117 protein-coding genes, 1 tRNA gene and 1 pseudogene (1 of these 119 cut by a window edge) are annotated in these 108,895 nt (G+C 71.3%); 67 read left to right on the forward strand and 52 right to left on the reverse strand.

The window, feature by feature from the left end:
- Positions 1-91: 91 nt before the first annotated feature.
- From ABH931_RS27225 to ABH931_RS27235, 3 genes are all read right to left on the reverse strand, one after another.
- Complete coding sequence (locus ABH931_RS27225; RefSeq protein ID WP_370118551.1) at positions 92-5,293, reverse strand: DNA repair ATPase; 5,202 nt, start codon at positions 5,291-5,293, stop codon at positions 92-94.
- Positions 5,294-5,360: 67 nt separating this feature from the next.
- A complete protein-coding gene (locus ABH931_RS27230; protein WP_370118554.1) occupies positions 5,361-7,517 on the reverse strand; it encodes an SPFH domain-containing protein in 2,157 nt (718 codons plus the stop codon).
- A gap of 84 nt (positions 7,518-7,601) precedes the next feature.
- The gene (locus tag ABH931_RS27235) at positions 7,602-8,432 is read right to left on the reverse strand and encodes a hypothetical protein (protein ID WP_370118557.1); all 831 of its coding nucleotides are present in this window, start codon (positions 8,430-8,432) and stop codon (positions 7,602-7,604) included.
- Between the two features lie 191 nt (positions 8,433-8,623).
- On the opposite strand from ABH931_RS27235, the gene ABH931_RS27240 reads away from it, so the two are divergent.
- Entirely contained in the window at positions 8,624-9,205 is a 582-nt protein-coding gene (locus ABH931_RS27240; protein ID WP_370118560.1) for a hypothetical protein, read from the forward strand.
- 318 nt (positions 9,206-9,523) lie between these two features.
- Here the strand turns inward: ABH931_RS27240 and ABH931_RS27245 are convergent, their stop codons facing one another.
- Positions 9,524-9,814 (reverse strand): hypothetical protein, encoded by a 291-nt coding sequence (locus ABH931_RS27245; RefSeq protein ID WP_370118563.1) that lies wholly within the window; start codon positions 9,812-9,814, stop codon positions 9,524-9,526.
- Positions 9,815-10,058: 244 nt separating this feature from the next.
- On the opposite strand from ABH931_RS27245, the gene ABH931_RS27250 reads away from it, so the two are divergent.
- Positions 10,059-11,249 carry an HNH endonuclease gene (locus tag ABH931_RS27250; RefSeq protein WP_370118566.1) on the forward strand — a complete coding sequence of 397 codons (1,191 nt, stop codon included), beginning with the start codon at positions 10,059-10,061 and terminating at the stop codon, positions 11,247-11,249.
- A 418-nt stretch (positions 11,250-11,667) separates the two neighbouring features.
- Here ABH931_RS27250 and ABH931_RS27255 read toward each other — a convergent pair whose 3' ends face one another.
- Both ABH931_RS27255 and ABH931_RS27260 read right to left on the reverse strand, forming a co-directional pair.
- Positions 11,668-12,054: a hypothetical protein gene (locus ABH931_RS27255; RefSeq protein WP_370118569.1), complete on the reverse strand. Its 387-nt coding sequence runs from the start codon at positions 12,052-12,054 to the stop codon at positions 11,668-11,670.
- Positions 12,047-12,511 (reverse strand): DUF6247 family protein, encoded by a 465-nt coding sequence (locus ABH931_RS27260; RefSeq protein WP_370118572.1) that lies wholly within the window; start codon positions 12,509-12,511, stop codon positions 12,047-12,049. Before ABH931_RS27260 ends, ABH931_RS27255 begins: the two co-directional genes overlap by 8 nt.
- A gap of 129 nt (positions 12,512-12,640) precedes the next feature.
- On the opposite strand from ABH931_RS27260, the gene ABH931_RS27265 reads away from it, so the two are divergent.
- Positions 12,641-13,876, forward strand: coding sequence for a hypothetical protein (locus tag ABH931_RS27265; protein WP_370118575.1), 1,236 nt, complete (start codon positions 12,641-12,643; stop codon positions 13,874-13,876).
- Positions 13,877-14,749: 873 nt separating this feature from the next.
- On the opposite strand, the gene ABH931_RS27270 is transcribed toward ABH931_RS27265, so the two are convergent.
- On the reverse strand, positions 14,750-15,196 hold the full coding sequence (locus tag ABH931_RS27270; protein WP_370118577.1) for an NUDIX hydrolase: 447 nt from the start codon (positions 15,194-15,196) through the stop codon (positions 14,750-14,752).
- A 29-nt stretch (positions 15,197-15,225) separates the two neighbouring features.
- On the opposite strand from ABH931_RS27270, the gene ABH931_RS27275 reads away from it, so the two are divergent.
- The 13 genes from ABH931_RS27275 (at position 15,226) to ABH931_RS27335 (ending at position 23,045) form a co-directional block, all read left to right on the forward strand.
- A complete protein-coding gene (locus tag ABH931_RS27275) occupies positions 15,226-16,008 on the forward strand; it encodes a GntR family transcriptional regulator (RefSeq protein ID WP_370118580.1) in 783 nt (260 codons plus the stop codon).
- Positions 16,009-16,144: 136 nt separating this feature from the next.
- Positions 16,145-16,489, forward strand: a complete 345-nt coding sequence (locus ABH931_RS27280) for a hypothetical protein (RefSeq protein WP_370118582.1) — start codon at positions 16,145-16,147, stop codon at positions 16,487-16,489.
- A gap of 5 nt (positions 16,490-16,494) precedes the next feature.
- The gene (locus ABH931_RS27285) at positions 16,495-17,880 is read left to right on the forward strand and encodes an FtsK/SpoIIIE domain-containing protein (RefSeq protein WP_370118585.1); all 1,386 of its coding nucleotides are present in this window, start codon (positions 16,495-16,497) and stop codon (positions 17,878-17,880) included.
- Positions 17,881-17,965: 85 nt separating this feature from the next.
- Positions 17,966-18,259, forward strand: a complete 294-nt coding sequence (locus tag ABH931_RS27290) for a hypothetical protein (protein WP_370118588.1) — start codon at positions 17,966-17,968, stop codon at positions 18,257-18,259.
- Positions 18,260-18,300: 41 nt separating this feature from the next.
- Entirely contained in the window at positions 18,301-18,432 is a 132-nt protein-coding gene (locus ABH931_RS27295) for a hypothetical protein (RefSeq protein WP_370118591.1), read from the forward strand.
- A gap of 76 nt (positions 18,433-18,508) precedes the next feature.
- The gene (locus ABH931_RS27300; RefSeq protein WP_370118593.1) at positions 18,509-19,189 is read left to right on the forward strand and encodes a DUF2637 domain-containing protein; all 681 of its coding nucleotides are present in this window, start codon (positions 18,509-18,511) and stop codon (positions 19,187-19,189) included.
- The gene (locus ABH931_RS27305; protein ID WP_370118596.1) at positions 19,186-19,377 is read left to right on the forward strand and encodes a hypothetical protein; all 192 of its coding nucleotides are present in this window, start codon (positions 19,186-19,188) and stop codon (positions 19,375-19,377) included. Before ABH931_RS27300 ends, ABH931_RS27305 begins: the two co-directional genes overlap by 4 nt.
- 21 nt (positions 19,378-19,398) lie before the next feature.
- A complete protein-coding gene (locus ABH931_RS27310) occupies positions 19,399-19,743 on the forward strand; it encodes a hypothetical protein (protein WP_370118599.1) in 345 nt (114 codons plus the stop codon).
- 94 nt (positions 19,744-19,837) lie between these two features.
- On the forward strand, positions 19,838-20,032 hold the full coding sequence (locus ABH931_RS27315) for a hypothetical protein (protein ID WP_370118601.1): 195 nt from the start codon (positions 19,838-19,840) through the stop codon (positions 20,030-20,032).
- A gap of 4 nt (positions 20,033-20,036) precedes the next feature.
- Positions 20,037-20,207 (forward strand): hypothetical protein, encoded by a 171-nt coding sequence (locus ABH931_RS27320; RefSeq protein WP_370118604.1) that lies wholly within the window; start codon positions 20,037-20,039, stop codon positions 20,205-20,207.
- Positions 20,207-21,673, forward strand: a complete 1,467-nt coding sequence (locus ABH931_RS27325; RefSeq protein ID WP_370118607.1) for a replication initiator — start codon at positions 20,207-20,209, stop codon at positions 21,671-21,673. The genes ABH931_RS27320 and ABH931_RS27325 overlap by 1 nt, the downstream gene beginning before the upstream one ends.
- On the forward strand, positions 21,658-21,879 hold the full coding sequence (locus ABH931_RS27330) for an excisionase family DNA-binding protein (protein WP_370118610.1): 222 nt from the start codon (positions 21,658-21,660) through the stop codon (positions 21,877-21,879). The genes ABH931_RS27325 and ABH931_RS27330 overlap by 16 nt, the downstream gene beginning before the upstream one ends.
- Positions 21,879-23,045, forward strand: a complete 1,167-nt coding sequence (locus ABH931_RS27335) for a tyrosine-type recombinase/integrase (RefSeq protein WP_370118613.1) — start codon at positions 21,879-21,881, stop codon at positions 23,043-23,045. The genes ABH931_RS27330 and ABH931_RS27335 overlap by 1 nt, the downstream gene beginning before the upstream one ends.
- A 94-nt stretch (positions 23,046-23,139) precedes the next feature.
- Here the strand turns inward: ABH931_RS27335 and ABH931_RS27340 are convergent.
- Positions 23,140-23,216 (reverse strand) — tRNA-Thr (locus ABH931_RS27340).
- Between the two features lie 263 nt (positions 23,217-23,479).
- On the opposite strand from ABH931_RS27340, the gene ABH931_RS27345 reads away from it, so the two are divergent.
- The 3 genes from ABH931_RS27345 to ABH931_RS27355 all read left to right on the forward strand — a co-directional run bounded on the left by ABH931_RS27345 (position 23,480) and on the right by ABH931_RS27355 (position 26,037).
- Positions 23,480-24,580, forward strand: a complete 1,101-nt coding sequence (locus tag ABH931_RS27345) for an ABC transporter ATP-binding protein (protein WP_370118616.1) — start codon at positions 23,480-23,482, stop codon at positions 24,578-24,580.
- A 185-nt stretch (positions 24,581-24,765) separates the two neighbouring features.
- A complete protein-coding gene (locus ABH931_RS27350; RefSeq protein ID WP_370118619.1) occupies positions 24,766-25,194 on the forward strand; it encodes a hypothetical protein in 429 nt (142 codons plus the stop codon).
- 69 nt (positions 25,195-25,263) lie between these two features.
- Positions 25,264-26,037 carry an NDP-sugar synthase gene (locus ABH931_RS27355; protein WP_370118622.1) on the forward strand — a complete coding sequence of 258 codons (774 nt, stop codon included), beginning with the start codon at positions 25,264-25,266 and terminating at the stop codon, positions 26,035-26,037.
- Between the two features lie 201 nt (positions 26,038-26,238).
- Here ABH931_RS27355 and ABH931_RS27360 read toward each other — a convergent pair whose 3' ends face one another.
- From ABH931_RS27360 to ABH931_RS27385, 6 genes are all read right to left on the reverse strand, one after another.
- Positions 26,239-27,663 (reverse strand): DoxX family protein, encoded by a 1,425-nt coding sequence (locus tag ABH931_RS27360; protein WP_370118625.1) that lies wholly within the window; start codon positions 27,661-27,663, stop codon positions 26,239-26,241.
- A 381-nt stretch (positions 27,664-28,044) separates the two neighbouring features.
- Entirely contained in the window at positions 28,045-29,031 is a 987-nt protein-coding gene (gene rlmB / locus ABH931_RS27365) for a 23S rRNA (guanosine(2251)-2'-O)-methyltransferase RlmB (RefSeq protein WP_370118627.1), read from the reverse strand.
- A gap of 51 nt (positions 29,032-29,082) precedes the next feature.
- A complete protein-coding gene (gene cysS / locus ABH931_RS27370) occupies positions 29,083-30,477 on the reverse strand; it encodes a cysteine--tRNA ligase (RefSeq protein ID WP_370118630.1) in 1,395 nt (464 codons plus the stop codon).
- 175 nt (positions 30,478-30,652) lie between these two features.
- On the reverse strand, positions 30,653-31,165 hold the full coding sequence (gene ispF / locus ABH931_RS27375; protein ID WP_370118633.1) for a 2-C-methyl-D-erythritol 2,4-cyclodiphosphate synthase: 513 nt from the start codon (positions 31,163-31,165) through the stop codon (positions 30,653-30,655).
- Positions 31,155-31,919 (reverse strand): 2-C-methyl-D-erythritol 4-phosphate cytidylyltransferase, encoded by a 765-nt coding sequence (gene ispD / locus ABH931_RS27380; RefSeq protein WP_370118636.1) that lies wholly within the window; start codon positions 31,917-31,919, stop codon positions 31,155-31,157. The genes ispF and ispD overlap by 11 nt, the downstream gene beginning before the upstream one ends.
- Positions 31,920-32,130: 211 nt before the next feature.
- Positions 32,131-32,613 carry a CarD family transcriptional regulator gene (locus ABH931_RS27385; protein ID WP_030255707.1) on the reverse strand — a complete coding sequence of 161 codons (483 nt, stop codon included), beginning with the start codon at positions 32,611-32,613 and terminating at the stop codon, positions 32,131-32,133.
- 375 nt (positions 32,614-32,988) lie between these two features.
- Between ABH931_RS27385 and ABH931_RS27390 the strand changes: the two genes are divergently transcribed.
- Positions 32,989-33,621, forward strand: coding sequence for a hypothetical protein (locus tag ABH931_RS27390; RefSeq protein WP_370118639.1), 633 nt, complete (start codon positions 32,989-32,991; stop codon positions 33,619-33,621).
- Positions 33,622-33,721: 100 nt separating this feature from the next.
- Here the strand turns inward: ABH931_RS27390 and ABH931_RS27395 are convergent, their stop codons facing one another.
- Both ABH931_RS27395 and ABH931_RS27400 read right to left on the reverse strand, forming a co-directional pair.
- Positions 33,722-34,408 carry a response regulator gene (locus ABH931_RS27395; protein ID WP_370118642.1) on the reverse strand — a complete coding sequence of 229 codons (687 nt, stop codon included), beginning with the start codon at positions 34,406-34,408 and terminating at the stop codon, positions 33,722-33,724.
- Entirely contained in the window at positions 34,405-35,721 is a 1,317-nt protein-coding gene (locus ABH931_RS27400) for a sensor histidine kinase (RefSeq protein WP_370118645.1), read from the reverse strand. The genes ABH931_RS27395 and ABH931_RS27400 overlap by 4 nt, the downstream gene beginning before the upstream one ends.
- Positions 35,722-35,900: 179 nt before the next feature.
- On the opposite strand from ABH931_RS27400, the gene phoU reads away from it, so the two are divergent.
- Both phoU and ABH931_RS27410 read left to right on the forward strand, forming a co-directional pair.
- Entirely contained in the window at positions 35,901-36,578 is a 678-nt protein-coding gene (gene phoU / locus ABH931_RS27405; protein WP_370118648.1) for a phosphate signaling complex protein PhoU, read from the forward strand.
- A 734-nt stretch (positions 36,579-37,312) separates the two neighbouring features.
- Positions 37,313-37,687, forward strand: coding sequence for a hypothetical protein (locus tag ABH931_RS27410; protein ID WP_370118651.1), 375 nt, complete (start codon positions 37,313-37,315; stop codon positions 37,685-37,687).
- A gap of 313 nt (positions 37,688-38,000) precedes the next feature.
- Here ABH931_RS27410 and ABH931_RS27415 read toward each other — a convergent pair whose 3' ends face one another.
- The 4 genes from ABH931_RS27415 to ABH931_RS27430 all read right to left on the reverse strand — a co-directional run bounded on the left by ABH931_RS27415 (position 38,001) and on the right by ABH931_RS27430 (position 41,112).
- On the reverse strand, positions 38,001-38,912 hold the full coding sequence (locus tag ABH931_RS27415) for a DUF1932 domain-containing protein (protein WP_370118653.1): 912 nt from the start codon (positions 38,910-38,912) through the stop codon (positions 38,001-38,003).
- Complete coding sequence (locus ABH931_RS27420; protein WP_370118656.1) at positions 38,909-39,499, reverse strand: guanylate kinase; 591 nt, start codon at positions 39,497-39,499, stop codon at positions 38,909-38,911. Before ABH931_RS27420 ends, ABH931_RS27415 begins: the two co-directional genes overlap by 4 nt.
- Complete coding sequence (locus ABH931_RS27425) at positions 39,496-40,500, reverse strand: AAA family ATPase (RefSeq protein WP_370118658.1); 1,005 nt, start codon at positions 40,498-40,500, stop codon at positions 39,496-39,498. Before ABH931_RS27425 ends, ABH931_RS27420 begins: the two co-directional genes overlap by 4 nt.
- A 261-nt stretch (positions 40,501-40,761) precedes the next feature.
- Positions 40,762-41,112, reverse strand: a complete 351-nt coding sequence (locus ABH931_RS27430; RefSeq protein ID WP_370118661.1) for a winged helix-turn-helix domain-containing protein — start codon at positions 41,110-41,112, stop codon at positions 40,762-40,764.
- Between the two features lie 527 nt (positions 41,113-41,639).
- Between ABH931_RS27430 and ABH931_RS27435 the strand changes: the two genes are divergently transcribed.
- From ABH931_RS27435 to ABH931_RS27515, 17 genes are all read left to right on the forward strand, one after another.
- Positions 41,640-41,918, forward strand: a complete 279-nt coding sequence (locus ABH931_RS27435) for a hypothetical protein (protein ID WP_370118890.1) — start codon at positions 41,640-41,642, stop codon at positions 41,916-41,918.
- Positions 41,918-42,727 (forward strand): WhiB family transcriptional regulator, encoded by an 810-nt coding sequence (locus ABH931_RS27440; protein ID WP_370118664.1) that lies wholly within the window; start codon positions 41,918-41,920, stop codon positions 42,725-42,727. Before ABH931_RS27435 ends, ABH931_RS27440 begins: the two co-directional genes overlap by 1 nt.
- Entirely contained in the window at positions 42,724-42,927 is a 204-nt protein-coding gene (locus ABH931_RS27445) for a hypothetical protein (protein ID WP_370118667.1), read from the forward strand. The genes ABH931_RS27440 and ABH931_RS27445 overlap by 4 nt, the downstream gene beginning before the upstream one ends.
- A complete protein-coding gene (locus ABH931_RS27450; RefSeq protein WP_370118670.1) occupies positions 42,924-44,009 on the forward strand; it encodes a hypothetical protein in 1,086 nt (361 codons plus the stop codon). The genes ABH931_RS27445 and ABH931_RS27450 overlap by 4 nt, the downstream gene beginning before the upstream one ends.
- A 65-nt stretch (positions 44,010-44,074) precedes the next feature.
- On the forward strand, positions 44,075-44,302 hold the full coding sequence (locus ABH931_RS27455) for a hypothetical protein (RefSeq protein ID WP_370118674.1): 228 nt from the start codon (positions 44,075-44,077) through the stop codon (positions 44,300-44,302).
- Entirely contained in the window at positions 44,299-44,667 is a 369-nt protein-coding gene (locus ABH931_RS27460; protein ID WP_370118677.1) for an RRQRL motif-containing zinc-binding protein, read from the forward strand. The genes ABH931_RS27455 and ABH931_RS27460 overlap by 4 nt, the downstream gene beginning before the upstream one ends.
- Before the next feature lie 47 nt (positions 44,668-44,714).
- Positions 44,715-44,945, forward strand: a complete 231-nt coding sequence (locus ABH931_RS27465) for a hypothetical protein (RefSeq protein ID WP_370118679.1) — start codon at positions 44,715-44,717, stop codon at positions 44,943-44,945.
- 111 nt (positions 44,946-45,056) lie between these two features.
- Entirely contained in the window at positions 45,057-47,285 is a 2,229-nt protein-coding gene (locus ABH931_RS27470) for a cell division protein FtsK (RefSeq protein WP_370118682.1), read from the forward strand.
- 158 nt (positions 47,286-47,443) lie between these two features.
- Positions 47,444-47,686 (forward strand): hypothetical protein, encoded by a 243-nt coding sequence (locus tag ABH931_RS27475; protein WP_370118685.1) that lies wholly within the window; start codon positions 47,444-47,446, stop codon positions 47,684-47,686.
- Positions 47,683-47,937, forward strand: coding sequence for a hypothetical protein (locus tag ABH931_RS27480; protein ID WP_370118688.1), 255 nt, complete (start codon positions 47,683-47,685; stop codon positions 47,935-47,937). Before ABH931_RS27475 ends, ABH931_RS27480 begins: the two co-directional genes overlap by 4 nt.
- 17 nt (positions 47,938-47,954) lie before the next feature.
- Positions 47,955-48,149 (forward strand): hypothetical protein, encoded by a 195-nt coding sequence (locus tag ABH931_RS27485; protein WP_370118691.1) that lies wholly within the window; start codon positions 47,955-47,957, stop codon positions 48,147-48,149.
- Between the two features lie 20 nt (positions 48,150-48,169).
- Positions 48,170-48,679: a hypothetical protein gene (locus tag ABH931_RS27490; RefSeq protein ID WP_370118694.1), complete on the forward strand. Its 510-nt coding sequence runs from the start codon at positions 48,170-48,172 to the stop codon at positions 48,677-48,679.
- Positions 48,680-48,695: 16 nt separating this feature from the next.
- The gene (locus ABH931_RS27495; protein WP_370118696.1) at positions 48,696-48,944 is read left to right on the forward strand and encodes a hypothetical protein; all 249 of its coding nucleotides are present in this window, start codon (positions 48,696-48,698) and stop codon (positions 48,942-48,944) included.
- Positions 48,945-49,048: 104 nt separating this feature from the next.
- The gene (locus ABH931_RS27500; RefSeq protein WP_370118699.1) at positions 49,049-49,897 is read left to right on the forward strand and encodes a bifunctional DNA primase/polymerase; all 849 of its coding nucleotides are present in this window, start codon (positions 49,049-49,051) and stop codon (positions 49,895-49,897) included.
- Between the two features lie 2 nt (positions 49,898-49,899).
- Positions 49,900-51,375 (forward strand): ATP-binding protein, encoded by a 1,476-nt coding sequence (locus tag ABH931_RS27505; RefSeq protein ID WP_370118702.1) that lies wholly within the window; start codon positions 49,900-49,902, stop codon positions 51,373-51,375.
- A 437-nt stretch (positions 51,376-51,812) separates the two neighbouring features.
- Positions 51,813-52,058, forward strand: coding sequence for a helix-turn-helix domain-containing protein (locus tag ABH931_RS27510; RefSeq protein ID WP_370118704.1), 246 nt, complete (start codon positions 51,813-51,815; stop codon positions 52,056-52,058).
- Between the two features lie 76 nt (positions 52,059-52,134).
- Positions 52,135-53,370, forward strand: a complete 1,236-nt coding sequence (locus ABH931_RS27515; RefSeq protein ID WP_370118707.1) for a tyrosine-type recombinase/integrase — start codon at positions 52,135-52,137, stop codon at positions 53,368-53,370.
- Between the two features lie 78 nt (positions 53,371-53,448).
- Here ABH931_RS27515 and ABH931_RS27520 read toward each other — a convergent pair whose 3' ends face one another.
- Positions 53,449-54,210 carry a phosphoglyceromutase gene (locus tag ABH931_RS27520; RefSeq protein ID WP_370118710.1) on the reverse strand — a complete coding sequence of 254 codons (762 nt, stop codon included), beginning with the start codon at positions 54,208-54,210 and terminating at the stop codon, positions 53,449-53,451.
- A gap of 105 nt (positions 54,211-54,315) precedes the next feature.
- Between ABH931_RS27520 and ABH931_RS27525 the strand changes: the two genes are divergently transcribed.
- Positions 54,316-55,743: an MDR family MFS transporter gene (locus ABH931_RS27525; protein WP_370118713.1), complete on the forward strand. Its 1,428-nt coding sequence runs from the start codon at positions 54,316-54,318 to the stop codon at positions 55,741-55,743.
- 10 nt (positions 55,744-55,753) lie between these two features.
- Positions 55,754-57,040: a GNAT family N-acetyltransferase gene (locus tag ABH931_RS27530; protein ID WP_370118716.1), complete on the forward strand. Its 1,287-nt coding sequence runs from the start codon at positions 55,754-55,756 to the stop codon at positions 57,038-57,040.
- A 233-nt stretch (positions 57,041-57,273) separates the two neighbouring features.
- Here ABH931_RS27530 and ABH931_RS27535 read toward each other — a convergent pair whose 3' ends face one another.
- From ABH931_RS27535 to ABH931_RS27565, 7 genes are read right to left on the reverse strand one after another with little or no spacing between them, the layout of a single operon-like run.
- Positions 57,274-58,176, reverse strand: a complete 903-nt coding sequence (locus tag ABH931_RS27535) for a deoxyribonuclease IV (RefSeq protein WP_370118720.1) — start codon at positions 58,174-58,176, stop codon at positions 57,274-57,276.
- 45 nt (positions 58,177-58,221) lie between these two features.
- The gene (locus ABH931_RS27540) at positions 58,222-58,803 is read right to left on the reverse strand and encodes a hypothetical protein (protein WP_370118722.1); all 582 of its coding nucleotides are present in this window, start codon (positions 58,801-58,803) and stop codon (positions 58,222-58,224) included.
- 8 nt (positions 58,804-58,811) lie between these two features.
- Positions 58,812-59,297, reverse strand: coding sequence for a hypothetical protein (locus tag ABH931_RS27545; protein WP_370118725.1), 486 nt, complete (start codon positions 59,295-59,297; stop codon positions 58,812-58,814).
- Positions 59,294-59,530, reverse strand: a complete 237-nt coding sequence (locus tag ABH931_RS27550; protein WP_370118727.1) for a hypothetical protein — start codon at positions 59,528-59,530, stop codon at positions 59,294-59,296. Before ABH931_RS27550 ends, ABH931_RS27545 begins: the two co-directional genes overlap by 4 nt.
- 50 nt (positions 59,531-59,580) lie before the next feature.
- The gene (locus ABH931_RS27555; protein WP_370118730.1) at positions 59,581-60,450 is read right to left on the reverse strand and encodes a TetR family transcriptional regulator; all 870 of its coding nucleotides are present in this window, start codon (positions 60,448-60,450) and stop codon (positions 59,581-59,583) included.
- Positions 60,451-60,459: 9 nt separating this feature from the next.
- A complete protein-coding gene (locus tag ABH931_RS27560) occupies positions 60,460-61,008 on the reverse strand; it encodes a thiol-disulfide oxidoreductase DCC family protein (protein ID WP_370118733.1) in 549 nt (182 codons plus the stop codon).
- A 3-nt stretch (positions 61,009-61,011) separates the two neighbouring features.
- Positions 61,012-61,437: a hypothetical protein gene (locus tag ABH931_RS27565; protein ID WP_370118736.1), complete on the reverse strand. Its 426-nt coding sequence runs from the start codon at positions 61,435-61,437 to the stop codon at positions 61,012-61,014.
- A 199-nt stretch (positions 61,438-61,636) separates the two neighbouring features.
- Here ABH931_RS27565 and ABH931_RS27570 point away from each other — a divergent pair, with 199 nt between their 5' ends.
- Positions 61,637-61,981 (forward strand): hypothetical protein, encoded by a 345-nt coding sequence (locus ABH931_RS27570; RefSeq protein WP_370118738.1) that lies wholly within the window; start codon positions 61,637-61,639, stop codon positions 61,979-61,981.
- A 65-nt stretch (positions 61,982-62,046) separates the two neighbouring features.
- Here the strand turns inward: ABH931_RS27570 and ABH931_RS27575 are convergent, their stop codons facing one another.
- A complete protein-coding gene (locus ABH931_RS27575; protein WP_370118741.1) occupies positions 62,047-63,063 on the reverse strand; it encodes a rhomboid family intramembrane serine protease in 1,017 nt (338 codons plus the stop codon).
- Positions 63,064-63,239: 176 nt separating this feature from the next.
- Positions 63,240-64,031: a GNAT family N-acetyltransferase gene (locus ABH931_RS27580; protein WP_370118744.1), complete on the reverse strand. Its 792-nt coding sequence runs from the start codon at positions 64,029-64,031 to the stop codon at positions 63,240-63,242.
- A 218-nt stretch (positions 64,032-64,249) separates the two neighbouring features.
- Here ABH931_RS27580 and ABH931_RS27585 point away from each other — a divergent pair, with 218 nt between their 5' ends.
- The 3 genes from ABH931_RS27585 (at position 64,250) to ABH931_RS27595 (ending at position 65,712) form a co-directional block, all read left to right on the forward strand.
- Positions 64,250-64,672: a helix-turn-helix domain-containing protein gene (locus ABH931_RS27585; protein ID WP_370118747.1), complete on the forward strand. Its 423-nt coding sequence runs from the start codon at positions 64,250-64,252 to the stop codon at positions 64,670-64,672.
- Entirely contained in the window at positions 64,659-65,228 is a 570-nt protein-coding gene (locus ABH931_RS27590) for a hypothetical protein (RefSeq protein ID WP_370118750.1), read from the forward strand. Before ABH931_RS27585 ends, ABH931_RS27590 begins: the two co-directional genes overlap by 14 nt.
- Before the next feature lie 124 nt (positions 65,229-65,352).
- Positions 65,353-65,712, forward strand: coding sequence for a DUF2516 family protein (locus ABH931_RS27595; RefSeq protein WP_370118752.1), 360 nt, complete (start codon positions 65,353-65,355; stop codon positions 65,710-65,712).
- Positions 65,713-65,725: 13 nt separating this feature from the next.
- Here the strand turns inward: ABH931_RS27595 and ABH931_RS27600 are convergent, their stop codons facing one another.
- Positions 65,726-67,051: a PP2C family protein-serine/threonine phosphatase gene (locus ABH931_RS27600; RefSeq protein WP_370118754.1), complete on the reverse strand. Its 1,326-nt coding sequence runs from the start codon at positions 67,049-67,051 to the stop codon at positions 65,726-65,728.
- 249 nt (positions 67,052-67,300) lie between these two features.
- Here ABH931_RS27600 and ABH931_RS27605 point away from each other — a divergent pair, with 249 nt between their 5' ends.
- Complete coding sequence (locus tag ABH931_RS27605; protein WP_370118757.1) at positions 67,301-67,873, forward strand: O-acetyl-ADP-ribose deacetylase; 573 nt, start codon at positions 67,301-67,303, stop codon at positions 67,871-67,873.
- Positions 67,874-67,938: 65 nt separating this feature from the next.
- Here ABH931_RS27605 and ABH931_RS27610 read toward each other — a convergent pair whose 3' ends face one another.
- Together ABH931_RS27610 and ABH931_RS27615 are read right to left on the reverse strand one after the other, a co-directional pair.
- Complete coding sequence (locus ABH931_RS27610; RefSeq protein WP_370118760.1) at positions 67,939-68,994, reverse strand: C40 family peptidase; 1,056 nt, start codon at positions 68,992-68,994, stop codon at positions 67,939-67,941.
- A gap of 317 nt (positions 68,995-69,311) precedes the next feature.
- Complete coding sequence (locus tag ABH931_RS27615; protein WP_370118762.1) at positions 69,312-70,136, reverse strand: class I SAM-dependent methyltransferase; 825 nt, start codon at positions 70,134-70,136, stop codon at positions 69,312-69,314.
- 105 nt (positions 70,137-70,241) lie between these two features.
- Here ABH931_RS27615 and ABH931_RS27620 point away from each other — a divergent pair, with 105 nt between their 5' ends.
- Positions 70,242-71,672 (forward strand): glycosyltransferase, encoded by a 1,431-nt coding sequence (locus ABH931_RS27620; protein WP_370118764.1) that lies wholly within the window; start codon positions 70,242-70,244, stop codon positions 71,670-71,672.
- 10 nt (positions 71,673-71,682) lie between these two features.
- The gene (locus ABH931_RS27625) at positions 71,683-72,195 is read left to right on the forward strand and encodes a YbjN domain-containing protein (protein ID WP_370118767.1); all 513 of its coding nucleotides are present in this window, start codon (positions 71,683-71,685) and stop codon (positions 72,193-72,195) included.
- A 192-nt stretch (positions 72,196-72,387) separates the two neighbouring features.
- Here the strand turns inward: ABH931_RS27625 and ABH931_RS27630 are convergent, their stop codons facing one another.
- Together ABH931_RS27630 and ABH931_RS27635 are read right to left on the reverse strand one after the other, a co-directional pair.
- On the reverse strand, positions 72,388-73,362 hold the full coding sequence (locus tag ABH931_RS27630) for an asparaginase (RefSeq protein ID WP_370118770.1): 975 nt from the start codon (positions 73,360-73,362) through the stop codon (positions 72,388-72,390).
- A 47-nt stretch (positions 73,363-73,409) separates the two neighbouring features.
- Complete coding sequence (locus ABH931_RS27635; protein ID WP_370118772.1) at positions 73,410-73,952, reverse strand: hypothetical protein; 543 nt, start codon at positions 73,950-73,952, stop codon at positions 73,410-73,412.
- A gap of 216 nt (positions 73,953-74,168) precedes the next feature.
- Between ABH931_RS27635 and dtd the strand changes: the two genes are divergently transcribed.
- Complete coding sequence (dtd, locus tag ABH931_RS27640) at positions 74,169-74,594, forward strand: D-aminoacyl-tRNA deacylase (RefSeq protein WP_370118775.1); 426 nt, start codon at positions 74,169-74,171, stop codon at positions 74,592-74,594.
- A gap of 143 nt (positions 74,595-74,737) precedes the next feature.
- Here the strand turns inward: dtd and ABH931_RS27645 are convergent, their stop codons facing one another.
- From ABH931_RS27645 to ABH931_RS27695, 11 genes are all read right to left on the reverse strand, one after another.
- Positions 74,738-75,739 carry a folate-binding protein YgfZ gene (locus tag ABH931_RS27645; RefSeq protein ID WP_370118778.1) on the reverse strand — a complete coding sequence of 334 codons (1,002 nt, stop codon included), beginning with the start codon at positions 75,737-75,739 and terminating at the stop codon, positions 74,738-74,740.
- Positions 75,736-76,188, reverse strand: coding sequence for a Fur family transcriptional regulator (locus tag ABH931_RS27650; protein ID WP_370118780.1), 453 nt, complete (start codon positions 76,186-76,188; stop codon positions 75,736-75,738). Before ABH931_RS27650 ends, ABH931_RS27645 begins: the two co-directional genes overlap by 4 nt.
- A 91-nt stretch (positions 76,189-76,279) precedes the next feature.
- A complete protein-coding gene (locus ABH931_RS27655) occupies positions 76,280-76,882 on the reverse strand; it encodes an FABP family protein (protein WP_370118783.1) in 603 nt (200 codons plus the stop codon).
- A 200-nt stretch (positions 76,883-77,082) separates the two neighbouring features.
- Positions 77,083-77,352 carry a DUF3099 domain-containing protein gene (locus ABH931_RS27660; RefSeq protein ID WP_370118786.1) on the reverse strand — a complete coding sequence of 90 codons (270 nt, stop codon included), beginning with the start codon at positions 77,350-77,352 and terminating at the stop codon, positions 77,083-77,085.
- A gap of 103 nt (positions 77,353-77,455) precedes the next feature.
- A complete protein-coding gene (locus tag ABH931_RS27665) occupies positions 77,456-77,746 on the reverse strand; it encodes a DUF1416 domain-containing protein (RefSeq protein ID WP_042457762.1) in 291 nt (96 codons plus the stop codon).
- Between the two features lie 36 nt (positions 77,747-77,782).
- Positions 77,783-78,625 (reverse strand): sulfurtransferase, encoded by an 843-nt coding sequence (locus tag ABH931_RS27670; RefSeq protein WP_370118789.1) that lies wholly within the window; start codon positions 78,623-78,625, stop codon positions 77,783-77,785.
- 185 nt (positions 78,626-78,810) lie between these two features.
- Positions 78,811-78,891, reverse strand: a complete 81-nt coding sequence (locus tag ABH931_RS27675) for an Ms5788A family Cys-rich leader peptide (RefSeq protein ID WP_370118893.1) — start codon at positions 78,889-78,891, stop codon at positions 78,811-78,813.
- A gap of 185 nt (positions 78,892-79,076) precedes the next feature.
- Complete coding sequence (locus tag ABH931_RS27680; protein ID WP_370118792.1) at positions 79,077-79,742, reverse strand: DUF2993 domain-containing protein; 666 nt, start codon at positions 79,740-79,742, stop codon at positions 79,077-79,079.
- Between the two features lie 103 nt (positions 79,743-79,845).
- On the reverse strand, positions 79,846-82,233 hold the full coding sequence (locus ABH931_RS27685) for a hypothetical protein (protein WP_370118797.1): 2,388 nt from the start codon (positions 82,231-82,233) through the stop codon (positions 79,846-79,848).
- An 8-nt stretch (positions 82,234-82,241) separates the two neighbouring features.
- Entirely contained in the window at positions 82,242-82,523 is a 282-nt protein-coding gene (locus ABH931_RS27690; RefSeq protein WP_370118800.1) for a MoaD/ThiS family protein, read from the reverse strand.
- A 32-nt stretch (positions 82,524-82,555) separates the two neighbouring features.
- The gene (locus tag ABH931_RS27695; protein ID WP_370118802.1) at positions 82,556-83,359 is read right to left on the reverse strand and encodes an alpha/beta hydrolase; all 804 of its coding nucleotides are present in this window, start codon (positions 83,357-83,359) and stop codon (positions 82,556-82,558) included.
- 194 nt (positions 83,360-83,553) lie between these two features.
- On the opposite strand from ABH931_RS27695, the gene ABH931_RS27700 reads away from it, so the two are divergent.
- From ABH931_RS27700 to ABH931_RS27725, 6 genes are all read left to right on the forward strand, one after another.
- Positions 83,554-84,294 carry a response regulator transcription factor gene (locus ABH931_RS27700; protein ID WP_370118805.1) on the forward strand — a complete coding sequence of 247 codons (741 nt, stop codon included), beginning with the start codon at positions 83,554-83,556 and terminating at the stop codon, positions 84,292-84,294.
- A 144-nt stretch (positions 84,295-84,438) separates the two neighbouring features.
- Positions 84,439-85,470, forward strand: a complete 1,032-nt coding sequence (locus ABH931_RS27705; RefSeq protein ID WP_370118808.1) for a LacI family DNA-binding transcriptional regulator — start codon at positions 84,439-84,441, stop codon at positions 85,468-85,470.
- A gap of 102 nt (positions 85,471-85,572) precedes the next feature.
- A complete protein-coding gene (locus ABH931_RS27710; RefSeq protein ID WP_370118811.1) occupies positions 85,573-86,793 on the forward strand; it encodes a trypsin-like peptidase domain-containing protein in 1,221 nt (406 codons plus the stop codon).
- Between the two features lie 61 nt (positions 86,794-86,854).
- The gene (locus tag ABH931_RS27715; RefSeq protein ID WP_370118814.1) at positions 86,855-87,577 is read left to right on the forward strand and encodes a response regulator transcription factor; all 723 of its coding nucleotides are present in this window, start codon (positions 86,855-86,857) and stop codon (positions 87,575-87,577) included.
- On the forward strand, positions 87,574-89,037 hold the full coding sequence (locus tag ABH931_RS27720) for an ATP-binding protein (RefSeq protein WP_370118818.1): 1,464 nt from the start codon (positions 87,574-87,576) through the stop codon (positions 89,035-89,037). The genes ABH931_RS27715 and ABH931_RS27720 overlap by 4 nt, the downstream gene beginning before the upstream one ends.
- Before the next feature lie 71 nt (positions 89,038-89,108).
- On the forward strand, positions 89,109-90,326 hold the full coding sequence (locus ABH931_RS27725; RefSeq protein WP_370118820.1) for an MFS transporter: 1,218 nt from the start codon (positions 89,109-89,111) through the stop codon (positions 90,324-90,326).
- A 26-nt stretch (positions 90,327-90,352) separates the two neighbouring features.
- Here ABH931_RS27725 and ABH931_RS27730 read toward each other — a convergent pair.
- Both ABH931_RS27730 and ABH931_RS27735 read right to left on the reverse strand, forming a co-directional pair.
- Positions 90,353-90,823 (reverse strand): annotated as a pseudogene (locus ABH931_RS27730) (iron chaperone).
- A 105-nt stretch (positions 90,824-90,928) separates the two neighbouring features.
- On the reverse strand, positions 90,929-91,384 hold the full coding sequence (locus tag ABH931_RS27735; RefSeq protein ID WP_370118822.1) for a carboxymuconolactone decarboxylase family protein: 456 nt from the start codon (positions 91,382-91,384) through the stop codon (positions 90,929-90,931).
- 195 nt (positions 91,385-91,579) lie between these two features.
- Between ABH931_RS27735 and ABH931_RS27740 the strand changes: the two genes are divergently transcribed.
- From ABH931_RS27740 to pstB, 9 genes are all read left to right on the forward strand, one after another.
- Entirely contained in the window at positions 91,580-94,015 is a 2,436-nt protein-coding gene (locus ABH931_RS27740) for a helix-turn-helix domain-containing protein (protein ID WP_370118825.1), read from the forward strand.
- Between the two features lie 145 nt (positions 94,016-94,160).
- Complete coding sequence (gene mshD, locus ABH931_RS27745; protein ID WP_370118828.1) at positions 94,161-95,009, forward strand: mycothiol synthase; 849 nt, start codon at positions 94,161-94,163, stop codon at positions 95,007-95,009.
- 184 nt (positions 95,010-95,193) lie between these two features.
- The gene (locus ABH931_RS27750) at positions 95,194-97,425 is read left to right on the forward strand and encodes an RNA degradosome polyphosphate kinase (protein WP_370118831.1); all 2,232 of its coding nucleotides are present in this window, start codon (positions 95,194-95,196) and stop codon (positions 97,423-97,425) included.
- 70 nt (positions 97,426-97,495) lie between these two features.
- On the forward strand, positions 97,496-98,560 hold the full coding sequence (locus ABH931_RS27755; protein WP_370118834.1) for a CHAD domain-containing protein: 1,065 nt from the start codon (positions 97,496-97,498) through the stop codon (positions 98,558-98,560).
- Between the two features lie 50 nt (positions 98,561-98,610).
- Entirely contained in the window at positions 98,611-99,009 is a 399-nt protein-coding gene (locus tag ABH931_RS27760; RefSeq protein WP_370118896.1) for an NUDIX hydrolase, read from the forward strand.
- Positions 99,010-99,274: 265 nt separating this feature from the next.
- On the forward strand, positions 99,275-100,435 hold the full coding sequence (gene pstS, locus ABH931_RS27765) for a phosphate ABC transporter substrate-binding protein PstS (RefSeq protein WP_370118837.1): 1,161 nt from the start codon (positions 99,275-99,277) through the stop codon (positions 100,433-100,435).
- A gap of 186 nt (positions 100,436-100,621) precedes the next feature.
- A complete protein-coding gene (gene pstC / locus ABH931_RS27770; protein WP_370118840.1) occupies positions 100,622-101,674 on the forward strand; it encodes a phosphate ABC transporter permease subunit PstC in 1,053 nt (350 codons plus the stop codon).
- Entirely contained in the window at positions 101,674-102,741 is a 1,068-nt protein-coding gene (gene pstA, locus ABH931_RS27775; RefSeq protein WP_370118843.1) for a phosphate ABC transporter permease PstA, read from the forward strand. The genes pstC and pstA overlap by 1 nt, the downstream gene beginning before the upstream one ends.
- A gap of 54 nt (positions 102,742-102,795) precedes the next feature.
- Positions 102,796-103,572 carry a phosphate ABC transporter ATP-binding protein PstB gene (gene pstB, locus ABH931_RS27780; RefSeq protein ID WP_370118846.1) on the forward strand — a complete coding sequence of 259 codons (777 nt, stop codon included), beginning with the start codon at positions 102,796-102,798 and terminating at the stop codon, positions 103,570-103,572.
- Positions 103,573-103,713: 141 nt separating this feature from the next.
- Here pstB and ABH931_RS27785 read toward each other — a convergent pair whose 3' ends face one another.
- Positions 103,714-104,709 (reverse strand): anion permease, encoded by a 996-nt coding sequence (locus tag ABH931_RS27785; protein ID WP_370118849.1) that lies wholly within the window; start codon positions 104,707-104,709, stop codon positions 103,714-103,716.
- Positions 104,710-104,716: 7 nt separating this feature from the next.
- Complete coding sequence (locus ABH931_RS27790; protein WP_370118852.1) at positions 104,717-105,337, reverse strand: DUF47 domain-containing protein; 621 nt, start codon at positions 105,335-105,337, stop codon at positions 104,717-104,719.
- Between the two features lie 207 nt (positions 105,338-105,544).
- Here ABH931_RS27790 and ABH931_RS27795 point away from each other — a divergent pair, with 207 nt between their 5' ends.
- Complete coding sequence (locus ABH931_RS27795; protein ID WP_370118855.1) at positions 105,545-105,898, forward strand: metal-sensitive transcriptional regulator; 354 nt, start codon at positions 105,545-105,547, stop codon at positions 105,896-105,898.
- A gap of 43 nt (positions 105,899-105,941) precedes the next feature.
- Here ABH931_RS27795 and ABH931_RS27800 read toward each other — a convergent pair whose 3' ends face one another.
- Both ABH931_RS27800 and ABH931_RS27805 read right to left on the reverse strand, forming a co-directional pair.
- Entirely contained in the window at positions 105,942-106,139 is a 198-nt protein-coding gene (locus ABH931_RS27800) for a hypothetical protein (protein WP_370118859.1), read from the reverse strand.
- A 134-nt stretch (positions 106,140-106,273) separates the two neighbouring features.
- Positions 106,274-107,167 carry a hypothetical protein gene (locus ABH931_RS27805; protein ID WP_370118861.1) on the reverse strand — a complete coding sequence of 298 codons (894 nt, stop codon included), beginning with the start codon at positions 107,165-107,167 and terminating at the stop codon, positions 106,274-106,276.
- A 100-nt stretch (positions 107,168-107,267) separates the two neighbouring features.
- On the opposite strand from ABH931_RS27805, the gene ABH931_RS27810 reads away from it, so the two are divergent.
- Together ABH931_RS27810 and ABH931_RS27815 are read left to right on the forward strand one after the other, a co-directional pair.
- The gene (locus ABH931_RS27810; protein WP_370118863.1) at positions 107,268-107,459 is read left to right on the forward strand and encodes a hypothetical protein; all 192 of its coding nucleotides are present in this window, start codon (positions 107,268-107,270) and stop codon (positions 107,457-107,459) included.
- A 225-nt stretch (positions 107,460-107,684) separates the two neighbouring features.
- A protein-coding gene (locus ABH931_RS27815) for an FAD-binding oxidoreductase (RefSeq protein ID WP_370118865.1) crosses the window boundary here: on the forward strand, positions 107,685-108,895 show its 5' portion. 400 nt of this gene lie beyond the right edge of the window; only the first 1,211 of its 1,611 coding nucleotides appear in the window; its start codon is at positions 107,685-107,687; the stop codon falls past the right edge of the window.

Genomic DNA, 108,895 nt, shown 5'->3' on the forward strand with positions numbered 1-108,895 from the left:
TTCAGGCCGTTCAGGCCGTTCAGGCCGTTCAGGCCGTTCAGGCCGTTCAGGCCGTTCAGGCCGTTCAGGCCGTTCAGGCCGTTCAGGCCGTTCAGCCGGCGTAGCCCGCGCAGAGGGTCCGCCAGCGGGCGGACTCCTGGGCGGTGGCGCGGCCGCGCAACTGGGCCAGTTTGAGCAGGTTGGCCTCGGCGGCGCTGCCGAGCGTGCGGGCCTCGGCCAGGTAGTGGTCGTCCAGCAGCGCCTCGACCTCGGCGTCGCTCTGGACCGGGTCGATCCTGGCCGCCAGCTGCGCCATGGTCCGGTAGGAACCCTGGAGCAGGAATGGTGGCTCGGTACGGGTCCGCTCCTCCTGTGCGGCCGAGGCGATGTAGGCGGTGTTGACCGTGAGCACGGTGCGCTGGACCGCACGCAGCCGGGTGAGCGTGGCGACGGCGCGGTCCAGGTCCGGCACCGGCCGGGAGAGCTGGTCGGCCTGGGCGGCCGGGTCGCCGTCGGCGAGCGCCACCAGCAACCGCAGGTCGGCCGGATCGCCACCCGCGAGCGGCGCGAGCACCGGGTTGGCGGCAAGGGCGTTCTCCAGGAAGGAGAGTGCGAACAGGCCCTGGTGTCCGGTCAGCACCTCGCCGAGGTTCCACACGTCCGCGCGGTTCGCCAGCATGTCGGGGATCTCGAAACGCTGCCCGTTGGCGGTGTAGGGGTTGCCCGCCAGGCAGACGGCGAAGCGGCGCCCGCGCAGGTCGAAGCTGCGCGCCACACCGTCACTGACCGCCTCGACGCGGCGCTGGGTGTCGCACAGCGGGATGAACTTCTGCAACAGCTCGGCGGAGACGTGCTGGATGTCGTCCACGTGCAGCAGCACGTTGCTACCCGCCTCCAGAGCGAACACGATCTTCTCGACCTCGCGGCGGGCGGCGGCGTCGGGCGCGCGGTCCGGGTCGAGGGAGACCGTGCCGTGGCCGAGCGCCGGTCCGTCGACCCGGACCATGAGCAGGCCGAGCCGGTCGGCGACGTACTCCAGCAGCGTGGTCTTGCCGTATCCGGGCGGCGAGAGGAGCAGCAGCAGCCCGCTGCGGTCGGTGGTGGCCGTCGCGTCGAGCGTGCCGAGCTGCTTGGCCAGGTTGTCGCCGACCAGCGGCAGGTACACCTGGTCGATGAGCTGGTTGCGCACGAAGCCGGCGAGCGGCTGCGGCCGGTAGTCGTCCAACCGCAGCCGCGCCCGCTCGGCCCCCAGCACCTCCGCGCGCTGCCGCTGGAAGGCACGGAAGGCGGGCGCCCGCTCCTCCCGGAACGTCCGGGCGCGGTCGGGCAGTTCGTCGATCCGCACGGTCAGCCGCCCGTCCTTGATCCGGGGGTGCGCTCCGAGCAGACCGGTCACGGTCTCCTCGACGGCGGCGGTGACGTCGTAACGCGGCAGTCCCGGCGCGACGAGCTGCGCGACGGCCTCGTCGAGGCCGTCGAGACGCGGGGCGCCGGCGCCGGCGCCGGCCGCGCCGGGTGCGCCGGAGGCGCCGGAGGCGCCGGGTGCGCCGAGGGCACCACCTGCCGAACCACGGGCGTCGCCCCTGTCGCCCCCGTCGACCGTGCCGGAAGCCGCCGGGTCGCCGGGCACGGAGCCGTAGGCTCCCGCCGCGCCGGTGGCGCTGCTCGCGGCCTGGGCGCCACCCGCACCCCACGCGTCTCCCGCAAGCTCCGCGCGGGAGGCCGCGTAGGCGGTGAGCCAGGCGGCGGCGAGTTGGTGGCGGGCCGGGATGTCGGTGCCGAGAGCGCGGAGGTCCGCGGTGAGGGCCGAGGCGGCGTCGGTGTGGTGGAAGCCGTCGAGCAGGGCGCGGGCGGCCAGGCCGGTGGCGAAGCCCTCGCGGGGGCCGGCGAGCTCGGCGAGCAGGTAGTCGCCCGAGCGGGCCACCGCGCCCGGAAGGCCGAGCTCGTCGGCGAACCCCGCGACCGCGTCGCCGAGTTCCGCCGCCAGCTCGGCGCGTGCCGAGGCCGTCCCGGCCACCCCGAAGTGGGCACCGGCCAGGGCGAGCGAGCGCGCCCGCCGCTGCCACGCGGACCGCTGCGTGTCCGTCGCGCCGTGTGCCCAGAACAGCTGCGCCGCGGCACGGGACTGCGCCGGGAACGCCAGCAGCCCCGCCCCGGCGGACAACCGCAGCAGCGCGTCGAGGATGAGCGCGGCATCGTGGTCGTGCACGCCGCGCTCGTACCCCTCGTCGTACGCGCGCTCGGCGGCACTCCGGACCCGGTCGAGCAGCGGCACGGCGGTGACGTCGGGACCGATGTCTTGCGACGAGCCGACGGCCACCGCCAGGCCCGCGGCACCGCCCGACAGCAGCGCGGCACCCGTCGGCACCAGCGCCCCACCCGCCACCGGCAGCTCCCCCGCAGCGCCCACGACGTGGGGCGCGGAGCCGTTCAGCGCAGAGCCGTTCAGCGCGGCGGCGCCACCCGCCGTGAGCGACCCGCCCGTTCCCGGCGCGCTCGCGCCCGCGCCTGCCGCGGCCACCTCGGCCAGCAGTGCCGCCGCCAGGTACTCCGAGCGGTAGAGCGCGGGCGACTCGCTGACCAGCGGCTGCGTCCAGAACTCCCGGCCGCCCAGCAGCTCGGGCACGTGCGCCGCGCGGCGGTAGCCGGTGCCGGTGACGAGGAAGGCGAGGCCGTCGCCGTCCGGCTGGAGGGTGAGTTCGACCGGCTCGCGCCGCACGGCGAAGCGGTGGCGGCCCAGGCGGACGCTCGCGCCGCCGTCCTCGGAGAGGTCGGCGCGGTCGCGCAGTTCGCGCAGGGCGGTGCGGACCGCGCCGGTGAGGCCGTCCTCCAACTCCTGGGCGCGGACCTGGTCGTCCAGCCCCCGCAGCTCCCCCGCCGCCGCGCGGACCCGCACCGCCATCGGATCGGCGGCCTCGGCGGCGTGGATGTCGGCGGCGGAGCCGAGGCCCGCGAGCCGACGCCGCAGGGCGTCGAGCGCGCGCCGCGCGGACGCGGCGACGCGGTCGGCGCGCGCGGCGGCCTCGTCCAGCAGTGTCTGCCGCCGCGCGGCGAAGGTCTGCTGGATCTCCTCGCGCCGCAGGGCGAGATCCGCGGCGAGGTCCTCGGCCTCGGCAAAGCGGGCTTCCAGCCCGTCCACGCGCAGCATCAGCCGTGCGAGTTGGTCATCGCAGGCGGCGGGGCTGTCGGCGGCGGCGAGTGCGGCTGTGGTCGCCTGTGCGAGCAGCGCGGACTCCGCGGCGTGCGCGGCGCGGTGCTCGGTGTCGAGCAGTGCGCGGCGGCGGTTGGCCAGCACCGCGCGGGCGCGGTTGACCGCCGCGAGCACCTCGCCGATGGCGAGCAGGACGGCCGTCCCGGCGGCCGGATCCGCGGCGACGGCGCCGGTGACCAGATCGGTGACCGTGGCCAGCGCGTCCGCCTGCTCGGTGAGCCGGTCGGCGAGATGGGCGGCCTCCGCCGCGCTCGCGACGGCCTCCGCCTCCTCGGCCGCGTGCCGGGCCGCCGCGAGCGGGGCCGCGAAGGCGTCCGGACCCGCGAAGAAGGCGAAGGCGCGCTCCGTCGCCGCCGTCAGCTCGGCGGCCAGCTCCTCCTCGACACGGCACAGCGCGGCCACGTCGAGCTGCGGCAGCTCGCGCAGCAGCCGGGTGCGGCCCTGGGCCTGGCGCAGCTCGGCGAGCAGCCGCGTCCAGGCGTCGGCGTCGGTGGGCGGCTCGCCGTGCGAGCGGCGGAAGAGGGAGGCGGCCTCCTCCCGTGCCTCCTCCAGCGCCCGCGCGGCTCGGGCCGCGAGCCCGCGGACGCGAGCCTGCTCGGCGACGACCTGCTCGGCGGACTCACGCAGCTCGGCGAGCGGCCGCAGCAGACCGAGGTCGGCGAGCCAGTAGTGGCGGCCCGCCGCCTTGGCACAGGCGTCGAGGATCAACTGCGGTGCCAGGGAGGCCGCCTGGTTGTCCTGGGCGGCGGCGTTGGCGGTGCGCACCACGTCGAGGCAGTCGGCGATGCCGCGCACCAGATCGGCGTTGCCGATGCGGGCCAGCGGGCCGTCGCCGACCGGCTGGGCGGCGGCGTGGTCGGCCGACTGGAACGGCGTCTCCCAGCGCTGGAGCTCGTGGGTGCGCACCGGCTCGCGGTCCGGCTTGACCAGCACCAGCGTGCCGTCGGGCAGCAGCGCGTACGCGGCGCCGTGCAGCGCCGCTCCGGCCTCGCGCCGGACGGTGTTCCACGGCAGCAGCAGCACCTGGGCGCGGCCGGGCCGGCGCAGGACGTAGAGCAGGTCCTCGCCGTTGGGCGCGGGCAGCACGGCGTCGAAGCGCAGCGCATCCCCTCCCGCCGCGTCCGCGCCCTCCCCGCCCTCCGTGCCCTCCGCGCCCTCGATGCGGAAGGCACGGTGGGTGCCGTCGGCCAGCTCGTAGCCGCCGGGGAAGATCAGGCCCTGCTCGGCCGGCAGCAGCCGCGCGCCGAATCCGAGCGAGTCCTGCCTCCGCACCGAGCCGGTACGGGTGTTGACGACCAGGTAGCGGTCGGCGGGCTCGTTGTAGGGGCGGATGCGCAGGAGCAGCAGCGGGCCGGTCGCGGCGTAGGCGACGGTGGCGTCGGCGAGGCTCTGCAGCGGCTCGTCGACGGGCTCCTCGAAGAGCACGCGGTCGCCCGGGACGGCGTGGACGGTGAGGCTGCCGCCGGTGGTGGCGACGGAGACCGCGCGGCCTTCGCCGCCGTCGCTGCCGCCGGCCTCGATCCGGATCCGCCCGTGCTGGTGGTGCTCGCGCCCGACGACGGTCCACGGCAGCACGTAGACTGGCGACTGCGGCAGGTCGCGCTCCCCGTGGTTGCCGAGGTACTCGACCCGCCCGTCCGTCAGCTGCCAGCTCAGTACCCGCAGGTCACCGTCGTTCTCGCCGGTACGGAAGACCGCCAGCAGCTTGCCCGACGGCGTGCGGACCAGGTCGGCGAGGCGGGCGCCGCGGTAGTAGCGCAGCAGCTCCGCGAGTTCGCGGTGGAACCGCTCGTCGTCCAGCAGGCCCGGAACGGCTGCCGGGTCGAGCGCCGAGCCGTCGAGCGCGTGCAGCGAGAGCAGGCCCGCGTCGAGGTCCGGCGCCGTCGTGCCCAGCAGCAGCACGTCCGGACGGACGGCGACGACACCGCAGACGGTGCCCTCGCCGGCCGTGCGCGGCCGCGCCGAGGCCGCGAGCTCCAGCGCGCGGGAGCCGAACTCCTTCTGCCGCGCCTCGTTGACCTCCGCCGCCCGCCGCCCCAGCTCGACCGCGCGCTCTCCGAGCCGCGCCCGAAGGATCTGGTAGGTGCCGTCCTCGACGCCCATCGCTGCTTCCCGTGTCCCTTGCTTGTTCTGCTGCCTGTGCCTGTCCTGCGCTCTGACCGGTTTCTCGTCACTTACCGGCCGTGCCACCACCGTTCAGCAACCGGGCCGGGTCCACCGGCAGGGATCCGTCGGCACCCGTGCCGTTCAGCAGCTTCATCAGCAGGGCCAGGTTCCAGGGCCCGCCGGCCGCGAGGGAGCGCAGCACCTCGGTGGCGTCGTCACCGAAGCTCCGGTCGCCGTTCAGCCACTCCGCGCCCAGCGCCTTGACGGTCTCCGAGCCCTGCACCGCGCCGTCGATGGACTTGCCGAAGGACACCGCGCCCACCAGCCGGTCCAGGAAGACGCTGTCGCCACCGACGATGTCGATGTCCGCGCTCTCCAGGCCGGCGGCCAGCACCGAGGCCTGCGCCTCGGCGACCTTGGCCTGGACCTCCAGCGCCGCGAGCCGCACGTCCTTGTCGGCGGCGAGCCGCAGGCGGAACTCCTCGTGCGCCCGGGAGACCTCGTCGAGGGCGGCCATCGCCGCGGCCTTCTTCTCCAGACCGGCCGCCTCGCCGAGCAGCTTCTCTCGGATCGCCGCGGCCTCGGCGTTGCCCTTGCTCTCCGCCACGGCGGCCTCGGCCAGGCCGACCTTCTCGATCGCGACGGCCTTCTCCTTCATACCGGCCGCCTCGGCCTCCAGCCGGGCGCGGACGGCGGCCGCCTCCGCGTTGGCCTTGCTCTCCGCCACGGCGGCCTCGGCCCGACCGACCTTCTCCATCGCGACGGCCTTCTCCATGAGACCGGCCGCCTCGCCCTCCAGCCGCGCCCGAACACCGGCCGCGTCGGCCAGCGCCTGGCGCTCCGCCACCTCGGCCTCGGCCAGACCGGCGGCACCGGCCAGCGCCCGCTCGCCCTCGGCGCGGCGCACGTTGGCAGCGGCCTCCAGCTCGGCGCTCTTCTGCGCGGCCTCGGCCAGCACCAGCCGCTCCTTGGCCCTCAGGTGCGCGGCCTGCTCCGCGGCCTCGGCCGCCTTGATGTCCTTGACCAGCTGCTCCTGGGCCTCCGCCTCGGCGGCGATGATGACGGACTGCCGGGTGCGCTCGGCCTCCTGGACGACGCGGACCCGCTTGATCTCCTCCTCCTGCTCCGCGACGGTCCGCTCCACCGCGATCCGCTCACGCAGCACCTCGGCCACGCCGCGGCGCTCGACCTCGACCTCCTTCTCCATCCCGGCCTTGGCCAGCTGCACCTCGCGGTCCCGGTTGACGACCTCCAGCAGCCGGTCCTTCTCGATCCGCTCGGACTCGACGGCCAGGACGCGCTCGCGGTTCTTCTCGGCGACGGCGATCTCGCGCTGCTGGTTCTCGCGCTGCACGCCGAGCAGCTCCTCGGTGCGCAGCAGCGCGCTGTGCGCCTTGAGCCGCTCCTCCTCCTGGACCTGCGCGGTGGCGGCCTCCTCCTGCGCCTTCAGCGTCTCGATGCCCTTGCGCTGCCGGATCTCCGCCTCGGCGCGGCGGCGCTCCAGCTCCAGCACGGCCTCGCGGGCGTCGACGTCCTGACGGGTGATCTCCATCTGCTCGTTGCGCTGGAAGTCGTTGGTGCGGATGTGCTCCAGTGCGGTCAGCTCGGTGATCTTCCGGATGCCCTGTGCGTCCAGGATGTTGGTCGGGTCGAGCTCGGCCATCGGGGTCTGCTCGAGGTGGTCGATCGCCGCGTCCTCGAGGTGGTAGCCGTTGAGGTCGGTGCCGATGGCGGCGATGATCCGGTCGCGGAACTCCTCGCGGTGGGTGTAGAGGTCCGCGAACTCCAGTTGCTTGCCGACGGTGCGCAGCGCCTCGGCGAACTTGGCGCTGAACAGGTTCTGCATGGTCTCCTGGTGGCTCGCCCGCTCGGTGCCGATGGCCTGGGCGACCTTGATGACGTCCTCTTCGGTCTTGTTGACGCGGACGAAGAAGGTGATCTGGATGTCGGCCCGGATGTTGTCCTTGCAGATCATCCCCTCGCGGCCCTTGCGGGTGATCTCGATGGTCTTCACCGAGATGTCCATGACCTCGGCGCGGTGCAGCATCGGCAGCACCAGGGCGCCGGTGAAGCTCACGTCGACGCTCTTGGGACGGGAGACGATCAGGGCCTCACCCTGGACGACCTTGCGGAACAGCCGTCCGAAGAGCAGCAGCGTGCCCAGACCGATGAGCAGCAGGACGGCGACGAGTACGCCGATACCGATGGTGACGACAGACATGGCTGTTCCCTTGGATGGACTTCACTGGTGCTGCGAATGAGATGGATGTGCGTTGTGCGTGCGCTGGACGTGCGCTGGCTGTGACTAGGCGATCGGCGCCGGCATGACCCAGAAGAACTCGCCGTCGGCGTCGTAGTCGTAGATGAGTGCGGCGGCTCCGGCGCGGAGCGTTCCGCCCTCGCCCGCCGCGTCGTCGAGGCTCTGCCGGACCTGCACCACGGCGGATGAGCCGTCGGCGGAGCGGACCTCGGCCTGACCGAAGTCGGGCCCCACCCGACCGGTCCTGATCACGCAGCCGAGCCCCACGAAGTCCCGCCGCGAGGGCGGCGGAGAGGGCTCCGGCATCATCCGTGCCAGCGGCACGGCCAGCAGGCGGGCCCCCACCCACCCACCGGCGAGCGCGAGCGGCAGCAGGAACCACCGGCCGCCGCCGAGCCATTCAGTGCAGGCGAGCGCGGTGAACCAGCCGAAGGCGACCACGAGCGAGACCGCCACCGTGACCGGTACCCCACCCAGCCCCGCCGCCCGCCGCGCGGCGGCGTGCCAGTGGTGGCCCCCGCCGCTCTGCCCGCCGCCACTGTGCCCGCCACCGTGGGCGGCCCCGGCCTGGCCGGGCGGGGCGTGGTGGCCGGCCTGGCCGGTGTGACCGGCCTGTCCCCCGTGGCCCCCACCATGCGCCCCGCCGTGTCCGCCATGCCCCCCGCCATGACCGGCCTGGCCGCCATGCCCCCAGGCATGGCCGCCGCCGTGTCCCCCGTGTCCCCCGTGACCGGCGGAGCCCGCATGCCCACCCCGGGCTCCGTGCAGGTGCGCTCCCCCGACGAGCACCAGCACCCAGTACGCCACCACCACGACCAGCGCGAAGGTGAACACCACGGTCGGATAGGCCGTGACCGCCCCCAAAAAGCCCCGCACCGTGCTCGCCTGCCTCTGAACGTCCCCCGAAGCGGCCACCCGTCGCGGACCCGCACGCGTCAGGGTGGCAGCGCGAACGGCACCACCGCAGTGCGTGATCCCGGCAGTCTTAGCGCCCTCTTAGCATCCGGGTTCAGCTCACAGCAGCGGTGCCGTCCACGGGACCACGGCCGGATGGCTAACCTTGCGCGATGCCCACCCGACCGCGCCCCTCCGCTTCACGAGCGCACCCACCCTCCGCGTTCGTCTGGCTCGTCCCGATCGGCATGCTGGCGGGTGCCGTCGCGGTGTTCCTCGGCGTAGGCCCGAACCTCGCCGGCTCACTCCGGCTGACCGGCGCCCCGGGCACCCTCGCCGTGCACTCCTGTTCCACGGTGGGATCCGGCAAACAGGCGCACACCCGCTGCACGGGCACCTTCACCTCCGACGACGGAACCGTCCAGGACCCCTCCGCCACCATCGACGTGCCCCTCGCCACCGGCGGCACCGTCCCGGTCCAGCGCGCCGCAGACGGCTCCCTCGTCCAGGTCGGCGTCGTTCCGGCGGCCGGCTGGATCGCCGTCCTCTTCCTCGGGCTCGCGACCGCGGCCCTGGGCTGCCTCTGCGCGGTCCTCCTGATCCGCCGCCCGGCCTCGCTCGACCACCTCGGCGTCCTCCGCCCCGACGCCCCGGAGCGCCGCCTGGCCAAGTACGCCGGCCTCCTCTGCTGCGCGTCCGTCGCGGCCGCCCTGCTGAGCGGCCTGATCTCGGTCGCGGGCCGCCTGGTCCAGTAGCGACACCCTCGCATCCCAAGCCCTGCCAGGCCACCGACCGGCCCCTGACGAACAGTTGCCGTCACCTACAACCGCAAGAGGCCCCGGACCTACGACGGTCCGGGGCCTTTGCGTTGCGTTCCGGCTGGTGAGCCGCAGAGCCCCCTGTCGGGTTCGAACCGACGACCCCCGCTTTACAAGACTGCGAGTGAGACTCACGCCCTGAGCAGCGGATACGTGGACCTGATGGCGTGGCCGCTCAACTCCCCGTCAGTCACCGCTCGAACCCATCGGACACCGCTCGTTCTGGCACGGTAGTGGCACGCCCGGGAGAACAAGCTACGAGTGGTCCAGCACCTGGGGACAGGTGAGGTCAATCCAGATCCATGGTTCGTGGTGCCACGTCCGTATCTCGCCGACGATCACTGAAATGACGCTCCCCACCGGCGGGAGTTCTTGCGCGAGTCGGCGCACCTCAGGCTCGCTGCCACGTCGGATGACGTCCATGGATGCGCCCACGGGCTCGAACCCGTGGATCTTCGCGGTGACACCCCAAGGCCAGTGGCCTGTGATCGTTGCTTCGACTTGAGCACCCTGCGCGAGCTCGCTCAGTGGGCGTTCGTCAGACACGACACCTCCTCTTGGCGCTCACTATAGGGAGCGGCTTTACAGACCGCTCCGCGATCCGGCGGGTCATCCACCCTGACCTGCGAGGAGTCGTCTTGCGCCCTACGTATCGGGGCTTCTGGTCCGTGACTGGTCCGGATCTTGAACGCCGGCGGCACTGGGTCCTGCATCACGCTCGACGAGGGAGCTGATCTCCGATCGTTGAAGTTAGTAGGCTCGCGTGCCAGTTGAGATCTAGGGGTGGGCCATGAGGATCAGAGACCTGACGAGTGCCACTGCGGTGGAAAGGGCACTCGCTGAGTACAACGACTTGGGTGGGCAGCGTTTCCGCGACAAGCACAAGTTCGGCCCCTCGACGCAGTACTACCTCAGTCACGCTGACCTGCTGTACGACGCCAAGGCGATCGCCGGCGTCGCTTACGGCTACCAGCATCGGACCAGCGGTCCGTTGTCAAACGACCAGTTCGATGGTGGCGAGGCGGCCACAAACCCCGTACTGCGCGCCATGGGGTTCACGGTCCTCAACAGCCACACGGAGACCGTAGACGCAGAGCGGGAGTGGCGCCTGGCTGTGTGGCGGAATCTGCTCGGACGGCGGGACAGCTCCGGGCTGGTCACCGCGGACGCCATTCGCTCAGTAGGTGCATACGGCAACTACCGTGGCATCTGGACAGACAAAGCCCGTACCCAGAAGATCCATCCCGACGGCGTGACGATCGGACTCAAGCACACCGGCCAACACTACCCCGACGACCTGAACGAGAACGGAGCGCTGTACCACTACCCGGTCACACGGCAGCCAGGCCGTGACCTCGGTGAAGTCAACGCCACGAAGGCGGCCGCCACGCTGCGGCTTCCCCTGTTTGTGATCACCGAGCATGGCGACCTCCGAGGCGTACACCTTGCATGGGTAGAGGGCTGGGAGGACGAGAGCAGCCTGTTCCTGGTCAACTTCGGCGAGACCCCGCCCGTACAAGTCCTGGACCACGACCGCTCAGAGGAGCAGCCGTTCCAGCTCGAAGGCAACAGACGCCGCCGACGGAACGGGACTGTGGTCACACGACCGGACCAGGCCCGATTCAAGCTCGAAGTGTTCCAGCGGTACGGTCCACACTGCCCCCTCTCGGGGATCGCGATTCCCCAGATGATCGAGGCAGCCCACCTCCGAGGCGACGCTGACGGCGGTACCTCCGACGCCCGCAACGGCCTGCCAATGAACGCGGCACTTCACAGGGCCTTTGACGCCCACCTCTTCGCCATCAACCCTGACACCCTGACCGCAGAGGCGCGCCCTGGAGGACCAAGCCTGGGAGCCATGGGCATCGTGCACCCAAAGCTTGCCCTGGACCGCCAGCCGCACCCAGAGGCCCTTCGGTGGCGCTACAACGAGTGGCTGCGCTGCACCGGCCGAGAAGCGGAAGTACCAGCCGACGAGTAGGCAGACTGGTTACGCCAGAAGCCCCGCTCCATTCGGCGCGGGGCTTCTGCGTTGGTTCGCTCGGCAAGGTTCAAACTGCAACCTTTGATCCGCAGCTCTTGCCGGACGAGTCATTCGTGGACAACCGCGCCTGTGGGGCGGCAGACTCCCCAGGCCATGCAGCAGCAACGTGAGTTGCTGTCCCTCACTGCTGTACGCGACGACTGCCGTCATACAGCGCAGTCCGTGATCTGAAGTCACTCACGTGCTTCAGCGAGCGACTCCGATGGCAGCAATCGAGACTCATCCTCTACAGCCGCGATGTAGTCGCCCAGGGTCAAGTCCCCGGCCGCAAGCGAGTAAGCCAGCAAGCTGACTGGCTGCTCAGCCATGCCATTCCCCATCCTTCGGCGTACTCGTCGAGCAAACGCAACGCACGCTAGTGGCTGCTGTAGTTGATCGTCAGAATCGCCACTACCCGGTGTGCGTCCCCGTCGGCCTCAACGCGGTACTCATCATTGAACTGGTAATCGATGCGGGCCGCACCACTTACCTCGTAGTGAGTTGTCCGCGACCACCCCGGCCCCTGCGGCTTGCCGGCCTTTCCTCGCAGGATGCAGGTCGATGCAACAGGTGCCGGATTGCCAGGATCGTGGGACACGTGATCCCAGAACTGTTGAGCCTGCTGCAACCCAACCCGATCCGCCAACTGCTCATACAAGCGCTTGAACCGCCTGTGAACCAAGACGCGATATTTAGGCTGCTCGTCTGGCTTTCCACCAGGACGCCTGGCCGGCTCATGCGGGTCGTAGGCGCTGCTACTCATCTTCGGGCCGAGGCGCGGTCACGAAGTCTGCGGGGTCGTGTTGGCCGAGCAGGATACTGCGCCGCAGAGGGTCTTCCAGCTGTCGGGCGGTGGTCCGCCAAGCCTGCAGACAGTCCTCTAGGACGCTGACGTGACCGTCTGCATGAGCTGCCGTGAGGGCCGCCTGGAGCTCCGCAAGGAACTCCCGAAGATCCTCATCGTCGAAGACTCGAAGCCATGCCAGGTCACCGAGAGCACTGACATCTCTGCCTGCTCCGCGGCTGATGATTGCCTCCAGGCGCACGGCTGCTTGCGACCAATCCGCCAGGGTCTCTAGCAGGTGCAGGCGACTCTCAGGCAACATGACCAGGCTAGTGCCATCCTTGTCGCGGACCCTCGCGAGGCCGCTACGCGCCGCTGTCAGGAGCTCAACTCGCTTGGTAGCTAGATCGCTGGCTTGAAAGATGGTGTCAGTCATAGCTCCTCCTGTTTGCTAGGATCCTACGTACGATCGTGATTGTCAACGTGGCATCCGGGTGACCCGGCCAAGGTCAGGAGGTGGCGCAACTTGAGCGGGCCAAGGCCGTTTGACGCGCGCGAGGCACTGATGTGCGAGACCGACAAGAACCCCGGCACCTCATGGCGCACAGTAAGCCTCGTCACTAGCCTCAGACACCTCCTCGCCCGCAACCAAGAGGCAGACAACACCTCCCAGGAATCTCGGGCAGATGCCCTCCGCGCGATAGCCAGCGAGCTGACACGCCGCGGCATCGATGCCGACTCCCTGATTCGCTACGGGCTCTGCATTGAGGTTTTCTCCCCACTTCTCGGTGCCGCGATCCTGAAGAACATAATCCCCAAAAAAGACCTGGGGAGGATCCTCGGACTTAGCCCCGAAGACCTGGAAGCTTGGCGCGATGTTCTCGACATTCAAGCGTCGGTCGCGCCAGCGCCAGGTGATGATGACTTCGCAGGGTTCGTCCAAGTCACCATCGAGTCGTTTGGGCCGCGAGTGATTACATGGATCCTCTACGCCCCCGTAGATGACTTGATCACCTTGCGCCCGCCGCAGCCGGCAGAGCTAGAAGAGGCTCTGAATTTTGCCGACCCGTCCGCAGAGCTCATAAAAGAGTATCGCTGGGTTGTCGATCGCTTCTCAGAGACATTCGTGCGGGATTGGTCGGAGCATTCCCTTCGACAGGAGTACCTGTGGATCCAAGGGCGCGCCCTGCCCCCCTGCCCTCCCGCGCTGATGGGGGATCGGCTGGTCACTCGCAGCGAACTGGAAGCTGAGATAGCGCGCCGCGCCGTCCTGCCGCCCACCGAGCCGTCGCCGTTGGAGTCAGTCGACTCCGGGGGGAGGCTCGTCATCGAAATGGAGAACCACGCGCGCCTGCTGCTCTCCGAGGGCCGTTATCGCGAGGCAGCTGCCCTCTTTGAGTTTGCCGAGAAACGGCGCCCCGAGGACCCTTCGATTCACAACGACATGGGGTTCTGTCTCATTCCAGTAAACTCTCGCGAGGCCCTCAAGCATCTCAATTCTGCCGCAGCACTCGGATACCATCCCGCAGCAATCAATACATACAACATCATGTGCTGCCAGTTCGACGGGCGGGACTTTCACTCCCTCGTTGGCACGGCCGGAAAATATTGGGATACCCAGCTGGAGAACCGGGCCACCCCCGGAACTTTGTGGCGCTGGAGCAGCAGGGACTCATGGCAACTGGTGAATACAAAGGACGCCAGAAAGGCGATCGCCACGCTGGCTCACCAGGTTTGCACCACCGAAGGCTGGAAGGAGCTCGAACAGCTTTGGTTTGATCGGCTTGAAGAATTGGCGTGATTGCTCTACCGGGCCGACCAGTCCCGGAGCCGTGTTTCTGCGCGTCGGTGCATTCCCACCACTCCCCCCCTGACATCCCGTCCGCCGTCGACCCACACGCACGTGGAGCGGGCTTGCCCCCTGGGGTCCAGATGGAGCGCGCCACTGTACGAACGATCTGGACCCCAGGGGGCAAGTCTGCTCGGCTCTGCCTGGGTCGATGGCGGTCGGGATGGCAGTCCCCTCCCCAGCCCCTACGGCCTGCACCCTCGGCACGGCCCGGTCATCCCGGTGCCGGCTGATCCCCTGTCGTCCAGACAGTCAGTCCGACTCTTGCCCCTGCCTCCGCTTGCGGTCCGCCCCGCCGGGCGGCGCGGGGCGAAGACAGGAGCGCGCCCGAGCGGGGGCGGGCCGCGCCGCGCAAGCGGCGTGGTCCCTTGATTCAGTAGAGAAAGTCATCACCACTCCCCTCTCCACCTCATCTCACCTCGAACGATTCACGTCAACCACGCTGCCGCGCTTGGCGCGCTCGCCCCGTACTGCTCTTCTCGTCAGGCCTCGTCGTCCGCAGAGCGGACCCAAGCCAACTGCGCCTCGCTTAGCGGCGGATCGAACCCTTCGGGGAACATCAGCATCCGTTGGTCCGGCCAGATGTTCACAGGCCCGTGCCCTTCGCAGTGGTGGGCAATGAGGTGGGGCCCTTCCCCGCATTGCTCGTGTATGTACGGACGTTCGTGGGTCTGACAGATGGACCAGTAGAGCGAACACTCGTGGTCATCGGCATCCGGCGGGTCGGCGAACCCAGGGTCGCGGACAATGACCGTCACCCGCTCCTGCTTGTTGAAGCGCGGGATGGGTCCAGGGTCGCACCACAGCAAACGAGGGGGCAGCACCTCAGCTCGCCTGCTCCTGATCGAGGAGCACTCGCCCGTCGTGAGTTCGGACCAGGGGCGCATAGTCATCGCGCAGCGCATCGTGGATGCGGACGGCGTAGACCTGGCCCATGCTGGCGGTGACTTCCTCCGGGGTCAGCCACTCAACCGCGGCTGTCTCATCCGAGAGCTGTTCGTGCCCGCTTTCAGGGTGGCAGCGGAAGACCAGAGCGACGACGCCCCTCGCGAGGTTCTTGTAGACGCCGGTCAGACGCTCCACGCCGACCTTGATGCCGGTCTCCTCGTAAACCTCTCGGCGAACGCCGTCCTCGATCGTCTCCGTGAGTTCCAGCACCCCGCCCGGCGGCTCCCAGGTGGCGTTATCGGCGCGCTGAATGGCAAGGATGCGGCCATCCTCACGGACGACGACTCCGGCGACGGACACGGAGTGCTGCGGCGTGGTACTCATGTACAGGAGACTAGGGGACGGTAAGGACTATGGGGAACGTAGACGCGGCCTCGGCTTCGGGCGCACCGAAGTACTTGCAGATCGCAGAGGACCTGGCCGCGCAGATCCGTTCAGGCGGGCTGGCTCCGGGGGACCCGGTGCCGAGTGAAGCTGAGCTGATGGCCCGGTACAACTCTGCGTCGGGCACCGTGCGAAAGGCCGTGGCTGAGCTGCGGACTCAGCAGCTCGTGGAAACTCACCACGGGAAGGGCTCGTTCGTGCGCCGGCGTCCGCCGGTTCAGCGGAAGTCCTCGGATCGCTTCCGGCGTTCACACCGACAGGCGGGCAAGGCTGCCTACATCGCGGAGGTCGAACAGTCGGGCGGAGTCCCCTCGGTGGCGGTCCTCCATGTCGGCGCCGCGCCGGCTCCAGAGGGCATCGCCGCGCGGCTCGGGGTGGAGCCTGGCACGAAGGTGCTCGCACGTCGCCGGCGCTACTTCTTGGATGGCACCCCGACCGAAGAGGCCACGTCCTACCTGCCGTGGGATGTGGTCAAGGACATCCCAGAGATGTTCCAGGAGAACCCCGGCGGCGGTGGAATCTATGCCCGACTTGAAGAACACGGCTACCGGCTCGCCGACTTCACCGAGACTGTGCGGGCACGGCTGGCCACCAAGGCTGAGGTGTCGGCGCTTGCCCTGAGCCCTGGCGCGCCGGTGCTGCATCTGATCCGTGATGCCCGCACGGTGGACGGGCGGGTGGTCGAGGTCTGCGACACGCTCATGTCCGCTGACCAGTTCGTTCTTGATTATCGCTTCGCCGCTGGCGACTGACGGAGCCTCAACCTCCGTATCCCGTCCCGAGATTCTTTCCGGGGCGGGTTTACTTATGTACAGGAGTAGGGCACTCTCTAATCATCGCTCCTGTACATGAGTGCAGGAGAAAGCCTCATCTAGAGGAGTCGGCTCAATGCCTGCCTTCAAGATCGACCTTTCGACCGCAGTCGTCTTCGTCGCCGTCGGACCGGCGCCCAAGCTGAAGAACAAGAAGACCGGTGAGCTCGCCACCGACGCGGTGACCGGCGCCGTGATGCACACCGTGGGTCTGCTGGTCTCGGACGAGGGCGACGGGAACCTGCTGACCGTGAGCGTCCCGGAGTCGGGCCTGCCGCCCGAGGGCATCGCCGTCGGCACCATGGTCGCGGTGACCGGCCTCAAGGCCCGCGACTGGGAGAACGAGTTCAACGGCGAGAAGCGGCACGGGATCGCGTTCCGCGCCATGGCCGTCACCCCGTTCGCGCCGGCGAAGGGCTGATCGCGGTGAACGACCTCCTCGCTCTCATCGAGACCGGCGCCCCGTTAGCCACCGTCGCGGGCGGTGCCCTGTACACCCGCAGCCACGCCCCGCGCGCGTACTGGTCCGCGGTCGGCCTGCCGGCCACGCTGGTCCGCATGCGCCGGGACTGGGCGGAGACCATGGACGCCTGCGGGCTCGCCACCGAGCCGCCGCTGTGGCGGATCCTGGCTACCCAGCGCGGTGACAACGCCGTGCGGCGCCCGGTCCCGCCAAAGGTCCGCATGGTACAGCCCTCGACCATGGGCGTCCGGGTCCGCATCCGGCTCGCCAAGGGGATGACCACGGAGACCGTGTCCAAGGCGGCTGAGGCTCTGCGGCACGCCTGGCAGGTCCACGCGGTCTACGTGACCGAGGTCCGCCCCGGCGTCGTCGACCTCCGCATCATGGGCTTCGACGTGCTGGCGAACGTCGTGGTCCCGTCCCGGATCACCGCGAAGAACACCGGCCCCGTTCGGGTTCCGGTCGCCCTGGCCTCCGACGGCCGGCCGTACGTCCGCGACTACCGCGCGGTTCCGCACGGCCTGACCCTTGGGGCGAACCAGTCGGGCAAGTCCATGTTCGCCCGCAACCTGGTCCACGGCCTGGCCTCTCAGCCGGTCGCCCTGTGCGGGATCGACTGCAAGAAGGGCGTCGAACAAGCCCCCTTCGGCCCGCGGCTGTCGGCGCTTGCGATTGACCCCGACCTTGCCCTTGATCTGCTGCGGGTCCTGGTCAACGTCGAGATGGCCCGCCGCTACGACCTGATCCGCGACCACCTCGGCATCCCCGGCACAGTCGGCGACGGCGAGATAGCCGCCGACGTGTGGGGCCTGCCCGAGCCTCTGCGCCCCGTGCCGCTGGTGCTGATCGTGGACGAGATCGCCGAACTGCTGCTGTCGACGAAGAAGAACGACCCCCGCCGAGACGAGACCATCACGCTCCTGGTCCGCTTCGCCCAGCTCGCCCGCGCCGCCGGCATGTACCTGGAAGTCATGGGCCAGCGCTTCGGTGCCGACCTCGGCCCCGGCGCCACCCTGCTGCGCTCCCAACTCACCAACCGCGTCGTCCACCGCGTTAACGACACCGAATCCGCCCGCATGGGCCTCGGCGACGTCTCCGATGAGGCGATGCACGCGGCCACCGCGCTCAGCCCCTACCTGCCCGGCTGCGCGATCGTCGGCGACACCTCCGGGCAGTGGCAGCGCATCCGCACCCCGTACCGCTCCCTGTCGGAGACCGCCAGGCACTGCGCCGCGCACGCGCACCTCGTGCCGGACCTGCCCGCGCTGAACCCGTTCCGCCCCGTCCCGCCGGCCGACGCTGTGCCCGAGGACGCGCCGGTGTACATCCCGGCCCCCGCCGCCTCGTAGCGGTCGAGAACGCCCCTGGTCGGCGCCCCTGCGCGCCAAGTCCCTACCCGAGCCATGCCCGAAACCACTTCGAAAGGACCCTCCCGTGACCGTCCACCTGGGCTTCTACGCCGCCGCCGACACCACGGTCAACCTGCACGACTACGGCACCGAGCGGACCCCGATCCTCTCCCTCGGCAACATCGCCGAGCACCTGACCATCAGCGCGCTCGACAGCATCCCGCTGACCGACCACCTGACTTTCGCCCGGCACCTCGCCGCCGCCGCGGCCGACTACCTCGCCGCGCTGGAGATGTACGCCGCCCAGTCCGCGCCGATCAAGCCCCGGCGCCGCAACCGCCGTCGCCGTCCGCGCGCCGCCGCGAAGACAACGGCCTGACTGTGGCGACCCGACGAAAGCCCGCCGCCAAAGCACCACCTGTGTGCCCCTCCTGCGCCGGTACCGGACAGGTCGCCGTCACCGTCCGGGTCGGCCGCAAGCGCCGCAACGCCGGCCAGCAGGAAGGCATCTGCCTCGGCTGCTTCGGCTCCGGCACCGCCGACCCCGAGTAGTCCGATCGCCGGAGTCGGGCGGCCGGCCAAACGCCCCGCTCGCCTCCGGTCCCAACTGTGAACGGAGAAAGCTCCGATGAACCGCCGTCTCCTACCCCGCGTGGATGCGGTGCTGGTGCAGGCCGTGATCGCCGCCGCGCTGTCCTTCGCCCACCTCCACGACGTGGCGATGGCCGCCGGGCAGACCGGCTGGAAGGCATGGGCCTACCCCATCTCGGTGGATCTGCTCTTGGTCGCTGCCTGGCGCCGACTGCGGCAGAACCGCTCCGCCCGACTGGCCTGGGCCTGGTTCACCATCGCCCTCGCTGCATCCCTCGGTGCCAACGTCGCCACCGCCGGATTCCTCGACATGCACCACGCCCCGGCCTGGCTGCGGATGCTCGTCGCCGGCTGGCCCGCCGCCGCGTTCCTCGGCGGCACCCTCCTCGCCCACGATCGCGCCCCGCACACCGAACCCCCGACCCCGCCCGTCGTCCCGGCACCGGCGCCCGTTCTCGACGTCGAGCGCGAAGACCCCCCGGTCTACCTCGACGAACCGGCCCCGGAACTGCCCGAGCCCGAGCCGGCACCGGCGCTCCCGCCGGCTCCAGCGATGACCGTCCCGGCCGCGCTGCTCAACCACGCCCGCTCGATCGCTGCCGACCACCAGACCCGGACCGGTGCCCCGATCGACCCGGACGCGCTGCGCACCCGGCTCGGTGTCCCGCCCCAGCTCGCTACCGCGATCCTCGCCCAGCTCGAAGGAGTCCCGGCATGACCATCCAGCTCCCCCTGGTCGTCGTCCTCGGCCTGATCGTCTGGCTGCTCGTCAAGGTCATGCGCCTGCGGCTGTGGATCGTCGCCGTGGTCCTGCTCTTCGGCTTCTACCTCGCTCACACCATGTTTGCCCCGGTGATCAACGACACCACCAAGACCGGCGTCGACGTCGTCAACCAGCACCGCTGACCTGGAAGGAAACGATCCGCCATGGGAATCCGCCCGACCTTCGCCCCCGGCTCGAACCAGCCCTACGTCATCACGCAAACCCCGCCCCCGGCCCCGCTCCCGGTACCGGTCCAGCAGCCGACGGCTCCGGCCCCGGCCAACTACCAGCAGCAGCCGGCCACGTACTACGCCCCGCCCGCCCCGGTCATCGTCCGAGCGGCCCGACCCTCGGTCGCCCCGTACGTCGCCGGCGGCATCGGCGCCGTCGTCGCCGTGATCGTCGCCGGTGCCATCGCGATCGGCATCCTCCTCGCCCTCGCCGTCGCCTCGGTCGCCGTCAAGGGCCTGGTCAACAGCCTCAAGGAGCACGGCCCCACCCGCGACTAGCTACACCTCGGGGCGACCGATCCCGGCCAAGGAATCACGGTCGCCCCGAGCCCTCCCAGCCCCGATCAACTCACAGGACAGGAGTCCCACCATCATGCCCGCGAACACCAACTCCGTGCGCATCTGCTCCAACTGCGACGGCTTCCCCGTCGCCCACGTCTCCATCGGCTCCCGCCAGCCGGACGGCACGCTGCCCACGCTGCCTGCGGTCTGCCTCCACTGCTCCGGCACCGGCCACGTCCCCGCCACCACGGCCAAGACCCCGGCCCTCACCCCGGCCGGTCGGTGACGTCATGGGCCTCCTCGACTGGCGCGACTCCAAGCACTGGTCCAACACCCCCGACGACTGCGTGATCTGCGACAAGCCCACCAACCTGCGCTCCGACCGCGGGAAGCCCGTCCACAAGGTCTGCGCGGAGGACTGGAACGAGCAGCACGCCCGCCCCGAGGGTGAGCGCTCCTGATGGCGTTGACGCTGAACCCGTTCACGGACCCCACACTCGCCGGTGGGGCCCGTGGCCGGCACTTCGACGACGTGACGGACGACCTCGCGCGCCTGTCCGCCCGCGGTGACCTGCCCCGACTGGTTGAGCAGATCCGCCGCACTGGTGGCTGCGCGAACCCGATCAACCTGTGGGGCTCCAAGACCATCCGCCACCTGCCCACCGGCCTCGCGCTCAGCGAGTACAGCACCGCCGACGAACCGGGCGGACGCCTCAAGGTCGCCTGCGGCAACCGCCGGGCCACCCGGTGCCCCACCTGCTCGGCCACCTACGCCGCAGACACCTACCACCTCATCCGCGCCGGCCTTGTCGGCGACCACACCAAGGACGTCCCCGCCACGGTCCGAGACTGCCCGCGGGTCTTCGCCACCCTCACGGCCCCATCGTTCGGCCCCGTCCACAACCGCCCCGACACCGGACGCTGCCGCTGCGGCCGACAGCACGCCAAGACCGACCCCATGTTGGGCTCGCCGCTCGACCCCGAGCGATACGACTACGCGCACGCGGTCCTGTGGAACAACTGGGCTTCCGAGCTGTGGCGCCGCTTCACCATCTACCTGCGCCGCGAGCTCGCGAAGGCGTCCGGCCTCACCCGCCGCGAGTTCGACGACACGGTCAAGCTCGCCTTCGGAAAGGTCGCCGAGTACCAACGCCGCGGCGCCGTGCACTTCCACGCCGTCATCCGCCTCGACGGCGCCGGCCCGCCCGGAGCCACCCCGCCCGCCTGGGCCACGGTCTCACTGCTCCACCGCGCGATCCGGTCCGCCGCCCGGTCGGTCACAGTTCCGCTCGATGCCGCCGACCCCCACCCCGCCCGAGTCCTGCGCTGGGGCGATCAAATCGACGTCCGCCCCATCCGGGCCTTCGGCGACGGCTCCCAGATCACCGAACAGGCCGTGGCCTCCTACGTCGCCAAGTACGCCACGAAGGCCGCCGAGGTCACCGACAGCGTCGATCGCCGACTCCACTCCCTCGGCGCCCTGGCCGACTACGACTTGCCCGACCACACCCGGCGTCTGATCGAGACCTGCTGGGAACTCAACGACGCCTACCCGGAACGGCTGCTCGCGCACTGGTCCCACATGCTCGGCTTCCGCGGGCACTTCTCGTCCAAGTCCCCCCGCTACTCCACCACCCTCGGCGCCTTACGCCAGGCACGCGCCGACTACCGCGCCCAACAGACCCACGAGGAACTGCGCGAACGGCTCCTCGCCGCCGGCCTGCCCGACCTGGACGACATGGAACACGACGGCGAAACCCTCGTCCTCGCCCACTGGATCTACGCCGGCCAAGGCCACACCCCCGGCGAATCCCTGCTCGCCGCCACCATCGCCGAACAGATCGAACACAACCGCACCGCCGCCAGAGAGGAGCGCCAATCGCTGCTCCCGAGCCGAGAGGAGGGACAGGCATGGACCGCCTGCTGACAGTGCGTGAGGTGGCCGAACGACTCGGCACCTGGGAAACGAGCAAGGAGCGCTTTCCCCGCCGGCTGATCGAGGAACGCCGCATCGAGTTCGTCCACGTGGGCCGCCACGTCCGGATCAAGGAAAGCGTCCTGGCTGCCTACGTCGAGGCCAACACCGTGCGCCCCGTGGTTCGTCGGCGTCGGTTCGGGGCGGTGGCTGCCTGATGGCCAACAGCAAAGGCGCACGCCGCCGGTTCGGCTCGGTCCGGCAGCTCCCGTCTGGCCGGTGGCAGATCCGCTACCCCGATCCCCTCACGGGGCTCCTGCGGACTGGTGAGCAGACCTACGCGACCAAGACCGATGCTGAGATCGCGCTGACACTGATCGAGGCCGACATCACTCGGAATCAGTGGGTTGACCCGGACTCCGGAAAGACCAACTTCGCCGTCTTCGCGGACGCCTGGTTCCGGGACCGCAAGCTGGAGGAGAGGACGCGGGAGAGGTACGAGGGTGTCATCCGTCTGCACATCCGGCCGCAGCTCGGTGGGTTGACGCTCTCCGAGATCACTCCCGCACGTGTGCGCTCCTGGCGGACGGTGCTCCTTGCTGAGGGCGTTGGTGAGCCGACCGTGGTCAAGGCATATCAGCTTCTTCGCGCCATCATGAACACCGCTGTGGATGACGAGTTGATCCAGCGCAATCCGTGTCGGATCAAGGGGGCTGACCGCTACGACGTGCCCGAGCGTCCGACCCTGACGATCCAGGAGGTGTACGCGGTGGCGGGGGCGATCCAACCGCAGTGGCGCGCGCTGATCCTGCTGGCGGCCTTCACCACGCTGCGCTTCGGGGAGTTCGCCGCGCTCCGCCGGCGGGATGTGGATCTGGAAGCGCGCGTCTTGTGGGTCCGACGCAATCAGGCTGAGCTGAGCAGCGGAAAGCTGATCGAGAAGGCACCCAAGAGTCGCGCCGGCTTCCGCCCGGTCGCGTTCCCCGTCGACATCGTCCCGGACCTTGAGCACCACCTCACGATGCACGCGAGCAAGAAGGACGACGGGCCATTCTTCGTCGGTCCGCGGGGTGGCCGGCTGCGGCGGAGCAACTTCGGAGACGACTGGGCTGATGCCTGTAAGGCCGCCAAGGTCACCGTGGACGCTCACTTCCACGATCTCCGCCACACCGGGAACACCCTAGCGTCGCAGAACGGGGCGAGCACCCGAGAGCTCATGATCCGCATGGGTCACAGCACCCCGCGCGCGGCGTTGATCTACCAGCACATGACCAGTGACCGCGATCGTGTGATCGCCGACCGGATGGGCGAAGCGGTCCGCAAGGCGCTCGGCAAGGAGGACCCTCCGGAGCCTTCTGGCACGCCAGTGGCACGGCCCGAGTAGCGGCCTCCACCGGTCGAACACCGACGAAGGGCCAGTCCGAGAGGCTTACCGCCTCCGAGCTGGCCCTTCTCACGTTCTCGCGATCTCTCGCGGATGGAGCCCCCTGTCGGGTTCGAACCGACGACCCCCGCTTTACAAGAGCGGTGCTCTGGCCAGCTGAGCTAAGGAGGCGCGGTTGGCAGTGTACCGGGCGGGCGGAGTGGATGGCGGGTGCATTTTGTGCCGAGGGAGGGCTGACAAGCACACCATCGGACAGGTAACGTCACCCGGAGTTCACTTCGCTGGTGGACTAGACCTCATCGTGGACCGTGCCGCTCCGGCGGGTTGGTACGGGGTGCGGGAGGGCGACAGAAGCGACAAGTTCATACGGACACACCCCCCTTTACATCGGATCGTCCGGCACGTTCCTGCCGGTGAAGGAGAGCAGAAGCACTATGCCTACGGTGACTTTCGACAAGGCCACCCGTCTGTACCCGGGCGGCGAGAAGCCCGCGGTCGACGCGCTGGAGCTGGAGATCGCGGACGGGGAGTTCCTCGTCCTGGTCGGTCCCTCCGGTTGTGGCAAGTCCACCAGCCTGCGCATGCTGGCCGGCCTGGAGGACGTGAACGGCGGCGCCATCCGCATCGGTGACCGTGACGTCACCCACCTCCCGCCCAAGGACCGGAACATCGCCATGGTGTTCCAGAACTACGCGCTCTACCCCCACATGACCGTCGCCGAGAACATGGGCTTCGCCCTGAAGATCGCCGGCGTCAACAAGGCCGAGATCCGCACCAAGGTCGAAGAGGCCGCGAAGATCCTCGACCTGACCGAGTACCTGGACCGCAAGCCGAAGGCGCTCTCCGGTGGTCAGCGTCAGCGTGTCGCCATGGGCCGCGCGATCGTGCGTGAGCCGCAGGTCTTCCTCATGGACGAGCCGCTGTCCAACCTGGACGCCAAGCTCCGGGTGCAGACGCGTACCCAGATCGCGTCGCTCCAGCGCCGCCTGGGCATCACGACCGTCTACGTCACCCACGACCAGGTCGAGGCCATGACCATGGGCGACCGGGTGGCCGTGCTCAAGGACGGTCTGCTCCAGCAGGTCGACAGCCCGCGCAACATGTACGACCGCCCCGCGAACCTGTTCGTGGCCGGCTTCATCGGCTCGCCGGCGATGAACCTCATCGAGGTTCCGCTGGTCGACGGTGGTGTGCAGTTCGGTGGCACCGTGGTGCCGGTCTCGCGCGAGGCCGTGGCCGAGGCATCCGCGAACGGCGACACCACGCTGACCGTGGGCGTCCGCCCCGAGCACCTGGACCTGGCGGGCGCGGCCGACGGCGACGCCGGTCTGGCCGTGACCGTGAACGTCGTCGAGGAGCTCGGCGCCGACGGTTACGTCTACGGCACCGCGAAGGTCGGCGGCGAGGACAAGGACCTGGTCGTCCGCGTCGGCGGCCGTGCCGTGCCGGCCCGCGGCGAGGTGCTGCACGTGGTGCCGCGCCAGGGCGAGCTGCACCTGTTCTCCACCAAGACCGGTGCCCGTCTGACCGACTGACCGAGCGACGGACCGACCGGACCGACCGGACCAGGACAACCGGTTCGCGTCATCGGCAAAAAGCGCGGAAGCCGCCCGGGTTCGCCCGGGCGGCTTCCGGCTTTTCGGGAGAATTCCGACACCAGACTCACTCGTTGGAGTGACGCAATGTCGCCGAATCATCACGCCTCGCTAGCATCGCCGCTGTGAAGCAGCTAGCTCGCCGCATCGGCCGATCTCTCGCCTTCGTACTGCCGCTCGTCCTCGTGACGACCGGCACCCTCGCCGTCGCCAAGGTCTCCTGGGCACCGCCGGCCACCGCCGACGTCCAGTCGCTGACGGCCGCGGCCGACGCGCAGGCCCCGGCGCAGCCCGCCCCCGTCGCCCCCGACGCCGCCCTCCGGGCGCGCCTGCTCCGGGAGTTGACGGTCAAGAGCCCCGCCGTCGCGCTGAACGACCTGGAGCGCACCATGGACCGTGAACCGTCGCTGCGCCAGTACTGCTCCTCGCTGGCGCGCGAGCTCGGCCAGGCCGCCGTCCGGAAGTACCACGGCGACGTGCACAAGGCGCTCTCCTACGCCCGCCCCGTGTGCGACGCGTCCTTCGCGGCGGGTTCCCTCAGCCCGGCGAATTGATGCACTGGTTCAGGTGACCATCGGGTGACGTCGGGCCTCGCTCACACTTCTGCCCACTAGGGTGAGGCCATGACCGCAGAGCACCTCATCCCCTCCGCCGGGGGGTCGCCGCTGGCCAAGCCGACGGTGACGCAGGCCGTGATCCTGGCCGGCGGCCAGGGCTCCCGTCTCCGCCCGTACACCGACGACCGTCCCAAGCCGATGATCGAGATCCCCGGCACCGGCGTTCCGATCATCGGCCACCAGCTCCAGTGGCTGGCCGAGGAGGGCGTCACCGACGTCGTCGTCTCCTGCGGTTACCTCGCCGACGTGCTTCAGGACTACCTGAAGACCGCCGACCTGGGGCTGAACGTCAGCACCGTGGTCGAGACCGAGCCGCTGGGCCGCGGCGGCGGCCTGAAGTTCGCAGCCTCCTCGCTGCCGCGCCAGAACGAGCCCTGGTACGCCACCAACGGCGACATCTGGACCCGTTTCTCGCTGCGCGACATGTCCGGCTTCCACGCGGCCCGTGACGCCCACGCGACGCTCGCCCTGGCCCGTCCGCGCCTGCCCTGGGGCACGGTGGACGTCGACCAGTTCGGCAACATCCTGGACTTCATCGAGTCCCCGCCGTCGCCGTACCTCATCAACGCCGGCGTGTACGTCTTCTCGGCCCAGTTCGCCTCCATGCTGCCGGACCTGGGCGACCACGAGCGCTCCACGTTCCCGCGTCTGGCCCGCGAGCGTCGCCTCTCCGGCTACGAGCTGCCGCAGGGCGTCTACTGGCGCGCGATCGACACCGCCAAGGACCTCAGCGAGGCCGCCAAGGAGCTCGCCGCCGTCCGCGCTGCCGCCGAGGCCTGAGCCCGACCCAAGTGGTGACCCCGTGGCCTGGCCCAAGTGGTCTGAACCCCATGGTTTGAACCCTGTGGCCTGACGCGGAGGGCTGACCCCGTGGCCTGACCCGTGCTGACCCGCGGCCTGAGCAACCGGCCGTGAACCCGAGACAGAAAGAAGGACCCCCGGCCCAGGGCCGGGGGTCTTTCTCGTCGTGCGGCCGGCGGCTCAGCCACCACCGCCCAGCAGGCCGCCGATCACGCCGCTGCCACTCGACGGGGTCGGCGCGGGCGCCGGGTTGTGGGAGCGGGTCGGCGGAGCGCCGGCACCGCCGGTGCCACCGGCCGTGCTGCCGGTGCCCGTGGCGCCGCTGTGGCCCGTCGTGGTGCCGCGGTGGTGCTTCGCGGACGCCGAGGGCGAGGGCTTGGCAGCCGCCGGGGAGGTGGCGCCGGACTTCGGCGTCACGCCCACCGGGACCGGCACCTCGCCGGTCGGCCAGGCACCGACCGGCAGGACCTGCGTCGGCGCCTCGGACGGCTGCTGCTGCTCGGCCGGGACCGTCGTGGTCTGCGTGACGTGCGAGGCCCGCACCGCCGCGCCGAGCGCGGAGCCGAGCAGCAGCGTCACCCCCACCACGACGGTGGTCAACACGACGCCCCGCCGCATCACCCGGCGCCGCAGCTGCGCGACGCGCGCCTGCTCGCCGAGCCGATGCCAGGCCTCCAGGTGCAGCCAGCCGTCCAGCGAGAACATCGGCGCGCCGGCCAACAGCAGCGGGCTCCAGGCGGCCAGGTAGATGATCTCCGGGGTGTCGTAGACCGGGACCGTCCGCCAACTCACCGTCACCAGCAGCGCGAAGGAGAGCGTCATCGCCACGGCGGCGGTGAAGCGCTGCCACAGACCCAGCACCGCCAGCACGCCGACGTTGATCTGGACGAAGGCCACCGCCAGCCCCGCGCCCACCGGGTGGGCCAGCGCCAGCTGCATCAGCGGCTGCGCGACGCTCCACGGGTGCAGCGCCTGCATCCAGTGCACCATCGAGCCGCGTGCGCCGCCGTCGAAGAAGACGGGGTCGCACAGCTTGCTGAAGCCGGCGTAGATGGAGAACAGGCCGAGGAAGACGCGCAGCGGCAGCAGGACCAGGCCGAGGTCGACGCGCTTGTTCGACTGCCAGGTCTCGTGCTGGGACGCGCCGGTGCTCTCGCCCGTGTCCGGGAGCGGAGGCCTGCGCGCGGCCGGCTCGAAGACCTGGACGTCGGTCAGGTCGTCGCCGTAGCCGTCGAGGTCGGCGAGGCTGAGCGGCTGGGTCGTCTCCAGCTCCTGGGTGCGCGGCCCCGGGGACTGCGGCGGCACGCCGAGGATGCCCGGCTGCACGCCCGGCGTGACGCCGGGGACCACCAGGTCCAGCTGCCCCGTCCAGGTGATCGGCGTCACCCGTCCGCGGCGGCGCGGCATCGCCGCGACCCCGCGGACGCCCGCGGCGGCGCCGACGGCGCCCGCGCCGACGAGCATGGACTCACGTCTGCCCACGTCGACGCCGACCAGGCCCGCGTCGACCAGCGAGCCCGCGGGCGGGGTGAAGCGGACTCGGAAGCTCGCGGTGGTGGTGTTGAGCCGCGAGGGGTCCGACGGCACCTTGACCATGTTGAGCATGGGCTCGCCGCCGTCTATCCCACCGGCGTTCGCCGCCGTGGGACGAGGACGGGTACGTGTTCTGGTGTCCACATCCCACTAACCGGCCGAGGGGCCGGAAGGACACTCCCGGTTGACAGCCGACCGGGCGAGCCGTAATACGAACCACTCGGTCGGGTTCGGGCCGGGGGAACGTCGCGAACGTCAGGGGCGCGGGGCTCTGCTTGATCAACTGCGTGCGCGACAAGCCACCGACGTGCGGATGGTCCCCGCTGAACAGGGCCATCCGCACAGGGTGGTTGCTCGCGCCCGTAGTTGATCGAGCAGAACAGGTGGTTGCTCGCGCCCGCAGTTGATCAAGCAGGGCCCCGCGCCCCCGGACGGTGCAACCGGAGGTGGTGCCTACTTCTTCGGCTTCGCGCGCAGGCGGGCGGCCTCGTAGAGGACGATGCCGGCGGCCACGCCCGCGTTGAGGGACTCGGCCTGGCCCGGCATCGGGATACGGACCGTCAGGTCGCAGGTCTCGGCGACCAGGCGGGACATGCCCTTGCCCTCCGAGCCCATGACGACCACGACGGGGCCCGTCAGCGCGTCGAGGTCGACGAGGTCGTGCTCGCCGTCCGCGGCCATGCCGACGACGAAGAGGCCGGCCTTCTTGTAGGCCTCCAGCGCACGCGTCAGGTTGCTGGCCCGGGCGACCGGGACCCGCGCCGCCGCGCCGGAGGAGGTCTTCCACGCGCCGGCCGTCATGCCGGCCGAGCGGCGCTCGGGGACGACGACGCCGTGGCCGTCGAACGCCGCGACGGAGCGGACGACCGCGCCGAGGTTGCGGGAGTCGGTGATGCCGTCGAGCGCGACGATCAGCGGGGCGTCACGGTTGACGCCGGCCGCCGCCACGAGGTCGTCCGGGTGGGCGTACTCGTACGGCGGGACCTGGAGGATCAGGCCCTGGTGGTTGTGGCCCTCGGCGAGGTTGTCCAGTTGCTGGCGCGGGGCCTCCATCAGCGGGACGCCGCGCTCGGTGGCCAGCGACAGCGCGTCGCGGACGCGGTCGTCGTTGTCGATGAACTGCTGGACGTACAGCGCGGACGCGGGAACGTCACCCTGCAGCGCCTCCAGCACGGAGTTGCGGCCGTAGACCAGCTCCGCGCCGGACTTGCCGGTGCGGCCGTGGACGCCGCCGCGGCGCGCGCCGCGCGCCTTGTTGTCGGCGGCACGCTTGGCGGCGGCATTCGCGGCGCGCTGCTTCGGGTGGCCCTTGCGCGCCTCACCGGGCGGCGTCGGGCCCTTGCCCTCGAGCGCCCGACGGCTGTGGCCACCCGTGCCGACCGACGCGCCCTTCTTCGATCCGGGGTTGCGGCGGTTCCTGCGCTGGCTGTTGCCGGCCATGGGTGCTGTCCTGCTTCCTGCTGACACTGCTACTACGGGCTTAAGAAAAGGTCACTTGTTGAGGGTCCAGCGCGAGCCGTCCGCGCGGTCCTCGATGTTGAGCCCGGCCTGGACCAGGCGGTCACGGATGGCGTCGGAGGTGGCCCAGTCCTTGCGCTCGCGGGCAGCCTGACGCTGCTCCAGGACGAGCCGGACCAGCGAGTCCACCACGCCGTGGAGGTCCTCGCCCGAGCCCGGGCCGGCCCAGAACGGGTCGAGCGGGTCCATGCCCAGCACACCGAGCATCGCACGGACCTCCGACATACGCGCGACCGCGCTCTCCTTGTCGTCGGCGGCGAGTGCGGCGTTGCCCTGCCGGACGGCGGTGTGGACGATCGCCATGGCGCCGGGGACGCCGAAGTCCTCGTCCATCGACTCGGCAAAGGCGGGCGGCACGTCGGCGGCGGGCTCGACCGCGCCGTGCAGCTCGACCACCCGCTGAAGGAAGGACTCGATGCGGTTGAAGCCGGTCTCGGCCTCGCGCAGCGCGTCCTCGCTGTACTCGATGGTGGAGCGGTAGTGCGGCGTGCCGAGGTAGTAGCGCAGCACGACGGGCCGCCAGTTCACGACCATCTCGGAGACCAGCACCGAGTTGCCGAGCGACTTGCTCATCTTCTCGCCGCTGAGGGTCACCCAGGCGTTGTGCAGCCAGTAGGTGGCGAAGTCGTCGCCGAAGGCCTTGGACTGGGCGATCTCGTTCTCGTGGTGCGGGAAGATCAGGTCCCGCCCGCCGCCGTGGATGTCGAAGCCGCGGCCCAGGTACTTGTGCGCCATGGCGGAGCACTCCAGGTGCCAGCCGGGGCGCCCGCGGCCCCACGGGGTGGGCCAGCTGGGCTCGCCGGGCTTGGCGGCCTTCCACATGGCGAAGTCGCGCGGGTCGCGCTTGCCCGTCTCGCCCTCGCTCTCGGGCTGGCGCAGGTTGTCCAACTCCTGGTGCGACAGCGCGAGGTAGTCGGCGTAGGAGGTGACGGAGAAGTAGACGTTGCCCTCGGGCGTCGCGTAGGCGTGACCGCGCTCGATGAGCGCCTGCATCATCTCGATCATCTCGGTGATGTGCCCGGTCGCGCGCGGCTCGCCGGTCGGCGGGAGGCAGCCGAGCGCGGTGTAGCCGTCGTTGAAGGCGCGCTCGTTGGCGTAGGCGATCTGCCACCAGGGCAGGCCGAACTCACGCGACTTGGCGATGATCTTGTCATCGATGTCGGTGACGTTCCGGACGAAGGTGACGTCGTAGCCGCGGTGGGCGAACCACCGGCGGATGATGTCGAAGTTCAGGCCGGAGCGGATGTGACCGATGTGCGGCGCGGCCTGGACGGTCGCTCCGCACAGGTAGATCGACACGCAGCCCGGCGTGCTCGGGACGAAGTCGCGGACCTGGCCGGAGGCGGTGTCGTGCAGGCGAATGCTCACCCCACCAGGGTAGTGGGCGGCGGGCACTGCACTACGCCCATCGGGGGACGGGCCACACTGCTTTATCGCCGTTGTTGCACTGCCGTCAGCTTTGCGGGTGACGGCAGTGCGACGGAGAGGACCGGGACCGGGTCGGCGACTCAGTAGCGACGACTCGGACGACTCAGTGGAGACGTCAGTAGACGAGCGCGGTCGCGACGGCGGTCAGGCCCTCCGCGCGGCCGGGGAAGCCGAGGCCGTCCGTGGTCGCCCCGGAGACGGAGACGGGCGCTCCGACCGTGGCCGAGAGCAGTTCCTGCGCCTCCGCCCGCCGCATGCCGATCTTCGGGAACGGTCCGACGACCTGCACGGCGACGTTGCCGATCTCGAATCCGGCCTCGCGGACGATGCGGGCCGCCTCGGCCAGCAGCTTCACGCCGGGGGCGCCGGCCCACTCGGGGCGGTCGGTGCCGAAGTGGGCGCCGAGGTCGCCGAGGCCGGCGGCGGAGAAGAGGGCGTTGCAGGCTGCGTGGGCGACGACGTCGGCGTCGGAGTGGCCGTCCAGGCCGACCTCGTAGCCGTCCCACCGCAGTCCGGCGACCCAGAGCTCACGGCCGGCGGCGAAGGCGTGGGTGTCGGTGCCGATGCCGGTGCGCGGCAGCCGGTACCCGGGGGCACCGGCTGCCGCGGTGGCGGGCTCAGTACTCATCGCGGGACCTCCGGCGGGCCAGGACGGCCTCGGCGAGGACCAGGTCGAGCGGGCGGGTGACCTTGAAGGCCTCCTCGTGACCGGGCACGACCACGACGCGGCCGCCGAAGCGCTCGACGAGCCCGGCGTCGTCGGTCGCGTCGACACCCTCCTCGACGGCCTTGGCGTGGACGCGGTCGAGCACGTCACGGCGGAAGCCCTGCGGCGTCTGCACGGCGCGCAGGGTGGCGCGGTCGGGGGTGCCGACGACGGGCTCGGGCAGGCCGGCGGCGCGGGCCGGGGTGACCTGCTTGACGGTGTCGGCGAGCGGGACGGCCGGCACGACGGCCTCGGCGCCGTCGGCGACGGCGCGCGCGACGGCGTCGACCACGTCGACGGGGACGAGCGGGCGTGCGGCATCGTGCACGAGGACGACGTCGATGTCGGCCGGGAGCGCGGCGAGGCCGGCCCGGACCGACTCCTGGCGGGTCTCGCCGCCGGGCACCACGACGAGAGCGGCGCTCTCGCGTTCGCCGATCGCGTCCGCGAGCAGTGCTCTCACTTCGGCGACGCCGTCCTTGGGCGCCACCACCACGACCGTGCCGACGGCGCGCGAACGCGCCAGCACCCGGACCGCGTGGACGAGGATGGGCACCCCGCCGAGCTCGCGCAGCGCCTTCGGGGCACCGGGCCCCAGTCGCTCACCGCGTCCCGCTGCGGGCACCACTGCTGCGGCGTTCAGGTTTGGTCCCTTCGGGGATGTGGGTACGGTCAAGGCGTGCCGGGCTCAGCGCCCTTCCGTGAAGCGCACCTTGACGCTTGCGCCCGGCAGCGGACCACCACACGGTGGACCACCAGGCACCGCACCATGTTCGGCGTACGCCTCAGCGCCCGGCGATGCAACCGCCAGGCGCTGGGACGAACGAGAAGAACCGCATGGGCACACGTCTGCGCGCGGGCAGGGCGCGCAACCGTGTGTCTGCGTACTACGAGGCGAGCACCTCGTCGAGCAGCGTCTCCGCCTTGTCCTCGTTGGTGTTCTCCGCGAGCGCGAGCTCGCTCACCAGGATCTGGCGCGCCTTGGCGAGCATCCGCTTCTCACCAGCGGACAGCCCGCGCTCGCGCTCGCGACGCCAAAGGTCGCGCACAACCTCGGCGACCTTGATAACGTCACCCGAGGCGAGCTTCTCCAGGTTCGCCTTGTAGCGGCGGGACCAGTTGGTCGGCTCTTCGGTGTACGGTGCTCGCAGCACCTCGAAGACCCGGTCCAGACCGTCCTGGCCGACCACGTCGCGCACGCCGACGAACTCGGCGTTCTCTGCAGGAACGCGCAGCGTCAGGTCGCCCTGCTGCACCTTGAGCACCAGATAGGTCTTGTCCACACCTTTGATCTGGCGAATTTCGATGGCCTCGATCAGCGCGGCCCCGTGATGGGGGTAGACCACGGTGTCGCCAACCTTGAACGTCATGTGACAGGTACCCCTTCCGTGGCTTTCCAGAGTAACACGCTCCGGGCCGTATCAGAAGGGCGTTTCCGCAGGTCAGAGCTGGTTCGCAGGCTTGACAACGGCCCCGGTTCCGTGCTGCGACCCCTGTTCGAGAACCCCTTCTCGCAGGTCGGAGCGGTTGTCCACGAACCTGCGCGAAGGCCGTCACCCTGCAATGATCTTGCGTTCAGGGCGTTATCCAACCGTGATCTGATCTTCGTCCAGGCGGGTCCACCGACCTGTTCGGACCGGCTCGTGGGTGCGACACGGGCTACCCCGTGTGGAGCGGATAAAGGCCCTCGGTAATCTGAACGCGGACCAGAACCTTCAAACCGTTCAACAAGGAGCACCCTCCCCGTGAGCCGCAGTCTTCGTCGCGGCGCGGTCGCCGCCGTCATCGCCGTCGCGATCGCCCCCGTCCTCGCCGCCTGCTCTGCGGGGTCCAGCGCGGCGACCCTTCAGGTCAAGCCGAACGCAGCCGCCACCGCCATCAGCAATGGCCAGCTCAAGCTGAACGGCGTGGCCGTCGTCACCGACGCCCAGGGCAACGCGCCGGCCAGCGTCATCGCGAGCATCGCCAACAACGAGACGCAGGCCGAGAACCTCGTCTCGGTCACCGTCGGCACCACCGCCGCCACCCTGACGGGCACCACGGCCATCCCGAGCGGCTCCGCACTGAGCCTGGGCACCCCGGGCGCCAACGCCACGCTGGCGACCGTGCCGACCCTGGACCAGCCCGCGGGCGCCAACATCCCGGTGACCTTCGTCTTCGCCAACGGCGGCTCGGTCACGCTGAACGCCCAGATCCAGACCGGCACCGGCGAGTACGCCCCGTACGCCCCGGCCACGCCGACGCCGACCCTGACCGCGGTGCTGCCCTCGGCCAGCGGCACCGGCCTGCCGGCCGCGTCCGGCTCGGCCGCCGCGCACGAGACCAAGAAGGCCGGCGAGCCCAAGAAGACCTCGCCGTCGCCCAGCTCCACGCACTGACGCGTCACCTCGCACGTCACATCACAAGAGGCCGGGGCGGCACCGAATGTTCGGTGCCGCCCCGGCCTCTTTCGAGTGAACCTCGTCCTGCTCGGGCCGATCAGGGCTCGAACTTGTAGCCCAGGCCGCGCACGGTGACCAGGTAGCGCGGGGCGCCCGGGTCCGGCTCGATCTTCGCGCGCAGGCGCTTGACGTGGACGTCGAGGGTCTTGGTGTCGCCGACGTAGTCGGCGCCCCAGACCCGGTCGATCAGCTGCATACGGGTGAGCACCCGGCCCGCGTTGCGCAGCAGCATCTCCAGCAGGTCGAACTCCTTGAGCGGCAGGTCGACCTTGGCGCCGTCGACGGTCACCACGTGACGGTCCACGTCCATGCGGACCGGGCCGGCCTCCAGCGCGCCGGGGCCACCACTGGTCTCCTCGGTCTCGCCGCGGCGGCGCAGCACCGCGCGGATCCGGGCGACGAGCTCACGGGTCGAGTAGGGCTTGGTGACGTAGTCGTCCGCCCCTATCTCCAGCCCGACGACCTTGTCGATCTCACTGTCCTTGGCGGTGACCATGATCACCGGTACGGAGGACTTGGCACGCAACTGGCGGCAGACCTCGGTACCCGGCAGGCCGGGCAGCATCAGGTCGAGCAGCACCAGGTCCGCGCCGTTGCGCTCGAACTGGTCCAGCGCGTCGGGGCCGGTGGCGGCGATGGCCACCTCGAAGCCCTCCTTGCGCAGCATGTAGGAGAGGGCGTCGCTGAAGGACTCCTCGTCCTCGACGACAAGCACACGGGTCACGGCATGGCCTCCGGGGCGGCAGGGGTGGTGGTGGGAGCAGGGGGGTGGGCGTCGGGGCCGGCGGGCAGGTCGCCGGCTCCGTCGTGGTCGGCGGGGTCGTCGAGGACGGCTGGGCCGTCGAAGTCGGGGTGGCCGACGGCGTTGAGTCCGGTGGCGTTCTCGGTGCCCTTCACGGTGGGCAGGCGCAGGGTGAACGTCGAGCCCTGGCCCTCGACACTCCACACTGCCACGCTGCCGCCGTGGGACGCGGCGACGTGCTTGACGATGGAAAGGCCGAGGCCGGTGCCCCCGGTGGCGCGGGAGCGGGCCGGGTCGACCCGGTAGAAGCGCTCGAAGATCCGGTCGCGGTCCTTCTCGGAGATGCCCACACCCTGGTCGGTGACGGATATCTCCACCAGGTCCTGCTTGCCGCCGGGGAGCTTGCGGGCCGCGATGGCCACCCGGGTACGGGCGGGGCTGTAGTTGACGGCGTTCTCCACGAGGTTGCCCAGCGCCGCGGCGAGCTGGCCGCGGTTGCCGTAGAGCTGGAGGCCCGCGATGCCACCGGCGGCCATGGTGATCTGCTTGGCCGCGGCCTGGTGGCGGCAGCGGTCCATCGCCTCGGCGACCAGCTCGTCGATCGGCACCATCTCGGCGTCGACCAGACGGACGTCGTCCTGGACCCGGGAGAGCTCGATGATCTCCTGCACCAGGTTGGTCAGCCGGGCGGACTCGATCAGCATGCGGCCGGCGAAGCGGCGCACCGCCTCGGGGTCGTCGCTGGCGTCCTGGACCGCCTCGGAGAGCAGCGAGAGGGCGCCGACGGGCGTCTTCAGCTCGTGCGAGACGTTGGCGACGAAGTCGCGGCGCACCGCCTCGATCCGCCGGGCCTCGGTCAGGTCCTCGACCAGCACCAGCACCAGCCGGGACCCCAGCGGCGCGACGCGGACGGAGACCGCGAGCAGCTCACCCCCGCCGCTCGCGCGTCTGGGGATGTCGAGGTCGGCCTGCCGTATCTCGCCGTCACGCCGGGTGAGCCGGCCCATGGCGAGGATCGCGTCGACGGCGATCGCCCCTCCCCGCACCAGCCCGAGGGCGTAGGCGGCGGAGCTCGCCTTGATCACCTGATCGCTCTCGTCCAGCACGACGGCGCAGGAGCGCAACACCGACAGCACGGTGTCCACACCCGGCGGCAGAGCCGGTTCCTCCTGCTGGTCGGTGCGCTTGGAGGGCAGGTGCTCCTTCTCGCTCCAGCGGAAGGCGAGCGCGGCGGTAAGGCCGACTCCGAGCCCGACGAGCGCGCTGACGGAGGCGGCGGCCACGTTCACATCCATGCCAATCAGCGTAAGCGCACGTCGGTGACCTGCCGTAACCCTCGGACAATGCGCTCAGCCGCCGGATGCCGAGAATTCACCTTCACGTCTCCGGTGGTTCACTCCTGCTGAGGACGTGGGTCGTCCGGGCGGCGCACAGTAGTCTGCGAACACCCGTCCAGGAGGGATGAGAGCTAAGCATGCGCGACGCGTACCACGAGGAACTCGACTCGATCAGCGACGGCCTGGTGGAGTTGGCCCGCCTGGCCGGCTCCGCGATGGGCCGGGCGACCACGGCGCTGCTCGACGCCGACCTGGAGCTGGCGGAGTCCGTGATCGCCGCGGACGAGAAGCTGGACCAGCTGCACCATGACCTGGAGAACCGCGCCATCGCGCTGCTGGCCCGCCAGCAGCCGGTCGCGACCGACCTGCGCATCGTGGTCACCTCCCTGCGCATGAGCGCGGACCTGGAGCGCAGCGGCGACCTGGCCCGCCACGTGGCCAAGCTGGCCCGGCTGCGCTACCCGGAGTCCGCGGTCCCGCAGGACCTGCACCCGATCATCCTGGAGATGGGCCAGCTCGCCCAGCGCCTGATCGCCAAGGCCGGTCAGGTGATCGCGACCAAGGACGTCGACGAGGCGCTGGAGCTGGAGCGCGACGACGACCGGATGGACGAGCTGCACAAGCTGCTCTTCGCCCACCTGCTCGACGACCGCTGGCACCACGGTGTGGAGACGGCGGTCGACGTCACGCTCTGCGGCCGCTACTACGAGCGCTTCGCCGACCACGCGGTCTCGGTGGCCAAGCGCGTGGTCTTCCTGGTCACCGGCGAGCACGCGGACGACTTCGTCCCCGAGGCCGGCCCCGGCCAGGAGTAACCCTTGCGTGGGGGCGCTCAAACGGGCGTACGGGTGAGCCCGTACGCCCGTTGACGCTGCGTACACGGGCCATTTCACTGGGGGACAGACGGGCCCGCCGATCGCACGGGCCCGGCAGCCACGAGGAGGACCTGTCTCCATGGCCCGTATCACGCAAAGCCTGACTCCGACTCCCCCGTCCCCGACCCCACCGGCGTCGAACGCACCCACCCGGCTCCCCTTGCTGGGCGCCTGCGGCTGCGGCTCGGGCTGCGGCTGCGGCTGCCAGTCCGGCGGCACCTGCCAGTGCGGTGGGGGCTGCTGCTCGCACTGAGCAACCAAGGCACCAAGCGCCGAGGAACCAAGCGCTGAGGAACCGAGCGCCGAGGAACCGAGCACGAGGCGGCGACGCGGCGCGTCACCGGGAAGCCGTGGGGTCCGCTCGCCCCACGGCTTCGCCAGGCGGCGCCGACCTGCCGGCTACCAGCCCTGCTCCAAGGTGGGCCTGCGCTCCGCGCCCTTCAGCATGTCGACGGACCTGGCGTGCTCGTCCCCGACCCGGTCCCGTACCTGGACGCCGAGGGCGTCGACCAGGGTCATCGCCGAGGGCGTGAACCACGCCAGCAGGTAGCTCTGCTGGGCGGCGAGCGGAGCTCCGTCCGCCCCCCCTCCAGCCGAGCCTCCCCTACCCGCGCCGACGGGAACCAAATGCTTCCCCGACGGGTCTTCGAGGTCGGACGTCGAGGGGAGCAGGGGTGGGCGCGCGGATCGGGGCACGCGGAGCGGTCGTGGGCGTGGTGGCACTCGCCCTGGCGCTCGCGAGCGGATGGTGGCTGCACTACCGGATGACCTACAAGACCTTCGCGTGGTGGTCGGCGCCGCAGAAGCTGTACTACTGCGGCCGGGACTACGACCCGTCCGGCACGGTCGCTGCACTGCCGAAGGGCGACGGCCGGCTCACCGAGGTGTACCGCTTCGGGTTCGGCTCCTGGCCGGTCTACAAGCAGACATGGACGCCGCAGGCTGCCGGGCCTCACTGCTCGCCCTCCGGGTCGGGGACGGCGGTCGTGCTCTACCTTGTCCGCGGGACCCACGCGGTCGACCAGTACAACCTCTCCGGTGGCCCGTGACCGACCGGCCGACGACGGCCCGGAAGAGGCTGGGAAGAGAAGAGGGCCCCTCAGCCGCGCCGTGTGCGCGGGTGAGGGGCCCGGTGGTGCGGGTCGTTACTTCTTGCCCTGGGTCTGGGGGGCCCTATTTTCGACCCTGGTCAGCGGGCTGAGCACCTCAGCTGACCTCCTATTGGGCAGTCGTTGTACGTCGTCATTGGTCGTCCTAGGGCGACCCCGGAGGGCCCAGAGAGGGCCCAGCGGTGGACCCCTGACCGATGAAGAGGAGCAGCCCGCGCCCGGCTTGCGGTCGACCCCGGACGGATACTCCCGGTCAGCCGGTCGTCCGCTTCATCTCGTCCGCCGCCCCTCCGGATCTTTGCTCCGCGCCACCTTTGCGGAGGTGCTCCAGAGCCTCTCCGACCGCGAGCGACTGATCTTTGTCCGCCTCCCAGCGGGCCATCACCTCGGCGGCGGCAAGGGCTTGTTCCGCGGGCAGTCCCTTCGCGCGAAGCGCATCCGCGACCTCAAGCATCTCGGGCCCCCACCGCCAAGCACGAGCCGCAATCTTGGGGATGTAGTCGACCTCGGACAGGTAGCTGCCACCTCGCCCTGCCGCGATGTCCAGCAGCTCATCCCCTACGCCGTGGGCTTCTGCGAGTCCGTACGCCACCGCAGCAAGCGCCCGGCTCGCCTTCTGGTAGGCGCTGTAGGACAGCTTGAGAGCCGACGCTTGGCCGTAGTGGTCTGCCGAGAGCGCCTTGACGTGGACGCCCGTGCCCGCGAACAGGCCCTCAATGATCCGAACCGCTCGCATTGGGCCAGCAAGGTAGAGCCGCGCGGTCTTGGAGCCTCTGGGCGGCGAGCCCACCACCGCGCCATCAATGACCGCCTTGGCCGTGCCGTTCAAGCCCAAGCGCGCGGCGATCCGCGTCACGCGAACGGGCGAGATCGCGTTGCACTCCACGAAGATCCCTGCGAATCGGAGACTCGCCACGGCTTCGGCCACATCCTCGGCGTGGGCCGGCGGGCAGATGCTCAGAACTACGCCGGAGCGCTCCACTAGCTCGCCCAGCGTCCGCACCTCCGTAAGACCTGCGGCGCGCGCCCTGGCCCTGCTGGCTTCGCTCCGCCCTGCGCTGCACCAAAGCACGGTCGCGCCAGCATCCGCCGCCTGCGCGGCGATGGCCGCGCCCATGCTGCCCGGGTGGAGCACCCCGACCACTGGCTTTAGAGCGCCGGTCATGGCAACCACTCGTCCAACAGCGGCACCGATCGCATGGCCTCTGACGAAACGGCATCGTGGATCAGCTCTGCGCTCGCCTGTGGGCTGGCCTGCTCCGTGTCGATGACGAGGGCCCACCCCGGTTCTCTGTGGTGCTCAAGGAGGTCAAGGCGAGTCTCATCCCACACCTCCAACCGCGCAGGCACGTCCTGATCCCCCCGACGCTCGCACCGACTCGCCGTCGCCGTTCGCGAGCACCACAGCAAGACCCTGACCCATCCGGCGGGATACTTCTCGACCGCCACGGCTCCGGCAATCTGTCCCATGTGCAGGATCGGGACGGTGCCGGCGTCGAACATCTCCGTCAGCCCTGCCCGATCGATCCCGTATCGGGCGCCATAACGCTCGTTGCTGTAGAGCAGCCCGCCGCTGGCGTCCAGCTCCGCCAGATGGTCGGCAGTGGTGAGCCGGTATCCCGTCGTTCTGCCCGGTCCCGCCTTGAGCCGCTGGAAGAGTCGATAGGCGCTGCTGAGCGAGGACAGTTCGGCGGTAACTGTGTCCTTCCCAGCCCCCGGAGGGCCGTAGAGAATGACGCCCTTGGGCTTCACAGTCCGCCTCCGCTCAACATGTCGCGTGCCTGGTCGGCAGCAGCGATGGCTGCCCCCAAGCGGTTGTCAACGATGAAGTGGGGCCCCTGCGGGCGTAGTTCGAGATTGAGTGACGCGAGGTACTCGTCCCACGCTTCCATCTTCCACACGTCGCGTGCAGCGCCTCGGAATTCGATGTACTCGCGCATCGAGTCGGGATCGCACTCGACCCAGATGCTGGCCACTGCCACGCGCTTGGACTTGCAGCGGTTGTAGAAACGCTGCATCCAGTCCGACTGGGAAAATTCAAGGATGAACGGGGCGTCCAGGATGGTGGAGATTCCGCAGTCAAGATTGTCCCACGCCGCCTCCATGAGGCACCGATATTCGAGCGGGCGCACTTTTTCCCTGTATAGATCGGAGCTGCGGTCGTTTGCCTCTCCACCGAGCGCCACCAATAGCTGGTCAACGAGAGGGCGAGTGAGCGAATCCTTGTCCAGGATCGGCCAACCGGTAAGACCACCGAGGAACTTCGCATACTCCGACTTGCCGCTACCCGCGAAGCCCCCCACCAGTAGGACCGTGGGGCCGCTAGTCACGTCTCCGCTCGTACGCCTCTGCCAAGCATCAATAACCCGCTCACGTAGGGCCGACCCATCGACCCCATCTGATCCCTCTTGGATGCTGCCAAGCGCCTCGCGGATGATCTGCGACTGATCGGGAAGCACATCCGCCGTACGCATGGTCTGCACTGGGGCACCCTCTCCGGGGAGCGCGCGGCGGAAACCAAGCTCAGACTCACTCAGACGGTAAAGCAGGCTGTAAGCGCGTCGATAGTGCGGGCCGGGGAAAGATGTTCCCTTTTCGTGCGCCCATATCGTTTGGAAATTGGCGGCAACGTTCAGACTGTGCCGCTCACCAATCTCGCGAAGCAGTTCCCCGGATTCCTCCAGGGTCAGCCCGTGCTTTTCGCGCGCCTTGCGCAACGTCTCCGGTGTCCAATCTGGATGCTGCCGCGACATTTCCCCTCCTAGGAAACAGCTCGCTGCGGCGAGTGTAGCCACTCGCCGCAGCGCTGAAAAGTCGTGATAAAGCTCGTGATACTAGACGTGTAAAAGCGGGCCCCGAAACCTGGATAAGGGACCGTGATACCGACTTTGCCGAATCGGGTGTGAAGTGGAGCACAGCCGAAGGAGGGCAGACAGATGCAGGAGTCAGGGCACAAGACAGAGGGGTGGCGACGACATGTCGTTGTCGTCGCCACCCCTCTGCCCCCAAGCGGATCACCGGCCTTCAAGCTCCGCGACCCGCGCCCGGAGATCCTGCACCTCGGTGCGCAGGGCAGCCACTTCCCCCCGCAGTTGGTCGAGATCGGCCGGCGGCAGGGACTTGGCCGCAATGGCTGCGGCATCGGGAACCAGGAACGCCGCCTTCCCCTGATGGCTCTTCACGAGGCCAGCTTCACGAAGCTGAGCCACAGCAGAGCGAATCACGGTCACTGAGACGTCGTAGCGCTGCTCAAGCTGCGACAGCGAGGGAATTCGACCGGCGGCATCGAACTCGCCGGCCGCGATCCTCGCCCGAAGGTCTTCGGACACCTGCTGATAGGCGGGCTTTCCGGACCAATCGACCATCAAGGCTCCACATCTCGAATGCTTCTCTGCCCCATAGTGCCCCATCCGAGACGCGGAGGAACACACTCCGATTCTCGCTCGGCTAGGGGACTTGCCAACTCTGTCTCTCTGCCCCACAGTAACTGTGAGACAGAGAGACAGAGTCTCGCCCGGAGGCCCCGTGAGACGGGCTGAAGGAAGCACTTGTTCCTTGAGAACTCAACAGTGGATGAGATTCTGGGGCGTCCCGCCTCCCCAACGCCGAGCCCATAGAGAGGGCTGCCGGCCAAGGCGGGCCGCGCGGCATCAAGGCCGCGCACGTAACCGGCCGCAGGACCCGCGAGGGTCTTGCCTCCGGTTCTACAGGTGCCGCCTTGCGCGGCGCCTCTCTTGCTTCGGACGACGGCGACTGGTCTCCCGCCAAGGTTCACAGCCGCCCGCGTCCGCTTTCATCGCCCTGAGCGCAGGGCGGCTGGTCTCCCGCCAAGGTTCACAGCCGCCCCGCTCGGGCCTTCTACCGCTTCAAGGAGAGAAGACCCGTGAAGACCATGGTTGCAGGCCACGAGGCCACCTCCGCGGAGGACTTCGTGGCGCTCGCGCTCGGCATCGACCGCGAGCTGTTCACCGGCACTCCCGACGAGACGCCGATGGACCGCGAGGCGCGCATGGACGTCGCCTCCGCGATCCTCGCCGAGCTCTACGAGAACGACCGGGCCGCGTGGCGCTACGCCCGCGAGCTGCTGCGCACCGCGCCGGTCCCCCTGCGGCGCCGCCCGGCGCCCCGCCCCCGCACCCGTGCCCGCGTCGTTCGATCGGCGGTGGCGTGATGCCCAAGCGCCGCACGCACCTGCGCCTCGCGACGGTGGCCACCCCGGCCGCGCCGCAGCGTGGGACCTACATCACCTTGAGCGTCCCCGAGGACACGCGCCTGTCCGGCGCGGTGTGCCGCGAGGTCGCCCCTGACGTGTTCTTCCCCGAGCCCGACGACACCGAGGGCGCGGCGGAGGCCAAGCGGCTGTGCGCCGCCTGCGCGATCCGGCCGCTGTGCCTGGCGGGCGCGATCGAGCGCGACGAGCGCTACGGCATCTTCGGCGGGCTGAACACCGCCGAGCGCGACGCCCTGTCCGGCCGCCCCGGCTGCGGGACGCGCAGCGGCTACCGCCGTCACCTCATGGGCGGCGAGCCCGCCTGCGCCGCGTGCCGCGCGGCCAACACCGCCGCGAGCGCGGCCGACCGGGCCCAGCGCAACGCCAAGCGGCAGCCCTCGCCCGGCTGCGGCACCCGCACCGGCTACCAGCAGCACCGCGCCGCGGGCGAGCGCGTCTGCGCCGCCTGCCTGGTGGCGAACACCGAGTACGTCTGGGCCCAGACCGGGGCCCGGCGCGAGGACCGTACCCGCACCCAGGCCGCCCACCGTGAGGCCGCCCGGCAGCGCCGCGCGACCGAAACCGCACAGCAGGAGATGGGCCGGTGCTGCGGCACCCGCCACGGCTACCGCCTGCACCGCCTCGCGGGTGAGCCCGCCTGCGATGCCTGCCTGGAGGCGAACACCGCCTACAGCCGCGCCTACCGCAAGGCCCACCGCACCACCCCCGCCGCCGCGATCGGCGCCGACCGGATCGGAGAGGCCGCATGAGGAACCGTCAGCCCTTCTACGGGCCGCAGCAGCAGACCTCCGGCGGGGACCGGCCGGTGGCCCAGCTCGCCGCCTGGGGCGCCGCCGCCGGGATGGTCTGGGAGTTCCACCACTACGGCATCCCGGCTCTCGCCGGCGCCGCGGGCGCGTACCTGGTGGTCCTGATCGTGCTCAAGGCGTGGCTCGGGGGTGCTCGATGAGCCGCGCCCGCGCCGCCGGTTGGGGTCTGGCCGTGCCCGGCCTGCTGGCCCTGGCGATGTCTGCCACGACGTCGTACGCCTACCTCGGGCAGCGTCTCGGGATCACGTGGACCGTGGAGCGTGGGTTCCTGGCGGTCACCGGGGAGTCCGCGATCCTGGCCCTGTCGGTCTACGCGTGGGCCACCCGCACGCGGGGACCGGCCCGCCTCGCGCTGGGCGCGGTGCTGATTCAGGCGCTCCCTGCCTACGCGCTGTCCGGCGGTACGGGCGGTACGGTCCGGGTGATCCTCGGGCCGGTGCTGCTGGCCGTGGTGCTCCACCTGCTGCTCGGGCTGGAGGTCCGGGCCCGTGGCGAGCACGCGGCCGGCCTGCTCGGGCAGGCGCTGCGCGAGGCGCGCGAGCGCCTGACTGCCTGGCTGGGCATCGGCCGCCGCGGGAGCGACTCCGCGGCGATTGCCCGCAGCCGCGCCGCTGACCGCGCGGTGGCCCTCGCCGATGCCCTTGCGGGCGCCAACGAGGGCGGCTGGAAGGCCCGGAGGCTGTCCGCTCGGCTGGCCGCGGCGATCGACGCTGCCCAACACGGGCTGCCCGCGGATGAGGCGGCAGCCGCCGAACAGCACGTCGTGGCCCGCGTGGTGCGCCGCCGCTCGGTCAAGGGCTTGGCCCGTATCGAGCAGCAGCACACCTGGTCCCTCGCCGCCGCACCCCGCGTGGCGCCGGAGGAGCCCGAGCTGCCGGTGTACGTCACGCCCGACCCCGCGCCTCTCCTCCCCACGCAGCCGTCTGTAGCGGCACCAGCCACCCGGCCGCGCCGTGCGACGGGGAAGGTCCCGAACGCGGCGCGCACCAACCCGCCGAAGCGCACGGACGCGGAGGTGCTGGACGAGGCCCGCGCGCTGACCGCGGACTGGCCGGACGAGAAGCTGACCGCGGCCGGCATCCGCAAGGCGGTGCACGTCGCCCAGGACCGGGCGCGCGAGCTGCGCGAGCAGCTCAAGGCGGAACGCGCCGCCCGCCCCTCTCTCCATTCCGTTCCGGCCCCCGACGAGACGGACGGCATCACGGACGAGGGCGCGGCCTGACCGCCGTCCCACTCCGCACAGCAGGGCTTCCCTTTCCTGCTCTGCCTTCCAAGGAGGCATCTGCCATGTCGTGGCACACGAACTCCCACCGCGACAACAGCCGCCCGGTCGTCCAGCACACCAGCGACGTGTCCGGCGACATCACCACCGTCGTGATCAGCGACAGCACCGGCCCGGTCGTCGCCGGAAGCGGCTCCGTCACCATCACCTGCGCCTCCGGCACCACCCTGCAGTTCAGCGGCGACGGCTTCACCTTCAGCGCCGGCGACGGCACGTCGAAGCGGGCCCAGTGAGGTTCTACGACCCCACCGGCCAACGCTTCGGTATCCCCACCTACCCGTTCCGCCTCGCCCCGGACGGCTACGCCACGCGCCGCCAACTGCGCGCGGACGGGCTTCGTCCCGGAGGCCAAGAGGTCGCCGCACAGATCCTGTGGCGCTCGCGCAAGACCCGGGGCGGAGTGCGGGTCGCCTACCTGTACCGGCGCGACCTCGCCAAGCCCGTCCGGCCGATGACTCCGGGCAAGACCGCCGCCCTCGCCGCGGCGATGCTCGCCCGCCGGACCTGCCCCGTGTGCCGGCACGACGTCGGCTACGTGGTGCAGAGGTCCGTTGGGGCGTGCGTCCCGTGCCAGGACACCGCCGCGCTCGCGGCCTGAGGACCAGCGCAACCACCGCTGCCATCGCTTGAGTTGGAGAACCGACCTTGACCGGCAAGAACAACAGCAAGTCCGAGCCCGTGATGCGATTCCAGGGCCTGATGGGCGCCATCGTGACCGTGGGCGTCACCGACACGGGCGAGTACGGCGTCTGGTACTGGCACTGCAACGGCTGCATCGACTCCCACGACGACACCAACATGGACCGCCTCCGCGACAGCGCGAACGAGCACGCCGCCACCTGCCGCGCTCTGCCGCCCGAGCACGCCGCCGCGTAGCGCCCGCACCGGTCCCCTTGCACAGACCGCTACCAGCCGGGGCGCGTGACGCCTGCCAGCAGAGACGCGCCCCGGCCGCCCTTCACCCATCGCTATGAGGAAGGTCCCTCAGTGAACCACGACCCGCTCAACGAGCCCGTGGAGCCCGACGACCTGCCGGTGTACCTGCCGACCGACACCAGCGGCGGCGAGGTGCTGCCGTTCCCCGACCGCTTCCCCAGGCCCCCGACCGACACCCCCACCACCGGGCCGACCGACACCCCGCCCCTCGCCCCGACCACGGCCCCGACCGCGCCGGCGGATGAGGACGACGAGGACGACGAGGAGTCGGCGCCCAAGCCCACCGTTCCGGCCGACCCGCCGAACCTTGCCCCGCCGGGGATAACCGAGGTCAACCGGCGACCGATCGTGCCGGAGTGGATGCAGAACAAGCCCGACTTCCTCTCCGCGACCGGCCGGGCGCTTGGGCACTTCGGGTACGCGTTCGCGTTCCACGCGATCCGCTGCCCGTACTACACCCTCCGACTGCTCACCACCGCCCCGCGCGGGACGGTCCGGTTCATCTCTGCGACCAACCGTTGGGTGTGGGACAGCGAGGCGGCCCCGCTACGCGCCCACGCCGTCCTGACGGAGGACGCGGGCCAGTACATGACTCTCGTCCGCTCGCGTGACCGCAAGGTCCGACTCAGGGTCGCCCTCATGCTCGTGGCGTCCGTGTTCGGGACCGTGTTCGCCCTCACGACCTACGTCATGGCGCCGGCCGCCCTGTGGGCCCTGGCGAGCTCCGCGCTGATGGTGCTGGGGTGGCGCGGCCGACCCGAGGACAAGCCCATCATCGGCCCCGCGGTCATCAAGTCGGAGTTGGAGAAGCTCACCACCTCCATCGTGCTGCGGGCGCTGGGTGCGATCGGGAACGACCGGATCAACCGGGCGCTGCTCAAGGGCGGCGAGGGCGTCAAGTTCACCTCGGAGATCACCCGCGACGGGCCCGGCTACCGCGCGGACATCGACCTGCCCTACGGCGTGACGCCCGAGGACATCATGGAGAAGCGCAAGGCCCTGGCCTCGGGGCTTCGGCGCAAGCTCGGGTGCGTGTGGCCGGGCCCCAACCCGGACTCCCACGAGGGCGCGTTGATCCTGTGGGTGGGCGACAAGCCCATGAACGAGACGAAGAAGCCCGCGTGGCCGCTGCTCAAGGCCGGTGTGGTGGACCTGTTCAAGCCGGTCGTGTTCGGCAACGACCAGCGCATGCGCGAGGTCTGCGTGTCGCTGATGTTCGCCGCCGTGTGCGTCGGCTCCATCCCGCGCATGGGCAAGACGTTCCTGATGCGGCTTCTGCTGCTGATCTGCGCACTGGACCCGCGGGCGCAGATCTACGCGTTCGACTTCAAGGGCACCGGCGACTTCTCCCCGCTGGAGCCGGTCTGCCACGCCTACCGCGCCGGCGACGACGAGGACGACATCGCCTACGTCGTGGCCTGCCTCAAGGAACTGCGCGAGGAGATGCGGCGCCGCACCAAGGTGATCCGCTCCCTGCCCAAGAGCGTGTGCCCGGAGTCCAAGGTCACCCCGGAACTCGCCAACCGCAAGGAACTGGGGCTGCACCCGATCGGGGTGGCGCTGGACGAGTGCCAGATCGCGTTCGAGCACCCCACCTACGGCGCGGAGATTGAGGCCATCTGCACCGACCTGACCAAGCGCGGGCCGGCGCTGGGCATCATCCCGATGTTCGGCACGCAGCGCCCCGACGCCAAGTCGCTGCCCACCGGCATCAGCTCGAACCTGGTGCTCAAGTTCTGCCTCAAGGTCCTCGGTCAGCCCGCCAACGACATGGTGCTGGGCACGTCGATGTACAAGGCGGGCATCCGCGCCACCATGTTCTCCCGCTCCGACAAGGGCATCGCGTGGATGGCCGGCGAGGGCGACGACCCGCAGATCGTCTGCTCCGCCTATGTGGACGCCCTTGCCGCCGAGCAGGTCGTGATCCGCGCCCACAAGATGCGCGAGCAGTACGGCAACATCACCGGCTACGCCGCCGGTGTGGAGCCGGAGACGCTCGTGGCGCCGACGTACGACCTGCTCTCCGACGTCCTCGCCGTTGTGCCGGTGGACGAGGAGAAGGTGTGGAACGAGAAGGTTGCCGGCCGCCTCGCCGAGCTGCGCCCGGAGGTCTACGGCGGCTGGAAGGGCGAGACGGTCACCACGAACCTCAAGCCGCACGGCGTGCCGGTGCAGGACGTCTGGGGCACCCCGACCGGTGGCGGCAAGGGCACCACCCGCCGCGGCATCGCCCGAGCCGACGTCCTCAAGGCACACACGGAGCGTGACCGCAGCGCGTAGCGGACACCGCTCGCACCGGTGCTAGACCTAGCGGCCCGCGCTGCTAGGTCTAGCACCCCTACTAGCACTTCATTTGGGCTCTGGCCAGGGACCTCGTAGCTAGCAGCCCACCTGCGAAAACACCCCGAACCCCGGTTTCGAGCCCCTGGGAGACCCCCGTGCTCACCGCTATAGCCTGCCTACTCATCGTTACGCTCGGTTACGGCATCGTGTGTGCGGCGCAGCCGTTCGGGCGCTGCCGCCGGTGCCGCGGCTTCGGCTTCCACTTCAAGACCGACCGCCGCGGCCGGATGCGCCGCGGCAAGGACTGTCGCCGCTGCAAGGCCACCGGCTACCGCATCCGCACCGGCCGCCACCTGTACAACCTCGCCCTGCGCCTCTACCGCGAGGGCACCCGATGACCGTCCGGGCCGCCCGCGCCGCAACGCTCGCCCTCACCGCCGCGCTGGCCGGCGCGTGCGCCGCGCCAGAAGCCGACGTCTCCGGGACCGTCATCGACCGCTACCCGTGGCACAACCCCGCCACCCACAGCGAAGAACTGCGGCTCACGATCCGCCTCGCCGACGGCAGCACCATGTCGTTCCGGGTCTACGACCCCACCTACGGCAAGTGCTTCCGCGGCTCCCACTACCCCGCCTGCAAGAACCGCTGAGCGACAGGAGAGCCATCGTGTTCGTCACCATCTCGCTCGTCGTCCTGTTCGGCGCCGCCGCCCTGTTCATGATCCGCAACCGGGCGCTGGCGATCAGCGGCGGGCTCGTCGCCGCCCTCTTCGGCTTCTACCTCGCCCGCACCGGCGCCGCCCCGACCATCGGCCACGCCGTGACCGCGGTCATCCACTACCTCAACAACGTCGCCCACTAGCCCCGGAAGGAACCCCCGCCGTGGACATCAGCCCGAACGCGCCGGACCTCCGGCCCGCCCCGCTCGTCCTCCCGGCCGCGCCGATGGAGCCCACCCGCTACTCGCCGGTGCTCCCCGCCGACCTCATCGACCGCACCCCGGTCCTCGCCCACCAGCTCGCCATGTTGATGGCTGCCCAGCAGTACGCCGCCGCCCCCGCCCCGCCGCCCGCACCGCCGGTCGAGACGCGGGTGTCGGGGCGGGCCAAGGGCGCCGCCCTCGTCGCGGTGGCCGGCGGGACCGGCGTCGGCGCCGCGGCAACCGGCGTCGGCTACGCCGCCGGACTGATCGCATCCGCAGGGAGTGGACTCATGACCGCAGCCATCGCGCTGGCCATCGCCACCGGCTCCATCTTCGCCCTGACCCTGCTGCTCCGCGGCACCCTCGCCCCCCGCGGCGGCAGGGACAGCGGCACCACCTACGTCACGCAGAACGTCACCGCGACCGGCCTGTTCGGCCGCGCCCACGGCACCGTCAACAACTACCGCTGAACAGGGGGAAGGCCGCATGAGCTGGGCGAGCAAGGACAACCCCGGCATCTACGTGTTCGCGCCGTCCCCCGAGAGCTACCCGTGGTCGATGCGTGCGCCCTCCCCGACGCCGAGGGCGCACTACGTGTGCCGCTGCGGCCAAACCAACGCCGCCGTGGGCGAGGACGCCGTCAAGGCGCTGATCAGTGAGTACCTCACCCACATGAAGGCGACGCACCCGGACCTGCCCGAGGTCCCCGGCGGGCAGGCCAAGCGCGCCGCCTGATTCACATCTGCATCAACTCCAGTACACAGCAGCCAAATTGAAGATCCGTGCTGCGCGCCGAAGCCCAGAAAGGCCCCTTTGAGGGCCTGAGAGGACTCTGCGGGATGGAATCCACCTTCGACCTGATGAACGTCGCTCTGGCGGTCGCACAACGCGGTCGCCCGGTCCTTCCGCTCGCCGTGGGCAAGCTTCCCTTCGGAAACTGCGGCGCCTGCCAGAAGAGCCGCTGCGGGGACCGTCCGAACATGCTCAAGCCCGGCCCGTGTCGGTGTCCGCGCCCATGCCATGGGTGGGCCGCGGCCACCACCGACCCGCGCGTCATCACCTCGCCCCACTGGGCTGCGGCCTGGCGGCGCGCGGAGGCCCTGGCCTACCACCCCGGGGGCGCCGGGCTGACCGTGCTGGACCTCGACAACGCCGACGCGGTCGCGTGGGCCAGGGAGCATCTACCGGCCACGCTGACCGTGGCCACGACCCGCGGCGAGCACTGGCTCTACCGCGGGGCGATGCGCTCCCGCAACAGCGTGCGGCCCGGCATAGACATCAAGTCCACGATGGCCTACGCCCGCTGGCTCGGTCCCGGCATCGGTGCCATAGCGGCGCTCCCCGACGCGGTGCGTGCGTTGGCCGCGAAGGAGCCCGCCCCGGTCCGGCCGGCGGCTCAGGTCAACGTCGTGCCCCCGGGCGCCGCTGGCAGGCAGTGCCGTCACCGCACGCCCGCCTATCTTGACCGTGGCATCGACATGGCGGAGCAGCGCATCACCGAGGCCCGCGAAGCGATCCACAACACCGTGTACCGGACGTTCCTCGCCGTGTTGTCGGCCCACGGCCGGTGCGGCTGCCTCACCGACGCCCACGTCGCGCGCCTATTCACCGCCGCGCAGGCCAAGGGCGAATCGCCGCGGCATTGCACCGACGCATGGGCCAACGCCCGCAGCAAGTTGGGACTGTAGCCATGTCCGACGACGACAAGACCCCGGCCCGCGAGATCATCGCCGACTACGCGCGGCAGCACTTCCGGTACTTCCGCACCGCCGACGGGACCGTGTACGCGCAACAGAACGGCCACCCCGTGGCCCGCCCGATCCGCTCGCAGGGCACCTCGGGCAGCCACCGGCAGGAGCTCATGGTGGGCCTGTTCAACGACGGGCACGGGGTGTTCAACGGCACCGCGCTCAAGGAAGCGCTGGACCTCATTGAGGCCCTCGCGCTGATCCAAGACGTCCAACCCGTGCACATCCGTGTCGCGCCGGGATTCGACGGTGCAACGTGGCTGGACCTGGGCCGCAACGACGGGCAGTCCATCCGGATCCACCCCACCGGCTGGGACACCCTCACCCCCAACCCGCAGGAGGTGTGCTGGCGACGTACCCAGCTCACCGGCGAACTCCCCCTACCCGCCCGGGACACGAACGGCAAGGGCATCGACCTCCTCCTGGGCCTGTGCAACTTCGCCAGTGCGGAGACCGAGACCCTCGCCCTCGCCTGGCTGATCGGCTGCCTCGGACCGTCCGTGCCGGTCCCCGCACCCTTCCTCACCGGCCCCCAAGGCGCGGGCAAGTCCACCGGGGGACGGATGCTCGTCAGGGTCATCGAAGGCATGAGCGGCGACCTGCGCCGGGCACCGAAGGACGAAGAGAACCTGATCGCGGCCGTGGCTGCCGGGTGGGTCACCGCCCTGGACAACCTCTCCCACCTGGCCCCCGACCTGTCTGACCTGATGTGCTGCATCGTCACCGGCGCCGAAACCATCAAACGCGCCCTCTACACCGACGGGGATGTCGTCCGCGCCCGCTACCGCCGGCCCCTGCTGCTGACCGGCATCGACGTCGGCGTGATCCGCCCCGACCTCGCCGAACGCCTCCTCCCGCTACGTCTGGAACGCCCCCGCACCCGGCGCACCGAAGCCGAGCTGTGGACGGAGTTCGAAGAGGCCCTACCCGTCATCCTCGGGTCTCTCCTCGACCTCACGGTCAAGGTCCGCGCAGCCGAGGCCGACATCCCCACCGATCTGCGCATGGCCGACTTCGCCCACCTGTGCGCACAACTCGACGTCGCCACCGGCCTCACCTCGCTGGGCGCTTACCGGACCAGCCTGGACGACCTCAACGACGACGTCATCGAAGGCGACCTCCTCGCACAGACCGTCCTCCAGCACGCCGCCGGCCTCGACGCGGGAGCAGAGGAACGCAAGACGTCCGCCGAGTGGCTCCAGGTGCTGACCCACCTCTACACCGGCGACGGCTTCCGCCCCCTGCCCAAGGGCTGGCCCACCACGGGCAAGGTCCTCTCCGACCGCCTCAAGCGGCTCCAGCCCACCCTCACCGCCCGCGGCGTCCTGATCGACTGGGGCCGCAACAAAGCAGCCCGCTACATCGAGATGGCCCGCCCACCGGCACCGCCGCCGAACGCGCAGGAACAGGCGTTCTGACCTGCAACTGAACGCCCCGAAAGGCAAGAGGAGCACCACCGCGCCCCGGGGTGCTCCTCTTGCTATTCGGCGCAGCGCGCCGCCCGTGGTCGCGCCGCGAAGCGGCTCCTTCTTCTCGTTCTGACGCGCACCACACCACAACGACAACCCCATCTCTTGTCCTAAGAGAAGAGATCCTGCGTCACCCGCGTCACCCGAGGTCGAAAAGGGCGCCTGAGCTGCCACTACAGCGGTGACGCAGCCGCCGACGGCTGCGTCATCCTGCGTCACCTGCGTCACCACCGGGTGACGCAGACCCGTGCCGGTGACGCACCCCCGAAACCTCTGCGTCACCCAAAGCCGCAGGCCAGAAGCACGGATGACGCGGATGACGCGGTGACGCAGAACGCGGCACCTCGGACAGACATGGCGTCGAGAACCCAGAAACCGAGGACTCAATGAGCCGAATACGTTCCGCTCAATCCGACCAGGACACCGCGCTCCACAGCGTCCTGCCCGATAGGTACCTCACGACCGACGACATCGCCGAAATCTTCGACGTACCCATCGAAACGGTCTACCAGTGGCGCAGAAAACGCACGGGTCCCCCCGGCTTCCGCATCGGCAAGCACGTGCGTTACGACCCCGCTGAAGTGAGGGCCTACGTCGCTCAGCTCAAGAACGTCGACCGCGCCGCGGCTTGACGCAGCCTCTCGCACCACCAGGGGTGGCCGTCGGACGGCCACCCCTTCTCAACACTGAGAAGGGACTCCGCCTCCATTGGCAGGGAGCATCCAAGACCGTTGGTACAAGACCATCACCGACGCCGAGGGGAAGACGGTTCGCCTCAAGACCGACCGCTACGGGAAGGGCATGCGCTACCGGGCCCGCTACTTCACGCCCGATGGAGAGCGAAAGACCAAGTCCTTCCCTGACGGGCAGAAACGCCTCGCCGAGCAGTGGCTGAGCAACGTCACTGCGGATGTTGCTCGTGGCGACTTCATCGACCCCAACGCATCCCGCGTGACGTTCCAGGCGTTCGCTGAGAAATGGCTCGAAACCCAAAGCGGCGACCCGAACACCAGGGCATCCATGGTGTCGCAACTCACACTGCATGCCTTTCCTCGCATCGGCCCGCGTCCGCTTGGGTCGTTCCAGCCAAGTCACATTCGCGAGTTTGTGACGCAACTCGAAGCGTCCGGCATGTCCGGCTCGTACGCCCGCGTCATCTTCTCCAACGTTCGCGCTGTGCTCTCAGCGGCCGTGGAGGATGGGTGCCTTCGGCGGAATCCCTGCAACTCGCGGACGGTCACCCTGCCGGCCATGGGCATGCGGCGAGTCGTGCCATGGGAGCCTGACCGCGTCTTCACGGTGCGTGCCGCCATGGTCGAACGCTTCCGGCCCATGGTCGACGTGGGTGCCGGATGCGGCCTGCGGCAAGGCGAGATTCTTGGCCTTTCCGTCGATGACATCGACTTCGACAGCGGCACCTTGCACGTCGTACAACAGCTGAAGCTGAGCCTGAGCAAGCCCGTGTTCGCGCCCCCGAAGGGAGGAAAGCTCCGCGACGTACCGTTGCCCGACCCCGTGGCGGAGTCGCTGCGCGCGCACATCGAGCGGTTCCCGCCCGTAGAGATCAAGCTCCCGTGGATGCGGGCGAACGGCCAGCCGGTGACCCGTCGGCTCATCTTTACAGGCCCCAACGGCGGGCACGTCTGGCGGACGTCGTTGAACGAAGACCATTGGAAGCCCGCACTCGCGCAGGCGGGCGTCATCCCGAAGGCCAAGAGTCGCGAGCACGCTGCCGCCCGCGAGCACGGCATGCACGCGCTGCGGCACTTCTATGCCTCGGTGCTGCTGGACGCGGGGGAGAGCATCAAGGCCCTCGCCGAGTACCTCGGCCACTCCGACCCGGGGCTGACGCTGAAGGTGTACGCACACCTCATGCCGAGCAGCCGGGACCGCGCCCGCAAGGCCCTCGAACGCGTCCTCCAGCCCCAGGGGTCGGAGGACTGAGGGCCCAGAGTGGTCCCCGATCACAAAAAAGCCTCCCACCCGCGCCATTCGCGCAGGTGGGAGGCATGATCATGTTTTCTACTTCTTCTTGCCCTGGTTCTTGACCGCCTCGATCGCGGCGGCGGCGGCCTCCGGGTCGAGGTAGCGGCCGCCCTTGGTGAGGGGCTTGAAGTCGGCGTCGAGCTCGTAGACGAGCGGGATGCCGGTGGGGATGTTGAGCCCGGCGATGGCCTCGTCGGAGATGTCGTCGAGGTGCTTGACCAGCGCGCGCAGCGAGTTGCCGTGGGCGGTGACCAGGACCGTGCGGCCGGCGGCCAGATCCGGGACGATCGCGTCGTACCAGTACGGCAGCATGCGGTCGACGACGTCCTTGAGGCACTCGGTCTGCGGGCGGATGTCGCCCGGCAGCTCGGCGTAGCGGAGGTCGTGGGCCTGCGAGTACTCGGCGTCGTCGGCGAGCGCGGGCGGCGGGGTGTCGTAGGACCGGCGCCAGAGCATGAACTGCTCCTCGCCGAACTCGGCGAGGGTCTGCGCCTTGTCCTTGCCCTGGAGCGCGCCGTAGTGGCGCTCGTTCAGGCGCCAGCTGCGGTGGACCGGGATCCAGTGGCGGTCCGCGCGGTCCAGCGCGATCTGTGCGGTGCGGATGGCGCGGCGCAGCAGGGAGGTGTGCAGCACGTCGGGCAGCAGGCCCTCGGCGGCGAGCAGCTCGCCGCCGCGTACGGCCTCCTTCTCGCCCTTGGCGTTCAGGTCGACGTCGACCCAGCCGGTGAACAGGTTCTTCTCGTTCCACTGGCTCTCGCCGTGGCGGAGCAGCACAAGACGGTAGGGAGCATCAGCCATGGCCCCGAGCCTAGTCCAGGTCGTAATCCGCTGGCGCCGCCGTCTCAGCGGCGAGTAATGTCCCCGATGCTGATCTGACACTTACCTGCCGAGGTCGGAGCACCAATGGCCACCCCTGCCCCTGCCCCACTCCCCCGTCTCCGCACCGCCGTCCGGGAATCCGTCGGCGGTCTGCCCCGCACCTTCTGGTGGCTGTGGACCAGCACGCTGGTCAACCGCCTGGGCAGTTTCGTCGTCACCTTCCTCACCCTCTACCTGACCACCACCCGCGGTTTCTCCCCGGCCGTGGCGGGTCTGGTCGTCTCCGCCTTCGGGCTCGGCGGCGTGTTCGGGGCGATCGGCGGCGGTGTGCTGGCCGACCGCCTGGGCCGGCGGCCCACCCTGCTCGCGGCCCAGTCGCTCGCAGCGCTGACCACCGTGCTGCTCGGCTACACCACCCAGCCCGAGCTGATCGCGCTGGTCGCCGCTCTGCTCGGGCTCACCAGCAACGCCGCCCGCCCGGCCATCTCGGCGATCATGGCCGATCTGGTGCCCGGCGCCGACCGGGTCCGCGCCTTCTCGCTGAACTACTGGGCGGTCAACATCGGCTTCGCCGTGTCCGCCTCGGTGGCGGGTGCGCTCTCCGCCCACGGCTACCTGCTCCTCTTCTACGGCGACGCGATCACCACGCTGCTCTGCGCCGTCGTGGTCTTCCTCCGCATCCCCGAGACCCGGCCCGAGCGAGCCGTCCCGCAGGAGACCGCCGCGGAGCCGGGGGTCGGCCTCGGGACGGTCTTCCGCGACGGGCCGTTCATCTCCCTGGTGGGCCTGACCTTCCTGCTGTCGATGGTGATCGGCCTGGGCCAGATCGCCCTGCCCGTCGTGATGGGGCGCCAGGGCTATTCGGCGAGCCAGTTCGGCCTGGTCGTCGCGGTCAACGGCGCGCTGATCGTGCTCGTCCAGATCCCGGCCACCCGGATGATCAAGGGACGCAGCCGCACCGGAGTGCTGGTCGCCGCCTCGCTGCTGTTCGGCCTCGGCATGGCCCTGTGCGGCCTCGCCGGCAGCATGGCCTTCTACGCCCTGACCGTCGGGGTGTGGACACTCGGCGAGATCATCTGGACGCCCGTCAACCAGGCGCTGGTGGCCGAGCTCTCCCCGGTCCACGGGCGCGGACGCTACCAGGGCGTCTTCTCCCTGGCCTGGCAGGTGTCCGCGTTCCTGGCGCCGCTCGCCGCCGGTGCGATGCTCGCCGGATGGGGCGCCGGCTCGGTCTGGACCACCTGCGCGCTCCTCGGCCTGCTCGCCGCGGGCGGCTACGTCGCGCTGACGCGCGGCCGCTCCGGCCGCCACCTCGCGGCGGCCCGCGCCGCCCAGGCGGCGCCCGCCGCCCAGCTCGCTCAGACCGCGCAGGCCGTACAGGCCGTACAGGCCGACCGGGCCGCCCCGCCCGGCGCGTCGGTGACCGGCGCGTCGGTGACCGGCACGTCGGCGACCGGCGCCACGGAGTCCCGCGCGGACAATTCGGATGCCACCGCCCCGGCCTGCTCCTAGAGTGCCGGGCATGGGACACAGCACGAACGCGAACGCGAACGAGATCGTGATCCGCCTCATCGGCGACGAGGACCTGAGCGCCTGGGGCCAGGCCCTCAACGCCGGGTTCATGCGGCCGAAGGGCGACGGCTCACCCGAGTTCTCCCGTCAGCGGTTCGAACTCGGCCGTGCCCTGGGCGCGTTCGACGGCGCCCGGTGCGTGGGCACCTTCCGCAGCTTCGCCAAGGAGCTGACCGTGCCCGGCGGCGCCACGCTCGTCGCCGACGCGGTGACCAACGTGACCGTCTCCGCGACGCATCGCCGCCGCGGCCTGCTCAACCGGATGATGCGCCAGGACCTCGACGCGGCCGTCGCCCGCGGCGAGGCCTTCGCCATGCTGATCGCCGCCGAGTTCGGCATCTACGGCCGCTACGGCTTCGGCCCGGCCACCGCCCAGCGCGGCAGCCTCATCGACAAGCACCGCGCGGGCGGCATCCGCGTCCCGGCCGCGTCCGACGAGGGCAGCATCGAACTGATCACCATGGCCGAGTACGGCAAGATCGGCCCGGAGCTCCACGACCGCTTCCGCCGCACCCGACCCGGCGCGGTCTCCCGCGAGGACTTCGTCTGGCGCAACAAGACCGGCGAGATCGTCGACCCCGGCGACACCTTCAAGGAGCCGCTGGTCGCCCTCTACCGCGACGCGGCGGGTGTCCCCGCGGGCCTGCTGGCCTACCGGATCTCCGACGGCGGGTGGCGCAACTGGGTGCCGCAGCAGACCACGCTCAAGGTCGAGGACTACTTCGCCGTCGACTGGGCGGCGGAGGCCGCGCTGTGGCGCTACGCCCTCCAGGTCGACTGGATCCAGCGCGTCGAGGTCTGGGACCTGGCCCCGGACTCGCCGCTGCCGCTGGCCCTGCACGACCAGCGCGCGTGCGTCGACAACAACGACAGCACCGGGGACTTCCTCTGGGTCCGCATCCTCGACGTGGCGCAGGCCTTCTCCGCCCGCACCTACGACGCGCCGGGGCGCGTCGTGTTCGACGTCTCCGACACCATGGGCTACACCGCCGGCCGCTTCGTCCTCGACGCGGCCGAGGACGGCACCGGCCGCTGTCTCGCGTCGGGTTCGACGGACGACGCGGTCGTCGACTTCGCCCTCGACGTCAGCCAGTTGGCGGCCGTGTACTTCGGCCACAGCACGCTCGGCCGGCTGGCGGAGGCGGGCTTGCTGGAGCCGCGTCGCGAGGGCGGCCTCCGGGCCGCGCAGCGGGTGCTCCGCACCGACCGCGCACCGTGGTGCCCGGACGTGTTCTGAGGCTCCCGCTCCCGCAGGGAGCCGCTCCCGACCCAGCGGCGCGAGGCTCCGCTCCCGCGGGGAGCCGCACCCGACCCAGGGGCGCGAGGCTCCGCCGCGTGGCCGCGACAGGTCCGGGGCACTCAGGGCCATCCGCACCCCGTTGGTTGCTCGCGCCCACGCAGGGGGCACCTCCGGGGCACCTCCCGGCCGAAGGCTGGGGAGGAGCCGCACATCAGCAGAGCCCCGCGCCCTTACGGGGCTTCGCCCCGCAGGAGCTTGAGGGTCACCACGTCCTCGGCGTGGCCGAAGCCCGGGGCGGCGCTGCGGTCCGGGGTCTCCAGGATCAGCGGGACGCCCGCCGTCGCCGGGTGGCGGAACAGCTCGGCGAAGGGCTCCGCCCCGATGCGGCCGTCACCGATGTTCGCGTGACGGTCCTTGCGCGCGCCGACGACGTCCTTGGAGTCGTTGGCGTGGATCAGCTTCAGCCGGCCCGGGCCGAACGACCGCTCCAGCAGGTCCAGCGCCCGGGCCACCCCGCCCGCCACGGCGAGGTCGTGGCCGGCCGCGAAGACGTGGCAGGTGTCGAGGCAGACACCGAGCGCGGGATGGAAGTCCAGCGCGTCCGCGTACTCGGCGAGGTCCTCGATCCGCGAGCAGAGCGACTCGCCCTGCCCCGCCGTCGGCTCCAGCAGCAGCGGGGGCAGACCGTCCGCCTCCACCTGGTCCAGCAGCGGCAGGACGTCCGCCCTGACCTGCCCCATCGCCTCCGCCCTGCGGCCCGCGCCTACCGCCGAGCCGGTGTGGACGACCACGCCGCGCGCCCCGATCGCGCGCCCGCGCACGAGCGAGTGCCGCAAGGACTCCGCAGAGCGTTCGCGGGTCGCGGCCGAGTCGGAGCCAAAGTTGATCAGGTAGGGGGCGTGGACATAGGCGGGCAGGTCCCGCCGCGCGCACTCCTCACGGAAGGCGCGGTCGTGGGCCGGGTTGCCGACGGGCGTGGCCCAGCCACGCGGGTTGGCGACGAAGACCTGGACGGCCTCGGCGCCGATCCGCTCCGCATAGGCGAGCCCGGTGCCCACGAGCCCGCGGGCGGCGACGGGCACGTGGGCCCCGATCGGGTTGCGGCGGCGAAGCGGGTCTTGCTGGTCGTTCACCCGTGCAGCATGCCACGCCCCGTCGGGGCGACCTCCCGCGACCTCTCAGGCCTCCGGCTCGACAGCGACCCGCAGCCCGGCGAGCGCCGCGGTCCCGGCCGGATCGGCACCGGCCTTCGGCGCCGCGATGCCGACCGCGTCCAGCGGGCGCAACGGACCTGCGCCGTCCACGCCGCGCCGGCTCTCGTGCTGGTGCGGTGTGCAGAGGTAGACGGCGCGCAGACCGCCGCCCTCCCGCGCGGGTGCCGCCACCACGCGGTCCATGCGGGCCGGGCCCGCACAGACCGGGCAGTCCTGCGTCCCCCGCCGCGCCTGCCGGCTCGGGTGCGGTTCCCTGGCCGCGACGAGGTGGATCGGGTAGACGAGGAAGACCGGCACGACCAGCAGTCGCCCGGCGACGGACGCGAACAGCACGAGGGTCAGCACACCGGCGAACACGGCCACCGCGAGGCGGTAGGACATCCGCGGCCAGAGCGTCGCGAGACCGTGGAGGCCCATCAGCACCGGAACCTGGACAGCCGCCGTCAGCAGGCCGAGCGCCAGCGCGAACGGCAGGAGCGGCCACAGGCCGAAGGCCAGTGGGAGACCGAAGGTGACCAGCATCCAGACCAAGGCGAATCTGCCCACCTCCCGGCTCACCGGTCGGCCCGCCCTGGTGCCGTCCGGGTCGGCGAACCTGGTGCGTTCACTCGGGCCTCTTCTCGGGGCTCTTCTCGGGACGAAGCTCCTTCGGCGCGCAGTGGCCCGCCTTCGTCCGCCCAGCGCCAGCTGCGGTGCTCCACCACGGCGCACGTGTACACCGCGCGCAGCCGCAGTTCGCCGGAGTCGTCGATGCGAGCGGCCTCGATGACAGCGGCGGACAGGACCCCACCGCACTCGGGACACCACTCAGCCGCACGTGTCCGTTGCGACCATGTCGACAGGGCCGCGATCGCAGCGAAAAGCGCCCCGAGGGGGATGAGCAGCGAGAAAGGACCGACGAAGAAGGTCGCGAGCGCGGTGATCGTCAGCACGAGCAGCAATCCCCCTACCGCAACGAACAGTGCGACACCGATCGTCGCGGCACGCCACAGCAGGCCGTCTCGCTGGCGCACGCAGGCCACGCCCTCGGTCGCGTTCATCGCGTCCCTCCGAGCCGCTCCGGCCAGTGGGCCGTCACTGCTGCGGCGATCAGACCGAGGCCCAGTCCCACGCCGGACAGGCCAAGCGCCAGGCCGAGGAGCAGGGAGAGCGTGAAGCCCTCGCCGAGGCCGCGCCACGGAAGGCGCGCCATGTCGTCGACGGCGGCGGTGGCGGTGGCGGTGGCGGTGGCCGACGGTGGCCACGCATCCCCACTGATCACTCTGCCGCTCACCCTGGTCTCCCCTCCTGCGGCCGCGCCGGAGGGACCGAGCCGGGCTCGGGTCAGTCCTTGGCGCGCCGCCTGCGCTTGGTGCCGCCCTCGGCCCCTGCCTTCGCGGCAGCCGGACGGACGACGGTCGCCTTGCCGATCGACGTGTGGCCGATGGTCGGCAGGACGAATTCCTTGATCATGTCCACCGCGTCGCGAACCAGCGGGCGGAAGACCCGGTAGCGCGACAGGGTGACGAGCTTGGCGACGAACGGGGCGCAGCGCTTGACGAAGGCCCGGCTGCGTTCGGTGTCGTCGGTGCGGTCGAAGACCCAGTACAGGACGACGACCATGAGGTGCAGCCAGAGCAGGTCGGGCAGCAGCTCGTCCAGCTCCGGGTCGATCTTCGGGCCGAGGTCGGAGCCGTCCAGAACCTCACGGAAGAGCTGGACGGCCGTCTCGCGGGCCGGGTGGGACTCGTTGGAGAAGGGGCTCAGCGCGCTGTCCGGATCCGCCGCGGTCCGGAAGAACTGCGCGGCGAACTCGTGGTACGGCGCGGCGCAGTCGATCCACGACTCCAGGGCGATGGTGAGCCGGTCCGAGAAGTCGGTCCGGCCCTCCATCCGGGCGCGGGCGTCGACCAGGTGCTCGTAGGTCATCCGGTCGTAGAACCCCTGGATCAGGAATTCCTTGCCCTGGTAGTAGTAGTAGGCGTTCCCGACCGAGACGCCCGCCTCCGCGGCGATCGCGCGCATCGTGGTCTTCTCGTAGCCCCGCTCCTGGAACAGGCGCATGGCCGTCTCCAGGATCAGCGCGCGGGTTCGCTCGCTCTTCGCCGTCTTCGCGTTCTCCGCGCCTTCCGGATGCTCCGAGCTCTCCGGCTGCTCCGCGTGCGCGGTGGCGGCCGGGGTCTCGGTGGACGGGGCTGGCAGTTCGTCGGTCACGGATCGAGGCTATCCGGACCATGCCCGGCAGTCGGCGCCGCAGGAGGGATCGTCGTCCCCTGGGCCGGTCGCGGCTGCGGCGGCCGCCCCCCGCGCGGTCGCCGCAGCCGTTCCCGTCCCCCCTCCCCCGTCGCGGCGGGTCAGGAGCTTGCGCCCCGTCGCCGCCGCGACCACCGCCGCCCGGGCGAGCGGAAGCCCGGCCGGCGTGCTGAGCCGGTGCGCAATGGTCCGGTGGCCGGCCAGCGCCCACAGGCAGACGATCCAGGCCGCCTGGCCCTCGTAGACCTGGCCCGCGTCGCCGACCACGGTGATCTCGGCCTGCGCCCGCACCTGGTCCAGCTGCGGGAACCTGGCCCTGGCCTCCGCCGAGCCCACGTCGACGAAGTACAGCGGCACGAGCTGCCGCTGCCGCTCCAGCCAGCGGCGCAGGAAGCTGCACAGAGGGCAGTCCGGATCGGACAGCACCGTCAGCCAGTGGACCGGAGCGTCGCCGGCTCCCCGGTCCGTGGCCGGCTGCGACTGCCGCGACCGCCGCACCGGCGGCTGCGCGTGGGACATCGCTCAGACCTGCGGAGCGACGGGCGGCGCGGTGGGCAGGGTCCAGCCGGTCGGCGGGACCGGCGGCCTGGGCTCGTTGCGCGTCCGGGCGCTGACCCGGAAGCGGTTGAGCACGTAGACGTTGAGCAGGTGCATCACACCCAGGACCAGCAGCACCGTGCCGACCTTGTAGGACAGGGCGCGGAACACCCCGGGCACGTCCTGCACGTCGTTGTCGCCGACGCGCAGCCACAGTGCGACGAAACCCAGGTTGACCAGGTAGAAGCCGACCACCAGCAGGTGGTTCACGGCCTCGGCCAGCTTCTCGTTCCCGTGGAAGACGTCCGCCAGGAACACGCGGCCCGCCCGGCTCAGCGTCCGGCCGACCCAGACCGTGAGCGACAGGCTCAACGCCAGGTAGACCACGTAGGTGACGACGGTGGAGTTCATCTCGGCAGCCCTTCGACCTTCGATCAAGCGATTCTTGAACGCGTTCAAATCCTGCGCTCGAGAGGAGCGTAGCAGCTTTTTGAACGCGTTCAAGATGCCGGGCGAGACCGGAACCTCAGATCTGGATCAGATGTGTTGTGGGCCCGGACCGGGCTGGGCACAGTGACCTCGAAAGCCCGAGGCGAAGGGGGAGCAGGAGATGCTGATCGGGTTGTTGATCGTCGTCGCTGTCGTCGCGGTCCTGGTACCGGTGGCCGTGGACCGTGCGCAGAAGAGGCGCCAGGCGGGCGGACACCCGCAACGCCCCGTCCCGTTCCCACCGCGGGACGGGCTGTCCTACCTGCCGGACTCCGACCCGACGCGGATGCCGTGGACCGACCCCGGCCTCCCTGGCGCCACGCAGCACCACGGGGGCCACCACCACGGCGGTCACCAGGGCGTCGACAGTCACCACAGCCAGCACCACGGCCACCACGACAGCGGCTCGTCCTGGTCCGGCTCCTCCGGTTCCTCCGACTTCGGCGGCGGCCACCACCACGGCTGACGGCACACACGACGAGGGGCCGGGCGGCTCACGCCACCCGGCCCCTCGTCGTCGTCCCTGAGGGCTCAGCCCACCCCGAGCCTGCTCGTCTCCCACAGCACCAGTGCTGTCAGCACCGCGAACACCAGCACCACCGCACCGGCCTGCGCCCACGGCCGCACCTTGCCGCGCGGCGCGAAGGCGAATCCCGCCCCGACCGCCAGGCCGGCGAGCAGACCGCCGAGGTGGCCCTGCCAGGAGTCGATCCCGGCCGAGACGACCATCCACAGCACGAACATGGCCAGCAGGCCGTTGCCGCCCAGCGGGTCGTTGCGCAGCCGGCGGCTCATCACCCAGTACCCGCCGACCAGCCCGAAGATCGCACCGGAGGCACCGAGCGTGGGGGTGTCCGGCGCCAGCAGGTAGACAGCGGTCGACCCGCCCAGCGCGGCGACCAGGTAGAGCGCCACGTAGCGGGCCCGGCCGAGCTGGGCCTCCATCACCGGACCGAGGCGCCACAGCCAGATCATGTTGAACAGGATGTGGAAGATCCCGATGCCGCCCGCCGGCAACGCGTGCAGGAACGCCGAGGTCAGCAGGCGGTAGTACTCGCCGTGCGCGACGCCGACGGCCGTCGCCCCGTCCGGCAGCACGCCCGGCCAGATGAAGATCGGCTGCCCGGGAGAGGTGTAGCCCCGGCCCAGCAGGTCGAAGCGGTCGACCACCGTGGTGTCACGCAGCTCGCCGACGTAGGCGAGCAGGTTGAGCAGGATCAGCGTGATCGTCGCGATCGGCGGCCCGCCGGCGATCCGCCCGCCGAAGACCGTCCGCGCCCGGCGCTGCGACTTCACGCCCTCGCGCAGGCATTCGGGGCAGTGGAAGCCGACGGAGGCGGCCCGCATGCAGTCCGGACAGATGACGCGCTCGCACCGGGTGCAGCGCACGTAGCACTCGCGGTCCGGGTGGCGATAGCAGGTCGACACCGCGGGCGGCGCGTCGACGGGCGCGTCGACCGGCGCGGCCTGGGAGGGGATCCCCGCCGCGGACGGACCCGCGTGCGGCGCCCCTGCGGAGGTTGGCTGCGCGTTCTCCTGGTGCTCCATGCGGCCTGCGGCTCCACTCGGTGCGACAGTGCGAGGCGGCCGCGCCGAACGGCAGCCGATCGCGGGGCGGTCTCGGGACGATCGATGTGGAGGCTAGCGAAGCCCCGGCGGCACCGAAAGGCGCGGGCCCCGGCACGACGTCCGCCCGTGGCTCCGGCACCGGCCGGGCCGGTGCCCTACCGCACCCGGTACTCGTAGGGCGTCGTCGTGGCGAGCTGCGCGAAGCCGAGCCGGGCCAGGATCGGGCGGCTCTGGTCGGAGGCGTCGACGAAGAGGTAGCGGTAGCCGCGCTCGACGGCCACCCGGGCCCGGTGGGCCACCAGCGCCCGGTAGATGCCGCGGCCGCGCCACTCGGCGACGGTGCCGCCGCCCCACAGACCGGCGAAGTCGGTGCCCTCGTTGAAGTCCATCCGCGCCGCGCAGACCGGCCGGTCCCCGGCCATGGCCAGCAGCACCTGCAGGCTCTCCGGGGCGACCTCCAGCTGGGCGAGCAGGCGCGCCTTGATCCGCGGGCCCGTGCCGACGGCGAAGGCCTCGTCGTGCACGGCGGCCACCAGGTCCACGCCGGCGGCGTCGGCCACCGTCACCAGTTCGACGCCGTCCGGCAGCGGCGCCGCGATCCGGGCGACGACCGCGGCCTCGGCGACCATCAGCGCCTCCGTGTCCTCGGCGGCGAACCCGGCCGCCGTCAGCCGCACCCCGAGGTCGGCGGGCTGGTCATGGCTGTACAGCTTCCACTCGAAGCTCTCGACGTCCGGCCGCGCGCCGTACTCGGCCACCTGCCGCGCGATCGCCTCGTCCGCCCCGGCCGCGTCCAGCCCCGACCAGAGCACCCCGTTCCACAGCTCCCCCGGCCCCACCTGCCGCACCACGTCCCCGACCCGCTCGACGCGCGCCAGCGCGTGATCGGGGCGGGCCTCCCGGCGCATCTGTCGGTCGAAGTGCGCGAGTGTCGTCTCCATATCCATGCGACACACACCACCACGCGCTACTGAGCTGGGCAAACGTATTGTTCCGGCGCGTGACCGGCGCGTGATCGCCCACCGTGGTCTCCGTCGCCGACACGGCGGCGACGAGCGCCGCCCCTGTCCGACGGAGCATCAGCACCGAAGACCTCCCGGGACACGCGCGTACGAAAGTTAGCACCGTGCTTGCAATTGCAAGCACGGTGCGGCAGCATGGCGGCATGGCCTCACTGAACGTCGGGTCGCTCGGCGAGTACATCCGGGAGCAGCGGCGGCACGCGCAGTACTCGCTGCGGCAACTCGCGGACGCCGCAGGGGTGTCGAATCCGTATCTGAGTCAGATCGAGCGCGGGCTGCGCAAGCCCAGCGCGGAGATCCTGCAGCAGATCGCCAAGGCCCTGCGGATCTCCGCGGAGACGCTCTACGTGCAGGCGGGGATTCTCGAGGAGCGCGAGGAGCACGGGCTCGGGCTGCGGACGGCGATCCTCGCCGACCCGCTGATCGACGAGCGGCAGAAGCAGGTACTGCTCGCCGTGTACGACTCGTTCCTCAAGGAGAACGGCGTCCACCAGGCCGACCAAGACGAGCCGCAGACCCTCGAAGAGAACGCACGAAAGGGGAGGATTTCCAATGGCGATCGCTGAGGACCTCCGTAAGACCCTGTCCGACCCGACGCCTCTCTACGCGCTCGCCGGTGCCGGTGACCTGGCCGTGGAGAAGCTCAAGACCGTGCCGGAGCGGGCCGCGGCGCTCGCCTCGGACCGCAAGGCCGCGCAGGAGAAGGCCACCGCCAAGCTCGGCGAGGCGCAGACCCGGCTGAACGAGGCGCAGGTCAAGGTCTCCGAGGCCGTGCAGACGCTGCCGACGGACCTGAAGTCGCTGCAGGAGAAGGCCCAGGGCCTGGCCCTGCAGAGCGTCGGCCGGGCGGCCGAGTTCGCCGTGAAGGCGCGCGAGGCCTACGACGACCTGGCCGCGCGCGGCAAGGCCGTCGTCGACCGCCAGTTCAACGGAGCCGAGGCGGACGGCGAGCCGGCCATCGAGGCTCCGGCGGCGCCGGTCGCCAAGGCGGACGTGTTCGCGGCCCGAACCGAGGACACGCAGACCGAGGACACGCCGGCGGCGGAGGCCCCCGTGGCCGAGGCCCCCGCGCCGAAGCCGGCGCGGAAGACCACCGCGCGCAAGCCCCGCGCGAACGGCTGACCGCACCACCGGATCCACCGGGATCCACGCCGACGGCCGGGGCACGTCTCGTGTGCCCCGGCCGTTGTCATGACACGATGAACGTGTCACCGGGCTGCCCGCGCGACCGCAACAAGGAGTGGCGATGAACCAGCTATCCGCCTCCGGGATCCTCACGGACGCGTTCGGCACGTTCCTGGGCTGGGTGTCGCTGGCGCTCGTGGCGTTCAAGGTGTTCACCCTGATCGACGCGGCCTTCCGCCGCGAGGACGCGTTCCGTGCCGCGGACAAGCAGACCAAGCCGTTCTGGCTGATCATCCTGGCCGTCGGTGCTGCCGTCAGCTTCGTCCCGGGGATGGGTCTCTTTCTCGGGCTGATCGGCCTGGTGGCCTCGATCGTCTACATGGTCGACGTGCGGCCTGCGGTCAAGCGGGTGTCGCCCTCACGCGGTGGCAAGAACGGCCAGAAGAAGCACGATCACATGGGGCCGTACGGACCCTGGTGAGCGGCTGACCCGGTCAGGCCGACCTGGTGAGCAGCAGCACCGCCACGTCGTCGGCCAGCGCGCCGCCGTTGAGGTCCTCGACCTCGGACATCGCCGTGTCGATCAGCAGCGCGTCGCGCAGGCCGCCCTGCTGGTGGTGGTCGCCGATCATGTCGATCAGCCCCTCCTGACCCAGGCGGCGGGTGCCGGCGCCTATCCGGCCCTCGATCAGGCCGTCGGTGTAGAGCATCAGCGCCCAGCCCTCGGCCAGCTCGACCTTGGCCGGAGGCCAGTGGCCCTGACCGTCGGCGAGCAGGCCCAGCGCGGGACCGGCGTCGTCGTAGGGCAGCAGCTCGGGCGGGCCCTGTTCGCGCAGCAGCAGCGGGGCTGGATGCCCGGCCAGGTGCAGCTCGGCCACGTCCTCGTCGGGCCGGATGGCGAGCATGCACAGCGTCGCGAAGATCTCCTCGCTGCGGCGCTCGTGCTCCAGCACCCGCTGGAGCGTGCCGAGCAGCGCCTCGCCGGTGAGTCCGGCGAAGACCAGGGTGCGCCAGGCGATCCGCAGCGCGACGCCGAGGGCGGCCTCGTCGGGGCCGTGGCCGCAGACGTCGCCGATGACGACGTGGACCGTGCCGTCGGCGGTGCGGACGGCGTCGTAGAAATCCCCGCCGAGCAGCGCCCGGCGGCGGCCGGGCCGGTAGCGGGCGTGGAAGCTCAGCCCCGCGCCGTCGAGCAGCGGGGTGGGCAGCAGGTGGCGCTGCAGGCGCGCGTTCTCCTGGCCGCGCAGCTCCGCCTCGACCAGGCGGCGCTGGGACTCGTCGGCCCGCTTGCGCTCCACGGCGTAGCGCACGGCGCGGGTCAGCAGCCGGCCGTCCATCTCCTGCTTGACCAGGAAGTCCTGCGCGCCGGCGGCGACGGCCGCCGCGCCGAGGTGGACGTCGACCGTGCCGGTGACGGCGAGTACGGCCGTGTGCGGAGCGCGGCGCAGCAGTGTGCGGATGTCCTCCAGGCCGCTGGAGTCGGGCAGTTCGAGGTCGAGCAGGACGCAGGCGGTGTCGTGGCCGAGCAGCGGCAGCGCCTCGGCGAGGCTCCGCGCCCAGCGGAAGGCCACCTCGGAGCCGAGCTCGGCGAGCAGGTTGCGCACGGACTCCGCTCCGGCGTCGTCGTCCTCGATCAGCAGCACCGAAAGCGGCGGGACCGGGCCGCCGGGACGTGGCATGCCGGTGAGGTTGGCGGGGTGCGCGGACGCGGCACCGACCCGGGCCGCATCGGTGCTCGAGAGACGCGGACGCGGTATCGGCGCGCCTGCGGGACGTTGCTGATCGGCTGCGCTGGAAGCAGCTCCGGCGTGGGCGGACATCGGCTACCTCCCTCTCTCCGAGTCGGTAACGGCTGGGCGGCGTGCGCAGTGCCCACCCAACACCATGATCTGGCGGCCTCCTCGCGGCCGGTACGAAGGCTCCACGGAGCCTCCCCATCCGCTTCGGGCGCCGGGGCACCACCGGCGCTCTCCCGCACGGGCCAGTTTCCGTGCGCCGCATGGGCGGTATTGCGGATGCGGCGCCCCGCCCGCCCCGGATACGGTGCGAACGACCGAAGGGAGCCCGTGATGGAGATCACGCTGACCCAGGGTGACATCACCCGGCAGCAGGTGGACGCGATCGTCAACGCGGCGAACTCCTCGTTGCTGGGCGGCGGCGGGGTGGACGGGGCGATCCACCGCGCGGGCGGACCGGAGATCCTGGCCGCCTGCCGCGAGCTGCGCGCCGGGCACTACGGCAAGGGCCTGCCCGCCGGGCAGGCGGTGGCCACGACGGCGGGCCGGCTGCCGGCCCGCTGGGTGATCCACACCGTCGGACCGGTCCATCCGGGTCCGGACGAGGGAGCCGCGGAGCTGGCGCGGCGGACGGAGCTGCTCGCCTCGTGCTATCGCGAGTCGCTGCGGGTGGCGGCGGAGTTGGGCGCGCGCAGCGTGGCGCTGCCGGCGGTCTCGACCGGCGTCTACGGCTGGCCGGTGGAGAGCGCGGCGCGGATCGCGCTCGGCGCGGTCCTGGAGCTGGGGCGGAGCGGTGACCTCGGCGGGCTGCTGGACGAGGCGCGGTTCGTGCTGTTCGGCTCGGACGCCTACGGCATCTTCGAGCAGGTGTTGCAGGAGTTGTCGCACGGACCCATGGTGGACTGATGGGCCGTCAATCCACCATAAGGATTCGATAGCTCGTTCGAGTGAAATCGGCCTTTGCGATCTCGTCAGCCGGGCCGGACCACGCCCAGAATGGGCATCGAGCCGGCGGCGGCCAGCTCCACCACCCCGCCGGGGTGGGGGGCCTGGATGATCGCCCCGTCGCCGACATAGAGCGCGACGTGCGTCGCGTCACGGAAGTAGACGATGAGATCGCCGGGCCGCAGGTCGGAGACGGACACATGCCGCAGCCCCGCCCACTGCTCCTGCGAGGTCCGGGGAATGTCGACGCCGGCGGCCTGCCACGCCCGCATCACCAGCCCCGAGCAGTCGAAACTGGCCGGGCCCACACCGCCCCACAGGTACGGCTTGCCGATCTGCGCCACGGCGTAGGCGATGACCGCCCGCGCCGCGCCCGACGCCTGCCGTGCCAGCTCGGCGGGTGTGAGCGAGCCGCGCCAGGCCATCTGCGCGGCATAGGCGGAGGCGGCCTGAAGCTGCTGGAGAGCAGCCAGGTCGGGGCCGGAGAGGGAGGCGAGGAGCGCCTGGGCGTGCCCGAGCCTCCCCTTGATGTCCGCGACGGCGGTCGCGGCGGCGGCCTGGTCCTTGGCGAGCGCCTCCCAGTCCGCGGTGGCCTGCTCCCCGTAGGCGGCGAGGGCGGCCTTGGCCTGCTGGAGCCGGCTCAGGGTTCCGGCGACGGAGGTGGTGGCCTGGGAGACGAGCGGGAGTTGGGCGAGGTAGGCACTCGGGTCCTGCGCGAGCAGGAGCTGTAGCGTCTGGCTGCCGGCGAGGGCGGTGCCGTCGTACTGCGCGGCGGCGATCTGCCCGACGAGCGAGGTGAGTTGGTCCACCTGCGCCTGCTGGGCGACGATCTCGCGCGCGAGCGCGAGGATCTGGGCCTGCTGCTGGGTGACGGCCTGCGTCGCGGCGTCGTAGGCGGCGGTGGCGGCCTCGGCCTGCTGGTACAGGGACGCGATCTCCGCCTGCAGCGCGGCCAGACGCGCGGAGCGCGACTCCGGAACGGTGGCGGGCGCGGCAGCCCGGGCGGGCACGGCGGCCGTCGGCACGAGCGCGAGCGCGGTGACGGCGAGGATGACGCAGTCCCAGCGGCGAGAGCGTGACACGACAGCCTCCAGAGCCCGCGCAGTTCTGACGATGCGTCAGATAGGTTGCTGGGATGTTGCCATGGATGACTGTGAACGACCAGAGAAGGGACGCCGCACTGTCCAGGGACGCGCGGCTCTGCTCGGTCAACTGCGTGCGCGACAAGCCACCCACCCACGTGGCGCACCGAACGGGCAGGGCATCCGCCTCGGGTGGGTTGCTCGCGCGCCGCAGGGGGCACCTCAGGGGCACCTCCCGGCCGAAGGCTGGGGGAGGAGCCGCTGATCAGCAGAGCTCCGCGCCTCTGGCGGCTGCGCCGCCTGAGGTGGGTGCAACCTCAGGTCGGCGCCACCGCGGACCACGGGAGGGTGAGTTCGCCCAGGCGGCGGCGGGCGGGCGTGTCGGTGAGGGGCCAGAGCTCCGCGACCGTGCGGGTCGTGGCCAGCCAGCGCTGGCGCACGCCGAAGTCCGCGTAGGGCGCGGCCGCCGCCCACGCGCGGTCGAGGTCACGGAGGAAGGCGTGGACCGGCTCGCCCGGAACGTTGCGGTGGATCAGCGCCTTCGGCAGCCGCTCCGCCAGGTCCGAGGGCCGGTCCAGCGACGCGAGATGCGTGGAGAGCGTCAGCGTCCGCGGGCCCTCGGGGCCGAGCGCGACCCAGACCTGCTTGCGGCCGATCTCGTCGCACGTGCCCTCGACGAGCAGCCCGTCGGGCGCCAGCCGCGCGCACAGCCGCGCCCACACCGCCTCGACCTCGGCCTCCTCGTACTGGCGCAGGACGTTCGCCGCGCGGATCAGCAGCGGGCGCTCGCCGCCGTCCAGCGGAACCTCGAAGCCGCCCCGGCGGAACGTGAGCGCCGGCGGCCGTGCCACCCGCTGCGCGGCCGCGACGCGCTCCGGCTCGATCTCGATGCCGACCGTCCGCACGTCCGCCCGTACCGTCCGCAGCCGGTCGAACAGCTCGACCGCCGTCCACGGGGCGGCGCCGTAGCCGAGGTCCACGGCGACCGGCGCGAGCGGCGCGCGCCGCAGTGCCGGGGCAAGGATGTGGGCGATCCAGCGGTCCTGGCGCCGCAGCCGGTTCGGGTTGGTGGTGCCCCGGGTGACCGCGCCGACCGGCTTTCCCGGCCGTCCCGCTCCCCTGCCCTGCACCACCGCACTCATGTCACGCAGCGTATCCGGGCGACCGCCCGGCCAGCACCTCGGGTGAGCGCCCAGGTACCGTGGAGTCCGGGCGGGAATCGCTGGGCCGACAAGCCGGTTGCACCAGTGTCGAAGGACGAGGCAGACGGCCCAGGACCGGAAAGAGGACGAGCGGTGACCCATCAGCCCGCCCGAGTCGCCATGCTGAGCGTGCACACCTCCCCCCTGCACCAGCCGGGAACCGGCGACGCTGGGGGCATGAACGTCTACGTCGTGGAGCTCTCCAAGCGCCTCGCGGAGCTCGGGACCGAGGTGGAGATCTTCACCCGGGCCACGGCCTCCGAGCTCCCGCCGCTGGTCGAGCTGGCTCCTGGGGTACTGGTGCGGCATGTCACGGCAGGGCCGTACGAGGGGCTGCTCAAGGAGGACCTCCCGGCGCAGCTGTGCGCCTTCACGCACGGCGTGCTGCGCACCGAGGCCGGGCATCGGCCCGGCCACTACGACGTCGTGCACTCGCACTACTGGCTCTCCGGCCAGGTCGGCTGGCTGGCCGCCGACCGCTGGGGCGTGCCGCTGGTGCACACCATGCACACCATGGCCAAGGTCAAGAACGCCTCTCTCGCCGCGGGTGACACCCCCGAGCCCGCAGCCCGGGTCATCGGCGAGTCCCAGGTCGTGGCGGCGGCGGACCGGCTGATCGCCAACACCGACGAGGAGGCGCAGCAGCTCGCGCACCACTACGGCGCGCATCCCGGGCAGCTGTCCGTCGTCCACCCCGGAGTGAACCTGGAGGTGTTCCGGCCCGCGACGGCGACGCCCACCGGCCCCGTCGGGGACGCCCTCGGCAAGCCTGCCGCCGGGTCGTTCGAGGCCACCTTCGATCCCGCCGCCGAGGCGCAGCGGGTGCGGGCCATCCGGTCCCGGCTGGGACTGCCGCCGGACGCGGTGGTGCTGCTGTTCGCCGGGCGAATACAGCCCCTCAAGGCCCCCGACGTGCTCGTCCGCGCCGTCGCGCAGTTGCTGGACGAGTCGCCCGAACTGCGCGAACGCATCGTCGTCCCCATCGTGGGCGGTCCCAGCGGCAGCGGCCTGGCCAAGCCCGAGGCCCTGCAGAAGCTCGCCGCGAGGCTGGGCGTCTGCGACGTCGTCCGCTTCCAGCCGCCCGTCTCGCACGCGGAGCTCGCGGACTGGTACCGGGCCGCGACCGCGCTGGTGATGCCCTCCCACAGCGAGTCCTTCGGCCTGGTCGCCCTGGAGGCGCAGGCCTGCGGCACCCCCGTGGTCGCCGCCGCCGTCGGCGGCCTTCCCGTCGCCGTCCGCGACGGCGAGACGGGATTCCTGGTCCACGGCCACGACCCCCGCGCCTGGGCGCGGATCCTGCGCCGCTTCGTCGACCACCCCGAGCTGGGCGCCCGTATGGGCGCGGCGGCGGCCCGCCACGCGCGCGCCTTCGGCTGGGACGCGGCCGCCCGGACGACCGCCGAGCTGTACGCCGACTCGATCGCCCGCACGCGCGCCGCGCAGTCCCGTGGGATGGCCGCCGCTACGGCACGGTAACGTGCCGAGCATGGGTGAACAGAGCACACGAGACCGGGTCGCCGAGGTGCTGCGCACCGCGCTGGAGGAGTCCGGCGTCGGCTGGGAGCAGCCGTCCGGCGACCCGTGGACGTTCGTGGCCCAGCTCCCGGGCACCCGCAAGCTCTCCACGACGTGCTCGCTGCGCGTGGGCGAGCAGACGCTGTCGCTGAACGCGTTCGTGGTGCGACGGCCGGACGAGAACTTCGAGGAGTTCTACCGCTGGCTGCTGGAGCGCAACACCCGGATCTACGGTCTCGCGTACGCCCTGGACCGGCTCGGGGACGTCTACCTGGCCGGCCGCCTGCCGCTGACCGCCGTGACGGCGGAGGAGATCGACCGACTGCTGGGCACCGTGCTGGAGAACGCGGACGAGCCGTTCAACCACCTGCTCGAGCTCGGCTTCGCGACGGCGATCCGCCGCGAATGGGAGTGGCGCGTCAAGCGCGGCGAGTCCACCCGCAACCTCGAGGCCTTCGGCCGCATCACCGGCTCCGAGGGATAGCTCTTCGCTCCCTCAGGTAGCTGCACTCACCTCAGGGGCGCGAGGAACTGCGCGACAAGCCACTGATGAGCGGATGGTCCTCAACGCGCAGGGCCATCCGCACAGGGTGGTTGCTCGCGCAGTTCCTCGCGCCCCTGAAGGCGGCTGCGCCGCCTGGGCGGTGCAACGTCCCTGCGCCCCGAGAAGTACCGCCTAGAACGCCGCGCGGACCGCGCCGACGGGGGCTCCGCCCCCGAGGAGCGGCGCAGCCGCGATGCGGTCGAGGGTGTCGTCCGGGGTGGAGACCCCCATGCGGCGCAGGGCGGCGGCGAGGACCGGGCCGAGGGCCCGCTTCGCTCCGTCGTCGATCTTGAAGGCGAGCGCGCGGCCGTCCGCGAGGGCGACGGCCTGAACGGACTCCGCGCCCATCTTGGCCATCGCGCCGGGGACCGCGCGCATCAGCCAGGTGTCGATGCGGCGGGTGCCGGCGACGTACTCGGGGTGGGCCCGCATCGCGTCGGCGACGCGGCGCTGGGGGGTGCCGGGGTCGGCCAGCACGTGGGCGCGGAAGGCGCGCGCGAGCGCGACGAGGCTGACGGCCATCAAGGGCGCGCCGCAGCCGTCCGTGCCGACGGCGGCGACCGGCTCGCCGCTCAGCTCCTCCAGGACCGCGCGGGCCTCGGCCTGGACGGGGTGGTTCTCGTCGAGGTAGGTCGCGGTGTCCCAGCCGTTGCGGACGCAGGCCGCGAGCATCGCCGCGTGCTTGCCGGAGCAGTCCATCAGGATGCGCTCGGGCTGACCGCCGGCGCGTATCCAGGCCTCGGCCTCGTCCTCGTCGAGGGAGAGGGAGGGCGGGGTCTGCAGCGCGGACTCGTCCAGGCCCGCGGAGGCGAGGATCTTGCGGACCGCCTCCAGGTGAAACGTTTCCGCGGAGTGGCTGGCCGCCGCCAGGGCGAGGAACTCGCCCTCCAGCTCCAGGCCGGTCCGCAGCACCGCCGTGGCCTGCATCGGCTTGTTGCTGGAGCGCGGGAAGACGGGCAGCTCGGGAGCACCGAGCGCGAAGTCGACGCCACCGTCGGCGTCGAGGATCACCAGCGAACCGCGGTGGTGGCCCTCGACGAAACCGGAACGGACCACCTCGGCCAGAACCGGCAGGTCAACAGCGGAGGGTGCAGAGGGTGCAGACATGAGGGTGTGCCTTGGAACCTTCCAGGGGGACCGCCCTCAACCGGGGATCACCCGCCGGAGAGCAGGTCGTCGACGCGTGCTTCCCCTTCACGGTACCTGCGTGCGATCTCCGCGCTGCACTCGTCCACCGTCCGCTGCAGCCGGTGACGTCGCCGGGAGATGCCGCGCTCGTGCGCGGAGAGGCGGCGACAGGCCGCGAGCAGGTGCTCGTCACTCTGACCGGTCAGATCCGCCAACCGGGCGTCGGCCATGAGTTCGTCCGCGAGGGCGCGGTACTGGCGGCTGCTCGGCGTGGAGACGGTCAGGTGCCGGGCGGAGTGCCGCACCTGGGAGGGGATGTCCGCGAGGATCTCCGGCAGATGCTCCAGAAGGGTGTCGGCGGGCTCCTCGGCCAGCGGGCTGCGGCGGTCCAGCTCGGCCCGCAGGATGTCGACCTTGCCCTGCAGCAGCCGCCGCAGGTAGGACAGGTCGGCCTCCTCCTGCTGGGCCTCCCGTCGCAGGGTGCGCAGTTCGTCCATGCCCAGCGCGGCGAGGCCGGCCCCGAGGGGCGCGGGCACAGGGGGCGCGGCGAGGTCGTCTTGGTGTCCCACGGGTGCATCGTGCCACCGTCGGTCGAAGGTTCGTCGACGCCTGCACCCGATCGGGCCCGTGGCGAATCACGGTGATAAATACGACCGCCGCATATCCCCAGCGCACGGCCCCTGCCCGGACCAGGTGGGGGCGTGCGGACATCTCCCGCACGCCCCCACGAACGGCCCTGTCGGGCCGGCGACCGGCGCGTCCGGGGCGTACCGGAGAATGGGGGCATGCGTGCAGTGGCTCAGCGGGTGACCGAGGCAAGCGTGACCGTCGACGGCGAGGTCGTCGGGTCCATCCTGGGACCGGGCCTGTGCGTCCTGGTCGGGGTGACCCACGAGGACACCGCCGAGCAGGCCGCGCTCATGGCGCGGAAGCTGTGGTCGGTGCGGATCCTCGAGGGCGAGAAGTCCTGCTCGGACCTGAACGCACCGCTGCTGGTGATCAGCCAGTTCACCCTCTACGGCGACGCCCGCAAGGGCCGCCGCCCCACCTGGAACGCGGCCGCGCCCGGCCCGGTGGCCGAACCCCTCGTCGACGAGGTCGTCGCCCAGCTCCGCGCCCTCGGCGCGACCGTCGCGACGGGCCGCTTCGGCGCGGACATGAAGGTGTCGTTGACCAACGACGGCCCGTTCACCCTGGTACTCGACTTCTAGTTGCAACCCCCAGGGGCGCGAGGAACTGCGCGAGCAACCACCCAAAGCAGATGGCCCTGCGCGTTGGGGACCATCTGCTCATCAGTGGCCTGTCGCGCAGTTCCCCGCGCCCCTGGCGGCTTCGCCGCCTGAGGTGGTGCAACTCAGGCCTCGACGATCAGCTCCTGTGCCGCCGCCACCGTGCCCGCCAGCAGGGGCGCGTCCGGCGCCGTGTTGCGCTTGACCAGGCCCAGCGCGATCGGCCCCAGCTCGTGGTGCCGGACCGCCGTGGTGACGAAGCCCAGCGGGCGGCCCTCCGGGCCGTCGGAGGCGAGGCGGATCGGGGCGCCGTGGGCGGGGAGGGACTCCTCGCTGCCGTCGAGGTGGAGGAAGACCAGGCGGCGCGGCGGGCGGCCGAGGTTGTGGACGCGGGCGACCGTCTCCTGGCCGCGGTAGCAGCCCTTCTGTAGGTGGACCGCCGTCTCCAGCCAGCCCAGCTCGTGCGGGATGGTGCGGTGGTCGGTCTCGAAGCCCAGCCGGGGGCGGTGTGCCTCGACGCGCAGCGCCTCGTACGCCCACAGGCCGGCCGCCGGGCCGAGCCCGGTGACCGCGTCGGCGAGCGCCGGGCGCGGGAGGAACAGGTCGCGGCCGTGGCCGAGTTCGCGCACCGCCGCGACCCCGTCCGGGACGGGCGCGTCGGACGCCGCGAAGACGACGGCGTACTCGGCCGTCGCGTCGGCGATCTCGACCTGGGCGAAGAACTTCATCTTCTGCAGGTAGGCCACCAGCTCCCCGGTCGTGCCGGGCTCGACGTGCATCCACACCGTCGCACCGTCGTCGACCAGGTAGAGGGCGTGCTCGATGTGCCCGTTCGGGGAGAGGATCAGCGCCTCGGTGGCGCGCCCCGGCGGGAGCTCGCTGACGTGCTGCGTCAGCAGCAGGTGCAGCCAGCTGAGGCGCTCCGGGCCGGAGACGGTGACGACGCCGCGGTGGGACAGGTCGACGAAGCCCTGACCGGAGGCCAGCGCGCGCTGCTCGCGGAACAGGTCCCCGTAGTGCGCGGCGACGCCCGCGTCCACGCCGTCGGCCGCGACCGCGCCGGGCAGGCGGTCCAGCAACGGACTGCGGTAGCCGGACTCGGTGGCCGAACTGGTCTGGGTGGTCACGCGTGGTTCTCCTCAGCCTCGTTCTTCGCCTTCGCCGCACAGGAGGCGCAGCGGCCGAAGATGGCGAAGTGCTTCATGTCAGTCTCGAAACCGTGCGTGCGGCGCAGGGATTCCACCAACGGCTCGGCGAGTGACACGTCGGTCTCGGTCACCTCGTCGCAGTCGCGGCAGACCAGGTGCATGTGCTGGTCGCGGCTGGCCAGGTGGTAGGTGGGGGCGCCGTGGCCGAGGTGGGCGTGGGTGACCAGGCCCAGCTCCTCCAGCAGGTCCAGGGTGCGGTAGACGGTGGAGATGTTGACGCCCGCCGCGGTGCGCCGGACCGCCGTGAGCACCTCGTCCGGCGTGGCGTGCTCCAGCTCGTCGACGGCCTGGAGCACCAGCTGCCGCTGCGGGGTGAGCCGGTAGCCACGTTGGCGCAGGTCCGTCTGCCAGTCGATGCCACTGCTCACGAGGAAAAAGCCCCTGTCTGGTCCGCGCACGCAAAAGTCCCGTACCCCCGAGTCTAGGGGGGTACGGGACAGGAGCGTCCTGAGCGGTGACTCAGCGGAAGAAGGCGATGCCGTCGTCCGGGAGGTCCGCGATGTCCTGGATCAGCTTGGCGGGGCTGAGCACCTTCTTCAGCTGCGCGGACATGTAGGGCCGCAGGGGCACCTCGGGGGCGGCCTTCTCGCCGACCCACATCAGGTCCTCGTTGACGTACCCGTACAGCCGCTTGCCGCCGGTGTAGGCGGGCGCGCCCTCGATGCGGGCGACGGCGTCGGTGGCGATGTCGATCTGCGGCTTGCCGTCGGCCAGCTCGCCGTACCAGATCTCGACGGTGCCGTCGTCGCGGACCGAGGAGAACTCGATCTCACGCACACCCGAGGTGCCGTGCTGGTTGCTGGTCACGCGCCAGAAGCCGTGCTCGCTCTCCAGCGGCCGGACCTTCTCGCCCTGCTCGTCCAGCACCCAGGTGCGGGAGCGGAACTCCAGGAACGGGCGGCCGTCGTGCCGGAAGACGATCTCCTGGCCGAAGTTGCACTTCTCCTCGCCCGGGCTCGTCTGGCCAGGAAGCGGCTCGAAGACTCCCGCACCCTCCCAGGTGCCGAGGAGGAAGGCCAGCGAGACGACGTCCTTGTGCAGGCCGGAGGGGATCTCGATCATGTTCAGCGCTGACCCTGGTAGAGCTTGGTGACGGAGTAGTACGCGAACCACACGATGGCGACCGCCATGACGCCCAGCAGGATCTCGAAGAACGTGGTCATTGCATGTCCTCATCGGTGGGGAACAGTCCTGGCCCGAGTCTAGTCGGCGCCCCTGCCCCGCTCACGGTGAGGCCCGCCATACGAGAGGCGGCGGTTCGATCACCGAGACCGGGGCTGCCGGGGCCGCCTCGGACCGGGGGTGCGCGGGCCCGGGACCCGCCGGCTCACCGACGGGTCGTCCCACCACGGGTCGTCCGGGCCGCGCCGGTTCGCGACGATCGCGGCGACGGGCGGGATGACCATGGCCACCAGGCTCATCACGACGGCCGCCGGGACGGACCACAGGCGCACCACGTTCCACGCCAGCACGATCAGGAGCAGACAGCTCCCCATCAGGGCGTAGTAGACGTGCCGGCGTCGCGACTGCATACCTCCAGTGTTCCCGCAGGAGCGGCCCCGGAACGCGCGAGCCCCCTCCCGGCTGGGCCGGAAGGGGGCTCGTCACCTCGACGTCACCTCGATCGACCGCCGATCAGACGGTGATGGCGACCTCGGTGAACTGGCCCTGCTGGGCCACGACCGAACGGTCGACCGTGGCGCCCGGGACGAGCGCGCGCAGCGTCCAGCTGCCCGGGGCGGCGAAGAAACGGAACTGGCCCGTCGCCGAGGTCGGGACCTCCGCGGTGAACTCGCCGCTCGCGTCCAGCAGCCGGACGTAGCCGTTGACCGGCTCACCGTCGCGGGTCACCGAACCCTGGATGATCGTCTCGTTGGCCACGTCAACTCCTGCCAGCTCGGGCCCACCGGCCTTGGCTCCACACATGTCCTTGCTCTCCTTGCTTCGCTTGGCGCGGCCTGCTCAGTTGGAGCCGAGCTCGATCGGCACGCCGACGAGGCTGCCGTACTCGGTCCACGAGCCGTCGTAGTTCTTGACGTTGGTCTGGCCGAGCAGCTGGTGCAGCACGAACCAGGTGAGCGCGGAGCGCTCGCCGATGCGGCAGTAGGCGATGGTGTCCTTGGACAGGTCGACGTTCTCGGCCTGGTAGAGGTCGCGCAGCTCGTCGTCCGACTTGAAGGTGCCGTCGTCGTTGGCGTTCTTGGACCACGGGATGTTGCGCGCGGTCGGGACGTGGCCCGGACGCTGCGACTGCTCCTGCGGCAGGTGCGCGGGGGCGAGCAGGCGGCCGGAGAACTCGTCGGGCGAACGGACGTCGACGAGGTTCTTGCTGCCGATCGCGGCGACGACGTCGTCACGGAAGGCACGGATCGAGGTGTCCTGGGCCTGCGCCTGGTACTGGGTGGCGGCACGGTCGGGGACGTTGGCGCCGTCGACCAGCTCGCGGGAGTCGAGCTCCCACTTCTTGCGGCCGCCGTCCAGGAGCTTGACGTCGCCGTGGCCGTAGAGCTTGAAGTACCAGAACGCGTAGGAGGCGAACCAGTTGTTGTTGCCGCCATACAGGACGACGGTGTCGTCGTTGGCGATGCCCTTGGCCGACAGGAGGGCCTCGAAGCCGGCCTGGTCCACGAAGTCGCGGCGGACCGGGTCCTGGAGGTCCTTCTTCCAGTCGATCCGAACGGCGTTGCGGATGTGGTTCTTGTCGTAGGCGGCGGTGTCCTCGTCGACCTCGACCACGACGACCTTCGGGTCGTCCAGGTGGTCCTGAACCCAGTCGGCGCTGACCAGGACGTCACTACGGCTCATGGGAAAAACTCCTCCGGGGCAGTTGCGGAAGGTTGGTCGCCGCGCGTGGTGGAACGTCCGGAGGGAAGTCCGGATCGTGGACGTGCGGCAGGAGTGTTGCAGAGGCGCGGCTCGGCGGTGCGGAGACGCGCCGGGGGATGTGCGCAAGGGATGGGCAGGCTGCTCTCGTGTGAAAGCGGGCCCGATCAGCGCATTCGACAGAGGCAGGCAGCGACGCGGCACAGGTCTACTGCCCGCCGCTTCGTGAGTTCCGCCTGTCGCTTCATGGGAACGATGCTAGGGAACCAGCGGAGCGCTGTCACCAAAGTATTGAATGGTGAGACAAAAACGTCCGTGATTCGATACGCCAGAGCCTTTGCAGGCGTCGCAGAGCCGGAGCGGGACGTCGGCGACAGGCGCTCCGCGCGCTCCGGGCCACAGGTGTGGACACCCGGTATCACATGATGGACATTCAGCCGTTGAGGCTGACGTTGTCACCGGAGGCGTCGACGAAGATGCCGCGGTCGTCGACCTCGATCGAGCTCAGCTGGAGGCCGCTGGGCAGGCCGGCCACCGGCACGGACGGGGCGAACTGACTCGCGGCGAAGTCCAGCAGCGGGTCACCGGTGCCGGAGAGGTGGTCCAGGCGGATGCTGTCGCCGCCGACGACGGAGATGTCCGCGGTGCCGGAGAGCGTGTGACCGGCCAGGTTCGTGCTGACCTTGACCTTGCCCGGGGTGCCGCCGTAGGCCACGGTCGTGCCGTTCGGCAGGGCGGCGGTGAGCGACTCGTACGTGATCATGACGCGACCGGTGGCGTGGTCCGCGACCGCGCTGGAGTAGTCGCTGGAGACCTTGACGCCGGTGAGGTCCGCATCCAGCGTGGCCAGCTGCACCTTGCTCTGCGGGACCTTCACGTCGTCGGCGTGGACCTTGATCTCGTCCAGCTTGGAGCCGATCAGCTGGGTCAGGAACGGGAAGCCCTCGATCGTCACGGCCGGCTTGGTCGCCAGACCGCGCGAGCTCTGGATCTTCGTGGCGGCCTGGCCTTCCGCGAAGCGGACCGCGAGGCGGTCGACCGTCACGAACACACCGAAGAGCAGCACCAGGATGATGAGCAGGCGACGCAGATTGCGCATCGTGAGTCGGATCCCTTCGGTTGCCCTGAGCGGCTTGATCTTCCCTGAATGGACGCGGGGCCGGGCCCTGCGGTTGCCCGGCCCCGCGAACGCCTCGGTCGGCTCAGCGGGCGATGAGGTAGACCACCGGCGCGGCGAGAGCCAGCGGCAGCGCGATGCCCGCGGTCATGTGCACGAAGCGCGAGGGGAAGTCGTACGCCGCGACGCGGCGCCCGATGAGCGCGCACACGCCCGCGCCCAGGCCCACCGGCAGGCCCTTCGTCAGCCCCAGACCCGTCGCGGCGGCCAGGCCGCCGCCCGCCAGCAGCGCGAGGAAGCCCCCGGCCGCGAACCCGGCCACGGCGGGCCTGCGCAGCGCGGCGGAGACCGCCGCGGCCACACCCGCCGCGACCGCACCCGCGAGGACGGCCTTGCCCGAGCCCACGGCGAGGTACCCGCCCGCGAGGACGGTGACCACGGTCGCGGACGCGCAGACGGTCAGCGCGTAGAAGCGCTCGTCCGGGTTGCTCGGCCGGAAGATCTGCAGGATCAGCACCAGCAGGAAGAACGCGCCCAGCGTCCCGGCGAGGATCGCCGGGACGCTGGACTGCGCGGACGCGGCGAGGATCGCGGCATCCGCGACGAACCCGCCGAGCGCGGCCAGGGCGATGCCCTGCCGGGCGGGCCACATGCCGTTCAGGCGGAACCAGCCGGCCGCGGTCACGGCCTGCAGCAGTGCCACCGGCACCACGAGCCCGAACTTGCCCGCGAGGGCGGCGACGCCGATCAGTGCACCGAGCGCGAGCGTGATCGCCCCGGGCTGCACACCCGGGTCGATGATCGGCGACCCGGTCCGTCGCGGGGGCGAAGGCACAGCCGCGGGCGCGGGGGCAGCCTCCGCGGCCGCCGCGGCCGCCCGGTCGGCTGCGGGCCCGGTCGGCTGCGCTGCGGCGAACTGCTCGCGCAGCGAGCCCCCTGCGGGCCCGCCGAGCGGCTGCGGCACGGCCGCCGAGGGCCCGGTCGGCTGCGCTGCGGCGAACTGCTCCCGCAGCGAACCCCCGACACCCACCTGCCCAACGCCCTGCGGGCCGCCACCCTGCGGGCCGCCGGGCCCACCGAACGGCGCCCCGGGCTGCCCGGGCGCGGCGAAGCCGCCCGGAGCCTCCGCGACGGCCCCGGCGAAGCCACCCTGCGGGGCCGCGGTGGTCGAAGCGGGCGGGAAGCCGCCCTGCGGGGCCGCGGGGCTGCCGGGCGGGTTACCCGGCTGCCCAGGCACGGCGAAGCCGTCCAGCGGGGCGGTGGGGCCGCCGGGCTGGGTCCCCGGTTGCCCGGACGAGGCGAAGCCCTCCACCGGAGGCTGGGTCCCCAACTGTGCAGGAGCCGCGAAGCCGCCCTGGGTCTCTGCGACCGAGCCGACAAAGCCGCCCTGTTGGGCGGCGGGGCGACCGAGCGGGGTCTCCAGAAGCCCGGGCGCGGCGAAGCCGCCCTGCGGGGTGCCAGGCTCGCCGAACGGAGCCCCCGGCTGCCCAGGCGCGGCAAGGCCGCTGTGCGGGGCGGCGGGGCCGGGGGGCGGCGAGGGGGGCGCGAAGCCGTGCTGCGGGGCGGGCGGGGTACCGAACTGGGCCGTAGCGGGCGCGGCGAAGCCGCCCTGCGGGGCGGCAGGGTCGCCGAACGGAGCCCCCGCCTGCGCGGGCGCGGCGAAGCCGCCGTGCGGGGCAGCCGGGCCCGTGGGCGGCGAGGAGGGCGCGAAGCCGTGCTGCTGGGCAGGCGGGGCACCGAACTGGGCCGTAGCGGGCGCGGCGAAGCCGGCCTGCGGGGCGGCCGGGCCCGTGGGGTGGGCCGGGGCGAAAGGCTCCTGGCCCCGGTAGCCGCTCTGCGGGGCGGGCGGGTAAGGGTCGGTCGGGGCGAGGTGGGGCTGGGGCGCCGGAGACCAGGTGGGCGGGGGTGCCGAAGGGCGGTCCCAGCCGGCCGGCCAGGACGGGCCGGACGGCTCGGCCGCGGGCTGGGCCAGAGGCTGCGCAGGGTGCCAGGACGGGCCGGACGGCTCGGCCGCGGGCTGGGCCAGAGGCTGCGCGGGGTGCTGGGCAAGGCCGGGGTCCGGGGTCACGGCGAATTCCGTGGTGCCGTACTTCGCCTGGATGTGGTCGAAGCGCGACTGGCCGGTCGTCGACGAGGACGAGGAGTCGGTCCCCGGCTGGGCCGGGAACGGCGGCAGCAGGGCCGTCTGGTCAGCCGCGGCGTGCGGGGGGTGCGGGGGGTACGGCTGGATGTCCGGTACCGGCGGCGGCGCCGGATAGCCGTGGGCCGGCGGGTACGCCTCACCGGAGGGGACCGGCGGCAGGTACGCGGTTGCCGCGGCGTCCGCCGACGTCGGGACCGGCGGAACCGGCGGCAGGTAGGCCGTGGCCGCCGCGTCCCCCGCGTACGGGTCCGGCTGGGCCGGGTCGATCGGATAGCCCGAATAGTTCTGCGGGTGAGGCGACTGCGGATGCGACTGCGGGTACTCGCTCATCGGACCGGTCACCCGCCCGCGAACGGCGGGAGGACCTCGACCGTGCCGCCCTCGGTGAGCGCCACGACCGCGTGGTCGCGGGAGCCGACCTGCGCGCCGTCGACGAGGAACGAGCAGTGCGCCAGCACCTGCGCGAAGCGCGGCTGCCCGGCGTGACGGGCACGCGCGGCGTCCAGCGCCTCGGCGAGCGTCACCGCCGCGTACGGCTCCTCGGCCGTGCCCGCCTCGGCCTTGGCGGCCGCCCAGTAGCGGATCACGCCGTTCTTGACTGTCTCCGTCGCACCTTGCATCGGGCCATCATCGCCAATCACACGGGCAACCGTCACGCGCGGCAGGTCAGCCACCGCGCGACGCGCTCCAGCAGCGCGTCCGTCGCGGCATTCTCCGCGTGGCCGAAGCCCGGTTCGATCCACAGCTCCGACCCCGGTGACGCCGCTGCCGCCTCCGCCAGCGAGCGCGGGTGGTCCAGTGGGAAGTACGGGTCGGCGTCCCCGTGGACGACCAGCAGCGGGACGCCGACCCGCGCGGCCGCCTCGACCGGCGGCAGCGGGATCTCGGTCCACTCGTTCGGGTCGATGCGCGTCTTCAGCCCGATCCGGCCGACCACCCGTCCGAGCGGCCGCATCACCACCCAGTGCAGGCGGCGCATCGGCACCGTCCCCTGGTAGTACCAGCGGGCCGGCGCGCTCACCGCCGCCACCGCGGCGACGCCGCCGCGCAGCGCCGCGTGCCGGACGACCACCGCGCCGCCCATCGAGAAGCCCACCGTGACGACGCGCGCGAACCCGAGCGAGCGGGCCCAGGCGACGGCCGCGTCCAGGTCGAGCACCTCCCGGTCCCCCACCGTCGACCGGCCACCGGAGCGCCCGTGCCCGCGGAAGGAGAACGTGACGACGCCCCCGTACCGGGCGAAGACCGCGGCCGCCCGGCGCACGGCCGGTCGCTCGACCGCGCCACTGAATCCGTGCGCCACGACGACGGCCAGATCGTGGGACGCGTCGCCCGGCGGGAGGTACTCGGCGTGGATGGCGACGCCGTCCGCCGTGGTCAGCCGGGCCTCGGCCGGGGAGCGCCAGGAACGCGAGGTGTCCGAGAGGCGGACTTCACTCTTCGCTGGGGCGTCCATGTGGGCTATTCTCCTAGTCGAGAGGGATCCGGGCAGTGTCGCCCCCGGGTCCTTTTGTGCTTTGTGAACGCGAGATACGGACGTTCGTGCGAGAGCCGGACGTTACCGGGAGCGCCCGAAGACGTGCGCCCTCGGGCCCCTGATGTGCCACGCCGAAGTGTCACCGGCCCACCCGGAAAGGGGACTACCCGGGTATGAGTTCTCTCCTGCTGCTGACCAACGCCCTGCAGCCGTCCGCGGAGGTGCTGCCCGCCCTCGGACTCCTCCTGCACAACGTCCGTGTCGCCCCCGCCGAGGGCTCCGCCCTCGTCGACACCCCCAGCTCCGACGTGATCCTGGTCGACGGCCGCCGTGATCTGCCCCACATCCGTGGGCTGTGCCAGCTGCTGCGCTCGACCGGACCCGGCGCGCCCGTGCTGCTCGTGGTCACCGAGGGCGGCCTGGCCGCCGTTACCGCGGACTGGGGTGTCGACGACGTGCTGCTCGACACGGCCGGCCCGGCGGAGGTGGAGGCGCGGCTGCGTCTCGCCATCGGCCGCCAGTCGGTCGTCACCGACGAGAGCCCGATGGAGATCCGCAACGGCGACCTCTCCGTCGACGAGGCGACCTACAGCGCCAAGCTCAAGGGCCGGGTCCTCGACCTGACCTTCAAGGAGTTCGAGCTCATCAAGTACCTCGCGCAGCACCCCGGCCGCGTCTTCACGCGCGCCCAGTTGCTGCAGGAGGTCTGGGGCTACGACTACTTCGGCGGCACCCGAACGGTGGACGTGCACGTGCGGCGTCTGCGCGCCAAGCTCGGGCCCGAGCACGAGCAGCTGATCGGCACTGTGCGCAACGTCGGCTACCGCTTCGTCGTCCCGGACAAGTCCGACAAGTCCGGGGCCCGCGCGCCCCGGGACGTGGACGCCGAGCTCGACGTTGACGTCGAGGTCTGAGGGATCCTGAGGAATCCGAGTCCCACGGATCGGAGCGGCGCGCGGGTGCGCAGCCGCCGCACAGAACCGCACGGACCGTTCGTGGGCCGAGGGCGCCGATCGCCCACTGGTCCGGACATGCCGCCTTCCAAGTAGAATCCGCCCATGCCCAAGGTGACCCGCGACGATGTGGCCCGACTGGCGGGGACCTCGACCGCGGTCGTCAGCTACGTCATCAACAACGGACCGCGTCCCGTCGCTCCGGCGACGCGTGAACGCGTGCTCGCAGCCATAGCCGAGCTCGGCTACCGCCCGAACAGCGTCGCCCAGGCGATGGCCAGCAGGCGGACCAACCTGATCGGCATGGTCGTGCCCGACGCACGCCAGCCGTTCTTCGCCGAGCTCGCCCATGCGGTCGAACGTGCCGCGTCGGAACGCGGCAAGATCGTCCTGATCGGCAACTCCGACTACACCGGCGACCGTGAGATCCACTACGTGCGGGCCTTCCTCGGCATGCGCGTCTCCGGCCTGATCCTGATCTCGGAGGGCCCCTCGCAGCGCGCCGAGGAGGAGTTCGCCGCGCACAGCGACGCCCGCGTGGTGCTGCTGCACCGCCGCCCGGACGCCTCGGACGACATCGCGGTGGTCACCGACGACATCGGCGGCTCGGAGCTGGCCGTCGACCACCTGCTGCGCCACCACGGACACCCGTACGTGGCCTGCTTCGGCGGTCCGGTCAACGCGCCCGCGCCGGGCGACCCGGTCGTCGACCACATCGAGGGCTGGCGCCGGGCGATGGACACCGCCGGCATCCCGACCGAGGGCCGTCTCATCGACGCGCCCTTCGACCGCTACGGCGCCTACCAGGTGGCGCTGGAGCTGCTGCGCGCGCCGGAGGGAGAGCGTCCGCGGGCGCTGTTCTGCTCCACCGACGACCAGGCGATAGGCGTGCTGCGCGCCGCCCGCGAGGTGCGCCTGCGGGTCCCCGAGGACCTCGCGGTGATCGGCTTCGACGACATCCAGGAGGCGGCGTTCTGCGACCCGCCGCTGACGACGGTGGCCTCGGACCGCGACGCGATGGCCAAGGCCGCGGTCGACCTGGTTCTGGACGACTCGCTGGCCGTTCCCGGCTCGGAGACGCCGCGCATCCGGACCTTCCCGAGCCGTCTGGTGGTCCGGCGCAGCTGCGGCTGCTAGGTCCTTTGCCCTTTGGCCGGTCTCAGGAAAGCTGCGGGAACTCTGCCCCGGTTCTGACGGTGCTCTCAGGGACCTCTCATCTCCCGGCTCGACGGTAATGCCATGAGCGAAGCGCCCCGGAACCACGCAGACGACCCGTACTCCTCGTCCGTGCCGCCGCTGCCCGGCTACCAGCCGACGGCCCACGAGACCCAGCCCCTCGAGGGCACGGTCCACCCGTCCCCCGCCGCCGCGCAGCAGGGCTACCCGCAGCACGGGTACCAGACTCCGCAGCAGGCCCAGCAGCCGCAGGGTTACTACTTCAGCGCCGAGCAGCCCCCGGTCGGCCCGCCGGCCCCGCCGGTGCAGCCGCCGGTCGACCCGGCGGGCGCCGCCTGGCCGCCGCCGCAGCCGGGGTCGGGCTCCGAGCCGGAGTCGGGCTCCCAGCCGAAGCGCCGCCGCAAGCGCCCGATGGCGCTGGTCGCCGCGGTCGCGCTGGTCGCCGCCCTGGCGGGCGGTGTCGCGGGTGGCTTCATCAGCGAGAAGACCTCCGACAGCGCCTCCTACGCCACCAACGCGGTGGTGACCGGCGACAAGTCGAGCACCAGCAACGTGGCGGCGATCGCCAAGGCCGTCTCCCCGGCCGTGGTGCAGATCACCGTCGACAACGGCAGCAGCGAGGAGCTCGGCACCGGCATGGTGCTCACCTCGACCGGCCAGATCCTCACCAACTACCACGTGATCTCCGACGCGGTGGGCGGTAACGGCGGCACGATCAAGATCACCTTCAGCGACGGCAAGACGGCGTCCGGCACCATCGTCGGCACCGACGCCTCGCTCGACGTCGCCGTGATCAAGGCCAACGGCGTCAGCGGCCTGCCCACCGTCTCACTCGGCGACTCCAGCCAGGTCGCGGTCGGCGACCAGGTCGTGGCGATCGGCAACCCGGACGGCCTGACCGGCACGGTCACCTCCGGCATCGTCAGCGCGCTCAACCGCCCGGTCAAGGTCGACGTCAGCCCCAGCACCGTCCAGGGCAACGGCGGCTTCGGCCTCCCGTTCTGGCAGGGCGACTCCAGCCGCTCCTACCAGGGCAACTCCTCGCAGACCGCGTCCTACAACGCGATCCAGACCGACGCCTCGCTCAACCCCGGCAACAGCGGCGGCCCGCTGCTGAGCGCCTCCGGACAGGTCATCGGCATCAACGCCTCGATGTACTCCTCCAGCAGCTCCTCCAGCTCCGGCTCGGAGGCCGGCAGCGTGGGTCTGGGCTTCTCGATCCCGATCAACGCGGCCAAGGCGGTGCTGCCGCAGCTGCAGTCCGGCCAGAGCATCAACAGCTGACGCTGGTTTTGGCCGACAATTGCCTCACGGCATGACGTAGCAACCACAAGGAGCAACGGGGATGACAGCCACCGAGTCCGACGCGCCGGCCCGGGTCCTGGTCGTGGACGACGAGCCCGCGCTGCGGGACGCGCTGGAGAGCAGTCTGGCCTTCGAGGGCTACGAGGTGCTGACCGCCTCGGACGGCCTCGAAGCGCTGGACGCGGTGGCGGCGGAACAGCCAGACCTGGTCCTGCTCGACATCATGATGCCCCGCATGGACGGCCTCACGGCCGTCCGCCGGCTCCGCTCGCGCGGTGACACGGTCCCGGTCCTGATGCTCACCGCCCGCGACGCGGTCGGCGACCGCGTCACCGGCCTCGACGTCGGCGCCGACGACTACCTGGCCAAGCCCTTCGAACTCGACGAACTCCTGGCCCGCGTCCGCGCCCTGCTGCGCCGCTCGGCGATCGCCACCTCCTCCGGCACGGCGGCGGACGCGCACGAGATCCTCACCTTCGAGGACCTCACCATGAACACCACGACCCGCGAGGTGACCCGCGCGGGCCAGCCGGTCGAGCTGACGCGCACGGAGTACATGCTGCTGGAGATGTTCATGGCGCACCCGCGCCAGGTGCTGACCCGGGAGCAGATCCTCAAGGCGGTCTGGGGCTTCGACTTCGAGCCGTCCAGCAACTCCCTCGACGTCTACGTGATGTACCTCCGCAGGAAGACCGAGGCCGGCGGCATGTCGCGCCTCGTGCACACCGTCCGCGGTGTGGGTTACGCGCTGCGTGCGTCATGAGAACCCGTTGGCGCCGGCTGACCCTGCGCGGGCGGCTGGCGACGCTGACGGCTGCGGTCGTGTCGGTGGCGGTCGTGCTGTGCTGCGCGCTCGCGTGGTTCGCGGCGAAGCAGCAGATGAGCAACCAGGTCGACGACACGCTCAAGCAGTCATGGTCCGGCGGCCAGGACCAGGGCCAGATCGAGCAGCAGCTGCGGAACTGGTGCCAGGCCTCGGCGGTGCGACCCTTCGACCATTCGGAGGCCGTCACCACCGTCATCACCCCGAACGGGCCGTTCTGCGGGGCCAACGGGAAGTCGGTCAAGCCGACCGGTGCCGACCTGGCCGTCGCCACGGCCGCCGCCGTTGCGGCAACGGCCCCGCCCTCGGCCGACCGGCCGGAGCCGGTCATCCACGACGGCCGCACCTACGACGGCACGGCCATCCGCGTCTACACCGTCCCGGTCGGCTCCCTCACCGTCGGCTCCCAGACAACCGGTCTCGCTGTCTCCTTCGCCCAGCCGCTGGAGCCGATGCAGCACGCCCTCGCCAAGCTCGCGCTGATCCTCGCACTGCTCGCACTGATGGTCATCGCGGGAGCGTTGATAGCGGCCTGGTACGTCACCCGCGCCGGCCTTCGGCCCGTCGACAAGCTGACCGCCGCCGTCGAGCACATCGCGCGCACGGAGGAAGTCGGCACGACCATCGACGTCGGCGAGGGCGACGACGAGATCGCGCGGCTCTCCACCTCCTTCAACAGCATGTCCACCGCGCTCGCGTCCTCGCGCGAGCGGCAGTCGCAGCTGATCGCCGACGCCGGGCACGAGCTGCGGACCCCGCTCACCTCGCTGCGCACGAACGTGGACCTGATGGTGCGCAGTGAGGACACCGGGCGGCCGCTCCCGCCCGAGACCCGGACGAAGCTACTGCGCAACATGAAGGCCCAGATGGGCGAGCTCTCGACCCTCATCGGCGACCTGCTCGAACTCTCCCGGCCGACGCGCCCGCAGGGCTCCAAGCCGTTGGAGGTCGTGGCCCTCCACGACATCGCCGCCCGCGCGCTGGACCGCGCGCGACTGCGCGGACCCGGGCTGGAGTTCACCGTCGCCATAGACCCCTGGTACGTCCGCGCGGACGCGCACGCGCTCGAACGGGCCGTCATCAACCTGCTCGACAACGCCGTGAAGTTCTCCCCCGCCGGCGGGACCATCGATCTCGGCCTGCACTTCGGCACGCTCACCGTGCGCGACCACGGTCCTGGCATCCCGGAGGAGGATCTCTCCCAGGTCTTCGAACGCTTCTGGCGCTCCCCCTCGGCCCGCCAGATGCCGGGCTCCGGCCTCGGCCTCGCGATCGTCTCCCAGACGGTCCAGGACTGCGGCGGCGAGGTCTCCCTCTCCAACGCCAACCCGGGCACCCTGGCCACCATGCGCCTCCCCGGCGCCCCGACCCCTCCCCCGGAGCTACCGTCGGCGCTGTGAACCCGCAGCCCACCGTCTCATATATCAAAACGAACTGTCCCACCATATGAATACTGCGCCATCATGCTGCCATGACATCCAGTCAGCGTGAGGCCCACGCATCGCCGTCCGCCGTCGTCAACCAGCCGCCCACCCACCGGCGTTGGGTGATGCTCGCGCTCGGGACCGCGGCGCAGACCGCGGCGTGCGCGTTCGTGTACGGGATGCCGTACCTGATTCCGTCGCTGCGGAGCGCGGAGGGACTGACGCTGGCGCAGGCCGGGGTGATGGTGGCCTGTCCGACCGGGGGCTTGCTGCTGGCGCTGTACGCATGGGGTGCGGCCACCGACCGGTACGGGGAGCGGTGGGTGCTGGCGGCGGGGCTGGGTGGGGCGACGGTCGCGCTGCTGGGCGCGCTGGCCGTGCACGGGCTGGTGGTGCTGGGGTTGCTGTTCGCCCTGGCCGGGGCCGCCGGGGCGAGTGTCTCGGCGGCGAGCGGGCGCGTCGTGCTGGGGTGGTTCCCGCCCGAGCGGCGGGGCCTGGCCATGGGGGTGCGGCAGACCTCGACGCCACTGGGCATGCTGGTCGCCGCCGTGGCCGTGCCGCCGATCGCCGCCGCGCACGGCCTGCACGGGGCGGTGCTGTTCGTCGCCGTGCTGTCCGGGGTGATGGCGGTGCTGACCGCCCTGTTCGTCGTCGACCCGCCGAGGTCCGCGCCGAAGGCGGCCGAGGGCGAGAAGCCGACGAGCCCGTACCGCGGCGCGACCCTGTGGCGGATCCACGGCGCGAGCGCCCTGATGGTGTGGCCGCAGTTCACCGTGGGCGCCTTCGGACTGGTCTACCTGACCGACGTGCGCCACTGGCCGGCCGTCGCCGCCGGGCAGTTGATGGCCTGCGGGCAGGCGCTGGCGGCGGCCTGCCGGATCGCGGCCGGACGCTGGTCGGACGCGGTCGGCAGCAGGCTGTTGCCGATGCGGTGGCTGGCGACGGCGGTCGCCGTGCTGGGCGCCGGGCTGGCCGTGGCCGGGGACAGCGTGGCCGGGGTGGTGCTGCTGGTCGTACTGATCGGCCTGTCCGCCAGCACCAACGGGCTGTCGTTCACCTCCGTCGCGGAGCTGGCCGGCCCGCGGTGGGCCGGGCGGGCCCTGGCGGTGCAGAACACCGGCCAGAACCTGACCGCGTCGCTGTGCCCGCCCGCGGTGGGCGCGCTGATCACCGCGGCCGGATTCGGCCCCGCGTTCGGCGTCGCGGCCGCCTGTGCGCTGCTGTCGATCGCGGTGCTGCCGCAACGGGTCCCGGCCACGCCCTGACCGATCACGTCCTGACCGATCACGTCCTAGCCGACCGCGCGGCGCACCAGCTCCGCGATCCGCTCCTCGTCGGCGGCCGACAGGTCGGCCGTCAGGGCGAAGGCCGTCGCCCACAGGGCACCGTCGTCCAGGCGCGCCGGGTCGTTGAAGCCGAGGGTGGCGTAGCGGGCCTTGAACTTCTCCGCGCTCTGGAAGAAGCAGACCACCTTGCCGTCCCTGGCGTAGGCGGGCATCCCGTACCAGAGCTTCGACGCGAGCGCGGGTGCGGCGGCGCGGACCACGGCGTGGATCCGCTCGGCGAGGGCGCGGTCCGCGTCCGCCATCTCGGCGATCTTCGCGAGGACGTCGGCCTCGCCGTCCGCCTTGGTGGCGCGGGTGCCGCGCCGAGCGGCGGTCTTCAGCTCCTACGCGTGGTCCTTCATCGCCGCGTGCTCATCGGCGGAGAACCCCGTGGTGGTCTTGGTCCTGGCCTGGCTCTTGGCCTCGGTCGCGGTCATGGGTCGTCTCCTCGTCGGCGGTTCGGGCGGGTGTTGGCAGGCGTGGTCGGTCGGGGTGGGGGTCGAGGGGCGCCCCCGGGCCGTGCGGCCCGGGGGCGGGGAGGGTCAGCCCCAGGCGCCGGCGATCTGGCGGGTGGTGGCGTTGAGACGGTTGAACATGTTGGTGACGCCGATCATCAGGACGATCGCGGCGAGCTGCTTCTCGTCGTAGTGGGTGGCGGCCGCGTCCCAGATCTCGTCGCTGACGGCGTCGGGGCGGTCGGCGAGCCGGGTGGCCGCCTCGGCCAGGGCGAGCGCGGCGCGCTCGGGAGCGGTGAAGTAGGGGGTCTCGCGCCAGGCGGCGACGGTGGCGAGGCGCTCGTCGGTGACGCCGGCCTTGCGGGCGGTCTTGGCACCGGCGTCGACGCAGGCGCTGCAGCCGTTGATCTGGCTGACCCGCAGGTGGACCAGCTCCAGGGTGGCGCCGTCGACTCCGGCGGAGTGCGCGGCCTTGAAGATCTGCTGGATGGGCTGCATGGCGTCGGACAGGACGACGGCCGGGTTCTGCATGCGAAACTGCATCTTCGGTGTGCTCCTTGGGAGTTCTGCTTGCCGCTGCTCTGCGGCGATGACTCCATGACAGCCGTTTCCGCGTGCCGCGACGAGGTCGGTGGAACACTGTGGGACAGCTGGAACAGCCCTGAGCAGGGCGGGTCAGGCCCGGAGGAATTCCGCGCGAGCGGGACACGGACGAGCGGGGGAACAGTGGTCGCGCAGGTGGGACGAGCCAAGGCCGAACCCGAGGACGAGCTGGCGGCCCGGTTACGGCTGCTCCAGGAGCTGTCCGGCCTCGGCCTGCGGGCGCTCGCCCGGGACACCGGGCTCAGCTCCTCCTCGCTGTCGCGGTACCTCAACGGCCAGACCGTGCCGCCGTGGTCCGCGGTGATCACGCTGTGCCGGCTGGTGAAGCGCGACCCGAGGCCGCTGCGCCCGCTGTGGGAGCGGGCCTCGAACCCGCTGCCCGCGCCACCGAAGTCCAGCCGTCAGATGCACTTCCCGCCGCGCAACGACCTGCCGCGCGACGTACCGGACTTCACCGGACGGGAGACCCAACTCGCCGCTGTGCTGGATGCGGTGACGACCAGCCGGCTGGTCGCCCTGGACGGCATGGCCGGCGTCGGCAAGACCTGCCTGGCGGTCCACGCCGCGCACCGGCTCGCTGCCGACTACCCGGACGCGCAGCTCTACCTCGACCTGCACGGCTTCACCGAGGGGCGCGAGCCGCTCGGCTCCGATCCGGCGCTGCGTTCGCTGCTGACCGCGCTCGACGTCCCCTCCGAGAAGGTTCCGATCGAGGGCGTCGAGCAGTTGGCGGCCTGCTGGCGCGCGGAGCTGGCCCGGCGGCGGGCCGTCGTGGTGCTGGACAACGTCGCCGACGCCGAGCACGTGCTTCCGCTGCTGCCGGGAGCCGGTCCGTCCGTCGTACTGATCACCAGCCGGAACCGGCTGGTGGGGCTGGACGAGGTGCCGCCGATCTCGCTGGACGTGCTGACCGCCGAGGAGAGCGCCCGGCTGCTGGCCAGCGCGAGCGGCGAGCCCACCGGACCGAACGGGCTGTCCGGGCCGGACGGGGCGCAGGGCCGTCTCGCCCGTGATCCGGAGGCGGCGGCCGAGGTGCTGCGGCTCTGCGGCCGGCTGCCGCTGGCGCTGCGCCTGGCCGGGGCCCGGCTACGGCACCGGCCGGGCTGGACCGTCGGCATCCTGGTCGAGCGGATGGCGGAGGGCACCGGCGAGTTCGACCGCGCCTTCGCGATGTCGGTCCGCCAGCTGGACCGGGCCACCGGGCGCTTCTTCCGGCTGCTGGGCCTGCTGCCGGGCTCCTCCTTCGACGAGCACCTGGCGGCGGCCCTGGCGGAGGTGCCGCCGCGCAGCGCCCGGGCGATGCTGGAGGACCTGCTGGACGCCCACCTGGTGCAGCAGCCGACCGCGGGCCGCTACCGGATGCACGACCTGGTGCACCAGCACGCCCGCCGCGCCGCCGAGGAGCAGGACGCGGCCGCGGACCGGCAGCGGGCGCTGGGCCGCCTGCTCGACTACTACGTCCACGCGGCCGCGGCGGCCGACGCGGCGATGCCGTTCCTGGCCCGCGGCCGCGCGGTCACCGCGGGCCGGCCCCCGGTCGACCTGCCGGGCTTCGCGGACAAGGAGGCGGCGTTCGCCTGGTTCGCGACCGAGTACGAGAACCTGATCGCGGTCTTCGAGACCGCGATCGCCACCGGCGCCGATGTCCACGCCTGTGAGCTGCCGCGCTTCATGCGCGCCTTCTTCGCCCGCCGCTGCGGCACGACGCACCTGAACTTCCTCTTCGAGCGCTCGCTGGTCGCCGCGCAGCGCCTCGGTGATCCGCTGCAGCTGGCGGAGGCGCACAGCGATCTCGGCTTCGCCCGCTACAACGCGGGCCGGATGGCGGAGGCGGCGGACGCCTACGCGGCGGCGGAAACCCTGCTCTCGGAGACCGGGGACGTCTGGTCGCAGGCCGAGCTGACGCTGCGACGCGGTTTCCTGCGGTGGGACGAGGGCGAGGTCGAGGAGCCGTTGGAGCTGTTCCGCGAGGCGGGCCGGCTGTACGCGGCCGCGGGCTGCCCGACCGGGACGGCGCACGCGACCGCGTACGAGGCGTGGGCGCTGCTGCAGCTGGGCCGCCCCGCGGACGCGGCGGCGCTGGCGCGGGAGACGCTGGCCGTTCCGCACCCCGACCCGTCGTGGCCTCCGGCGCTCACGGCCCGGATCACGCTCGGCGTGGCCATCGCGGAGGAGGCGCCCGAGGAGGCGCTGGACCACCTCCGGCAGGCGCTGGCGCTGGCGCGGGCGGACGGGCACCGGCACAACGAGGCGTGGTGCCTGAACTGCCTGGGCGTCGCGCTGCGGCGCATGGGCCGCTACGAGGAGGCGCTGGCCGCGCACGCGGAGGCGTTCGCGCTGCTGGAGGAGCTGTTCGAGGAGCACTGGAAGATCCACTTCCTGAACGGCTACGCGGATACGTGCCGCCTGGCCGGCCTCCCGGAGCGGGCCGTCGCCCTCCACCGGGAGGCCCTGACACTGGCCCCGAAGCTCGGCTACCGCCACGAGGAATCCCTCGCCCACGCCGGCCTCGCCACCCTCCTGGAGGAGACGGACCAGGAGGCGGCCGCGAGGCATCGGGCTTTGAGCTAGTTGCACCATCCAGGGGCGCGGGGAACTGCGCGACAAGCCACCCAAGGCGGTCAGATCCCGGGCGAGCAGGGCCGTCCGCCTCGGGTGGGTTGCTCGCGCAGTTCCCCGCGCCCCTGGATGGTGCAACTCCCCTATGGTCGAACGTATGGACACGACGGAGCGTGAGGAGATCGCCGCGCTGCTCGCGCGAGCGGCGGAGGCGGACGGGCGGCAGGCCGTCTCGGAGCAGGGGAGGCTCGCCCTCCGCAACGGGCGGGTGGATGTGAACCACCTGACCAGCAAGGACGAGCACGGCGTGCTCGTGGGCTACGCCCAGATCGACGCCGAGTGGTCGGCGGAGCTGGTCGTCGACCCGGCGCGGCGGCGGGAGGGTCACGGACGCGCACTGCTGCAGCGCACGCTGAACAGTGGCGCCCGCAGGGTCTGGGCCCACGGCGGGCACCCGGGCGCGAAGCACCTGGCCGGCGAGTTCCACCTGGAGCTCGTCCGCGAGCTGCGGCAGCTGCGCCGCACCGCGCCCGCACCGGAGGTGCCGGCGCTGCCCGACGGAGTCACGCTGCGGACGTTCGAACCCGGCCGGGACGAGGAGGCGTGGCTGAAGGTGAACGCCGCCGCCTTCGCCCACCACCCGGAGCAGGGCTCCTGGACCCGCCGCGACCTGGAGGAGCGCCAGGCGGAGGCGTGGTTCGACCCGGCGGGGTTCTTCCTGGCCGAGCGCGAGCGCGAAGGCGGGCGCGAGCTCGTCGGCTTCCACTGGACCAAGGTCGAGGGCGGGCTCGGCGAGGTCTACGTCGTCGGGGTGAGCCCGGCCGAGCAGGGCAGCGGGCTGGGGAAGGTGCTGACCGCCGTCGGGCTGCGCCATCTGGCGCGGGACCGGGGGCTGTCGACGGTGCTGCTCTACGTGGATGCCGATAACCCGGCCGCCTTGCGGGTATACGAAAGGGCGGGGTTCACGGTGCACGAGGTGGACCTGGTGTTCGAGGTGCGCGGATAGCGCCGCCACCCGAACGGGCACGTCGCAGGGCCTGCGGGCGAAGTACAGGCGACCGCCTCAGCTTTCCTGCAGGCCACGCTGTATTTACCTTTAGTTCAAATGCCGTTGCAAAGATCACGAAATGCGATCCGTCCCGTCACCGCGGCGGCGGGCGGATGACGCCGCGCAGGAGGAGCCACCGACCATGAACGCCCAGCCTGCCCCGTCGCCCTTCCCCGCCAAGCCCGGCCCCACCAGGCCCGGGCTCGCCGCCGCCTCCAGCGGGCTGCCGAGCACGACGCTGCTCCCCGAGGACACCACCCTGCCGGACGGACACGACGCCGAGGTGCTGCCGGAGAACCGGTTCCTGGACCGTGAGCGCAGTTGGCTCGCCTTCAACGAGCGGGTGCTCGAACTCGCCGAGGACCCGGAGACACCGCTCCTGGAGCGGGCCAAGTTCCTGGCGATCTTCGCGAGCAACCTGGACGAGTTCTTCATGGTCCGCGTCGCGGGCCTCAAGCGCCGCATCGCGACCGGTGTCGCCCAGCGCAGTGCCAGCGGTCTGCAGCCGCGCGAGGTGCTCGACCTCATATGGACCCGTTCCCGCGAGCTGATGGCCCGGCATGCCGCCTGCTTCCACCAGGACGTGCTGCCGGAGCTGTCCGCCGAGGGCATCGAGGTGGTGCGCTGGAGCGAGCTGGGCGACAAGGAGCAGGCGCGCCTGCTCGCGCTGTTCCGGCAGCAGATCTTCCCGGTGCTGACGCCGCTGGCGGTCGACCCGGCGCACCCGTTCCCGTACATCTCCGGGCTCTCGCTGAACCTGGCCGTCGTCGTGCGCAACCCCGTCAGCGGGCACAAGCACTTCGCCCGGGTGAAGGTGCCGCAGTCCCTGTCCCGGTTCCTGGAGGCCTCGCCCAACCGGTACGTGCCGCTCGAGGACGTCATGGGCGCGCACCTGGAGTACCTGTTCCCGGGCATGGAGGTGCTCGCCCACCACGCCTTCCGGGTCACCCGCAACGAGGACCTGGAGGTCGAGGAGGACGACACCGAGAACATCCTCAAGGCGCTCGAGAAGGAGCTGATGCGGCGCCGCTTCGGCCCGCCGGTGCGTCTGGAGGTCGAGGAGTCGATCGACCCGTACGTGCTGGACCTGCTGGTGCGCGAGCTGAACATCTCCGCCGCCGAGGTCTACCCGCTGCCCGGCCCGCTGGACCTGACGGGCCTGTTCGCCATCGCCGGCGCGGACCGGCCGGAGCTGAAGTACCGGCCGTTCGTCGCGGGGACCGCGCGCGGGCTGACGGACGTCGAGTCGGCGTCGCAGCCGGACATCTTCGCCGCCGTGCGCGAGCGGGACGTGCTGCTGCACCACCCGTACGACTCCTTCTCCACCTCGGTGCAGGCCTTCCTGGAGCAGGCCGCCGCCGACCCGCAGGTGCTGGCGATCAAGCAGACGCTCTACCGCACCTCCGGCGACTCGCCGATCGTGGACGCCCTGATCGACGCCGCCGAGTCGGGCAAGCAGGTGCTGGTCCTGGTCGAGATCAAGGCGCGCTTCGACGAGCAGGCCAACATCAAGTGGGCCCGCAAGCTGGAGGAGGCCGGCTGCCACGTCGTCTACGGCCTGATCGGCCTGAAGACGCACAGCAAGCTGAGCCTGGTGGTGCGCCAGGAGGGCGACACGCTGCGCCGCTACGCGCACGTGGGCACCGGCAACTACCACCCCAAGACCGCCCGCCTCTACGAGGACCTCGGCATCCTGACGGCCGACCCGCAGGTGGGCGCGGACCTGTCGGACCTGTTCAACCGGCTCTCGGGCTACTCGCGCCGCGAGTCCTACCGGCGGCTGCTGGTCGCGCCGCGCTCGCTGCGCACCGGGCTGGTCAAGCGGATCCACGACGAGATCGCGCACCACCGGGCCGGGCGCCCGGCCCGGATCCAGCTCAAGCTCAACTCGATCGTCGACGAGGCGATCATCGACGCCCTGTACCGGGCCTCGATGGCGGGCGTGCCGGTGGACGTGTGGGTCCGCGGTATCTGCGCGATCCGGCCGGGTGTGCCGGGGCTGAGCGAGAACGTCCGGGTCCGCTCGATCCTCGGGCGGTTCCTGGAGCACTCGCGGATCTTCCTCTTCGCCAACGGCGGCGACCCCGAGGTGTGGATCGGCAGCGCCGACATGATGCACCGCAACCTGGACCGCCGGATCGAGGCGCTGCTGCGGGTCACCGACCCGGGCCACCGCGCCGAGCTGTCCGGGCTGCTGGAGCTGGGCATGGCCGACGACACGTCCTCCTGGCACCTGGGGCCGGACGGGGTCTGGACCAGACACGCGCACGACGCCGACGGACGGCCGCTGCGCAACGTCCAGGAGTTGCTGATCGACTCCCGCCGCCGCTCCCGCCGCGGCGAGGACGGCTGGGGCCATGCCGGGCCCAGCTGAACCGACGCCCTTATCCACGACCCACGCCCTGGCGAGCGACCGGGCCGAGCAAGCAACGGGGACTGACCGAATGACGACCGAGAACGAGACGCCCACCGGACAGCCTCTGTCCGGAGCCTCCTCGGCCGAGAGCCTGCTGGGCGCGCACCTCGCCGGGCAGGCCGGGCGCTTCCTGCGGGCGCTGCCCGACGTCGATCTGGGGACGCTGCGCCGGGTCGACGGCGCCCTGCACGGGTTCGGCGCGCTGCTCGACCCGATATGGGCCGAGACGCTGCGCGGCGACCTGGCCGCGCTCGTGGTCACGCTGGGCCAGGAACGCGGCTACACCCGGCGCCTGGCCCGGCTGCTCGCCGCCGTCGACTCGCTGACCTGCACCGACGCCGCTGTTCCGACGCCGCGCACGGCGGACGAGAGCGGTCGCGCGGCCGAGTCGGCCGTCGGCGGTCTGCTCGCGCACCACCCGGGCGCGCCGAAGGCGCGGGCCATGCTGGAGCGCCAGCTCACCCTGGCCCGCTCGCGCAGCCACACCGCCGCGTTGCAGGAGCTGGGCTCCTCCCGGTTCCACTCGCTGGCGGACCGGATGACGCTGCTCGTCTCCGACCTGCCGCTGCGCTCCCCCGACACCAGCCACGAGCCCGAGCGGCTGCTCGGGTACGCCGCCCGGATGGGCGAGGCGCTGGAGCTGACCGTCTCCCGGCTGCCGCTGCTGCGCGCCGCGCTGCCCTACAACGGCGACGCGCTGCACCGGGTCGCCGTCCCGGCAGCCGACTCCCCGGCCATGGCCGCGCACGAGGACGCCGCCTGGACCCGGGCCGGCGCGGCGGTGCGCTACGCCCGCTACGCGCTGGAGGTGTGCGGTCCGCTGCTGGGGGAGCGCACCGAGGAGCCGCTGGCGGGCCTGGCCGAGCTGGCCGGCCATCTGGAGCGTCAGCAGGAGGCCGCGGACGCGGCGGAGGCGGCGTCCCTGGCGGCGCGGACGCCCAGAATCACCCCGGCGACCGCGTACGTGCTCGGTGTGGTGCATGCTGATCAACGTCTGGAGGTCGAGGCCGCGCGTCACGCCTTCAGCGTGTCCTGGCCCGCATTCCACAGCTCCGGATGGCTCACCGACCCATGGCTCGCCCGATCGACCTGACCCGCGCCGGCAACGGCAAGAAGACGAAGAAGGACCGGGCACCGCGCAGCATGGAGCTGATCAAGGCCGCAGGGGTCGTCCTGTGGCGCGAGAAGGCCGGCGGTATCGAGCTGGCCCTGGTCCACCGGGCCAAGTACGACGACTGGAGCTTCCCCAAGGGCAAGCTGGAGCTCGGCGAGAAGCACCGCGAGGCGGCGCTGCGCGAGGCGCGCGAGGAGACCGGGCTGACCGTCGTCCTCGGCCGGCGTCTGCCGACCCAGCACTATCTCGTCCGGGACCGGGTCAAGCGGGTGCGTTACTGGTCGGCGACGGTACTGACCGGGCGCTTCGCCCCGAACCGCGAGGTGGACGCGCTGCGCTGGCTGCCGGTCGCCGAGGCGCGGGCCCGCCTGAGCTACGAGCACGACCGGGCTCTGGTGGACGCGCTGCTGGAGCAGCTGGGGCAGTAGCGACAGGAGTGGACCGCCCCCGGCCCACGCCCGGTCCATGCCGGATCCGTGCTCTGCCCGTGCCCTCGTCGTGCTGAAACCGTTACTACCGGTCTGCGTATCCCGGTGTCCGACACAGGTTCACCCTCCGTTCATTTGCGCAGGCCAAACGCTTCACCTCGTCTCCCTAACTTCGGTGTCATCGGAGGCCAACGTCGGCCCTCCTCCCGTAGAACCACTGCTCGCCCTCCTCCCCGCGGCAGTGGACCCAGGAAAGGGACACCAAGTGAAGCTCCAGCGCAACGGCCGCACCAAGGCCCTCGCCATCGGCGCCCTTGCGGTCGTCAGCTCGCTGACGCTCGCGGCGTGCGGCTCCGACAACAACACCACCAGCAACTCCAGCAGCAGCCCGGCCGCCGCCGGTTCCTCCGCCGCCGCCGCCAGCAGCATCGACTGCAGCGGCGCCACCGGCCAGCTGCTCGCCGCGGGCTCCACCGCGCAGGCGAACGCGATGACCCAGTGGGTCAAGGACTTCCAGGCCGCCTGCTCCGGCGTGACCATCAACTACCAGGCCACCGGTTCCGGCGCGGGCATCACCTCGTTCCAGTCCGGCAAGGTCGCCTTCGCGGGCTCCGACGCCGCCCTCAAGCCGGCCGACGTCGCCAAGACCACCGGCACCGCCTGCCAGAACGGCGGCAAGGGCATCGACATCCCGATGATCGGTGGCCCCATCGCGATCGGTTACAACCTGCCGGGTGTGTCCAACCTGGTGCTCGACGCGAAGACCCTGGCCCAGATCTTCACCGGCAAGATCACCAAGTGGGACGACCCGGCGATCAAGGCGCTGAACCCGACCGCCACGCTGCCCTCCCTGCCGATCCAGACCTTCCACCGTTCGGACGGCTCGGGCACCACGGCCAACTTCACGACCTACCTGGCCGACGCGGCCCCGTCCGACTACACCTTCGCCCCGAACAAGCTGTGGGCGGCCAAGGGCGGCCAGGCGGCCAACGGCTCCGCCGGTCTCGCGGCCCAGGTCAAGCAGGTCCAGGGCTCGATCTCCTACTTCGAGCTGTCCTACGCGACCCAGCAGAGCATCTCCACCGTCTCGGTCGCCACCGGCGCCTCCGCCCCGGTCGCCGTCTCCGCCGCCGCCGCCTCCGCGGCCGTCGGTGGCGCGAAGGTCGTCGGCACCGCCCCCGACCTGGCGCTGGACATGAAGTCCGTCTACACCACCAAGGCCGACGGCGCCTACCCGATCGACCTGGTCACCTACGAGATCGCCTGCGACAAGGGCAACGCCGCGTCGTCCCTGCCGACGCTGAAGGCCTTCCTGAACTACATCTCCTCGGACGCGGGCCAGAAGTCGGTCGCCTCGCTCGGCTACTTCGCGCTCCCGGCCTCCCTGCAGGCCCAGGTCAAGACCACCATCTCCTCCCTCTCCTAAGGTCCTCGCTCCGCGCGAGCCCTGAGTAGACCTGGCCAGGGGGGCCGGCGACCACGCCGGCCCCCCTGGGCCCGGTACAGAACCCACCGCATGTCACGTCACAGAGCCTCGAACGCTCCCTCACGTCCGGTGCACCGCCGCCAGGCGCAGCCCTCCCCGGGTCCGCGCCACCAGACCGGAGATCTCATGGAAACCCCACGCGACACCAGCGCTCCCCCGAGCGGATCCCAGAACCCGCAGGCACCCACCCCCCACCTCGCCGGCTCCTCGCCGCGTCGGGGCCGTTCGTCGTTGTCCGACGCCGGCTCGACCGGCCGCCGCGGTGACGCGATCTTCAAGTTCGCGTCCAGTGGCAGCGGCGTCCTGCTCCTGGTGATCATGGCCGCCATCGCGGCCTTCCTCACCGTCCGCGCCGTCAGCGCGATCAGCGCCGACCACGGCAACTTCCTCACCACCGCCGACTGGCAGACCCAGGCCGACCCGATCACCTTCGGTATCGCCGCCATCGCCCTCGGCACCGTCCTCAGCGCGCTCATCGCGATGGTCATCGCCGTGCCGGTCGCACTCGGCATCGCGCTGTTCATCTCGCACTACGCTCCGCGCCGCATCGCCCAGGGCCTCGGCTACGTCGTCGACCTGCTGGCCGCGGTGCCCTCGATCGTCTTCGGCCTGTGGGGCGCGCTCTTCCTGGTGCCGCACATGATCGGCGTCAACGCCTGGCTGAACCAGTACTTCGGCTGGACCTTCATCTTCCACCAGAACGAGCCCGGCACTCAGCCGCGCAGCCTGTTCACCGTGGGCGTGGTCCTGGCCATCATGATCCTGCCGATCATCACCGCGGTGACCCGCGAGATCTTCCTCCAGGTGCCCCGGGCCCACGAGGAGGCCGCGCTCGCGCTCGGCGCGACCCGCTGGGAGATGGTCCGCACCGCGGTGATCCCGTTCGGCCGCTCCGGCATCATCTCCGCCTCGATGCTCGGCCTCGGCCGCGCGCTCGGCGAGACGATGGCGGTGGCGACGGTGCTCTCCCCGTCCTACGTCATCAACTTCCACGTCCTGGACCCGGCGGGCTCGACCATCGCCCAGACCATCGCCAGCCAGTTCGGCGAGTCCCAGGGCACCGGCCGTGACGCGCTCATCGCCGCCGGTCTGGTCCTGTTCGTGATCACCCTGCTGGTCAACGGCGGCGCCCGCCTGATCATCGCCCGCCGCAAGGAATACTCGGGAGCTGACGCCTGATGAGCAGCCTCGCCACCTCGTCCCGCTCCCTGAGCTCCACCCTGACCGAGCGCCGCCTGCCGCGCTGGATGCCGGCCGCCAACCTGGTGCTGGCCGTCCTGCTCGCCGTCGCCATCGGCGCCGGCTTCGGCCTCAGCAGCAAGCTCCAGTGGTGCCTGATCGGCGCGATCCTCTTCGTCGCCATCCAGTACGTCGCCTCGACCGCCGTCGAGGGCCGCCGCCACGCCAAGAACACCATGGCCACCAGCCTGGTCTGGGTCGCCTTCCTGCTGGCCCTGCTGCCGCTGATCTCCGTGCTGTGGATGACCATCAGCAAGGGCATCGGCGTCATCAACGCCAACTTCCTGACGCACTCCATGAACGGGATTGCGATCAACCAGGACGGCGGCGGCCTCTACCACGCCCTGATCGGGACCCTGGAGCAGGTCGGCCTGGCCGCCCTGTTCGCGGCGCCGGTCGGCATCCTGACCGCCGTCTACCTGGTCGAGTACGGCCGGGGCAACAAGCTCTCCAAGGCGGTCAGCTTCTTCGTGGACGTCATGACCGGTGTCCCGTCCATCGTGGCCGGTCTGTTCGTCCTGTCCTTCTGGATCATCATCCTCAACATGCCGTTCACCGGCTTCGCCGGCTCGATGGCCCTGGCCATCCTGATGCTGCCGGTGGTCGTGCGCTCCACCGAGGAGATGCTCAAGCTCGTCCCGAACGAGCTGCGCGAGGCCTCCCTGGCCCTCGGTGTCCCGAAGTGGCTCACCATCACCCGTGTCGTGCTGCCGACCGCCCTGGGCGGCATCACCACCGGTGTGATGCTGGCCGTGGCCCGCATCGTCGGCGAGACCGCGCCGATCCTGATGCTGGTCTTCGGCGCCGACACGATCAACATGGACCCTTTCAACAACCCGCAGTCCTCGCTCCCGCTCTTCGTGTGGACCGAGTACTCGCGCGGCACCGACCAGTCCCAGGCCCGCGCCTGGGGCGGTGCCCTGGTCCTGATCGCGCTGGTCATGGTCCTCAACCTGGTCGCCCGCGGCATCGCCCGCTGGAAGGCGCCCAAGGGCCTCTCGCGCTGACGTGCTGACGCGCGCATCCCGAATCCAGAAGACTTGAAGGAAAGAAAGAACATCATGGCCAAGCGCATCGACGTCAGCGGACTGAACGCGTACTACGGCAACTTCCGGGCCGTGGAGGACATCTCCATGGTCATCGAGCCCCGCTCCGTGACGGCCTTCATCGGCCCGTCCGGCTGCGGCAAGTCGACCTTCCTGCGGACCCTGAACCGCATGCACGAGGTCATCCCCGGCGCCCGCGTCGAGGGCAAGGTCATGCTCGACGACGAGAACCTCTACGGCTCGAGCATCGACCCGGTGGCCGTCCGGCGCACCGTCGGCATGGTCTTCCAGCGCCCGAACCCGTTCCCGACGATGTCCATCAAGGAGAACGTCGCCGCGGGCCTGAAGCTGAACGGCGTCCGCAACAGGAAGGTCGTCGACGAGGCCGTCGAGCGCTCGCTGCGCGGCGCGAACCTGTGGAACGAGGTCAAGGACCGCCTGGACAAGCCGGGCGCCGGCCTCTCCGGCGGTCAGCAGCAGCGCCTCTGCATCGCCCGCGCGATCGCGGTCGAGCCGCAGGTCCTGCTGATGGACGAGCCGTGCTCGGCGCTGGACCCGATCTCCACCCTCGCGATCGAGGACCTGATCGGCCAGCTCAAGGAGCAGTACACGATCGTCATCGTGACCCACAACATGCAGCAGGCCGCGCGTGTCAGCGACCGGACGGCGTTCTTCAACCTGGCCGGCGTGGGCCAGCCGGGTCGGCTGATCGAGATCGACTCGACGGAGAAGATCTTCTCCAACCCGTCGGTCCAGGCCACCGAGGACTACATCTCCGGCCGCTTCGGGTAAACCCGCAGACCCCTCCGCGGCGCTACTAGGCGGTGCCGCCGCGGAGGCCATACGACGAAGGGTCCGACCCTCCCTCGGGAGAGTCGGACCCTTCGCTGTTGCACCTTGCTCCGGTGGCACCCCCAGGGGTGCAACCGGGCGTCAGCCGACGATGGCCCAGCTGAGCCAGTAGACGAGGGCGGCGACCAGACCCGCCGCCGGGAGCGTGATGAACCAGCCCATCACGATGTTCTTGGCGACGCCCCACCGCACCGCGCGCACCCGCTTCGTCGCGCCGACGCCCATGATCGCCGAGGTGATCACGTGGGTCGTGGAGACCGGCACCTTGAACGCGTAGGAGGTGATGTAGAGGATCGACGCCGCCACCGACTCCGCGGCGAAGCCCTGCGGCGGGTCCAGCTCGATGATCCTGCGGCCGAGCGTCCGCATGATCCGCCAGCCGCCGGCCCACGTGCCGAGCGACAGCACCAGCGCCGTGGTGATCTTGACCCAGACGGGGATCGAGTCGCCGGTGTGGTGACCGGAGATCACCAGGGCCAGGACCACGACGCCCATGGTCTTCTGCGAGTCCTGCAGACCGTGGCCGAGCGCCATCGCCGCCGCCGAGACCGTCTGGGCCATGCGGAAGTTCCGCTTCGCCTTGTGCGGGTTGGCCCGCCGGAAGATCCACAGGATCGCCAGCATCACCGCGAAGCCCAGCACCAGACCGACGATCGGGGACGTGATCATCGGAATGATGATCTTGTCCCAGACCCCCGACCAGATGACCTCGGTCCCGCCGGCCAGCGCGGCGCCGATCATGCCGCCGAACAGTGCGTGCGTGGAGGAGGAGGGAAGGCCGAAGTACCAGGTGACCAGGTTCCAGGCGACCGCGCCGATCAGCGCGGCCCACAGGATGACCATCCCCTGCTTGCCGTGCGGGGTCTCGATGATCCCCGAGCTGACCGTCTTGGCCACGCCCTCGCCGAGGAACGCGCCGAGCAGGTTCATCACAGCCGCCATGAGCAGCGCGGCCTTGGGCGTCAGCGCCCGCGTCGAGACCGAGGTCGCGATCGCGTTCGCGGAGTCGTGGAAGCCGTTGGTGTAGGCGAAGCCGAAGGCGACGGCGATGACCAGTACCAGTCCGAAGATGTCCACGAGCGGTTCAGGACTCCTTGACGGCGATGGTCTCCACCGTGTTCGCCACATGCTCGAACGCGTCGGCGGCCTCTTCCAGCACGTCGACGATCTGCTTGAGCTTCAGCACCTCGATGGCCTCGTACTCGCCACTGAAGAGCCGCGCGAGCAGCTTGCGGTGGATCTGGTCGGCCTGGTTCTCCAGCCGGTTGACCTCGATCCAGTACTCCGTCAGGTTGTCCATCGTCCGCAGGTTCGGCATCGCCGCGGCCGTCAGCTCCGCCGCCCGGGCCAGCACCTCGATCTGCTGCTCGACGCCCTTGGGCAGGGCATCGACCTCGTAGAGGACCGTCAAGTCGACGGCCTCCTCCATGAAGTCCATGATGTCGTCGAGCGAGGAGGCCAGCGCGTAGATGTCCTCTCGGTCGAACGGGGTGATGAAGGACGAGTTGAGCTGGTGGAAGATCGCGTGGGTGAACTCGTCGCCCGCGTGCTCGGCGGCACGCATCCGGTCGGCGATCTCCGCCCGTGCGGAGACATCGGCGCCCAGCAGCTCCAGCAGGAGCTTGGAGCCATTGACGAGGTTGCTCGCCGAAGAGGCGAACAAGTCATAGAAGCTCGTCTCCCGAGGGGTCAGACGAATACGCACAAAAGTCTCCGAACTACAGGGGCGGACGTAGCGATGCTAGGCGCTGCGTCCGCACTTTGCGCACACTGGGGTGCGAGGGCCGCCACGGAGCAACGGAAATCATCCTTGCGTACGTACTGGCACGCCGGTCACCTTCAAGTGCCGACCACACGGCCATTCGATATCCACCCGTGACCGGATCGCGTCCGCGCCACCTACCATGGGGGTATGGACGCCGTGGAAGCCCTGGCCGCCGAGGCTGCACAGAGTCAAGAGCCGCACAGTCACCAGCACAGCGGGCCGCACGGGTACAGCGCCCGCAAGGACGACCACATCAAGCGACTGCGCCGGATCGAGGGCCAGGTCCGGGGCCTGCAGCGGATGGTCGAGAACGACACCTACTGCATCGACATCCTCACCCAGGTCTCCGCGAGCACGAAGGCGCTCCAGTCGTTCGCGCTCAGCCTGCTGGAGGAGCACCTGCGGCACTGCGTCGCGGACGCGATGGAGAAGGGCGGGACCGAGGCGGAGGAGAAGGTGGCCGAGGCCACCGCCGCGATCTCCCGCCTGCTGCGCTCCTGACCCGGCCCGCCCTGACCTGCCAGCCCTGCCCCGGCCGCCCTGATCAGTCGTTCTGCGGGAGATCCTCGTCGCTGACGCGTTGCTGCGGGACCCGGGGTTTCCTCACCGGGTCCCGCTCGACGCAGAGAATGGTGTCGATCCGCTCGGCCGTCAGCCGGTCACCCGGGGTGGCGGCCGCCGCGATGATGAGATCGCTGTACATCTCGATCTCCGCCAGGGCGACCAGGTCGTCCGCAGCCACGCGTGCCACCTCCTGCCGCCGACGGACAGTCAACTCCTTACAGAGTAAGCACGCTGTGCCGGGCGTGCATGGCACGTCTGGGCCATTTTGCTCTTGGATGCGGCGAGCAGCGCTCTTGAATGAGGCGAGCGCTCTTACTTGCTGCCCGCCGCCGCGCTCGGCGCCACGATGTCCGCGTCCGAGGGCACCGCGACCTGCACCGGCGTGCCGAAGCCGGAGAAGACGCTCGTGGAGGTAACCACCACCTGGTCCTTGGCGGCCGTCGAGCCCGGGACCTGCGCGAAGGTGAAGACCTCAACGATCTTGTTGATCCGGCCGTGCTCGTCGAGCCAGACGTCGTAGGGCACCTTCTTGACCGTGAACGTGTGCGCGGCGAGCGCCAGGCCCTGGCTCGAGGGGCCGCCGGTGGCCTTGGCCGCCGCGGTGAGGTCGAGCGTGCCGCGGAAGTGCTTGAGGACGACTCCGTTCACCGTGGCCGAATCCACCAGCTGGGCCGTCTCGGCGCCGCGCAGGGCGTCGGCCGCGCTGGCCGGATCGGTGGCCCCGCTGCTCACCAGGTTGCCGTCGCCCAACTGCTGCACGGAGAGCTTGACCCACTTGCCGGCGGGCACCTTGGCTCCGCTGTTCTGCAGGTAGACCAGGCCCGGGCTGACGATCTCGGTCAGCTTGCCCGCCGGGGCGGTGCCGCTGCCGGCGGGGACGGTGACCTCGACCCGCCCCAGGTGGGAGGAGTAGTCGTACACCCCCGTGCCGTGCAGCAGCATCTGCTTCTTCGCGGCGACGGTGTGCAGCGTGGTGACGTCCTGGATCGAGCCGTTGTGGCCGGTGATGTCGGCGGCGGCGCGCACGGCCGCCAGCGGGTCGGCGGCCAGCTGGTCGTCCGCCGGGTTCACCTTGACCGCCTGGGCGTCGCTGCTGCTGCCCGACTGCCCGGAGGAGGCGGAGCAGGCGGCCAGGCCGAGCACCGCGGCGACCGCGGTGGCGGCTGCGGCGGTGGGAAGTGCGGCGCGGCGGTACGGGCGAGACATGCGGTCCTCCTGGGCACGGCGTGCGCGGCGTGGCGTGCGCGCAGTGTGCCCAACGAGGCAGCCCGGCGGAGGTTACGGCCGTCCGGGTTACGGTGGTGGGGTGAACCCCGACGCACGGCAGGCCTTCCCGCACCAGCGGAGCGAGGGAACGCCGGAGCACCTGACTTCCGTGACGGAGAAAGGCGCGTTCGCGTTCGCCCGCTGCAGTTGCGGGTGGTTCTCCCCGGCCCGGCGCTCGCGCGAGCGCGCCCGCCGGGACGCCGACGAGCACCACGCCACCGCGACGGCGTGACATCGGGGCGGACTCCACGGCGGAGGTCGGGGCGGGACAGTCGAGGACAGGACAGTCGGGGCGGGACAGTCGGGACAGGACAGTCGGGACAGGACAGTCGGGGGCAGGGCGGCGGCGAGGTGGCCGCCTGCGGACATGAAGCCCGCGGGGCGGGAGTGCAACCCTGTGGGGCGATTGCACGTCTACTCCCGCGTAACCATCCGTTGGGGCGGTAGAAGGAACAGCATGGGCGACCAGGGAACCACGCGCCGGAACCTGCTGCGGGCCGGCGGCGCGCTCGCGGCCGGCGTGGGCATTGCGGCGTGCGGGGCGAAGACCCGCACCGCCGCCGCGGCGACCGCGTCCGGTCGCACCGCGACCGGCGCGGCCACGAGCACGGGCCGGGCCCTCGCCGGCGGCGCGCCGGACTGGGCCGCGCTGGCCCACGACCTCACCGGCCGGCTGATCCGGCCAGGCCAGGCCGACTACGCCGAAGCGGCCGAGCTCTTCCAGCCACGCTTCGACACGGTGCGCCCGGCCGCCGTCGCCTACGCGGCCTCCGCCCACGACGTGGCCACCTGCCTCGCCTTCGCGCGCAGCGCGGGCGTCCCGATCGTGGCGCGCAACGGCGGACACAGCTACGCGGGCTGGTCCAGCGTCAGCAACGGCCTGGTCGTCGACGTGGGCCGGATGAACACCGTCCGCTCGGGCGGCGCCACCGCCAGCATCGGCGCGGGCGCGCGGCTGATCGACGTCTACACCGGCCTCGCCGCCTCCGGCCGCACGATCCCGGCCGGCTCCTGCCCGAGCGTCGGCGTCAGCGGCCTCACCCTCGGTGGAGGCGTTGGCGTGACCGGCCGCGCCAACGGCCTGACCTGCGACAACCTCATCGGCGCGGAGATCGTCACACCGGACGGCAGGATCCGCGAGGTCGGCCCCGGCGCCGGCCAGGACCCGGACCTGTTCTGGGCGCTGCGGGGCGCCGGCGGCGGCAACTTCGGCGTGGTCACCCGCCTGGACTTCCGCACCCACGCGGCCGACGACTGCGCCTACGGCTTCCTGTCCTGGCCCTGGTCCCGTGCGCGGCAGGCCATCGAGGCCTGGCAGCGATGGGCGCCCAAGGCGCAGGACAACCTCTGGGCCAACCTGCACATCAGCGCCTCCTGGGACGGCACGCTGCGGGTCGAGTCCACGGTCAACCTGTACGGCGGGACGCGCGCCGAGCTGGCCAATCTGGTCGACCGGCTGGCGGAGCGGCCGTCGAGCGCGTCCTTCCACAGCGCGTCGTACCTGACGACGATGCAGGTGATGGGCGGCGTCACCGGCGACTCCGAGGCCCAGTCGCACGTGCACGGGGTACTGCCCGGCCACAGCCCCGCGGGCCGCGTGGCCCGCTCCTCCTACGGCGCCCGCTCGGACTTCTTCACCCAGCCCCTCACCGGCGCGGGCGCGGCGGC

Source organism: Streptacidiphilus sp. MAP12-33 (genome assembly GCF_041261265.1).
Lineage (GTDB): Bacteria > Actinomycetota > Actinomycetes > Streptomycetales > Streptomycetaceae > Streptacidiphilus.

What these genes read in the sequence shown, in the direction of transcription:
- ABH931_RS27225 (WP_370118551.1), bottom strand. Translation starts at nt 5,293, where the DNA reads ATGGGCGTCGAGGACGGCACCTACCAGATCCTTCGGGCGCGGCTCGGA.
- ABH931_RS27230 (WP_370118554.1), bottom strand. Translation starts at nt 7,517, where the DNA reads ATGTCTGTCGTCACCATCGGTATCGGCGTACTCGTCGCCGTCCTGCTG.
- ABH931_RS27240 (WP_370118560.1), top strand. Translation starts at nt 8,624, where the DNA reads ATGCCCACCCGACCGCGCCCCTCCGCTTCACGAGCGCACCCACCCTCC.
- ABH931_RS27250 (WP_370118566.1), top strand. Translation starts at nt 10,059, where the DNA reads ATGAGGATCAGAGACCTGACGAGTGCCACTGCGGTGGAAAGGGCACTC.
- ABH931_RS27255 (WP_370118569.1), bottom strand. Translation starts at nt 12,054, where the DNA reads ATGAGTAGCAGCGCCTACGACCCGCATGAGCCGGCCAGGCGTCCTGGT.
- ABH931_RS27260 (WP_370118572.1), bottom strand. Translation starts at nt 12,511, where the DNA reads ATGACTGACACCATCTTTCAAGCCAGCGATCTAGCTACCAAGCGAGTT.
- ABH931_RS27265 (WP_370118575.1), top strand. Translation starts at nt 12,641, where the DNA reads ATGTGCGAGACCGACAAGAACCCCGGCACCTCATGGCGCACAGTAAGC.
- ABH931_RS27270 (WP_370118577.1), bottom strand. Translation starts at nt 15,196, where the DNA reads ATGAGTACCACGCCGCAGCACTCCGTGTCCGTCGCCGGAGTCGTCGTC.
- ABH931_RS27275 (WP_370118580.1), top strand. Translation starts at nt 15,226, where the DNA reads ATGGGGAACGTAGACGCGGCCTCGGCTTCGGGCGCACCGAAGTACTTG.
- ABH931_RS27280 (WP_370118582.1), top strand. Translation starts at nt 16,145, where the DNA reads ATGCCTGCCTTCAAGATCGACCTTTCGACCGCAGTCGTCTTCGTCGCC.
- ABH931_RS27300 (WP_370118593.1), top strand. Translation starts at nt 18,509, where the DNA reads ATGAACCGCCGTCTCCTACCCCGCGTGGATGCGGTGCTGGTGCAGGCC.
- ABH931_RS27305 (WP_370118596.1), top strand. Translation starts at nt 19,186, where the DNA reads ATGACCATCCAGCTCCCCCTGGTCGTCGTCCTCGGCCTGATCGTCTGG.
- ABH931_RS27310 (WP_370118599.1), top strand. Translation starts at nt 19,399, where the DNA reads ATGGGAATCCGCCCGACCTTCGCCCCCGGCTCGAACCAGCCCTACGTC.
- ABH931_RS27315 (WP_370118601.1), top strand. Translation starts at nt 19,838, where the DNA reads ATGCCCGCGAACACCAACTCCGTGCGCATCTGCTCCAACTGCGACGGC.
- ABH931_RS27320 (WP_370118604.1), top strand. Translation starts at nt 20,037, where the DNA reads ATGGGCCTCCTCGACTGGCGCGACTCCAAGCACTGGTCCAACACCCCC.
- ABH931_RS27325 (WP_370118607.1), top strand. Translation starts at nt 20,207, where the DNA reads ATGGCGTTGACGCTGAACCCGTTCACGGACCCCACACTCGCCGGTGGG.
- ABH931_RS27330 (WP_370118610.1), top strand. Translation starts at nt 21,658, where the DNA reads ATGGACCGCCTGCTGACAGTGCGTGAGGTGGCCGAACGACTCGGCACC.
- ABH931_RS27335 (WP_370118613.1), top strand. Translation starts at nt 21,879, where the DNA reads ATGGCCAACAGCAAAGGCGCACGCCGCCGGTTCGGCTCGGTCCGGCAG.
- ABH931_RS27345 (WP_370118616.1), top strand. Translation starts at nt 23,480, where the DNA reads ATGCCTACGGTGACTTTCGACAAGGCCACCCGTCTGTACCCGGGCGGC.
- ABH931_RS27355 (WP_370118622.1), top strand. Translation starts at nt 25,264, where the DNA reads ATGACCGCAGAGCACCTCATCCCCTCCGCCGGGGGGTCGCCGCTGGCC.
- ABH931_RS27360 (WP_370118625.1), bottom strand. Translation starts at nt 27,663, where the DNA reads ATGCTCAACATGGTCAAGGTGCCGTCGGACCCCTCGCGGCTCAACACC.
- rlmB (WP_370118627.1), bottom strand. Translation starts at nt 29,031, where the DNA reads ATGGCCGGCAACAGCCAGCGCAGGAACCGCCGCAACCCCGGATCGAAG.
- ispF (WP_370118633.1), bottom strand. Translation starts at nt 31,165, where the DNA reads ATGAGTACTGAGCCCGCCACCGCGGCAGCCGGTGCCCCCGGGTACCGG.
- ABH931_RS27385 (WP_030255707.1), bottom strand. Translation starts at nt 32,613, where the DNA reads ATGACGTTCAAGGTTGGCGACACCGTGGTCTACCCCCATCACGGGGCC.
- ABH931_RS27400 (WP_370118645.1), bottom strand. Translation starts at nt 35,721, where the DNA reads ATGGATGTGAACGTGGCCGCCGCCTCCGTCAGCGCGCTCGTCGGGCTC.
- phoU (WP_370118648.1), top strand. Translation starts at nt 35,901, where the DNA reads ATGCGCGACGCGTACCACGAGGAACTCGACTCGATCAGCGACGGCCTG.
- ABH931_RS27415 (WP_370118653.1), bottom strand. Translation starts at nt 38,912, where the DNA reads ATGACCGGCGCTCTAAAGCCAGTGGTCGGGGTGCTCCACCCGGGCAGC.
- ABH931_RS27425 (WP_370118658.1), bottom strand. Translation starts at nt 40,500, where the DNA reads ATGTCGCGGCAGCATCCAGATTGGACACCGGAGACGTTGCGCAAGGCG.
- ABH931_RS27430 (WP_370118661.1), bottom strand. Translation starts at nt 41,112, where the DNA reads ATGGTCGATTGGTCCGGAAAGCCCGCCTATCAGCAGGTGTCCGAAGAC.
- ABH931_RS27435 (WP_370118890.1), top strand. Translation starts at nt 41,640, where the DNA reads ATGGTTGCAGGCCACGAGGCCACCTCCGCGGAGGACTTCGTGGCGCTC.
- ABH931_RS27440 (WP_370118664.1), top strand. Translation starts at nt 41,918, where the DNA reads ATGCCCAAGCGCCGCACGCACCTGCGCCTCGCGACGGTGGCCACCCCG.
- ABH931_RS27445 (WP_370118667.1), top strand. Translation starts at nt 42,724, where the DNA reads ATGAGGAACCGTCAGCCCTTCTACGGGCCGCAGCAGCAGACCTCCGGC.
- ABH931_RS27450 (WP_370118670.1), top strand. Translation starts at nt 42,924, where the DNA reads ATGAGCCGCGCCCGCGCCGCCGGTTGGGGTCTGGCCGTGCCCGGCCTG.
- ABH931_RS27455 (WP_370118674.1), top strand. Translation starts at nt 44,075, where the DNA reads ATGTCGTGGCACACGAACTCCCACCGCGACAACAGCCGCCCGGTCGTC.
- ABH931_RS27480 (WP_370118688.1), top strand. Translation starts at nt 47,683, where the DNA reads ATGACCGTCCGGGCCGCCCGCGCCGCAACGCTCGCCCTCACCGCCGCG.
- ABH931_RS27495 (WP_370118696.1), top strand. Translation starts at nt 48,696, where the DNA reads ATGAGCTGGGCGAGCAAGGACAACCCCGGCATCTACGTGTTCGCGCCG.
- ABH931_RS27500 (WP_370118699.1), top strand. Translation starts at nt 49,049, where the DNA reads ATGGAATCCACCTTCGACCTGATGAACGTCGCTCTGGCGGTCGCACAA.
- ABH931_RS27505 (WP_370118702.1), top strand. Translation starts at nt 49,900, where the DNA reads ATGTCCGACGACGACAAGACCCCGGCCCGCGAGATCATCGCCGACTAC.
- ABH931_RS27510 (WP_370118704.1), top strand. Translation starts at nt 51,813, where the DNA reads ATGAGCCGAATACGTTCCGCTCAATCCGACCAGGACACCGCGCTCCAC.
- ABH931_RS27520 (WP_370118710.1), bottom strand. Translation starts at nt 54,210, where the DNA reads ATGGCTGATGCTCCCTACCGTCTTGTGCTGCTCCGCCACGGCGAGAGC.
- ABH931_RS27525 (WP_370118713.1), top strand. Translation starts at nt 54,316, where the DNA reads ATGGCCACCCCTGCCCCTGCCCCACTCCCCCGTCTCCGCACCGCCGTC.
- ABH931_RS27530 (WP_370118716.1), top strand. Translation starts at nt 55,754, where the DNA reads ATGGGACACAGCACGAACGCGAACGCGAACGAGATCGTGATCCGCCTC.
- ABH931_RS27545 (WP_370118725.1), bottom strand. Translation starts at nt 59,297, where the DNA reads ATGAACGCGACCGAGGGCGTGGCCTGCGTGCGCCAGCGAGACGGCCTG.
- ABH931_RS27560 (WP_370118733.1), bottom strand. Translation starts at nt 61,008, where the DNA reads ATGTCCCACGCGCAGCCGCCGGTGCGGCGGTCGCGGCAGTCGCAGCCG.
- ABH931_RS27565 (WP_370118736.1), bottom strand. Translation starts at nt 61,437, where the DNA reads ATGAACTCCACCGTCGTCACCTACGTGGTCTACCTGGCGTTGAGCCTG.
- ABH931_RS27570 (WP_370118738.1), top strand. Translation starts at nt 61,637, where the DNA reads ATGCTGATCGGGTTGTTGATCGTCGTCGCTGTCGTCGCGGTCCTGGTA.
- ABH931_RS27575 (WP_370118741.1), bottom strand. Translation starts at nt 63,063, where the DNA reads ATGGAGCACCAGGAGAACGCGCAGCCAACCTCCGCAGGGGCGCCGCAC.
- ABH931_RS27580 (WP_370118744.1), bottom strand. Translation starts at nt 64,031, where the DNA reads ATGGATATGGAGACGACACTCGCGCACTTCGACCGACAGATGCGCCGG.
- ABH931_RS27585 (WP_370118747.1), top strand. Translation starts at nt 64,250, where the DNA reads ATGGCCTCACTGAACGTCGGGTCGCTCGGCGAGTACATCCGGGAGCAG.
- ABH931_RS27590 (WP_370118750.1), top strand. Translation starts at nt 64,659, where the DNA reads ATGGCGATCGCTGAGGACCTCCGTAAGACCCTGTCCGACCCGACGCCT.
- ABH931_RS27595 (WP_370118752.1), top strand. Translation starts at nt 65,353, where the DNA reads ATGAACCAGCTATCCGCCTCCGGGATCCTCACGGACGCGTTCGGCACG.
- ABH931_RS27600 (WP_370118754.1), bottom strand. Translation starts at nt 67,051, where the DNA reads ATGTCCGCCCACGCCGGAGCTGCTTCCAGCGCAGCCGATCAGCAACGT.
- ABH931_RS27605 (WP_370118757.1), top strand. Translation starts at nt 67,301, where the DNA reads ATGGAGATCACGCTGACCCAGGGTGACATCACCCGGCAGCAGGTGGAC.
- ABH931_RS27615 (WP_370118762.1), bottom strand. Translation starts at nt 70,136, where the DNA reads ATGAGTGCGGTGGTGCAGGGCAGGGGAGCGGGACGGCCGGGAAAGCCG.
- ABH931_RS27625 (WP_370118767.1), top strand. Translation starts at nt 71,683, where the DNA reads ATGGGTGAACAGAGCACACGAGACCGGGTCGCCGAGGTGCTGCGCACC.
- ABH931_RS27630 (WP_370118770.1), bottom strand. Translation starts at nt 73,362, where the DNA reads ATGTCTGCACCCTCTGCACCCTCCGCTGTTGACCTGCCGGTTCTGGCC.
- dtd (WP_370118775.1), top strand. Translation starts at nt 74,169, where the DNA reads ATGCGTGCAGTGGCTCAGCGGGTGACCGAGGCAAGCGTGACCGTCGAC.
- ABH931_RS27655 (WP_370118783.1), bottom strand. Translation starts at nt 76,882, where the DNA reads ATGATCGAGATCCCCTCCGGCCTGCACAAGGACGTCGTCTCGCTGGCC.
- ABH931_RS27660 (WP_370118786.1), bottom strand. Translation starts at nt 77,352, where the DNA reads ATGCAGTCGCGACGCCGGCACGTCTACTACGCCCTGATGGGGAGCTGT.
- ABH931_RS27665 (WP_042457762.1), bottom strand. Translation starts at nt 77,746, where the DNA reads ATGTGTGGAGCCAAGGCCGGTGGGCCCGAGCTGGCAGGAGTTGACGTG.
- ABH931_RS27670 (WP_370118789.1), bottom strand. Translation starts at nt 78,625, where the DNA reads ATGAGCCGTAGTGACGTCCTGGTCAGCGCCGACTGGGTTCAGGACCAC.
- ABH931_RS27675 (WP_370118893.1), bottom strand. Translation starts at nt 78,891, where the DNA reads ATGAAGCGACAGGCGGAACTCACGAAGCGGCGGGCAGTAGACCTGTGC.
- ABH931_RS27680 (WP_370118792.1), bottom strand. Translation starts at nt 79,742, where the DNA reads ATGCGCAATCTGCGTCGCCTGCTCATCATCCTGGTGCTGCTCTTCGGT.
- ABH931_RS27685 (WP_370118797.1), bottom strand. Translation starts at nt 82,233, where the DNA reads ATGAGCGAGTACCCGCAGTCGCATCCGCAGTCGCCTCACCCGCAGAAC.
- ABH931_RS27690 (WP_370118800.1), bottom strand. Translation starts at nt 82,523, where the DNA reads ATGCAAGGTGCGACGGAGACAGTCAAGAACGGCGTGATCCGCTACTGG.
- ABH931_RS27695 (WP_370118802.1), bottom strand. Translation starts at nt 83,359, where the DNA reads ATGGACGCCCCAGCGAAGAGTGAAGTCCGCCTCTCGGACACCTCGCGT.
- ABH931_RS27700 (WP_370118805.1), top strand. Translation starts at nt 83,554, where the DNA reads ATGAGTTCTCTCCTGCTGCTGACCAACGCCCTGCAGCCGTCCGCGGAG.
- ABH931_RS27705 (WP_370118808.1), top strand. Translation starts at nt 84,439, where the DNA reads ATGCCCAAGGTGACCCGCGACGATGTGGCCCGACTGGCGGGGACCTCG.
- ABH931_RS27710 (WP_370118811.1), top strand. Translation starts at nt 85,573, where the DNA reads ATGAGCGAAGCGCCCCGGAACCACGCAGACGACCCGTACTCCTCGTCC.
- ABH931_RS27715 (WP_370118814.1), top strand. Translation starts at nt 86,855, where the DNA reads ATGACAGCCACCGAGTCCGACGCGCCGGCCCGGGTCCTGGTCGTGGAC.
- ABH931_RS27720 (WP_370118818.1), top strand. Translation starts at nt 87,574, where the DNA reads ATGAGAACCCGTTGGCGCCGGCTGACCCTGCGCGGGCGGCTGGCGACG.
- ABH931_RS27725 (WP_370118820.1), top strand. Translation starts at nt 89,109, where the DNA reads ATGACATCCAGTCAGCGTGAGGCCCACGCATCGCCGTCCGCCGTCGTC.
- ABH931_RS27735 (WP_370118822.1), bottom strand. Translation starts at nt 91,384, where the DNA reads ATGCAGTTTCGCATGCAGAACCCGGCCGTCGTCCTGTCCGACGCCATG.
- mshD (WP_370118828.1), top strand. Translation starts at nt 94,161, where the DNA reads ATGGACACGACGGAGCGTGAGGAGATCGCCGCGCTGCTCGCGCGAGCG.
- ABH931_RS27750 (WP_370118831.1), top strand. Translation starts at nt 95,194, where the DNA reads ATGAACGCCCAGCCTGCCCCGTCGCCCTTCCCCGCCAAGCCCGGCCCC.
- ABH931_RS27755 (WP_370118834.1), top strand. Translation starts at nt 97,496, where the DNA reads ATGACGACCGAGAACGAGACGCCCACCGGACAGCCTCTGTCCGGAGCC.
- ABH931_RS27760 (WP_370118896.1), top strand. Translation starts at nt 98,611, where the DNA reads ATGGAGCTGATCAAGGCCGCAGGGGTCGTCCTGTGGCGCGAGAAGGCC.
- pstC (WP_370118840.1), top strand. Translation starts at nt 100,622, where the DNA reads ATGGAAACCCCACGCGACACCAGCGCTCCCCCGAGCGGATCCCAGAAC.
- pstA (WP_370118843.1), top strand. Translation starts at nt 101,674, where the DNA reads ATGAGCAGCCTCGCCACCTCGTCCCGCTCCCTGAGCTCCACCCTGACC.
- pstB (WP_370118846.1), top strand. Translation starts at nt 102,796, where the DNA reads ATGGCCAAGCGCATCGACGTCAGCGGACTGAACGCGTACTACGGCAAC.
- ABH931_RS27795 (WP_370118855.1), top strand. Translation starts at nt 105,545, where the DNA reads ATGGACGCCGTGGAAGCCCTGGCCGCCGAGGCTGCACAGAGTCAAGAG.
- ABH931_RS27805 (WP_370118861.1), bottom strand. Translation starts at nt 107,167, where the DNA reads ATGTCTCGCCCGTACCGCCGCGCCGCACTTCCCACCGCCGCAGCCGCC.